The 110015-nt window shown below is 63.0% G+C and carries 112 protein-coding genes, 1 tRNA gene and 1 pseudogene (2 of these 114 cut by a window edge); 62 read left to right on the forward strand and 52 right to left on the reverse strand.

The features are described from left to right. The 4 genes from NKJ76_RS01940 to NKJ76_RS01955 form a co-directional block, all read right to left on the reverse strand. On the reverse strand, positions 1 to 189 hold the start of the coding sequence (locus NKJ76_RS01940; RefSeq protein WP_352536654.1) for an ABC-F family ATP-binding cassette domain-containing protein. Its footprint begins 1338 nt before the window's first position; only the first 189 of its 1527 coding nucleotides appear in the window; the start codon lies at positions 187 to 189; its stop codon lies off the left edge, out of view. A 305-nt stretch (positions 190 to 494) separates the two neighbouring features. Further along, positions 495 to 830: a hypothetical protein gene (locus tag NKJ76_RS01945; RefSeq protein WP_023728225.1), complete on the reverse strand. Its 336-nt coding sequence runs from the start codon at positions 828 to 830 to the stop codon at positions 495 to 497. A gap of 215 nt (positions 831 to 1045) precedes the next feature. Next, positions 1046 to 4216, reverse strand: coding sequence for an excinuclease ABC subunit UvrB (uvrB, locus tag NKJ76_RS01950; RefSeq protein WP_352536655.1), 3171 nt, complete (start codon positions 4214 to 4216; stop codon positions 1046 to 1048). Between the two features lie 122 nt (positions 4217 to 4338). Continuing rightward, entirely contained in the window at positions 4339 to 5604 is a 1266-nt protein-coding gene (locus NKJ76_RS01955) for a hypothetical protein (RefSeq protein WP_352536656.1), read from the reverse strand. A gap of 147 nt (positions 5605 to 5751) precedes the next feature. Between NKJ76_RS01955 and NKJ76_RS01960 the strand changes: the two genes are divergently transcribed. Further along, positions 5752 to 6798 carry a CapA family protein gene (locus NKJ76_RS01960; RefSeq protein ID WP_352536657.1) on the forward strand — a complete coding sequence of 349 codons (1047 nt, stop codon included), beginning with the start codon at positions 5752 to 5754 and terminating at the stop codon, positions 6796 to 6798. Positions 6799 to 6843: 45 nt separating this feature from the next. Then, positions 6844 to 7812 carry a DUF3137 domain-containing protein gene (locus NKJ76_RS01965; RefSeq protein WP_023728221.1) on the forward strand — a complete coding sequence of 323 codons (969 nt, stop codon included), beginning with the start codon at positions 6844 to 6846 and terminating at the stop codon, positions 7810 to 7812. A gap of 116 nt (positions 7813 to 7928) precedes the next feature. Here the strand turns inward: NKJ76_RS01965 and NKJ76_RS01970 are convergent, their stop codons facing one another. Together NKJ76_RS01970 and NKJ76_RS01975 are read right to left on the reverse strand one after the other, a co-directional pair. Then, on the reverse strand, positions 7929 to 8423 hold the full coding sequence (locus NKJ76_RS01970) for a YegJ family protein (protein WP_023705888.1): 495 nt from the start codon (positions 8421 to 8423) through the stop codon (positions 7929 to 7931). 100 nt (positions 8424 to 8523) lie between these two features. Beyond that, positions 8524 to 9039 carry a hypothetical protein gene (locus NKJ76_RS01975; protein WP_023733335.1) on the reverse strand — a complete coding sequence of 172 codons (516 nt, stop codon included), beginning with the start codon at positions 9037 to 9039 and terminating at the stop codon, positions 8524 to 8526. 284 nt (positions 9040 to 9323) lie between these two features. Here NKJ76_RS01975 and NKJ76_RS01980 point away from each other — a divergent pair, with 284 nt between their 5' ends. Continuing rightward, a complete protein-coding gene (locus NKJ76_RS01980) occupies positions 9324 to 9956 on the forward strand; it encodes a hypothetical protein (RefSeq protein WP_023733334.1) in 633 nt (210 codons plus the stop codon). A 118-nt stretch (positions 9957 to 10074) separates the two neighbouring features. Here the strand turns inward: NKJ76_RS01980 and NKJ76_RS01985 are convergent, their stop codons facing one another. Continuing rightward, the gene (locus NKJ76_RS01985) at positions 10075 to 10311 is read right to left on the reverse strand and encodes a hypothetical protein (protein WP_023733333.1); all 237 of its coding nucleotides are present in this window, start codon (positions 10309 to 10311) and stop codon (positions 10075 to 10077) included. Positions 10312 to 10968: 657 nt separating this feature from the next. On the opposite strand from NKJ76_RS01985, the gene NKJ76_RS01990 reads away from it, so the two are divergent. Then, positions 10969 to 11907 carry a diacylglycerol/lipid kinase family protein gene (locus NKJ76_RS01990; protein ID WP_023733332.1) on the forward strand — a complete coding sequence of 313 codons (939 nt, stop codon included), beginning with the start codon at positions 10969 to 10971 and terminating at the stop codon, positions 11905 to 11907. Positions 11908 to 11999: 92 nt separating this feature from the next. Here the strand turns inward: NKJ76_RS01990 and NKJ76_RS01995 are convergent, their stop codons facing one another. From NKJ76_RS01995 to NKJ76_RS02005, 3 genes are read right to left on the reverse strand one after another with little or no spacing between them, the layout of a single operon-like run. Next, positions 12000 to 12917: an NAD(P)-dependent oxidoreductase gene (locus tag NKJ76_RS01995; protein WP_023728216.1), complete on the reverse strand. Its 918-nt coding sequence runs from the start codon at positions 12915 to 12917 to the stop codon at positions 12000 to 12002. Beyond that, complete coding sequence (locus tag NKJ76_RS02000) at positions 12914 to 14128, reverse strand: mandelate racemase/muconate lactonizing enzyme family protein (protein WP_023711165.1); 1215 nt, start codon at positions 14126 to 14128, stop codon at positions 12914 to 12916. Before NKJ76_RS02000 ends, NKJ76_RS01995 begins: the two co-directional genes overlap by 4 nt. Then, positions 14125 to 15741 (reverse strand): GMC family oxidoreductase, encoded by a 1617-nt coding sequence (locus tag NKJ76_RS02005; RefSeq protein WP_023751225.1) that lies wholly within the window; start codon positions 15739 to 15741, stop codon positions 14125 to 14127. The genes NKJ76_RS02000 and NKJ76_RS02005 overlap by 4 nt, the downstream gene beginning before the upstream one ends. 224 nt (positions 15742 to 15965) lie before the next feature. Between NKJ76_RS02005 and NKJ76_RS02010 the strand changes: the two genes are divergently transcribed. Beyond that, positions 15966 to 16394, forward strand: coding sequence for an acyl-CoA thioesterase (locus NKJ76_RS02010; RefSeq protein ID WP_352536658.1), 429 nt, complete (start codon positions 15966 to 15968; stop codon positions 16392 to 16394). 466 nt (positions 16395 to 16860) lie between these two features. Here NKJ76_RS02010 and NKJ76_RS02015 read toward each other — a convergent pair whose 3' ends face one another. Then, a complete protein-coding gene (locus NKJ76_RS02015; RefSeq protein ID WP_023683744.1) occupies positions 16861 to 17229 on the reverse strand; it encodes a winged helix-turn-helix transcriptional regulator in 369 nt (122 codons plus the stop codon). Between the two features lie 89 nt (positions 17230 to 17318). On the opposite strand from NKJ76_RS02015, the gene NKJ76_RS02020 reads away from it, so the two are divergent. Beyond that, positions 17319 to 17924 carry an NADPH-dependent FMN reductase gene (locus NKJ76_RS02020; protein ID WP_023671992.1) on the forward strand — a complete coding sequence of 202 codons (606 nt, stop codon included), beginning with the start codon at positions 17319 to 17321 and terminating at the stop codon, positions 17922 to 17924. 165 nt (positions 17925 to 18089) lie between these two features. On the opposite strand, the gene NKJ76_RS02025 is transcribed toward NKJ76_RS02020, so the two are convergent. Beyond that, positions 18090 to 19385 (reverse strand): glucoamylase family protein, encoded by a 1296-nt coding sequence (locus NKJ76_RS02025; RefSeq protein WP_352536659.1) that lies wholly within the window; start codon positions 19383 to 19385, stop codon positions 18090 to 18092. A 258-nt stretch (positions 19386 to 19643) separates the two neighbouring features. Here NKJ76_RS02025 and NKJ76_RS02030 point away from each other — a divergent pair, with 258 nt between their 5' ends. Next, positions 19644 to 20522, forward strand: a complete 879-nt coding sequence (locus tag NKJ76_RS02030) for a DMT family transporter (protein WP_023701605.1) — start codon at positions 19644 to 19646, stop codon at positions 20520 to 20522. Between the two features lie 28 nt (positions 20523 to 20550). Here the strand turns inward: NKJ76_RS02030 and NKJ76_RS02035 are convergent, their stop codons facing one another. Then, positions 20551 to 21861 (reverse strand): hemolysin family protein, encoded by a 1311-nt coding sequence (locus NKJ76_RS02035; protein WP_023724931.1) that lies wholly within the window; start codon positions 21859 to 21861, stop codon positions 20551 to 20553. Between the two features lie 70 nt (positions 21862 to 21931). Next, on the reverse strand, positions 21932 to 22639 hold the full coding sequence (locus NKJ76_RS02040) for an LssY C-terminal domain-containing protein (protein ID WP_023709077.1): 708 nt from the start codon (positions 22637 to 22639) through the stop codon (positions 21932 to 21934). A gap of 113 nt (positions 22640 to 22752) precedes the next feature. On the opposite strand from NKJ76_RS02040, the gene NKJ76_RS02045 reads away from it, so the two are divergent. After that, positions 22753 to 23472 (forward strand): gamma-glutamylcyclotransferase, encoded by a 720-nt coding sequence (locus NKJ76_RS02045; RefSeq protein WP_502902264.1) that lies wholly within the window; start codon positions 22753 to 22755, stop codon positions 23470 to 23472. Positions 23473 to 23492: 20 nt separating this feature from the next. Here NKJ76_RS02045 and NKJ76_RS02050 read toward each other — a convergent pair whose 3' ends face one another. The 3 genes from NKJ76_RS02050 to NKJ76_RS02060 form a co-directional block, all read right to left on the reverse strand. Then, a complete protein-coding gene (locus NKJ76_RS02050) occupies positions 23493 to 24278 on the reverse strand; it encodes an extensin-like domain-containing protein (protein WP_352536661.1) in 786 nt (261 codons plus the stop codon). A 132-nt stretch (positions 24279 to 24410) separates the two neighbouring features. Beyond that, complete coding sequence (locus NKJ76_RS02055; protein WP_352536762.1) at positions 24411 to 25487, reverse strand: extensin-like domain-containing protein; 1077 nt, start codon at positions 25485 to 25487, stop codon at positions 24411 to 24413. Positions 25488 to 25685: 198 nt separating this feature from the next. Further along, positions 25686 to 26111: a DUF3775 domain-containing protein gene (locus NKJ76_RS02060; RefSeq protein ID WP_023683751.1), complete on the reverse strand. Its 426-nt coding sequence runs from the start codon at positions 26109 to 26111 to the stop codon at positions 25686 to 25688. 229 nt (positions 26112 to 26340) lie between these two features. Here NKJ76_RS02060 and NKJ76_RS02065 point away from each other — a divergent pair, with 229 nt between their 5' ends. Beyond that, complete coding sequence (locus NKJ76_RS02065) at positions 26341 to 26877, forward strand: tetratricopeptide repeat protein (protein WP_352536662.1); 537 nt, start codon at positions 26341 to 26343, stop codon at positions 26875 to 26877. 288 nt (positions 26878 to 27165) lie between these two features. Beyond that, positions 27166 to 27639 (forward strand): transcription elongation factor GreA, encoded by a 474-nt coding sequence (greA, locus tag NKJ76_RS02070; protein WP_023671981.1) that lies wholly within the window; start codon positions 27166 to 27168, stop codon positions 27637 to 27639. Positions 27640 to 27663: 24 nt separating this feature from the next. Here the strand turns inward: greA (NKJ76_RS02070) and waaC are convergent, their stop codons facing one another. Genes waaC through rfaD form a run of 3 tightly spaced genes read right to left on the reverse strand, consistent with a single transcriptional unit; the run spans position 27664 to position 30565 of the window. Continuing rightward, entirely contained in the window at positions 27664 to 28638 is a 975-nt protein-coding gene (gene waaC, locus NKJ76_RS02075; RefSeq protein ID WP_352536663.1) for a lipopolysaccharide heptosyltransferase I, read from the reverse strand. Continuing rightward, positions 28635 to 29642 carry a lipopolysaccharide heptosyltransferase II gene (waaF, locus tag NKJ76_RS02080; RefSeq protein ID WP_023695762.1) on the reverse strand — a complete coding sequence of 336 codons (1008 nt, stop codon included), beginning with the start codon at positions 29640 to 29642 and terminating at the stop codon, positions 28635 to 28637. The genes waaC and waaF overlap by 4 nt, the downstream gene beginning before the upstream one ends. Next, positions 29615 to 30565 (reverse strand): ADP-glyceromanno-heptose 6-epimerase, encoded by a 951-nt coding sequence (gene rfaD / locus NKJ76_RS02085; protein ID WP_023683756.1) that lies wholly within the window; start codon positions 30563 to 30565, stop codon positions 29615 to 29617. The genes waaF and rfaD overlap by 28 nt, the downstream gene beginning before the upstream one ends. 134 nt (positions 30566 to 30699) lie before the next feature. Here rfaD and NKJ76_RS02090 point away from each other — a divergent pair, with 134 nt between their 5' ends. The 4 genes from NKJ76_RS02090 (at position 30700) to NKJ76_RS02105 (ending at position 34171) form a co-directional block, all read left to right on the forward strand. Further along, on the forward strand, positions 30700 to 31332 hold the full coding sequence (locus NKJ76_RS02090) for a LysE family translocator (RefSeq protein ID WP_023671977.1): 633 nt from the start codon (positions 30700 to 30702) through the stop codon (positions 31330 to 31332). 124 nt (positions 31333 to 31456) lie between these two features. Next, complete coding sequence (gene rfaE1, locus NKJ76_RS02095) at positions 31457 to 32950, forward strand: D-glycero-beta-D-manno-heptose-7-phosphate kinase (protein ID WP_352536664.1); 1494 nt, start codon at positions 31457 to 31459, stop codon at positions 32948 to 32950. Between the two features lie 8 nt (positions 32951 to 32958). Beyond that, complete coding sequence (locus NKJ76_RS02100; RefSeq protein WP_023671975.1) at positions 32959 to 33531, forward strand: D-sedoheptulose-7-phosphate isomerase; 573 nt, start codon at positions 32959 to 32961, stop codon at positions 33529 to 33531. After that, positions 33524 to 34171, forward strand: coding sequence for a D-glycero-alpha-D-manno-heptose-1,7-bisphosphate 7-phosphatase (locus NKJ76_RS02105; RefSeq protein ID WP_352536665.1), 648 nt, complete (start codon positions 33524 to 33526; stop codon positions 34169 to 34171). The genes NKJ76_RS02100 and NKJ76_RS02105 overlap by 8 nt, the downstream gene beginning before the upstream one ends. A gap of 5 nt (positions 34172 to 34176) precedes the next feature. Here NKJ76_RS02105 and NKJ76_RS02110 read toward each other — a convergent pair whose 3' ends face one another. Beyond that, on the reverse strand, positions 34177 to 34656 hold the full coding sequence (locus tag NKJ76_RS02110) for an Lrp/AsnC family transcriptional regulator (protein ID WP_023713930.1): 480 nt from the start codon (positions 34654 to 34656) through the stop codon (positions 34177 to 34179). A 256-nt stretch (positions 34657 to 34912) separates the two neighbouring features. Between NKJ76_RS02110 and trxB the strand changes: the two genes are divergently transcribed. Together trxB and NKJ76_RS02120 are read left to right on the forward strand one after the other, a co-directional pair. Further along, positions 34913 to 35887, forward strand: a complete 975-nt coding sequence (trxB, locus tag NKJ76_RS02115) for a thioredoxin-disulfide reductase (RefSeq protein ID WP_023711176.1) — start codon at positions 34913 to 34915, stop codon at positions 35885 to 35887. Positions 35888 to 35967: 80 nt separating this feature from the next. Next, positions 35968 to 36864, forward strand: coding sequence for a LysR family transcriptional regulator (locus NKJ76_RS02120; protein ID WP_023671970.1), 897 nt, complete (start codon positions 35968 to 35970; stop codon positions 36862 to 36864). A gap of 22 nt (positions 36865 to 36886) precedes the next feature. Here NKJ76_RS02120 and NKJ76_RS02125 read toward each other — a convergent pair whose 3' ends face one another. The 3 genes from NKJ76_RS02125 to NKJ76_RS02135 form a co-directional block, all read right to left on the reverse strand. After that, positions 36887 to 37384, reverse strand: a complete 498-nt coding sequence (locus NKJ76_RS02125; protein WP_352536666.1) for a methyltransferase family protein — start codon at positions 37382 to 37384, stop codon at positions 36887 to 36889. Between the two features lie 725 nt (positions 37385 to 38109). Next, positions 38110 to 40161 carry an elongation factor G gene (locus NKJ76_RS02130; protein WP_352536667.1) on the reverse strand — a complete coding sequence of 684 codons (2052 nt, stop codon included), beginning with the start codon at positions 40159 to 40161 and terminating at the stop codon, positions 38110 to 38112. 245 nt (positions 40162 to 40406) lie between these two features. Next, positions 40407 to 41264: an alpha/beta fold hydrolase gene (locus NKJ76_RS02135; RefSeq protein ID WP_352536668.1), complete on the reverse strand. Its 858-nt coding sequence runs from the start codon at positions 41262 to 41264 to the stop codon at positions 40407 to 40409. A gap of 148 nt (positions 41265 to 41412) precedes the next feature. Between NKJ76_RS02135 and NKJ76_RS02140 the strand changes: the two genes are divergently transcribed. Together NKJ76_RS02140 and NKJ76_RS02145 are read left to right on the forward strand one after the other, a co-directional pair. Continuing rightward, positions 41413 to 41964 carry a methyltransferase family protein gene (locus NKJ76_RS02140; protein WP_023695759.1) on the forward strand — a complete coding sequence of 184 codons (552 nt, stop codon included), beginning with the start codon at positions 41413 to 41415 and terminating at the stop codon, positions 41962 to 41964. 48 nt (positions 41965 to 42012) lie between these two features. Further along, positions 42013 to 42408 (forward strand): (R)-mandelonitrile lyase, encoded by a 396-nt coding sequence (locus tag NKJ76_RS02145; protein WP_023695758.1) that lies wholly within the window; start codon positions 42013 to 42015, stop codon positions 42406 to 42408. A 58-nt stretch (positions 42409 to 42466) separates the two neighbouring features. Here NKJ76_RS02145 and NKJ76_RS02150 read toward each other — a convergent pair whose 3' ends face one another. Continuing rightward, on the reverse strand, positions 42467 to 43669 hold the full coding sequence (locus NKJ76_RS02150) for a pyridoxal phosphate-dependent aminotransferase (protein WP_352536669.1): 1203 nt from the start codon (positions 43667 to 43669) through the stop codon (positions 42467 to 42469). 274 nt (positions 43670 to 43943) lie between these two features. Between NKJ76_RS02150 and NKJ76_RS02155 the strand changes: the two genes are divergently transcribed. Together NKJ76_RS02155 and NKJ76_RS02160 are read left to right on the forward strand one after the other, a co-directional pair. Continuing rightward, positions 43944 to 44843, forward strand: coding sequence for an EAL domain-containing protein (locus tag NKJ76_RS02155; protein WP_352536670.1), 900 nt, complete (start codon positions 43944 to 43946; stop codon positions 44841 to 44843). Continuing rightward, positions 44840 to 45700, forward strand: coding sequence for an EAL domain-containing protein (locus NKJ76_RS02160; protein ID WP_023689726.1), 861 nt, complete (start codon positions 44840 to 44842; stop codon positions 45698 to 45700). Before NKJ76_RS02155 ends, NKJ76_RS02160 begins: the two co-directional genes overlap by 4 nt. A 100-nt stretch (positions 45701 to 45800) precedes the next feature. Here the strand turns inward: NKJ76_RS02160 and NKJ76_RS02165 are convergent, their stop codons facing one another. Continuing rightward, positions 45801 to 46001, reverse strand: a complete 201-nt coding sequence (locus NKJ76_RS02165) for a hypothetical protein (protein ID WP_023671961.1) — start codon at positions 45999 to 46001, stop codon at positions 45801 to 45803. Positions 46002 to 46231: 230 nt separating this feature from the next. After that, positions 46232 to 46444: a cold-shock protein gene (locus tag NKJ76_RS02170; protein ID WP_015316174.1), complete on the reverse strand. Its 213-nt coding sequence runs from the start codon at positions 46442 to 46444 to the stop codon at positions 46232 to 46234. Positions 46445 to 46742: 298 nt separating this feature from the next. Here NKJ76_RS02170 and NKJ76_RS02175 point away from each other — a divergent pair, with 298 nt between their 5' ends. Beyond that, complete coding sequence (locus NKJ76_RS02175) at positions 46743 to 47069, forward strand: hypothetical protein (RefSeq protein WP_023689728.1); 327 nt, start codon at positions 46743 to 46745, stop codon at positions 47067 to 47069. A gap of 161 nt (positions 47070 to 47230) precedes the next feature. On the opposite strand, the gene NKJ76_RS02180 is transcribed toward NKJ76_RS02175, so the two are convergent. After that, positions 47231 to 47812 carry a methylated-DNA--[protein]-cysteine S-methyltransferase gene (locus NKJ76_RS02180; RefSeq protein ID WP_352460591.1) on the reverse strand — a complete coding sequence of 194 codons (582 nt, stop codon included), beginning with the start codon at positions 47810 to 47812 and terminating at the stop codon, positions 47231 to 47233. 177 nt (positions 47813 to 47989) lie between these two features. On the opposite strand from NKJ76_RS02180, the gene NKJ76_RS02185 reads away from it, so the two are divergent. Continuing rightward, complete coding sequence (locus NKJ76_RS02185; RefSeq protein WP_023749108.1) at positions 47990 to 48919, forward strand: lytic transglycosylase domain-containing protein; 930 nt, start codon at positions 47990 to 47992, stop codon at positions 48917 to 48919. A gap of 5 nt (positions 48920 to 48924) precedes the next feature. After that, entirely contained in the window at positions 48925 to 49413 is a 489-nt protein-coding gene (locus NKJ76_RS02190) for a GNAT family N-acetyltransferase (RefSeq protein ID WP_352536671.1), read from the forward strand. Positions 49414 to 49700: 287 nt separating this feature from the next. On the opposite strand, the gene NKJ76_RS02195 is transcribed toward NKJ76_RS02190, so the two are convergent. Continuing rightward, a complete protein-coding gene (locus tag NKJ76_RS02195) occupies positions 49701 to 50039 on the reverse strand; it encodes a hypothetical protein (protein ID WP_352460590.1) in 339 nt (112 codons plus the stop codon). Between the two features lie 325 nt (positions 50040 to 50364). On the opposite strand from NKJ76_RS02195, the gene NKJ76_RS02200 reads away from it, so the two are divergent. The 5 genes from NKJ76_RS02200 to NKJ76_RS02220 all read left to right on the forward strand — a co-directional run bounded on the left by NKJ76_RS02200 (position 50365) and on the right by NKJ76_RS02220 (position 54910). Continuing rightward, complete coding sequence (locus NKJ76_RS02200) at positions 50365 to 50916, forward strand: DUF4142 domain-containing protein (protein ID WP_023733307.1); 552 nt, start codon at positions 50365 to 50367, stop codon at positions 50914 to 50916. 301 nt (positions 50917 to 51217) lie between these two features. Continuing rightward, positions 51218 to 51682 carry a cupin domain-containing protein gene (locus NKJ76_RS02205; protein WP_023740206.1) on the forward strand — a complete coding sequence of 155 codons (465 nt, stop codon included), beginning with the start codon at positions 51218 to 51220 and terminating at the stop codon, positions 51680 to 51682. Between the two features lie 238 nt (positions 51683 to 51920). After that, a complete protein-coding gene (locus tag NKJ76_RS02210) occupies positions 51921 to 52313 on the forward strand; it encodes a RidA family protein (RefSeq protein ID WP_023740205.1) in 393 nt (130 codons plus the stop codon). A gap of 202 nt (positions 52314 to 52515) precedes the next feature. Then, on the forward strand, positions 52516 to 53190 hold the full coding sequence (locus tag NKJ76_RS02215; protein WP_352536672.1) for a hypothetical protein: 675 nt from the start codon (positions 52516 to 52518) through the stop codon (positions 53188 to 53190). Between the two features lie 19 nt (positions 53191 to 53209). Further along, positions 53210 to 54910, forward strand: a complete 1701-nt coding sequence (locus NKJ76_RS02220) for an AAA family ATPase (protein ID WP_352536673.1) — start codon at positions 53210 to 53212, stop codon at positions 54908 to 54910. Positions 54911 to 55008: 98 nt separating this feature from the next. Here the strand turns inward: NKJ76_RS02220 and carB are convergent, their stop codons facing one another. From carB to NKJ76_RS02235, 3 genes are all read right to left on the reverse strand, one after another. Next, entirely contained in the window at positions 55009 to 58512 is a 3504-nt protein-coding gene (carB, locus tag NKJ76_RS02225; protein WP_352460586.1) for a carbamoyl-phosphate synthase large subunit, read from the reverse strand. A 220-nt stretch (positions 58513 to 58732) separates the two neighbouring features. After that, a complete protein-coding gene (locus tag NKJ76_RS02230; protein ID WP_352460585.1) occupies positions 58733 to 59815 on the reverse strand; it encodes an SH3 domain-containing protein in 1083 nt (360 codons plus the stop codon). 214 nt (positions 59816 to 60029) lie between these two features. After that, positions 60030 to 60806: a metallophosphoesterase family protein gene (locus NKJ76_RS02235; RefSeq protein ID WP_352536674.1), complete on the reverse strand. Its 777-nt coding sequence runs from the start codon at positions 60804 to 60806 to the stop codon at positions 60030 to 60032. A gap of 179 nt (positions 60807 to 60985) precedes the next feature. Between NKJ76_RS02235 and NKJ76_RS02240 the strand changes: the two genes are divergently transcribed. After that, positions 60986 to 61456 carry a nucleoside deaminase gene (locus NKJ76_RS02240; protein ID WP_023805963.1) on the forward strand — a complete coding sequence of 157 codons (471 nt, stop codon included), beginning with the start codon at positions 60986 to 60988 and terminating at the stop codon, positions 61454 to 61456. A 20-nt stretch (positions 61457 to 61476) separates the two neighbouring features. On the opposite strand, the gene NKJ76_RS02245 is transcribed toward NKJ76_RS02240, so the two are convergent. Next, positions 61477 to 61833: an ArsR/SmtB family transcription factor gene (locus NKJ76_RS02245; RefSeq protein WP_023689740.1), complete on the reverse strand. Its 357-nt coding sequence runs from the start codon at positions 61831 to 61833 to the stop codon at positions 61477 to 61479. 200 nt (positions 61834 to 62033) lie between these two features. Between NKJ76_RS02245 and NKJ76_RS02250 the strand changes: the two genes are divergently transcribed. Further along, a complete protein-coding gene (locus NKJ76_RS02250; protein WP_023683782.1) occupies positions 62034 to 63212 on the forward strand; it encodes an MFS transporter in 1179 nt (392 codons plus the stop codon). A 29-nt stretch (positions 63213 to 63241) separates the two neighbouring features. On the opposite strand, the gene NKJ76_RS02255 is transcribed toward NKJ76_RS02250, so the two are convergent. Then, complete coding sequence (locus tag NKJ76_RS02255; RefSeq protein ID WP_352536675.1) at positions 63242 to 63706, reverse strand: MarR family winged helix-turn-helix transcriptional regulator; 465 nt, start codon at positions 63704 to 63706, stop codon at positions 63242 to 63244. 181 nt (positions 63707 to 63887) lie between these two features. Here NKJ76_RS02255 and NKJ76_RS02260 point away from each other — a divergent pair, with 181 nt between their 5' ends. Next, the gene (locus NKJ76_RS02260; RefSeq protein WP_352536676.1) at positions 63888 to 64682 is read left to right on the forward strand and encodes an SDR family NAD(P)-dependent oxidoreductase; all 795 of its coding nucleotides are present in this window, start codon (positions 63888 to 63890) and stop codon (positions 64680 to 64682) included. Positions 64683 to 64854: 172 nt separating this feature from the next. Here NKJ76_RS02260 and NKJ76_RS02265 read toward each other — a convergent pair whose 3' ends face one another. Continuing rightward, positions 64855 to 65454, reverse strand: a complete 600-nt coding sequence (locus NKJ76_RS02265; protein WP_352536677.1) for a LysE family translocator — start codon at positions 65452 to 65454, stop codon at positions 64855 to 64857. 87 nt (positions 65455 to 65541) lie between these two features. Here NKJ76_RS02265 and NKJ76_RS02270 point away from each other — a divergent pair, with 87 nt between their 5' ends. After that, positions 65542 to 66420 (forward strand): LysR family transcriptional regulator, encoded by an 879-nt coding sequence (locus NKJ76_RS02270; protein WP_502902265.1) that lies wholly within the window; start codon positions 65542 to 65544, stop codon positions 66418 to 66420. 60 nt (positions 66421 to 66480) lie between these two features. Here NKJ76_RS02270 and NKJ76_RS02275 read toward each other — a convergent pair whose 3' ends face one another. The 3 genes from NKJ76_RS02275 to NKJ76_RS02285 all read right to left on the reverse strand — a co-directional run bounded on the left by NKJ76_RS02275 (position 66481) and on the right by NKJ76_RS02285 (position 69517). Beyond that, positions 66481 to 67131 (reverse strand): dihydrofolate reductase family protein, encoded by a 651-nt coding sequence (locus NKJ76_RS02275; protein ID WP_352536678.1) that lies wholly within the window; start codon positions 67129 to 67131, stop codon positions 66481 to 66483. Positions 67132 to 67247: 116 nt separating this feature from the next. Beyond that, the gene (locus NKJ76_RS02280; RefSeq protein ID WP_352536679.1) at positions 67248 to 68105 is read right to left on the reverse strand and encodes a protein-L-isoaspartate O-methyltransferase family protein; all 858 of its coding nucleotides are present in this window, start codon (positions 68103 to 68105) and stop codon (positions 67248 to 67250) included. Between the two features lie 53 nt (positions 68106 to 68158). Beyond that, positions 68159 to 69517 carry an Nramp family divalent metal transporter gene (locus tag NKJ76_RS02285; protein ID WP_352536680.1) on the reverse strand — a complete coding sequence of 453 codons (1359 nt, stop codon included), beginning with the start codon at positions 69515 to 69517 and terminating at the stop codon, positions 68159 to 68161. Between the two features lie 257 nt (positions 69518 to 69774). Here NKJ76_RS02285 and mntR point away from each other — a divergent pair, with 257 nt between their 5' ends. Both mntR and NKJ76_RS02295 read left to right on the forward strand, forming a co-directional pair. Further along, positions 69775 to 70230, forward strand: a complete 456-nt coding sequence (gene mntR / locus NKJ76_RS02290; protein ID WP_023672433.1) for a manganese-binding transcriptional regulator MntR — start codon at positions 69775 to 69777, stop codon at positions 70228 to 70230. Positions 70231 to 70321: 91 nt separating this feature from the next. Then, positions 70322 to 70510 carry a hypothetical protein gene (locus NKJ76_RS02295; protein ID WP_352536681.1) on the forward strand — a complete coding sequence of 63 codons (189 nt, stop codon included), beginning with the start codon at positions 70322 to 70324 and terminating at the stop codon, positions 70508 to 70510. A gap of 27 nt (positions 70511 to 70537) precedes the next feature. Here the strand turns inward: NKJ76_RS02295 and NKJ76_RS02300 are convergent, their stop codons facing one another. After that, complete coding sequence (locus tag NKJ76_RS02300; protein WP_352536682.1) at positions 70538 to 72610, reverse strand: hypothetical protein; 2073 nt, start codon at positions 72608 to 72610, stop codon at positions 70538 to 70540. A 117-nt stretch (positions 72611 to 72727) separates the two neighbouring features. Here NKJ76_RS02300 and NKJ76_RS02305 point away from each other — a divergent pair, with 117 nt between their 5' ends. The 4 genes from NKJ76_RS02305 (at position 72728) to NKJ76_RS02320 (ending at position 76603) form a co-directional block, all read left to right on the forward strand. Then, positions 72728 to 73174, forward strand: a complete 447-nt coding sequence (locus NKJ76_RS02305) for a GNAT family N-acetyltransferase (protein WP_352536683.1) — start codon at positions 72728 to 72730, stop codon at positions 73172 to 73174. 140 nt (positions 73175 to 73314) lie between these two features. Further along, entirely contained in the window at positions 73315 to 74247 is a 933-nt protein-coding gene (gene ypfJ, locus NKJ76_RS02310) for a KPN_02809 family neutral zinc metallopeptidase (RefSeq protein WP_352536684.1), read from the forward strand. A 173-nt stretch (positions 74248 to 74420) separates the two neighbouring features. After that, positions 74421 to 75686, forward strand: coding sequence for a TCR/Tet family MFS transporter (locus NKJ76_RS02315; protein ID WP_352536685.1), 1266 nt, complete (start codon positions 74421 to 74423; stop codon positions 75684 to 75686). Then, on the forward strand, positions 75683 to 76603 hold the full coding sequence (locus NKJ76_RS02320; RefSeq protein WP_023711202.1) for an aldo/keto reductase: 921 nt from the start codon (positions 75683 to 75685) through the stop codon (positions 76601 to 76603). The genes NKJ76_RS02315 and NKJ76_RS02320 overlap by 4 nt, the downstream gene beginning before the upstream one ends. Before the next feature lie 10 nt (positions 76604 to 76613). On the opposite strand, the gene NKJ76_RS02325 is transcribed toward NKJ76_RS02320, so the two are convergent. After that, a complete protein-coding gene (locus NKJ76_RS02325; protein ID WP_352536686.1) occupies positions 76614 to 76997 on the reverse strand; it encodes a helix-turn-helix domain-containing protein in 384 nt (127 codons plus the stop codon). A 325-nt stretch (positions 76998 to 77322) separates the two neighbouring features. Then, a complete protein-coding gene (gene carA, locus NKJ76_RS02330) occupies positions 77323 to 78540 on the reverse strand; it encodes a glutamine-hydrolyzing carbamoyl-phosphate synthase small subunit (protein WP_352536687.1) in 1218 nt (405 codons plus the stop codon). 258 nt (positions 78541 to 78798) lie between these two features. On the opposite strand from carA, the gene NKJ76_RS02335 reads away from it, so the two are divergent. Both NKJ76_RS02335 and NKJ76_RS02340 read left to right on the forward strand, forming a co-directional pair. Beyond that, the gene (locus tag NKJ76_RS02335) at positions 78799 to 79248 is read left to right on the forward strand and encodes a GatB/YqeY domain-containing protein (RefSeq protein WP_031253245.1); all 450 of its coding nucleotides are present in this window, start codon (positions 78799 to 78801) and stop codon (positions 79246 to 79248) included. Positions 79249 to 79364: 116 nt separating this feature from the next. Further along, positions 79365 to 79921, forward strand: a pseudogene (locus NKJ76_RS02340) (GNAT family N-acetyltransferase). Positions 79922 to 79928: 7 nt separating this feature from the next. Here NKJ76_RS02340 and NKJ76_RS02345 read toward each other — a convergent pair. Together NKJ76_RS02345 and NKJ76_RS02350 are read right to left on the reverse strand one after the other, a co-directional pair. Beyond that, the gene (locus tag NKJ76_RS02345) at positions 79929 to 81110 is read right to left on the reverse strand and encodes an MFS transporter (RefSeq protein WP_352536688.1); all 1182 of its coding nucleotides are present in this window, start codon (positions 81108 to 81110) and stop codon (positions 79929 to 79931) included. 95 nt (positions 81111 to 81205) lie between these two features. Next, complete coding sequence (locus NKJ76_RS02350) at positions 81206 to 82870, reverse strand: Na/Pi cotransporter family protein (RefSeq protein ID WP_352536689.1); 1665 nt, start codon at positions 82868 to 82870, stop codon at positions 81206 to 81208. Between the two features lie 388 nt (positions 82871 to 83258). On the opposite strand from NKJ76_RS02350, the gene NKJ76_RS02355 reads away from it, so the two are divergent. The 5 genes from NKJ76_RS02355 (at position 83259) to NKJ76_RS02375 (ending at position 89104) form a co-directional block, all read left to right on the forward strand. Next, positions 83259 to 83627 carry an RcnB family protein gene (locus NKJ76_RS02355; RefSeq protein ID WP_023754527.1) on the forward strand — a complete coding sequence of 123 codons (369 nt, stop codon included), beginning with the start codon at positions 83259 to 83261 and terminating at the stop codon, positions 83625 to 83627. A 171-nt stretch (positions 83628 to 83798) separates the two neighbouring features. Beyond that, positions 83799 to 85739, forward strand: coding sequence for a DNA primase (gene dnaG / locus NKJ76_RS02360; protein WP_352536690.1), 1941 nt, complete (start codon positions 83799 to 83801; stop codon positions 85737 to 85739). Positions 85740 to 86139: 400 nt separating this feature from the next. Continuing rightward, complete coding sequence (gene rpoD, locus NKJ76_RS02365; protein WP_023672446.1) at positions 86140 to 88164, forward strand: RNA polymerase sigma factor RpoD; 2025 nt, start codon at positions 86140 to 86142, stop codon at positions 88162 to 88164. Between the two features lie 196 nt (positions 88165 to 88360). Further along, entirely contained in the window at positions 88361 to 88654 is a 294-nt protein-coding gene (locus tag NKJ76_RS02370; RefSeq protein ID WP_023733294.1) for a GYD domain-containing protein, read from the forward strand. A 69-nt stretch (positions 88655 to 88723) separates the two neighbouring features. After that, positions 88724 to 89104 carry a thiol-disulfide oxidoreductase DCC family protein gene (locus tag NKJ76_RS02375; RefSeq protein ID WP_352536691.1) on the forward strand — a complete coding sequence of 127 codons (381 nt, stop codon included), beginning with the start codon at positions 88724 to 88726 and terminating at the stop codon, positions 89102 to 89104. Positions 89105 to 89149: 45 nt separating this feature from the next. Here NKJ76_RS02375 and NKJ76_RS02380 read toward each other — a convergent pair whose 3' ends face one another. Next, positions 89150 to 89407 (reverse strand): DUF2798 domain-containing protein, encoded by a 258-nt coding sequence (locus NKJ76_RS02380; RefSeq protein ID WP_023672449.1) that lies wholly within the window; start codon positions 89405 to 89407, stop codon positions 89150 to 89152. 271 nt (positions 89408 to 89678) lie between these two features. On the opposite strand from NKJ76_RS02380, the gene NKJ76_RS02385 reads away from it, so the two are divergent. The 3 genes from NKJ76_RS02385 to greA (NKJ76_RS02395) all read left to right on the forward strand — a co-directional run bounded on the left by NKJ76_RS02385 (position 89679) and on the right by greA (NKJ76_RS02395) (position 91329). Then, the gene (locus NKJ76_RS02385) at positions 89679 to 90350 is read left to right on the forward strand and encodes a PadR family transcriptional regulator (protein ID WP_352536692.1); all 672 of its coding nucleotides are present in this window, start codon (positions 89679 to 89681) and stop codon (positions 90348 to 90350) included. A 101-nt stretch (positions 90351 to 90451) separates the two neighbouring features. Continuing rightward, positions 90452 to 90745, forward strand: a complete 294-nt coding sequence (locus NKJ76_RS02390) for an HlyU family transcriptional regulator (RefSeq protein ID WP_023672451.1) — start codon at positions 90452 to 90454, stop codon at positions 90743 to 90745. A 101-nt stretch (positions 90746 to 90846) separates the two neighbouring features. Continuing rightward, entirely contained in the window at positions 90847 to 91329 is a 483-nt protein-coding gene (greA, locus tag NKJ76_RS02395; RefSeq protein ID WP_023749972.1) for a transcription elongation factor GreA, read from the forward strand. Between the two features lie 47 nt (positions 91330 to 91376). Here greA (NKJ76_RS02395) and NKJ76_RS02400 read toward each other — a convergent pair whose 3' ends face one another. Further along, complete coding sequence (locus tag NKJ76_RS02400; RefSeq protein WP_352536693.1) at positions 91377 to 91658, reverse strand: hypothetical protein; 282 nt, start codon at positions 91656 to 91658, stop codon at positions 91377 to 91379. A 514-nt stretch (positions 91659 to 92172) separates the two neighbouring features. Further along, a complete protein-coding gene (locus tag NKJ76_RS02405; protein ID WP_023689756.1) occupies positions 92173 to 92808 on the reverse strand; it encodes an FMN-dependent NADH-azoreductase in 636 nt (211 codons plus the stop codon). Positions 92809 to 92917: 109 nt separating this feature from the next. Between NKJ76_RS02405 and NKJ76_RS02410 the strand changes: the two genes are divergently transcribed. Next, positions 92918 to 93874, forward strand: coding sequence for a LysR family transcriptional regulator (locus NKJ76_RS02410; RefSeq protein ID WP_352536694.1), 957 nt, complete (start codon positions 92918 to 92920; stop codon positions 93872 to 93874). On the opposite strand, the gene NKJ76_RS02415 is transcribed toward NKJ76_RS02410, so the two are convergent. Further along, positions 93807 to 94433: a TetR/AcrR family transcriptional regulator gene (locus tag NKJ76_RS02415; protein WP_023751192.1), complete on the reverse strand. Its 627-nt coding sequence runs from the start codon at positions 94431 to 94433 to the stop codon at positions 93807 to 93809. The two genes, NKJ76_RS02410 and NKJ76_RS02415, sit on opposite strands and share 68 nt — an antisense overlap. 66 nt (positions 94434 to 94499) lie before the next feature. Here NKJ76_RS02415 and NKJ76_RS02420 point away from each other — a divergent pair, with 66 nt between their 5' ends. Together NKJ76_RS02420 and NKJ76_RS02425 are read left to right on the forward strand one after the other, a co-directional pair. After that, the gene (locus NKJ76_RS02420; protein WP_352536695.1) at positions 94500 to 94925 is read left to right on the forward strand and encodes a VOC family protein; all 426 of its coding nucleotides are present in this window, start codon (positions 94500 to 94502) and stop codon (positions 94923 to 94925) included. A 54-nt stretch (positions 94926 to 94979) separates the two neighbouring features. Then, a complete protein-coding gene (locus NKJ76_RS02425) occupies positions 94980 to 95915 on the forward strand; it encodes an arginase family protein (RefSeq protein ID WP_352536696.1) in 936 nt (311 codons plus the stop codon). A gap of 13 nt (positions 95916 to 95928) precedes the next feature. Here NKJ76_RS02425 and NKJ76_RS02430 read toward each other — a convergent pair whose 3' ends face one another. Then, positions 95929 to 96879, reverse strand: coding sequence for a S1C family serine protease (locus NKJ76_RS02430; RefSeq protein WP_352536697.1), 951 nt, complete (start codon positions 96877 to 96879; stop codon positions 95929 to 95931). A 169-nt stretch (positions 96880 to 97048) separates the two neighbouring features. On the opposite strand from NKJ76_RS02430, the gene NKJ76_RS02435 reads away from it, so the two are divergent. From NKJ76_RS02435 to NKJ76_RS02445, 3 genes are all read left to right on the forward strand, one after another. Next, on the forward strand, positions 97049 to 97921 hold the full coding sequence (locus NKJ76_RS02435) for a S1C family serine protease (RefSeq protein WP_352536698.1): 873 nt from the start codon (positions 97049 to 97051) through the stop codon (positions 97919 to 97921). Between the two features lie 8 nt (positions 97922 to 97929). After that, entirely contained in the window at positions 97930 to 98637 is a 708-nt protein-coding gene (locus NKJ76_RS02440) for a helix-turn-helix transcriptional regulator (RefSeq protein WP_352536699.1), read from the forward strand. A 119-nt stretch (positions 98638 to 98756) separates the two neighbouring features. Next, on the forward strand, positions 98757 to 99623 hold the full coding sequence (locus NKJ76_RS02445; protein WP_352536700.1) for an SDR family oxidoreductase: 867 nt from the start codon (positions 98757 to 98759) through the stop codon (positions 99621 to 99623). A 132-nt stretch (positions 99624 to 99755) separates the two neighbouring features. Here NKJ76_RS02445 and NKJ76_RS02450 read toward each other — a convergent pair whose 3' ends face one another. Next, on the reverse strand, positions 99756 to 100271 hold the full coding sequence (locus tag NKJ76_RS02450) for a TIGR00645 family protein (protein WP_023741128.1): 516 nt from the start codon (positions 100269 to 100271) through the stop codon (positions 99756 to 99758). 326 nt (positions 100272 to 100597) lie between these two features. Then, entirely contained in the window at positions 100598 to 102793 is a 2196-nt protein-coding gene (locus NKJ76_RS02455; RefSeq protein ID WP_352536701.1) for an OmpA family protein, read from the reverse strand. Between the two features lie 202 nt (positions 102794 to 102995). On the opposite strand from NKJ76_RS02455, the gene NKJ76_RS02460 reads away from it, so the two are divergent. Both NKJ76_RS02460 and NKJ76_RS02465 read left to right on the forward strand, forming a co-directional pair. Next, complete coding sequence (locus tag NKJ76_RS02460) at positions 102996 to 103442, forward strand: YcgN family cysteine cluster protein (RefSeq protein WP_023672465.1); 447 nt, start codon at positions 102996 to 102998, stop codon at positions 103440 to 103442. 220 nt (positions 103443 to 103662) lie between these two features. Continuing rightward, positions 103663 to 104007, forward strand: coding sequence for a hypothetical protein (locus NKJ76_RS02465; RefSeq protein ID WP_023672466.1), 345 nt, complete (start codon positions 103663 to 103665; stop codon positions 104005 to 104007). Positions 104008 to 104266: 259 nt separating this feature from the next. Here NKJ76_RS02465 and NKJ76_RS02470 read toward each other — a convergent pair whose 3' ends face one another. Continuing rightward, positions 104267 to 104977 carry an SIMPL domain-containing protein gene (locus NKJ76_RS02470; protein ID WP_352536702.1) on the reverse strand — a complete coding sequence of 237 codons (711 nt, stop codon included), beginning with the start codon at positions 104975 to 104977 and terminating at the stop codon, positions 104267 to 104269. 135 nt (positions 104978 to 105112) lie between these two features. Here NKJ76_RS02470 and NKJ76_RS02475 point away from each other — a divergent pair. Continuing rightward, positions 105113 to 105188, forward strand: a tRNA-Ile gene (locus tag NKJ76_RS02475). 22 nt (positions 105189 to 105210) lie between these two features. Here the strand turns inward: NKJ76_RS02475 and NKJ76_RS02480 are convergent. Beyond that, the gene (locus NKJ76_RS02480) at positions 105211 to 105759 is read right to left on the reverse strand and encodes a tyrosine-type recombinase/integrase (protein ID WP_502897528.1); all 549 of its coding nucleotides are present in this window, start codon (positions 105757 to 105759) and stop codon (positions 105211 to 105213) included. Positions 105760 to 105896: 137 nt separating this feature from the next. On the opposite strand from NKJ76_RS02480, the gene NKJ76_RS02485 reads away from it, so the two are divergent. The 5 genes from NKJ76_RS02485 to NKJ76_RS02505 form a co-directional block, all read left to right on the forward strand. After that, a complete protein-coding gene (locus tag NKJ76_RS02485) occupies positions 105897 to 106127 on the forward strand; it encodes a hypothetical protein (protein WP_352536703.1) in 231 nt (76 codons plus the stop codon). 939 nt (positions 106128 to 107066) lie between these two features. Beyond that, the gene (locus tag NKJ76_RS02490; RefSeq protein WP_352536704.1) at positions 107067 to 107684 is read left to right on the forward strand and encodes a cupin domain-containing protein; all 618 of its coding nucleotides are present in this window, start codon (positions 107067 to 107069) and stop codon (positions 107682 to 107684) included. Positions 107685 to 107825: 141 nt separating this feature from the next. Beyond that, entirely contained in the window at positions 107826 to 108767 is a 942-nt protein-coding gene (locus NKJ76_RS02495) for an ABC transporter substrate-binding protein (protein ID WP_352536705.1), read from the forward strand. A 95-nt stretch (positions 108768 to 108862) separates the two neighbouring features. Continuing rightward, entirely contained in the window at positions 108863 to 109663 is an 801-nt protein-coding gene (locus NKJ76_RS02500) for an ATP-binding cassette domain-containing protein (RefSeq protein ID WP_502897520.1), read from the forward strand. Beyond that, positions 109660 to 110015, forward strand: partial view of an ABC transporter permease gene (locus tag NKJ76_RS02505; protein ID WP_352536707.1) — the 5' portion only. 655 nt of this gene lie beyond the right edge of the window; the window shows 356 of its 1011 coding nt (coding positions 1-356); its start codon is at positions 109660 to 109662; its stop codon lies beyond the right edge, outside the window. The genes NKJ76_RS02500 and NKJ76_RS02505 overlap by 4 nt, the downstream gene beginning before the upstream one ends.

Here is a 110015-nt window from a genome sequence, read left to right on the forward strand (position 1 = left end):
GCGCGTGCGGGAAATGTCGCCGGAGGTCGGCTCCATTGCGCCGGTCAGGCACTTCAGCAAGGTCGACTTGCCACGGCCATTGGCGGCAACGATGCCGAGCCGGTCGCCGGTGCCGATGGTGAGGTCGAGGTTGGAAAACAGCGGCGCACTCATGGTGACGCCGAGGGATTTGAGGCTGATCAGGGCCATTGTGATTTCTCTGGTCTTGCCGGTGTCCGGCTCAATGCACTTTGACGGTGCGCGTGCCGGCCATCAGGCTCAGCTTTGCGCACCACGAAGGGCAGACCAAAAAAATCGAAGCGGGAAAAAACCCGTGATGTCCCTGGTCAGCCCTGCAAGCGAACTCGCAGGGCAGAAATCGGGCCACGCTGACGATGGTGATCGATAGACACGCAGCCCTCCTTTCAAGACAAAACTTTGAGCGTGTGGAGCGATTACACCAAAGGCGGGGGTGGTGGCAAGTGGGCGGGTCGGTTGGCAATCGGCCGCTACTGTCACACGGGCCTCAGATGGCCTCCGCTCACTCCGTATTCCCTGTTTGGATCCAGCAGGAAATGTCCGAACACTGCGCTCCTGTGAAGATCAACAACGATCACAAGCAGGGCGTTGAACCTGCCGGTGCCAATCAGAACTTGATCGAACCGGTTTTGGGCATCCCGGTAGACATAGTGGACGTCGTTCAAATAGGGCAGGCCGATCTCATCGAGATCCAGCGCCTCGACATACGGCCATATGTCCACGGCAGCCTCTGCCTTGGCGGTGACGTTCGTCATGGGCTCGGCGAAGCAAGCCTTGAACTCGTCTTCCTGAAGTCTGCGCGTGACGATCATCACGCATTCTAGTGGCCGGCGTCGAAAATTCGCAACGGTGCAGCGGGTCGGTTCTTACCTTCTCCCCTTGTGGGAGAAGGTGGCCGAGCGAAGCTCGGTCGGACGAGGGGTGTTCCAGAAAACACCAACGTCTCACTCCGCTGGAACACCCCTCAACCGTCTCGGCGCTGCGCGCCGATCCACCTTCTCCCACAAGGGGAGAAGGGAAAGGGCGCTTACTTTCCTGGCCGTCCCGTCTTCCCCGGCCGCCGCTTATCACGACGCGCATCGCCTGGGTCCTCGTAGGAGCCGATGCCAGCACGCTGGCGAATGATTGGCTTGGGGGAATCGTCGCGATCCTTCGCGCCCCCCTCTGTCCTGCCGGACATCTCCCCCACTTGGGGGGAGATTGGGTTTGGCTTGGCCGGCACTTTTCCTTCGACCGGCTTTTCGGTCCGCCGTACGGTCATCTCGTCCAGCGAGTTTTTCTTGAACAGCGGCTTGGTGGCATCACCCGGAATGCCGAAGTCGGAGCCGTGCGCTTCCTGCGCCGACTGTTTCTTGAACAACGAGCGCGATACCGCTCCGGCCGGTGTCGGCATGTCGGTACCAGGCCCCATATCGTCGATCGACGGCTTGGCAAACAGCGGTTTCTTCACCGGCACGGCGCCGTCGGCACCCATTTCGTCGAGCGCCGGCTTGCGGAAGAGGTTGGACCGGGCAGCCCTGGCCGCCTCTTCAGCCGCGCGTGCGTCGTCGAACTTGCGAAAACGCTCCTGTTCCTCAGCCGTACGGTGCTTGGCCACGCCCTTGTTGTGCTTGCCCTTCTCGCGGCCGGAGACCGGGCTTTCCATGTCGGCGTATTTGGCCAGAGGGTCTTCCGAGATGGACAGTTCCATCTCGCGCAGCCGCTTGATCTCGTCGCGGATGCGGGCGGCCTTCTCGAAGTCGAGATTGGCGGCGGCGTCGCGCATCTGCTTTTCCATGGCGTCGAGATGAGCCTTGAGATTGTTGCCCATCATCGCACCGGCGCCGTCGGTGAACTGCGAGATATCGGCGCGGACATGGTCCTTCTCGTAGACCGAGTCCAGAATGTCGGAGATGCGCGACTTCACCGATTCCGGGGTGATGCCGTTGGCCGCGTTCCATTCCATCTGCTTTTCGCGGCGGCGGTTGGTCTCGGCCATCGCCCGCTCCATCGAGCCGGTGACCTGGTCGGCATAGAGGATGACCTTGCCGTCGACGTTGCGGGCGGCGCGACCGATGGTCTGGATCAGCGACGTCTCGGAGCGCAGGAAGCCCTCCTTGTCGGCGTCGAGGATGGCGACGAAACCGCATTCGGGAATGTCGAGGCCTTCGCGCAGCAGGTTAATGCCGACCAGCACGTCGAAAGCGCCGAGGCGGAGATCGCGCAGAATCTCGATGCGCTCCAGCGTGTCGATGTCGGAGTGCATGTAGCGAACGCGCACGCCTTGCTCATGCAAATATTCGGTCAAGTCTTCGGCCATGCGCTTGGTCAAAACGGTGACCAGCGTGCGGTAGCCGGCGGCCGTGGTGTCGCGGATTTCGCCGACGACATCGTCGACCTGGCTTTTCGCCGGGCGGACTTCGACCGGCGGATCGATCAGGCCGGTCGGGCGGATGACCTGCTCGGCGAACACGCCGCCGGCCTGTTCCATCTCCCAGGCGCCGGGTGTCGCAGAAACCGCGACCGAGAGCGGACGCATGGCGTCCCATTCCTCGAAGCGCAACGGGCGATTGTCCATGCAGGAGGGCAGGCGAAAACCATACTCCGCCAGTGTCGCCTTGCGCCGAAAGTCGCCACGATACATGCCGCCGATCTGCGGCACGGTGACGTGGCTTTCGTCGATGAAGACCAGCGCATTGTCAGGGATATATTCGAACAGGGTCGGCGGCGGATCGCCCGGCTGGCGTCCCGTGAGATAGCGCGAATAGTTCTCGATGCCGGCGCAGGAGCCGGTGGCTTCCAGCATCTCCAGATCGAAGCGGCAGCGCTGTTCGAGCCGCTGTGCCTCCAGCAGGCGGCCGGCGCGCTCGAGCTCGACCAGCCGGTGCTTGAGCTCCTCCTTGATCGACTTGATCGCCTGGTTCAGGGTCGGACGCGGCGTCACATAGTGCGAATTGGCGTAGATCTTGACGCTCTTCAGCTCGCCGGTCTTCTGGCCGGTGAGCGGATCGAATTCGGTGATCGCCTCGATCTCGTCGCCGAACATCGAGATGCGCCAGGCGCGGTCCTCAAGGTGGGCCGGGAAGATTTCGATCGTGTCGCCGCGCACGCGGAACGAGCCGCGCACGAAATTGATGTCCTGGCGCTTGTACTGCTGGGCGACGAGGTCGGCGAGCAGCGCCCGCTGGTCGAGCCGATCGCCGATCTGCATCTGGAAGGTCATCGCCGTGTAGGTCTCGACCGAGCCGATACCGTAGATGCAGGACACCGAGGCGACGATGATGACGTCGTCGCGCTCGAGCAGCGAACGCGTCGCCGAATGGCGCATGCGGTCGATCTGCTCGTTGATCGAGGATTCCTTCTCGATGAAAGTGTCGGTGCGCGGAACGTAGGCTTCCGGTTGGTAGTAGTCGTAATAGGAGACGAAATACTCCACCGCATTGTCTGGGAAGAATTTCTTGAACTCGGAATAGAGCTGCGCGGCCAGCGTTTTGTTGGGCGCCAGGATCAAGGCAGGGCGCTGCGTCTGCTCGATCACCTTGGCCATGGTGAAGGTTTTGCCGGAGCCGGTGACGCCGAGCAGTACCTGGGTGCGGTCATTGTTATCGACGCCCTCGACAAGATCCTTGATGGCGGTCGGCTGGTCGCCGGCCGGCTCGAAATCCGACACCATCTTGATAGCGATGCCGCCTTCGGATTTTTCCGGGCGGGCAGGGCGGTGCGGCGTCCACAGCACGCCGTCCTTGTGCAGCGGGTTGCCGGATTCGATCAGCGCCGACAGCGCCGCGACCGTCGCGGTGACGCTGCCCGAGGCCATCGTCTCGGCGTCTTCCAGCGAGATGTCGAGACCGGCGACCGGGTTGAGGCCGGCGGCGGTGCGCTCGCGCGCCGTTGCCGCGCCGCCCATCGAGGTCCCGCGCGAACTGCGGCCGGGGGAGGTTGAGCGTTCCGGAATCTTCTTCGCCACCTTCGGCGGCTTGGCGCCGCCGGAACTACGCCCTTCCTTCTCGGCCTCCTGCTCTATCTGCTCTGCCCAGTCGGCAATCGAGCCGCTCAGCGGCGTGCCGGTGAAGTCAGCCTGCGGCGCCTCGGCGAAGCCACCCTTGTGCAAGGGCTCCGAAGCATCGAGGAAATCGGTCAACGGGCTGCGCCGCTTGGGCGGCGAAGCGCTGTTGTCACCCGCCGGAGACGGTGTCTTTTTCTCGGGAAGTTTGGCCATGCCCCAAATATGGGCAGAGTCCGCCAAAATGGAAAGAGTGCAGTGGCAAGGGACACTAAGCGGGTCGAAGCTCCTGACACAAGGGTGTCAGGAGCTGTGTCACGCAAAGCCGGGCCACCTGCTCAATTGAACCACAGCGCGAAGGTCAAAAACCCACCGCCACCGAACTGACGCTGGATCTGGTCGAACTCGCCGCTGGTCACGATCTCACCGCTCTCGAGGTAGGGCGCGATGGCCGGGCCGGTAATCGACAGCACGAGGTCGAAAGGCTTCGGTTCTTCGAAGAAACGCTTCATGTTGATGCCCTGGCCGGTGCTGGCCGTGATGCGGAAATGCGGCAGCAGCTTGCGGCCTTCCAAAAGGTCTTCGGCCATGGTCAGAGTGGCGAGCCAGGCCTTGACCTGCTCCTCGCCGACTTCGAGCCCGGTGAGCGGGTTCTCGCCCTTCTGCTGCGGTCCCGGCAGCCATTCGCGGTCATTGTCGGTCTCGGCGCGGATCGCCTTCCAGTCCTCGCGCGACAGCCGGATCATTTCGAGCAGATGGCGGCGCGCCGCTTGACGTCGCTCGGGCTCGACCACCGGCCAGTTGACGAGGTGAACCATGGAGATGAAATCCGCGATGCGCCATTCCGATGAGAAGATGCTGCTGCCCATGTCCCCGGCGGGAGGCACCAGAACGTCCTGCAGCGGCAGTTTGGCGCGCGGGAACAGCATGTGGAACGAGCCGTCGAACATGGTCCTGAAATCATGCGCCAGCCAGAAATCGGCCTGCGCCATCAGGAACTCGGCATAGCCCTGCAGCCAGTAACCATCGGCGCGGTCGAAGCGGAAGGCGAGCGAGGGAGCGGCGGCGTCCGACGAGATGCCGCCGCGCGACAGCGCGGCCATGACCGCCGCGATGCTTTCATCCGGCGCGATGGCACCGTCTTCGTTGAGATCGATGCCGGCATGGGTGAGGTCGACGACCATGCCGATATCGGCTCCCGCGGGCACCGAACCCAGTGTCGCCGCCGACTGTTCCAACCGGTCGCGAAAGGCGACCAGGATGGCGCGGAACTGCTCATAGGTCAGCGGTTCGGGATTGGGATTGTCCGGAATCGGCAGCCGCATCAGCGGCAGCATGAAGGATTGTGGGCTTTCGAAGCCGTGGCGGTGCAGGCCGCCGGCCAGGATTTCCAGCGCGGTGAAGAATTCGCCGGCGCCGGCGGCGTAGGCTGACGCCGGATTGCCTTTCGCTGCAGACTCAAACGTTGTGAGCGCACGGTTGCGCTCAGCCACCGTTTTGGCCTCGAACAGCGCGGTCGCTGCTTCGGGAGCGGCGGCGCGGGCCGAAGATAAAGGCAGCAACAGGAGGAAGGCGGACGCCAGCAGGCCTGCAAAACGTGTCATCTCATTCCTCCACTATGCCATTGCGCAGACATTACACGCATTTGGCGCCGTGTCTGCCGGCGGCAGTGTTTCAAGGACTGACGGTCGACACTCCCCGGGCAGACCGTCTACACAAGCTAACCGATTGGGCAAACCATTGGGCGTCGCGTGTCGAACTATCCGCTTTCCTACAAACTGTCATGGCTGCCGCGCTTCCTGAAGCCGTCGCTTGGCGGCGATGTCAGGGATTTTGCGCCGATCGCGGCGACGACACTCATCGATCCACCGCCAGGGCGGAAGGTGCGGCTGGCCTTTGTCGGCGATATTTCGGCGGTGGCCAACCATAGTGCGCCGGAGTGCGATCCGGCGATCGCAAAGCTCTTGGGCTCAGCCGATCTGGTGATCGGCAATTGCGAAAGTCCGGTCGTCGAGCGGCCGAGCGTGGCGTTTGGCACGCGGCTTGGCACTCACCATGCGATGAGCGAGCGGTTTCTTGCCGCGGCGCTTGCCGCCGTAGGCATCGCGCGCGAAAGGCTCGTGCTGTCGCTGGCCAACAACCATGTGCTCGACCAGGGCGTCGCCGGTTTCGACGAGACGGCTGCGGCGCTGAAGCGGCTTGGCATCCGCACCATCGGCACCGCGAAAAAAGGACCGGTCGAGCAGGTCAAGGCCGGGCCGCTGACGATCGGCTTTGCCGCCTTCACACTGTGGCGCAATGGCGACGCCGGGCCATTCACCGAGCTCGTCTCGATGCAGAGCGATCCGGCGGCATGGCCGAGAGGCGCGGCCGACAAGAACATCGATCTCACCTGTGCGGTGCCGCACTGGGACTGGGAGTTCCGGCATTTTCCGCAGCCGCAAACGCAAACGCTGGCGAGGTTGCTGGCCGGTCACGGCGTGGGGCTGATTGCCGGGCACCACGCCCATGTCGTGCAGCCGGTGCAATGGGTCGGCAAGACGCTCGTGGCTTACGGGCTTGGCGACTTCCTCGGCACGGCGCTGGCGCGGCAGCCCTGGCCCGGCCGCATCGCCGGCATTTTCGTCGTCGATGTCAGCGCCGATCTCGGCAAGCGCGGTGCGATCGCCGGCTACCGGATGCATCCCTTCATGCGGCTGCGCGCAGGCGGGCATGAGCGGCTGGTTCCGGTCGAGGCGCTGACTGGCCGGATGAAGGGCAAGGTCGAGGCCAGGCTGAAGGCGATCTTTGGCGACTGACGACTTTCCCGTTATCATAGGTATAATAGGACTTTGCGAGGGGCGATGGAAGCAGCTGAGTTCATGCCTGATGAAGCGGTGGTCGCCGGCATCAGGAAGAATATCGAGATCTATGAGGCTGGACGGGCTTCGGCCTGCCGCCAGGTGCGCTGGCGGGTGCCGGTGTTTCTGGGGCTGCTGCTGGTTTTTGTCGTGCTGGTGGCCTGGCTGTTCAACAAGGTCGCCGACTTGAACGAGCAATGGTTCTCGACGCCGCATGTGTTCCTCTATGTCGGCGGTTTCTTCGCGGCGCTGCTGCTGTACTTCCTGGCGATCAGGCCGGCGACGCGGCTGCAGCAATCGTTCCGTGACACGCTGCTGCCGATCATCTTCGGCTTCATCAGGGATGTGCGCTATCAGCACAGCGTGACGCCGAATTCCTTCGACCGGCTGCCGCGCGCCGTGGTCGGCGCCTTCAACCGGCAGAGCTTCGACGACATCGTGTCAGGCCGCTACGAGGATTTTCCCTTCGAGCTTTACGAGGCGGAGTTGCGCCAAGGTTCGGGCAAAGGCTCGTCGACGGTCTTCAAGGGCGTCATCGTTGCGTTCGAGACGATCGCGCCGTTCCCCGGCATATTGGTCGCGACGCGCCGCAGCAACGCGGTGGTCGGTTTCTTCCGCGGCATCTTCGCCGGCAAGATGCAGGAACTGTCCAGCGGCGATCCGCTGCTCGACGGCGACTACGAATTTCGCACCGACAATGTCGCCGCCGCGCAGCCGCTGGTGAGCGGCCGGCTGGCGCAGGCGCTGAAATGGCTGCACGAGACATGGCGCGATGATCCGGCGCGGGTGGCGCTTAATGGCAGCGATGGTTTCCTGCTCTTGCCGCAGCCGAAGAATTTCTTCGAACTGCCCGCCATTTCCGTGCCGCTCGATTACACCAAGCACATCGCGCCGATGATCGCCGATATGGGCGCGATCCTGGCGACCGCGGCGCTGGTGCGCAAGATCGGCGCGACGGATGGCGAGGCCTAAAGCGCCGCGCGTCGAAACGAATTCATGCGACGCGCTTCAGGTCTTGTTTTCATGCATATCGTTGCGCCAAAACGGCGGTCCTGTTTGGGCGCATGCATTAGCCAGGCTGCCGCTCGTCAGCAGTCGAAGCCGTAGTTCTGGCGATAATATTCGACGTCTTCTTGCGCCATCGTCTTGAACATCACGCAGACGGTGAAGCTGCCGACCTGGCGACCGTTTCTGGTGTAGCCCCAGTCGGAAATATCGTCCCGGTTAAATTCGAGTTCCTGGCCGGCCACGACATTGTGCACCGCTTGCGGCTCATTGGCCAATGTTCCTGCAAAGCCGGTCGCGGTCTTGTGGAAGGGGATGATCCAGAAATGCTCCGAGGCGTCTCCGTCCCTGACCTCGACCTTCAATTTGTAGCTGGTTGTCCCGGCTGGCGGCGCATCCGACAAGGACAGGAATTCATCGAGGCTGGCGCGCGCCTGCGCAATGGCCGCCGCCATGTCCGGATCGTCCTTGGCGACGCCTACAACCTTGTCGCCGCCCTGGCCGGAATCCTGCGCACCGGCCGGAATCGGCGCCAACGCCAGCACCAGGGACAGCATGGTTCGAACTGCATGCTTCATGAAATGGCGCTCCTGCGTGTCGATGCTGACACCATCATGCATCTATCTGGAGTTTTCCACGGCAGTGCGACAGCGTGGTACGGTCCGACCGGCAGGCCGCTCACAACCCGCTCGGCACCAGGCCCGCCAGCCAGTTCGCGGACCGCTTGGCCATGCCGACCGTTGCCGACGCGACGCGGCCGAGATCTGTCTTCACCACGGCGTAGCCGTTCCTGGTGCGGTAGAGCACGCCTGTTCCGCCATCGACCACTTGCTCGTAGGCGACCGGCCGTGCCGCTGCTGCCTCCATGGCCGTCGTCGGGGAGCCGACGGAAACGCTCGGCCGATGGCTCAGTTCCGGCGGCAACGGGGTTTGGACATTCCGGCTGGCCGGCTTCAGTTCCGGGCGGGATGCGGCCGCCGCCAGTTGCGAAGAAGACGCCGACCCCTTGCTGCGGCATATGCCGGAGACCAGCGGATAGTCGAAGTTCTTCTGGTGCAGCATCTGGCTTTTCATCGCCGCTTCGCAGTCGGCGATGGTCGCCCACTTCGCCGGCGTCTCGCCGATATATTCGCAAAGCTTGGCGTCGCAGTCGCAGCCGACAATGGTCATGGCGACAAGGGCGGTCTTGAGCACGGTCTTGTCCTTCGGATTGCCCCCCGGCAGCCAGTCCTTCCATCGCGCGCGAACAAGGCGGGATTTTGGCCGCGATCACGCGATGAGCCGGGGGATGCGTTTTTGGGTACCGCTCACTACAGGTGGATTTCGAGACACCCGGTAGCAATAGGGCGGGGGCGTGATGCATTTGCAGTAAGAGGCCTGAATAAATCTTGTCGGCTATGGCCGCGACAACTGTTTCTTGGCCCGGTTTTCTACTACGATACTCACGGGGCGATACAACAATATAGGAGGGGTTTGTCATGGGAAGAATTGTCCGGTCCGCCGAGCCTGTGCCGAAAAGGGAATCAACGCTCGAGGGTATTCCAGGCGATGCTCCGCTCGGCGTCGACGATGACAAGCAAGAAGATCAAGGATCGAAAGGCGGCGATGGCTATCTCGACCGGGTTGCGAAGTACGTGCCTGCCGAAGTCGTGGCATTTTTCATCTTCGTCAACTCCATCCTGGTCAATGCCACTGAGCAGCCGGTTGCCAAGGCGTTGACCGATGCGGTGGCGGAAGAGACCAAAGGCAATCCGGGGGACATTCCGGGTAAGGTGCAGGCAGCCATCTATAAGATTGAAATGGCCGGTATCAGCGTCTGGACCATTTCATGGATCATGTTGATCGTCGCGCTGGCGATGACGCCGGTGTATCTGAAATCGGTCAGCGATTCAGCCGACAATGCGGAGGCTCCGGGAGCCAACATCGTCATGTCGATGCTCGCCTTCCCATTCTGGGCCTATGCCGTCAACGCGCTGGCCCTCAGGCCATGGCATGACGGTGCGCTGGCCAGCATCATGCTCGCCACCTTCACGCTCATCAGCGGCGCCATACGGCCGGAATATATAAACGCTGGCCTCAATTTGATCCCGGGCATCGGCCCGAAGAAGTAGCTTGGCCCGCCGGGCAGGCCGCGGTGCAGGGCGCGGCTTCAGTTGTAGACGCGCTCCAGCCTCGCGCCTGCTTCGAACAGCGCCGGCAGCACGATGTGCAGCTTGCGCACGGCGACGATCAGCCCGGTGCGACGGGTGGCCGGATCGATCGGAACGGTTGGCTGAACAGCGCCCGGGCGCCTTCGGGCGGAGCGAAGTCTGCCGCCGAAAGCACGGTGAGCATGATCGCGTCATTGCCACCGATCTCGACGAAGGACACGCCTCTGTCGATCAGGCGCGGGATCATGTCGGTGAATTGCTGATCGCGCCTGGTGATGAAGATGGTTCCGTCAGCGCCGAAATCTCGTTCCAGCAAAGTATCGGCTTCTTACGCGTCGCTTCGCCGACCGGACCTTGGCCCAAAAGACAGTCGGCGCCGGGATTTCTCCCAGCGCCTCCCTGTCAGATCAGGACACGGTCGCGGCAGCAACTTCCGCAAAGTCGTCGCGCCATGCCGGCCTTGATTTTGACGGTCCTGCCAGTCACCGCCCGAAGGCAGTGCCCGTTCCAGACCACGCCGTTCTCCACCCTTGCGAGCTTCGTTCGGCGCGCCATCGAAGGTTTTCGCCGTCCTTCATGGCAGCATCGGTCCGCCGTTGGCGTTCGCACGCTTTCCGCGGCCCCGTAGGTCTCGGCATCCGTCCCTCAAACAAGCAAGCCTGCTCTCGCTTCGGGCCGTACGGGCCTCAGGAAATCCGCCTTTTCGCTTTGCCTTTCGGCGTGGCGATCGGTAGCCGCCTGAGATGGTTAAACTTACGCCGGGTAAGGGTTTTGGGGAATGGGCGTGAGCCTGTGGATAACGGGATTATCGGGGATCGTTTGCCACAAAGCTCGGAATTTCGACTCCAGCTGCATTAGACAGCCCGCCGGCTTTTGGCGCCTGATCGGCTGTGCCCCTTGCTCCGCCGGCTGGCGCGGGCTTCAATGCAGGCAAAGCATCGAGCCTATCGGCTCGGTGCGGGGAGGGTGCGCATTGAAAGTCGGGGTGGTGCTCAATCCGATTGCCGGCGGCGGCCGGCTGAAACGGCATTGGCCGGAGGTCGCCGCATCGCTGAAAAAGCATTTCGGCGAATTCGAGCTGCGCGAGACGCAGGCCGAGGGCGACGCCGAAAGGCTGGCGCTCGACCTCGCGGCAAGCGGCTTCGGGCTGGTGATCGCGGCCGGCGGCGACGGCACCGCCAGCGAGGTGGCCGACGGATTGCTGCAGGCATTCGATGAGAGCGGCCGGACAACCGAACTTGCCTTGCTGCCTTGCGGCACCGGCATCGATTTCGCGCGCGGACTTGGCCTGCCGAAAGAGGTGGATGCGGCGTTGAAGCGGATCGCCGAAGCCAAGGCGCGCAAGGTCGATGCCGGGCGCATCTGCTACATCGACGACCATGGCGCGCTGGCCAGCCGGCACTTCATCAATATCGCCAGCCTCGGCCTGTCCGGCGCCACGGACCGTGCGGTCAATGCCGACAAGCGCAAGGGCAGGATGTCGGCCAAGGCGCTGTTTTTCTGGCGCACCGTGGTCGAGTTCATCCGCTACCGCTTCCAGGACGTCAGGATCACCGTCGACGATGGCACCCCGGTCGAGGCGCGCATGGCGCTGGTGGCGGTTGCCAACGGAAAGTTCTTCGGCGGCGGCATGATGATCGCCCCGGACGCCGAACTCGCCGACGGCCAGTTCGACATCGTCATCCTGCGCGCGGCCGGCAAGCTGAAGCTGATCTGGGATATTCGGCTGCTCTATGGCGGCCGGCACCGCAACCATCCGGCCATCACCATATTGCGTGGCCGGAAAGTGGTGGTCGAACCTATCGGCGATGTCGAGAAGAACGGCGCGCTGGTCGACATAGATGGCGAGTCGCCGGGGCGTATACCCGCGACGTTTGAGATCCTGCCCGGAGCGCTGACGCTGAGATATTGAATCAAGGCGTTGAGGGATTGATTCAGGTGGTTTGAGCGGCGATTCCGGCGAACCGGCCAAGGGCCTGAAATCGCAGGACATATTTACCCGGCTTAGCTTTCCAGCTTGGCTGGGAAACCGGGCGCGCGCAGATCCATGTCGACGGCATCCTCGAGCAGTTTGACGATCTGGGTCGACCAGGCGCCGCCGCCATATTCCTGTTTGCCCATCAGGAAAATCTCACTCACAAGCGGCGCCAGTTGGAGTGGCAGTCTGAACTCCCTGCCCATCGCAAGCGCAAAGCCGAGGTCCTTCAGTGCCAGGTCCATGGTGAAGCCAATGTCGTAGGAGCCGTTGAGGATGAGCTGGCTTTCGGTCTCATGGACGAAGCTGTTGCCGGAGGAGGCGACGATGGCGTGGTAGGATTGCGCGAGGTCGAGGCCGCCTTGCTTGGCCAACATCAGCGCCTCGCCGGCGGCGACGAGATGGATGAAGGCCAGCATGTTGGTGATGACCTTGATCACCGCCGCCGAGCCGACCGGACCCATCAGGAACGACTTTGCGCACATCGCTTCGATGGCCGGACGATGGCGCTCGTAAAGCGCAGCATCGCCGCCGACAAGCGCGGTGATCTTTCCGACCGCGGCCAGATGCACGCCGCCGGTGACCGGGCACTCAAGCGTTTCGACGCCCTTGGCCGAGGCGAGGGCGGCGAGGCGCAGAATCTCGTCGCGGCCATTCGTCGACATCTCGATCCATGTGCCGCCCTTGGGCAATCCTTCCAGCAGTCCACCGGGACCAGCCAGCACCGCTTCACTGACCTTGGGCGAGGGCAGGCATGTGATGGCGTTGCCGGCTAGCGCTGCCGCTTCAGCCGGGCTGTTCGCTGCGATGGCGCCGAGCGCAACCAGGCGCTCGACGGCGGCGGGGTCGCGGTCGAAGACGATGACGACAAAACCGTTGCGCAACAGGCTGGCGGCGAGGTTGCCGCCGAGATGGCCAAGGCCGATGAAGGCGTAACGTTCGCTCACGGCATCAGCGGCATTTGCATCATCTGCAAATGCAGGTCCTTGCCGGTGTAGGGATGCGCCTCGCAGACCGCCTCGTTGAGCTCGACGCCGAGGCCGGGCTCCTTCGACGGAATGACATTGCCGTCCTGCCACTCGATCTTCTTCTTCAAGAGCGTGGCGTGGAAACCGTCCCACTGCTTCAGCGATTCCAGGATGAGGAAATTGGGCAGCGTCACCGCCAGCTGGATGTTGGCGGCGCCGACGATCGGCCCGCAATAGCAGTGCGGCGCGATCTGGATGTGGTATGCCTCGGCCATGGCGGCGATCTTCTTGGTTTCGAGAATGCCGCCGGAACGGCCAAGGTCCGGTTGCAGGATGGTGGCGGCGCGGTTCTCGATGATTCGGGCGAATTCGAACTTGGTCGTTAGCCGCTCGCCGGTGGCGATCGGGATCGACGTGCCTCGCGCCACCTGAGCCATCACTTCGGGCATGTCGGGCGGCACTGGCTCTTCGAACCACAAGGGATCGTAGGGCTCGATCGCGCGTGCCATCCGCAGCGCACCCGACGCGGTGAACTGGCCATGCGTGCCGAACAGAATATCGGCGCGGGTGCCGACCGCTTCGCGGATCGCCTTGACCATGCGGGTGGAGACATCGATGTCGATCAGGCGCGGCTGGTGGCCGTCGAAGGCGGTGTAGGGGCCTGCCGGGTCGAGCTTGACGGCGTTGAACCCCTGCTCGACATATTCGAGCGCGCAGGCGGCCGCCAATTCGGGGTCATTGTAGACGTTCCGGCCGTCCGGCGCGTCCTCCGAATGGACGCTGCCGGTGTGCGGATAGAGATAGGTGTAGGAGCGCAGCGTCTCGTGCACCTGGCCGCCGAGCAGTTTGTAGACCGGCTTGTCGGCTTCCTTGCCGACAATGTCCCAGCAGGCCATTTCCAGCGCCGAGAAACAGCCCATGCCGGTAACGTCGGGGCGCTGGGTAAATCCTGAGGAATAGGCGCGGCGGAAGAAGGTCTCGATGTCATGCGGATCGTGGCCGATCAGGTAACGCTCGGCCATGTCCTCGACCAGCTTCGCTGTTATGTGAGCCGAGAAGGTGGCGTTGTAGGCCTCGCCGTAACCGACGACGCCGCCATCGGTGGTCAGCTTGACGAAGATGAAATACTTGCCGCCGATGCCGGGCGGCGGGTTGCCGACTACCCAGGTCTTGACGTCGGTGATCTTCATTTTTGGTCCTCCAGAACCAGTTCGGCGCCCTTCCATCCGGTCATGACCGAGGCGGCGTTGGTGTTGCCGGTGATGTTGGCGGGAAAGATCGAGGCGTCGATTACGCGCAGACCTTCGAGCCCGTGCACTTTCAGGCGCGGGTCGACGACGGCGGCCCCGGCGTCCGGCCCCATGCGGCAGGTCGAGACCGGGTGATAGACGGTGCCTGAGCGCTTCCTGAAATCCTGGATCAGGTCGGCATCCGATTGGATCGATGGGCCTGGCAAAACCTCCTCAGTGATGATCTCGGCCATGGCGGGCATCGAGGCTATCTTGCGCACGAATTTCACCGCCGCCAGCATCTCGTCGACATCGGCGTTGGTGGAATAGGCGTTGGCGACGATCCTGGGATAGTCCAGCGGATTGCTGGAGCGGATCATGATCTCGCCGCGGCTGGACGGGCGGCAGTTGGAGAGGCCGATGGAAAAGCCCGGCCACGGATCTGGCGTCAGGATCGGCCGCTCGCCGCTCTTCGGAATGACGGTCGAGAAAGCCTGGAAATAAAGCTGCATGTTGGGGCGCGAAAACGCCGGGTCGGTTCGGAAGAAGCCGCCGCCATGGTTCATCGACAGCGACAGCGGGCCGGAGCGGGTGAGGATGTACTGCATGCCGACCAGCAGCTTGCCCCACCAGGGCCGCAGGATTTGGTTGAGCGTCGGCACGTTTCCCTTGAAGGTATAGTTGATGCCGACATGGTCCTGCAGATGCGCGCCGACATTTTCGTTGGCGTGGACGACCGGGATGCCAAGCCCCATGAGCAGTGACGAGGGGCCGACGCCGGAAAGTTGCAAGAGCTGCGGCGAGTTGATCGAGCCGGCGGACAGGATGACTTCGCGGCCGGCCCGCGCCGTCTTGGTCTCGCCGTTCTGCAGATATTCGATGCCGACGGCTCGCTTGCCCTCGAACAGGATCCTGCTCGCCAGCGCATTCGTCTCGACGCGGACGTTTTTGCGCTTCATCGCGGGGCGCAGGAAGGCGCGCACGGCCGACATGCGGCGGCCGTTTTTGGTGGAGATCTGGTAGGTGCCGACGCCTTCCTGGGCGGCGCCGTTGAAGTCAGGGTTGAGCGGCAGCCCAGCCTGCTGGCCGGCTGCGAGGTAGCGCCTGGTCAGCGGATGGACGGCGTTCGTCGTGTCGGTGATATGCAGCGGCCCGCCGGTGCCGCGCCATCTGTCGGCGCCGGCCTCATTGTCCTCAAGCGCCTTGAAGCCCGGCAACAGATCGTCATAACCCCAACCGGGATTGCCGGCATCGCGCCAGTCATCAAAATCCTCGCGCGCGCCTCGGATCCAGACCATGGCGTTGATCGAGCTTGAGCCGCCAAGCAGCTTGCCGCGCGGCCAATGGTCGACATTGCCGGCAAGGCCGGGGTCCGGCTCGGGCTTGTAGTTCCAGTTGACCGCGGGGTCGAAGAAAGTCTTGCCGTAGCCAAGCGGCATCTGGACATAGAAGCGGCGGTCGCTGCCGCCGGCTTCCAGCACCAGCACGGAGTAACGGCCGGAAGCCGACAGCCTGTCGGCGAGAACCGAGCCGGCTGAGCCGGAGCCGACGATGATGAAGTCATAGGTCTGCATGATTGGTGTCGGCGGCTCCGCAAAACTGGCTGCAGCCTATCCGCGGCAGGCTTCCGAAGTCGCGGTGCCTTCCGGCATGCGTTGTGAAAAATGCGACCGTGAGACGCCTGGCCGGAAAAGCTGCCATGGAACCGACATTGCGCCGGGAGCCTCGCCCGTCGCGTTGACCTCTTGGGTCCATGACGCTAGGGGATCGAGGGCAATCGTTTCAGGGGATCCGGCAGATGGTGCATTACGCGGACGGACGGCCGATCGGCGATCTGACCTTGCGTACGCTCGCCATGCCGGCCGATGCAAATGCGGCCGGCGACATCTTTGGCGGTTGGGTGATGGCGCAGATGGATCTTGCCTGCGGCATCCGTGCGGCCGAGCGGGCCAAGGGTCGCGTGGTGACGGCGGCTGTCAAGGAAATGTCCTTCGCCAAGGCGATGAAGATCGGCGACACGCTGTGCATCTACACCCATGTCGAGCGCGTCGGCCGCACCTCCATGACGCTCAAGGTCGAGGCCTGGGCGCAACGCTACCTCTCCGACCTGATGGAGAAGGTCACCCACGCCGATTTCGTCATGGTGGCGCTGGATAGCGACGGCAAGCCGAAGCCGATTCCAACCGAAGTTGACATCGTCGATTCTGCCAAGCTTGCGCTTATGTAACATCCCCCGCGCGGGCGATGCGCTACGCGACATCCAATGGTTGCCTTCACATCCGATTCTGCGGGCGGCGGAGGGAAGACAATGCGTCAACACATGCTGAACGGCTGGCTCGTGGCGGCCCTCGTCGCGGTGATCTGCCTGCTTGGCACGACCGCTTATACCGAGATCAGGAAAGAGCTTCCAAGCGTTGCCTGCACGCACGACCGGACCGTTGGCAACGAGCGGACTGCCCAGCGGTCTGCAAGGGTAGAGACGTGCGGCGCAGTGTGTTGCAGCAACCCTGCGTCAAAGGCCTGAGGGCCCGTCAGCGGAAGACCTCGTCAGCCTCAAAATGATGATGCGCCGGCGAACGAAACGCTGCAGCTATGTCGCCATGGCGTGACCAACGATGCAAGGGCGGATCCAGTTAAACCCGGGTACGCGTCGTGGACGGCAAAATCCGTAAACTATTGCTGAGCAACGGTTTTCAGGCGTGAACGCCATCGAATCTTTCACGCGCCGCCTGGACCCGCGAGGTGTTCTTCCGCGCCCATTCGCCGAGCGCGCCGACCGGCACCAGCAGCTCATGGCCGAGCTCCGTCAGCTCATAGTCGACGCGTGGCGGGATGGTCGGGAACACGGTTCGGGTGACGAAGCCGTCGCGCTCAAGACCGCGCAAGGTGGTGGTCAGCATCTTCTGCGAAATGCCGCCGACAGCGGCGCGCAACTCATTGAAACGCAGCGGTCCGCCGCCCAGCTTGCCGACGACCAGAACGGTCCATTTGTCGCCGACGCGCTGCAGGATTTCCGAGACGGCGCGGCAGTCTTCGGTGTTGTGCGGGTGCCTCAGTAACATAACGGTGCCTCCTTGCGCTGCCATTTGTCAGTATCTCATATAGCGCCGGTATCCAAACGATACCAGCTTTTGCATATATGGAGAGCCCCATGTCCAAGCCCAAAATCGCCATCGTCGTCGGTTCGACACGCGCCGCGCGTTTCGCCGATGTGCCCGCCCAGTGGATCGCCAAGATCGCGAAATCCCATGCCGACATCGACGTCGAGACCGTCGACCTGCGCGACTGGCCGCTGCCCTTCTTCGACGAGGTCGCCTCGTCCGCCTGGGCGCCGTCGCAGAACGAAGTTGCCCAGCGCTGGCAAAAGAAGGTCGCCGAATTCGACGGCTTCATCTTCACCGCCGCCGAATACAACCATGGCCCGACGGCCGTGCTGAAGAACGCCATCGATTACGCCGCCAATGAATGGAACAAGAAGCCGGCCGGTTTCGTCGGCTATGGCAGCGTCGGCGGCTCGCGCGCTGTCGAACATTTGCGTCTTGCCGCGGTCGAATTGCAGATGGCGCCGGTCAAATCCGCCGTTCACATTGCCTGGAGCGATTTCCTGGCGGTGCGCCAGGGCGAGAAGAAGCTCGAGGAGATCGAGCATCTGAACCAGGCTGCCACGGCGCTGGTCAACGACGTTGCCTGGTGGGCCCGCGTGCTCAAGGCAGCGCGTCAGGCCGACGCGATTGCCGGCGAAGCCCAGGCGGCCTGAGCCTTATCCTCCCAAGGACCGATGATTTTTCCAAAGGGCGGCGTTTGCGCCGCCCTTTTTCATTCACGTGAAGAGGCGCTCTCGGCTCCCTTGGCCGGATGGTGGAGTCGGACCGGCAAGGTCGCGCTGATGCCTTGACGATCCCGCGCGAAGGATCGCCGCCTGTCACAGCCAACCGCCGGAAAACCCGGCCCGGCGCAGTCCTGTGGTGATGGCCGGCACGCGGCGCATCAATCGCCACAGGAAGTCGGACCGGTAGTTCTCGATCATCAGGGCGATCGGCCCCTGGTTGATGCCGACATGGTCCGGCGATACCCAACCGCAGGCGCGGCCGTCGTCGGCAGCGATCGTCGGGTTGAAGCTCGCGGTGAAGCCGTAAGGGTTGCCGTCGCGCAGGTCCATCTCGTGGAAATGGCGCAGCGCCGGCAGCACGATTTCCGGCGCAAAAGGCAAGGAGGCGATTGCCGCCCATGGCGACAGCGTGCCGTCATCGGGGCCAAACGGTGCGCCGCGGGCGAGATAACCGAAGAAGCGGCGTCCATCGGCTCGCCGCGCGATCGGACCTGGGCCGTCGGTGGCGGTGACGCCCCAGCAATTCTCGCCATAGCCCGCGAACCCCCTCGGATTGCGGATTGCGTAATCGCGCTGCAGATACGTCGCCTGGCGGCTGTTTTCGAAATAGTCCCGGTCGTGATCGCGCATGAAGGCATCGCGGATGTCGCGAAAATCGATCCAGATATGCGAGAACTGGTGGATGAAAAGCGGGCCGGCATAGACCATCTCGCGGCCGTAGATGGTCTTCCATTTGTAAGTGGACAGCCAGGCCGCGTAGCTCTCGGGAGTTAGCGAGTGGGTCGGCGAACCGAGACCCAGGACGTACAGGATCAGCGCCTCGTCAAATCCTTCCCAGCGGTAGCGGAGAAAGCCTTTTCCAGGCCGCCAGCCATGGGTGACGGTGGCGCCGCCGTTCTGCGCCCAGCGCCAGTCGGCACGGCGGTAGAGCGCATCGGCAAGCTGGCGGATTTCCAGTTCGAGCTCATCGTCCTCGTCGAAATAAGCGCCGGCGGCCAGAACACCGGCAAGCAAAAGGGCGGTATCGATCGTGGACAGTTCGCAATTCCAGACGCGGCGGCCGGTCTTCATGTCGAGGAAATGATAGTAGAAACCTTTGTAGCCGGTGGCATCGGGCTCCGGCCCGTGCGGGGCGTTCCAGAAGAAGCGAAGCGTGGCGAGCGTCCGCTCGATTGCGGCATCGCGCGTCATGAAACCGCGCTCGACACCGACGGGATAGGACGACAAAGCGAGCCCGACGGCGGCTATGCTGGCAGGCGACGCCTGTGTGTTGCGGTCGGCGACCAGGCCGTTGGCAGGGTTGGCCTCGTTGAGAAAATACTCGAAGGACAGGCGCTGGATATCTTGGAGAAGCTCGTCGTTTAGCGCGTGTTCGTTCGATGCATCCATGACAATCGATATAGAGGCTTTGGCTGCTTTTGCCATTCGCCCAGCGGATCAATCATGGGTGAGGGCAGGCTGGGGCCGATAGCGAAAGGCGCTGCCGACGCACCGAATTCAAATCGAGGGGCTGCGAAGATCGGTTGGACCGCCATATGCACGGCCCTGCCATCTGGCCTGGCCGTCCTCCCCTGATATATCCGGCTGCGATCCATCACATGAGCATGCCCCGTGAAGTCACCCAGCCTGTCAGGCGTCGTTTCCCCCATGACCCCGGTGCTGGTCTGTGCACTTGCGATCTTCCTTCTGTCCGCCATGGATGCGGCGATGAAAATCCTGGTGATCGCCGTCGGTGTCTACAACACGGTGCTGTGGCGAAGCATGCTTGCGAGCGTGGTCGCGGGCACGGCCTGGGCGGCGGGGCCGCGTTCCCTTCCCACGCCTTCCGTGCTGCGGCTACACGCGCTGCGCGCCGTGATCGTGGGCATCGTTCTGCTGTCGTTCTTCTGGGGCCTTGCCAGATTGCCGCTAGCGGATGGGATCGGGCTTAGTTTCGTCGCGCCGCTGTTCGCTCTCCTGCTGGCGGCGCTGCTTTTGGGCGAACGCATACAGCGCCAGGCGATCTGGGCGTCGCTGGCGGGCATCGCCGGCGTCGTCATCATCATGGCCGGACAGTTCGGGCAAGGGAACTATACCGGGGATGCCCTGCTTGGCACGGTGGCGGTGCTCGCATCGACGGTGTTCTACGCCTACAATCTGATCCTCTCGCGGCGGCAGGCGCTGGTGGCCAAACCAGTCGAGATCATGCTGTTCCAGAACCTTTGCGTTGCCGCCGTCCTTCTCCCCGCCGCTCCATGGCTCGCGGTTGCCCTGCCGGGCAATCTCTGGCTTCCATTGGCCGGGGTGACGGCGCTGTCGCTCTCCGGCCAGTTCCTGATGAGCTGGTCCTACGCGCGGGCCGAAGCGCAATATTTGATCCCGACGGAGTATTCTGCCTTCATCTGGGCGATCGTGTTTGGCTGGCTGTTCTTCGACGAGGCGGCGACCTGGACCACGCTGGCTGGAGCGGCCCTGATCGTGGCCAGTTGCCTGATCGCCTCGCGCTCCAATCCGAAGCTTGCCGAACCGATCGAAGCCGCGGTCTGAGCGCGCTATTCGCTTTGACGGCAGAGCGTCAACGCACCACTTCGCGATGGCCGCTGGGCAGCCGGGTGGCGATCAGCTTGTCGATGCGGCGGCCGTCGAGGTCGACGACCTCGAAACGCCAGCCTTGCGCGTCGACGCATTCGCCGGTCGCCGGCAGATGGTGCATGTGCGACAGCACATAACCGGCGACGGTCTCGTAATCGCGATTTTCCGGCAGGTCGATACCGAGAACGTCAGCCATCTCGTCGGCTTGCATGTATCCCGCGAGCAGCCATGAGCCGTCCTCGCGCTTGACGGCGTTTTCCTCGTCGCCGGCGTCGGTATCGGCCCGGAAGACGCCGGTGATGGCCTCGAGGATGTCGGCAGGTGTGACGATCCCTTCGAAATGGCCGTATTCGTCATGCACCAGCGCCATCGGCACGTCGGATTCCTTCAGCTTCTGCAGCACATCCAGCGCGTCGGCCTGGTCGTAGACGATGGGGGCGGCGCGCACATGCTTGCGCGGATCGAGTGCGCGGCCGGCGAGCAGGGCGGCCAGCACGTCGCGCGTCTGAACAACGCCAACCATGACGTCGACGCCGCCATCGCCGGCCGGGAGGCGCGAATGCTGGGTCTCCATCAAGAGCTTGCGGATGGCGCCCTCATCGGACTGCAAATTGATCCAGTCGACCTCGGTGCGCGGCGTCATCACGGCGCGCACGGCGCGATCGCCGAGCCGCATGACGCCGGCGATCATGCGCCGCTCGTCGGATTCGATGGTGCCGTGGTGCTCGGCCTCGGCGACCAGCATCTTGATCTCTTCGTCGGTGACCTTCTCCTCGCTCTCGCCGCGCTGGCCAAGCAGCCACAATATGGCGCGGCCGGAAATGTCGAGCAGGAACACCAGCGGCGCGGAGACGGTGGCTAGGATGGTCATCGCAGGCGCCGCGCGGGCGGCAACACGCTCGGGATCGCGCAGCGCGATCTGCTTGGGCACCAGCTCGCCGACGATCAGCGAGAAATAGGTGATGATGGCGACGACGATCCCGACGCCGAGCGGGTCGGCGATGTTTTCGCGCATGCCGGTCGTGGCCAGGTACACCGAAAGCCTGTCGCCCAGCGTGGCGCCGGAGAAGGCGCCCGACAGCACGCCGACCAGAGTGATGCCGATCTGCACCGACGACAGGAATTTGCCGGGATTGGAGCCGAGCGTCAGCGCACGCCCGGCGCCATTGACGCCGCGGTCGATCATCGCCTTGAGCCGCGCCGGGCGCGACGACACGATGGCGAGCTCGGACATCGACAGAAGGCCGTTCACACAGATGAGGACGACCACGGTGGCGATTTCGACGTATAGCATCAGGGCTCAATAGCATTGCGGCGGGCCGCAGGAAAATAGTCCGCGATGATTTTTGGAAAATGACAGTGGTTCAGGGGAATTGCCTGAGCACCCCGACAACAGCCTTGCCGTCGGTGAAATAGGGATCGCCGCCGCCGTTGCGTCCGGTCCTGGTGGCGCCGATGCCCGGGATGTCGCTCGCCGAGGTCACCATGCCGGCCGCCGACAGGTCGTGGATCACGAGATCGCGCTCGGCGTCGATGTCAGGGGCGATATGGTGGGTGATGGCGCCGGTATCGTGGCTGAGACCAACGCCGCGGTCGAAGCTGGCCGAGCCCATCCAGAGCGTTCGGCCGTCGTCGCCGGTCGCATCGCTGCGCCAGAAGCGGACATGATGGCGCCGGTCGGCGCTCCCGCCGACCGGCTTTTCGAAGGCGAGATCCTGGGCGCGGCCTTCGAACAGCAGCCGGCTGACCGGGGCGTCAGGATAGGGATGGTCGAACAGCACGCTCTCACCGATTTCGATCGCGGTCTTTAGCGTCACGCCATCGGCCGTATCCCATCCGGTCATGGCGAAGGCATGGACCATCTCTTTTTCGGTACCGACAAGGCCGATATTGATCGGGTCGCCCGGAATGCCTTGCGGCGTGTGTGTCACCATCTCGAAAGTCTGCGTGCGAAAGCCGCGGTCGCGAACCGTCCAGAATTCCGGCGCAGCGACATAGGCGAGGGCCAGCCAGACCGCCAGAAGAGCGGCGAGCCAGGTCAATGCGCGTCGTTGCAGGCTTCGTCGGCTCATGAAAGCGGCTCGATCCGTGCGGTATCTGTGCCTGACGGACCCTGGAAATCAATGGCCGGCGGCGAGCAGCCGTTCTATCGTCGGCCATCGTTTTTGCGGGGGGGTGAGCAGGAATGGATAAGAAGCCGGTGGGTCGCAGCTCGATGGCATTGACCGCGGACCTTGTCGCAAGGGTCGAGCGTGTCGAACCGGATCCGGGTCCCGAGCCCGGAACAACCGAGCATACAGACGCGGAGTTCGATAGTCTTGTCGAGCAACTTCTGTCGGAGCATCGGCCTGAAGCGCTATGGGTCTTTGCCTACGGGTCGCTGATCTGGAACCCCGAATTTGCCCATGTCGAGCAGCGCCCGGCCACGGCGCCAGGATGGCACCGCTCGTTTTGCCTGACGCTGACCCGTTGGCGCGGAACCCGTGATTTGCCGGCGCTGATGCTGGCGCTCGATCGAGGCGGCAGCTGCAACGGCATCGTCTATCGGCTGCCCGCGGAAGACCATGTCGGGCAACTTGGCCAGTTGATGCGCCGCGAGATCGATGCCAATCCGCCGACTAACGTGCCATGCTGGATCAAGGTCAAGACCCAGGATGGGCCGTTGCGGGCCTTGGCTTTCGTCGCCGCGCCAGACGGCAGGGCCTATGCCGGCCGGCTGCCATTGGAGCAGGTTGCCGACACGCTGGCGCGGGCTGCCGGGCATTGGGGCTCGTCGGCTCAATACCTGTTCCGAACCGTCAGCAAGTTGGAAGAGAGCGGTATCCGCGACAGGAACCTTTGGCGCATCCAGGATCTGGTGGCCCAGCAAATCATCGCTTCCACCGGGAACGCCAATCCCGACTGATTTCTGAACGGTGAAACGCCTTAGCGGCAGGCGCGGTAGCCGCTTTTGCGGTTCTTGATGTCGAAATGGAAATGGTTGCGGTGATCGTAATTGTAGCCGGGACCGAGCACGGTGGTGAAATACTGGCAGCCGTCGGCACGCACATTGTTGAGGAAGCCGCGGGTGCGGAAGGCAAACAGGCCGGGCTTGCGCACGTCGATGTCGTCGCCGTTGTTGAGCTCGATGCTCATGACGTCGAGGGCGTTGCCCTTGCCGTGCTCGGACAGGACACCTTCGCCGGCGATGTTGCGGCAGGAATAGCTTGAGCCCTGGTGGATGGTCTTGACGCCCGAGAAATAGCGCCAGCGGGCGGAAGGAACCAGTTCGTTGCTGGTCCAGGCGGCGAAACTTGCGGCCATGTCGCAGGTCAATGTCGCGGCGGGCTTCATCTGGATGCCGCCGATGGCGGAGACCTTGACCGGCCAGTCTATGCCGCACTGTCCCTCATGGATCGGCTGGACATCGGTGTAGACGACGCGAAGGCGCTTCAGCTCGCCACGGCAATCGGTTTCGCTGGCCGGCATCTGCTGCGGCTCCGACATCGGCTCGTCCATGCGCGGATAGGCGGCAGTCATATAGGGATTGGACGGGACGAGCTTCTGCATGCCTTCATATTGCGGCACGGCCGCGGTCTGCGAGCCGACATCGACGGCCGGCTGCAGCGACAGCACGCTGCCAGTGTTGCAAGCCGAAGCGGCGGCCAGCGCAAGACCGGTGGCCAGTATCGCTGCGCTTTTTGCCTTCGCGGCGCGAAATATTGCGGCCATGGGCGGAATCCTGTCCTTGATCGGTGGGATTTTAACGATCAAGGGTAAAGGAAAACTCAGCGTTCCCGTTCATGCCTGCGGCCGAAATGCGGCAGCCAGACCATCACCGGCATGACGATCACTGGAGGGCCATTATTGGCAGAAAGTGCCACCATTCCGGCGCAGTTCGAGATCGAGATGGAAATGCAGGGAATGGTCCGGGTCCGCGCCCGGTCCAAGCACGGTCTTGAACGGTCCGCAGGCGGCCTTGCGCACCGCATTGAGGAATTTGCCGTCCTTCTCGGGCGGCGTTGGACCGACTTCGATCTTTCTGCCATCCGACAACGTGAAGCTGGCAATATCGAGCGCGTTGCCGAAGGCATGTTCCGACAGATGGCGCGTGCCGTTGCGCGGCCGGCAAACAAAGGCCGATGCCTGGTTGATCGATTTCAGGTCGGCTCCGAACTCGGCTTTCGCCGCCGGCTGTATGATTTCGGCGGCAAAGCGGGCTGCCGCCTCGGCCATCGGGCAGTTGAGTTCGGTCGCGGGGCCGATGGCGATGGATTTTCCGAGCGACTTCAGCAGCAGGGGATAGGGGATCGAGCAGCCGATGTCGGGATTGCTTTCCGCCTTATGCTCCTCGAATTCGACACCAAGGGCCATCAGCCGCTCGCGACAGGCGACTTCCGCCGCCGGCATTTTTGCATCGGGCACTTCGGCCGAGCGCGCATCGGGCAGCATCTTCTTGTCGCCGGCATCGGGTTTTTCAGGTGGTTGCGGAGCAACGGCCGGCGGCTGAGCTTCAGGTTCCGAAGTGTCTGGCTTTTGTGTCGGAATCGGCGCCGCGGCCGGCGGCTCGGGCTCGCTTTGCCTATCGGTCGACGGCTTCGGGGCTGACGGTCCGGGCCGCGCCTGCTTTTTAAAACGGGACTTTTCTTCGTTGAATCGATCGTCATTGGACCGGTTGGGCGCGCCAAGGGGGTTCGGACCTTCGGCCTTTTGCTTTTCGATCGGTGCCGCGCCGGTCTTCGGCGCCTCTGAAGGACGCGCCTCGGGCAGCGGGACAACGCGCGAGGGCTGCACCGGAACATCGGCGGGCGAGGGCTCTTTATCCGGGGTCTTTTGTTCCACCTGCTTTGGCGTGATGTGCCGCTGTGGCCTGGGCTTCTGGCGGTGTTTGCTGCGCGGCTTAGGATGCGAGTCGACCCGCGGTGAAAACAGCTGCTCCAACCGCTGTGACAGCGGCGTGTAATGCTTCTTGCGCTGTTTGGCGTCGGCTTGCGTCAGCAGGGGCGTCAGCAGCAGAGCCGTGACGACCATGACCAGTGCAACCCTGCATGTTCGGGAAAGTACAACAGACCCCATCGTCCTCAACGGCGCGAACGCCCGGAGGTTGCCTGCGGCCCATCACGAACGGTAACGACGTCGTTACGCGCCAATCGCTTCCAGCCCTTCTTCCAGCCAGTCGGCCAAAAGCGGCATGCCGAGCAGGTATTTCGCCGTGCGCTTGTTGGCACGGTCGCGCGCGGCGGCAACCGCATCGGACCATTCCGCTGCGTCATAGTCGCCGCGGCCGACCCAGGCCAGCGCGATCAACTCGGCCGCCTCGTCGACGTTGAGGTCGTTGATCAGCTCGCGCAGCTCTTCCTCGGTGAGGTCTTCCGCGCTTTCCTCCGCCAGACCGTCATGGTGGTGATTGGCATGTGATTCACCATCGAGCTCGACCTCATGCTCGGCACCGTCGGCATAGTCTTCGTTGACGGCAGCACTCAGTCCCTTTGCCTTGAGAATGAACAGGCGCACGGTGTCCGGGCCGATCGATAGCTCCCATTCCCGCTCACGGCGCTGTTGCACTCTCGGGCACCCCCGCTGATCATTTCCCGAATGATAGCGGATTTGCAGCGCGCGTCACGTCATGTTCTGATCCCTGGCTCCCGCCTTTGACCGAATTCAGGTTAGGCACGGCCGCACAAATAGTTTCGGCGGCTGCGGGTTTCCGGGATGAAAAGTCTGCACCCCGGCGTTAGCTTTTCATTATCGTCATTTTCCCTCAAGATCGTCATTATCCCTGAAGGAGGCTTCGATGCATAAAAGAGTGTTGATCCAGGCGGCTGCGGCGCTTGTCGCGCTGCAGTTCTTTGCGGTTCCGGTGTTTGCGGCCGGCGGCGGTGGCGGTGGTACCGAGACCACCACCCAGTGCAAGAAGGGGCAGGTCTGGGACAAGAAAAAGCAGAAATGCGTCGCGCCGAAGTACGGCATGCTGGACGACGACAACATCTACGATGCTGGTCACGACCTGGCCGTGGCCGGGCGTTATGATGAGGCGATCGCCGTGCTCAGCCTTGCCGCCAACAAGCAGGATCCACGCATCCTCAACTATCTCGGCTATTCGCATCGCCATTCCGGCCGTGTCACCGTCGGCCTCGGCTATTACGAGGAAGCGCTCCGCATCAACCCGGATTACACGCTGGTGCGCGAATATCTCGGCGAGGCCCATCTGCAGATCGGCGACCTGGCCGGCGCCCAGGCGCAGCTGGCCGAGATCGAGAAGCGGACGGGCAAAGATTCGCGCGAATACGGCATGCTGGCCGAACAGATCTACCATTTCATGAGAAGCTGACCCCACCCCAACGGCTTCTCTGGGCCGGCTGCGAGCAATCGCAGCCGGTTTTTGTTGTCGCAACTGCAACACGCTGCACTTGCCGTGACGGCAATTGCGCAAGTCGGCTCATGATTTTTCAAAAAGCCTGCTTTTTCAGCGTGAAAAACGCGCGAGGATCGCTATATTGGGGAAAATTGCGGTGAAACGGTTCCGTTAGCCCGAGGCTGCCGGACCCGTTTTCTTTTTATACCCATCGACAAGGCTTTCCCCGAAATGCGGGAGTGGCGGCAGGAAAGGTCAGGCATCATGAACAAGGTCCCGATGACAGGCGAGGGGTTCGCGTCATTGAAGGAAGAGCTGCGTTGGCGCCAGCAGGAGGAGCGGCCGCGCATCATCGAGGCGATCTCCGAAGCGCGCTCGCATGGCGACCTGTCCGAAAATGCCGAATATCATGCCGCCAAAGAGGCGCAGAGCCTCAATGAGGGCCGTGTCAACGAACTGGAAGACTATATTGCTCGGGCCGAGGTGATCGACGTCACCAAGCTTAGCGGCGACAAGGTCAAGTTCGGCGCCACGGTGGTGCTGGTCGACGAGGACACCGAGGAAAAGAAGACCTACCAGATTGTCGGCGACCAGGAAGCGGATGTGAAATCGGGCCGTATTTCGATCTCCTCGCCGATCGCGCGCGCGCTGATCGGCAAGGAAGTCGGCGACGCCATCGAGGTCAACGCCCCTGGCGGCGCCAGGGGTTACGAGATCGTCCAGGTGCAGTTCATCTAGCACCCTCAGAATTGCTGGAAGGTCCTATGCCGAAGCTTGGAGCTTAAGGGCTAATAGCTTTTCTGCTTCCGGCACCACCTGTGCCGGCATGAGGCGCTCCCCCGCTGCGGCCAGCAACGTTGAGGCATATTGCCCGCGCGGGCCGGTCAAACCCGGCTCGGTCGCCAGGAACACCGCGACCGTCGGCAGGCCGAAGGCGCTGGCGAGGTGGGTCAGACCGGTGTCGGCGCCGATAACCAGCGTCGAGCGGCCAAGGATCGCGGCAATGTCTGCCAGCGGCGATCTCGGCACCACGATCGTTGACGGCACGGCTTTCGAGATCGCCTTGGCCACCGCCTTCTCACGCTCGTTCGACCAGGTGGTGACCGGCGTCATTCCGCTACCAACCAGCAGGCGAGCCGTTTCGATCCAGTCTTCGGCGGGCCATTTCTTGTCCTCGCGGCTGGTGCCGTGCAGCAGGAAGGCCGTCTTGCCGTCAATGCCGGCCAGGCCGCCGGGAGGCGGCACAATCCCGGATGCGAGCGCCGAAAGATCGGGCTCGTAGCCGAGCGCCAGCCCGAACAGCCGGCGCGTGCGTTCGATGGCGTGCAGGTTGCGCGGCACGGCGTATTTGCGCTGGTAAAACAACGTTGCCGAGGGCTCCCGCGCGCTTGCGCGGTCGAAACCTGCGATTCGTGCCGCTGCCTGTTTCGCCACCAGGGCCGATTTCAGCAGCCCTTGCGCATCGATGACGAGGTCGTACTCGCCTGCTTGCAGAGCGCGGCGCAAGCTTGTCGCCTCCCGCCATGTGCCGGCGTTGAACAGATGCTTGCGCCAGCGCCGGATGGCGACGGTATGGATCTTTGCTATCGCCGGATGCAGCGCGACGATGCCGGCAAAGGCCTCTTCGACGCACCAGTCGAAGGCGATATCGGGGCGCTTGCGGCGTGCATCTTCGACGGCGGGGAAGGTGTGGATGACGTCGCCCATCGAGGAGGTCTTGACGATCAACACCTTCATGCGGCGGCCGGGAGTTCCAGCAACCTGTCCGCCGCCGCTGCCACTCGGGCAACGTCCAGCGTCTTCAGGCAGTTGAGGTGGCCGAGCGGACAGACCTTCCGGTGGCAGGGCGAACAGGACAGATGCAACCAGATCAGTTCGCGCTGTTCAGCCAACGGCGGCGTGTTTTCCGGCGAGGTCGAACCGTAGACGGCAACGACCGGCGTGCCGACGGCGGCCGCGACATGCATCAGCCCGCTGTCGTTGGACACCGCCAGCCTGGCCGCGGCGATCAGGTCGATGGCGTCCTCCAGCCGTGTCTTTCCTGCCAGATCGACGACACCGGGCGCGAGTGCTGCGATCTCGGCGGTGACGTCGCGATCGTTCTTCGAGCCGAACAACGCGACCTTGAATCCTTTCGCCATCATCTCTCCGGCGAGGCCGGCATAGCTTTCGCTAGGCCAGCGTTTGGCCGGACCGAATTCGGCGCCGGGCATCATGGCGACGAATTTTCCCGGCTGCACTGCGAAGCGAGCGAGCAGATCTTTCTGATTGCCGGCGTCGACGGTGAGCCGCGGCGGCCGGAAATGTCCGCCTTGGGCGAGGCCAAAATAGGCCTGCGCGGTGCGCCGTTTGACGGCATCGGGCAGCGGCACGATGTCGGTCAGCAGGCCGTAGCGCATTTCCCGGAGATTGCCGAAGCGGCGGGGGATGCGGGCAAAGAACGGGATCAGCGCCGATTTCCAGCTGCCCGGCAGGACGTAGGCCATGTCGTAGCGGCCGCGCAGCAGGCGGCCGAAGCGGCGGCGAATGGTGAATTCGAGCGCGCCCGGTTGCAGCGGGAAATCGATCTGCTGGCGAATCTCGGGCATGCGCTTGACCAGCGGGGCCGCCCAGGCCGGGGCCAGCACGTCGATGGCGGCGTTGGGATGGACGTCCTTCAGCGCTGAAAACAGGCACTGCGCCATGACCATATCGCCCACCCAGCGTGGGCCGATCACGAGGATCGTTGGGCTTTCAGCCATTCGACATAGTCTCTGACGCCGGTTTCCACGCTGCGGAATTGCCCATTATAGCCGGCTGCGCGCAAGCGGGACATATCAGCCTGGGTAAAACTCTGGTAGCTGCCCTTGAGGTGATCGGGGAATTCGATGAACTCGATCTCGCCCTGGCCCAGCGTATCGATCACGGTCTCGGCAATGGCGCGGAACGGCTGGGCGCGGCCGGTGCCGCAGTTGAAGATGCCGCTCGAGCCGCGCTTCCACAGCCACAGATTGACGTCGGCGACATCGCCGACGTGAATGAAGTCGCGGCTTTGTTCGCCGGGGCCGAAGCCGTCATGGGCGCCGAACAGCTTTGGGTTTTCGCCGCGCCCGACCTGATTGAACAGATGGAAGGCGACCGAGGCCATGGCGCCCTTGTGCGCCTCGCGCGGGCCATAGACGTTGAAGTAGCGCAGGCCCGCGACCTGCGAATGATCGGTGTCGAACACGGTGCGCCTGACATAGTCGTCGAATAGTTTCTTCGAATAGGCGTAGACGTTGAGCGGCCGCTCAAGTGCGGGATCCTCGCGAAACTCCGAACCGCCGCCGTAGACGGAAGCCGAGGAGGCATAGAGGAACGGTATGCGCAGCGAAAGACAGCCATGCAGCAAGCGCTTTGAGAAGGCGTAGTTCACGTCCATCATGAACTTGCCGTTCCATTCCGTGGTGGTCGAGCAGGCGCCCTGGTGGAAGACGGCCTCGACGCGGCCTAGGTCGCCGGCTTCCAAGGTGGCCAAGAATTCGTCCTTGTCGAGATAGTCGGCTATCTGCAAATCGGCCAGGTTGGCGATCTTGTGGCCGTCGGTGAGGTCGTCGACGACGAGGATGTCATCATGGCCTTCGGCATTGAGTGCGGCGACGATGTTGGAGCCGATCATGCCGGCCCCGCCCGTGACGATGATCATGAAGGCCTCTGGTTGCTTGCGATTCCGGTCCTTATAAGGGAGGCCAAGCGTACTGTCGATGAAGCACCACGACGCCACAGTGAGACCGCGAAGCGGCCCGCTTTATTCGAGGCCCGCAAGCTAGGGGACAAAAAATGCCGTCGACCGAACTGCTCATTGCGTTTTTCGCCACCACGGCGATCTTTGCCTATATTCCAGGACCGGCGATGCTCTATGCCGCCGCGCAGACCATGGCGCGCGGGCGCTGGTCGGGGCTGACGGCGGCACTTGGCATCCATCTTGGCGGTTATTTCCATGTCTTTGCGGCTGCCGCCGGGCTGTCGGTGCTCTTCCATGCGGTGCCGCCGCTCTACATGGCGGTCAAGCTCATCGGCGCGCTCTATCTGATCTGGCTTGGCGTGTCCTTGTTCCGCAAGCGCGGGGACGGTGACACGGCGCTGCCGGCGATCGAGCGCAAATCGGCGCGCCGGGCATTTTTCGAGAGCATCACCGTCGAAGTGCTCAATCCGAAGACGGCGATCTTCTTCATGGCGTTCCTGCCACAGTTCATCGATGCCTCGGCGGGTTTCCCGGTGTGGCTGCAATTCGTCGTGCTGGGCACCATCGTCAATTTAATGTTCTCTTCGGCAGATATTGTCTGCGTGTTGCTGGCAGGCATGGTGATCGCCCGGCTGAAGCGCTCCAGCCGTGCGCAGCGCATCATGCAGAGGGCGGGCGGGGCGGTGCTGGTCGGACTGGGCGTCCACGTCGCGTTGCAGAAGAGCTGACGGCCGCCCTGACGTTGCGCTGCGCGGATTTGCGGTATATCGGCTTCGCCATGAACGATCCGGCCCGTAAATTGACAATTTTCAGCGTGATTGAGGTCGGCCTTTCCCTCGCATTGCCAGTGACATGATCAAGCACAATCCGCCTTCGCCCGAACCTTTGCACCGCGCCATTGCCCGCTTTGGCGACGTTGCCGTGCTGGTGGTCGGCGACTTCATCCTCGACCGTTTCGTCAACGGCGTCATCGAGCGCATCTCGCCGGAAGCGCCGATCCCGGTGCTGCACGGGCGCGGCGAGACCTCGACGATGGGCGGCGCAGGCAACGTTGTCGCCAACATCGTCTCGCTGGGTGCCAGCGCTATTCCCATATCGGTGATCGGCACCGATGTGGCCGGCGACAATCTGGTGCGCATGCTGCGCGAACTCGGCGCCGATACGGCTGATATGGCGCAGGAGCGCGGTCGCATGACGTCGTCGAAGAGCCGCTTCAGCGCGCTCAATCAGCAGGTGCTGCGCTTCGATGAGGAAGAGATCAAGCCGCTCGACGACAAGGAACGGGCGGACCTGGTCCGGCATTTTCGCGCCGCACTCACGCGCGCCGACATCGTCATTCTGTCCGACTATGGCAAGGGCATCTTGCTCGACGGCGTCGCCGCCGACCTGATCGCCATCTGCCGCGAGGCGGGAAAACCGGTGCTGGTCGATCCCAAGGGCCGCGACTATGCGCGCTATGCCGGCGCGACCGCCATCACGCCCAACCGCAAGGAGCTTGGCGAAGCTGTCGGTCGCCCGGTTTTCGCCGACGACGAGATCGTCGCGGCGGCACGCCAGCTGATTTCGGCACATGGCTTCGACTTCGTCGTCGCCACCCGCAGCGAAAAGGGCATGAGCGTCGTCGGCGCGGATGAGGCGCGCCACATCGCCACCCAGGCGCGCGAAGTGTTCGACGTTTCGGGCGCCGGCGATACGGTAATCGCGAGCTTCGCGCTGGCTCTGGCCGCGGGCGCCGATCGCGTCATGGCCGCCTCCATCGCCAATGCCGCCGGCGGTGTGGTGGTGGCCAAACGCGGCACCGCGCGGCTGACCGTGGAGGAACTCACCGGCGCGCTGTTCCGCTCGCACGGCCCCACCGCCCATAAGGACGCCATCCTCGATGCCGCATCGGCCGCGCGCATGGTGGCGGCGTGGAAGGACGAGGGCCTGAGCGTCGGCTTCACCAATGGCTGCTTCGATATATTGCATGCCGGCCATGTCAGTCTTCTCCACGCGGCGCGCAGCCAGTGCGACCGGCTGGTGCTCGGCCTCAACAGCGATGCCTCGGTGCGTCGGCTGAAAGGCGCAGGGCGCCCGGTCAACGATCAGCATGATCGTGCCTGCGTGCTCGCCGCCCTGGCCTCGGTCGATGCGGTCGTGGTGTTCGAAGAGGATACGCCGCTGGCGCTGATCGAGGCGCTTCTGCCCGACATTCTGGTCAAGGGCGCCGACTACACGGTCGAAACCGTTGTCGGCGCCGATGTGGTGCAGAAGGCGGGCGGGCGCGTCGTCCTGGTCGACCTTGTCGCCGGCAAGAGCACCACCGGCACGATCGGCAAATTGCGCGCCGGCGGCGGTACTAACTGAGGGATTTCATGTCCGGACTGAATGACTATCTGGTCCGCTCGGCGGCCGCGATCACCGCGACAGTCGAGCGTGACCTGACCGCCGAGATGGAACGTGCTGTGAGTGCGGTCGTCGCCGCGCTTTCCTCGGGCAAGGCGCTGCTGGTCTGCGGCAATGGCGGCTCGGCCAGCGACGCCATCCACATTGCCACCGAACTGGTCGGCCGCTTCCTTAAGGAGCGCAAGGCCTACAATGTGATTGCGCTGCCGGCCAACGCGGGCATGCTGACCGCCTGGGGCAATGACTATGGCTTCGACACCGTGTTTTCACGCCAGGTCGAGGCGCATGGCGCGCCCGGCGGCGTGCTGCTTGCCATCTCGACCAGCGGCAATTCGCCGAGCATTCTGGCTGCCGCCGAACAGGCTCGGATGATGGGCATGACGGTGGTCAGCCTCACCGGCGACAGCGGTGGCAAACTCAAGCCGCTCACCGACATACTGCTCAACGTGCCCTCGACCTCGACGCCGATCATCCAGCAGGGACATCTCTGCCTCTACCACTATCTCTGCGAGGTGGTGGAAGACCGTCTGTCGAATGGCTGACACCGGGGCCTACGGTCCATACCCGCTGGCTGAGCCCGGCCTGTGGGTTGAGCGGGTGGGTTCGCGGGTGTTTCCAGCCAACGCGCCGGCGCTGTTCCTCGACCGCGACGGCACCATCAATGTCGACACCGGCTATCCCGACGATCCAGCCAAAATGGCGCTGCGCGACGGCATCGTGCCGGTCATCGCGGCGGCCAACCGGGGCAACATCCCGGTGGTCATCGTCACCAACCAGTCCGGCATCGCGCGCGGCTATTTCGGCTGGAAGGAATTTGCCGCGGTCAACGGCCGGGTTCTCAAGCTGCTTGCCGCCGGCGATGCCTTCGTCGACATGGTTCTGGCCTGCGCCTACCACGAGGCGGGCAGCGGGCCACTGGCGGTCGCCGACCATCCAATGCGCAAGCCCAATCCGGGCATGCTGCTACAGGCCCGGCAGCGTCTCGGCCTCGATCTCAAGCGCTCGCTGATAGTCGGCGACAAGGCCGCGGATATGCAGGCCGGACAACGTGCCGGCCTGCCGCGCGGCTGGCTGGTGGATGGCGAGGGAAGTAATGAGCCGGGCTTCGAGGTTCTGCCGCTGCGCAACCCCGATGATCTGGAAGGGCTTTTGAGGGCTATCGAGTCGCTCGCCCGAATCTAGGACGATCATGGGGCGCTGAACGCCACCAGCCCTTCGTCCTTGACGCGGCGGATGGTCAGCGCGGTGCGCACCGTGTCGACATTGGGGGCCGAGGCCAGTTCTTCAATGACGAAGGTCTGGAACGTGCCGAGATCGCTCGCCACGCAATGCAGCAGGAAGTCGGATTCGCCCGAGACCATCCAGGCGTCGCGCACGATCGGCCAGCCGCGAGTGCGCTCGGCGAAAGCTTTGAGCTCCGCGTCGGCTTGGTGATGCAGGCCGATCAGGCAGAAGGCGACGACATCCATGCCGAGCGCCGGCGCGTTGAGCAAGGCGCGATAGCCTCTGATGATGCCGGTTTCCTCCAGCCGCCGGACACGGCGCAGGCAGGGCGGGGCGGAAATGCCGACACGGCTCGACAGTTCGACATTGGTCATGCGCCCGTCGGCCTGAAGCTCGCGCAGAATCTTCCAGTCGATGGCGTCGAGGTCGGCTTTCAGGGGCATGGCGGTCTCGGCTTAGCGCAAGAGTCTTTCGCACTCTCGTCCTTAAACGACTTTTGTGTCGATGCCAGCCCTTTGGTCGGGCGATTTCGCAACCGTAACGAAAGCGGCCATTGCGCGAATAAGCCTGTAGGCCGAAGCTTTCCGGGGACGACGGCCTGATCGTCTTGCTGGTGTGGTTGGCAACCCTTACATTACCAGCAACATTTCACGTCGTTTTCCAAGGCACACTCGATTGTCTGCCCCGCAGAGGCTTTAGATGACCACCAAGCACGCGCCTGTCCTTATCATCGGTTCCGGCCCGGCCGGCTATACCGCCGCAGTCTACGCCGCGCGCGCCATGCTCAAGCCGATGCTCGTAGCAGGCTTGCAGCAGGGCGGGCAGCTGATGATCACCACCGATGTCGAAAACTATCCGGGCTTCGCCGATCCCATCCAGGGCCCGTGGCTGATGGAGCAGATGCTGAAGCAGGCCGAGCATGTCGGCACCGATATCATCAACGACATCATCACCGAGGTTGACCTCAATGTGCGGCCGTTCCGCGCCACGGGCGATTCCGGCACCACCTACACGGCCGACGCGCTGATCATTGCCACCGGCGCGCAGGCGAAATGGCTGGGCATCCCCACCGAACAGACCTTCATGGGCTTCGGCGTGTCGGCCTGCGCCACCTGCGATGGTTTTTTCTATCGCGGCAAGGATGTCGCTGTCATCGGCGGCGGCAATTCGGCGGTGGAGGAGGCGCTCTATCTCTCCAATCTGGCGAAGAGCGTGACCGTCATCCACCGGCGCAACGATTTCCGCGCCGAGCGCATCCTGCGTGAGCGGCTGTTGAAAAAGGACAATGTCCGAGTCATCTGGGACACGATCGTCGACGAGATCACCGGCCGGCCCGGCAAGACGCCGCTGCCGCCTTCGGTCGAAGGGCTGAAGCTCAGAAATGCGGTGACCGGCGAGGTCAGCCATCTCCAGGTGGACGGCGTGTTCGTGGCGATCGGCCATGCGCCGGCGGTGGAATTGTTTGTCGGCAAGCTGAAGCAGAAGCCGAACGGCTATCTGTGGACGGCGCCGAATTCGACCCGCACGGACGTTCCCGGCGTGTTCGCCGCCGGTGACGTGACCGACGATATCTACCGTCAGGCGGTGACCGCCGCCGGGCTCGGCTGCATGGCCGCGCTCGAGGCGGAAAAATACCTGGCCGGCATCGAGGTGCATCGCGAAGCGGCGGAATAAAATCTATCAAGACGGCGTCGCAAGCCGTTCAAAAGCCTGATTTTTCATTCAGACGCCAAAAACAGAACGAGGGGAACTCAATGGCGTTGGACTGGGACAAGCTTCGCGTGTTTCACGCAGCGGCGGAGGCTGGGTCGTTTACCCATGCCGCCGAGACTTTGCACCTGTCGCAATCGGCGATTTCACGCCAGGTCAGCGCGCTCGAACATGATGTCGGGGTGCCGCTGTTCAATCGCCATGCCCGCGGCCTGGTGCTGACCGAGCAGGGCGAAATGCTGTTCCGCACGGCGCATGACGTGCTGATGAAGCTGGAGACCATCAAGTCGAAGCTGACCGAGGCCAAGGACCGTCCCTCAGGCGTGCTGAGGGTAACGACCACGGTCGGGCTCGGCGCCGGCTGGCTGACCGAGCGGGTGCAGGAATTCATCGAGCTCTATCCGGAAATCAGCCTGCAGCTGATCCTGGCCAATGAGGAACTCGACCTCACCATGCGCCAGGCCGACTGCGCGATACGGCTGCGCCAGCCGCAGCAGCCCGACCTTATCCAGCGCCGCCTGTTCACCGTGCATTTCCACCTCTATGCCTCGCCGTCCTATGTCGGCAAGCACGGCAAGCCGACCTCGGTCGCCGATCTGAAGAACCATCGCATCGTCACTTTCGGTGTGCCGGTGCCGTCGCATCTGTCGGAGCTGAACTGGCTGGAAACGATCGGCGATTTCGACGGTGGGCAAAGGGTGCCGACGCTGCAGATCAACGACATCTTGTCGATCAAGCGCGCCGTGCAGGGTGGCGCCGGCATCGCCATGCTGCCCGACTACGTGATCTCCAAGGAATCGGATCTGGTGCAGCTTTTGCCGGAGACCGAGGTGCCGTCCTTCGACACCTATTTCGCCTATCCCGATGCGATGAAGAACCAGGCCAAGCTGCACGTCTTCCGCGACTTCATCATCGCCAAAGCGCGCAGCTGGTCATTTTAAACATGGCCTTGGGAGGTGCTGGTCACCCCCGCCACGGCGTCAGCCGTGGCAGCCAGCCGGGAACATTGCGGCGGTAGGTCTCGTATTCGCCGCCGTAGCGGCGGGCGAGAGTCGGCTCCTCATAGAACCTGACGAAAGAGCCCATGACGATCGCGCCGATGGCGGCATAGGCAGCGACGCTCCAGCTTGAAAACAGCAACGCCTGGCCGAGGATGATCGACAGTACTGCGACATACATCGGGTTGCGGACATGGCGGTACACGCCGCCGATCACCAGTCTCTCGGTGGGCGCGACAGGCGCCGGCGTGCCGAGGCCTTCGAGCGCGAAGCGGGCAAAGGAATGGACGAGCAGGGCGATGGCCGCGACGATCAGGATGGAGCCGGCCGGCACGAAGCCGGGCACCGTCGACAGCGTCAGACGGTAGCGGTCCGTCAGCAGCCAGGGCACCAGCCCGGCGACGACACAAGGTGCGGCGATGAAGAAGACCGCGCTGCCGGCGATCGCCTGGGGTATCCGCATGTCAGGTCTCCCTTCTTCCGGCCGACCCTTCCCATCCCGCTGCCGCAAAAATAAACGACTGCTGCCCGATTCAAAGTCATTCGGCTTTTTGCCCGCGAGCGCGAGAATCAGCCCGACTTGCGGTTCTGCGAAGGCAACAGCACGGTCGCGCCATTCATTTGGCAACTTTTCGTGGTCCTATGGCCCCTAGACATGGGTTAGACCACAGCCTGTACCTTTTTGCATGCGTGTGTTGCAAAATAGATGCTTGTTTCTTGGGCATGAACAGCACATATATAGATCATCTCCTGGGCGCGTTCTCCTCCCATTAGCGCCCTCGAGTGTTCCCCTCTGGAGGTTAGCCTTAACAGGCACTTCCAATCAAACTCAGCCGGATCTTCATTGATCCGGCTTTTTTGTTTCCGGACCTGCCGTAGCCAGCGAAAAATCGAGCAAAATCGCCGCGTAACAGTGACATGTAACCTCAGGTAACATGCCGCAGGCGCGATTCATCGTTTAAGCAGATCATAGGACGCGGTGTGGTTCGACCGGGAGATGGGGGCATCACTCGGAAGATCCGGGCTCAGGCGGCTACCGCGTCCGAACCTATTCGTCTGCCAGTGCCGTATGGCGCGGCGGATACGTGCGGCGGACCTGCCGTTTTCCTCCCAAGAAGACGGTCCGCAATAAGAGCGGCGTCCGGGGCATCCGGGCGCCGTTTTTTGTGCGGATCATCCTTCGGCCTGTCAGGCAGCCTTGCCGTTGGCGTTCATCGCCTCGTCGGCCAACCGTCCGGTCAGCTCGGCCATGTGATCGAAGGCGCAACGATAGCTGGCGACGCCGGAGGTCGCCGAGCGCAGTTCGATGATCAGGTCGCCGATCTCGGCCTGCGGCATGGTCGCCTCCACGACATCCCATCCCGGCCAGTCAGGCCGCGCGTCGTAGCCAAGGATCTGCCCGCGCCGTTGCGGGATCAGCGCGATGATCTTCGAAGTGGCTTCGGACGGCGTGACGATCTCGACTTTCATGACCGGCTCGAGCAGCACCGGCGAGCAGGCCGCCATGCCTTCCTTCATGGCCAGCTTGGCCGCCATCTGGAAAGCCATGTCGGAGGAATCGACGGCGTGGTAGGAGCCGTCGGAGAGGTTGACGGCGACATCGACGACAGGGAAGCCGAGCGGGCCGGATTTCAGATAATCGCGCACGCCGGTTTCGACCGACTGGATGTAGGTCTTGGGCACGACGCCACCGGTGATGGTGTCCGAGAACTGAAAGCCGGAGCCGCGCGGCAGCGGCTTGATCTCGATCACCACATCGCCGAACTGGCCATGGCCGCCGGACTGCTTCTTGTGGCGGCCGCGCTGCTGCACCGTCTTTCGGATCGTCTCGCGATAGGGGACGGCAGGCGCATGGCCTTCGACCGGAATCTGATTCTTGCCTTCCAGCCGCTCGCGCACGACCCGCAGATGCATCTCGCCATGGCCGGACAGCACGGTCTCGGCCGAGTCCTGGTTGTGGCGCAAGGTGAGCGAGGGATCTTCCTCGGCCAGGCGCTGGATGGCCGCCGACATCTTGACCTCGTCCTTGCGCTCCTTCGGCCGCAGGGCAAAGGCAAAGACCGGCTGCGGCGGCGTCAGCGTGACCAGCGGCCTGATACCGCCCTTCGTGGAGCTCAACGTCTGGCCGGTCTTGACCTCGTCCAGCTTGCCCAACGCCACCGTGTCGCCGGCCTTGGCAGCGGTGACCTTGGACTGGTCCTTGCCGAGCATCTTGTAGATGCCGGAGACCTTCGCCGTCTCGCCATTCGACAAATAGAGTTCGGCTGCATCGGCGATCTGGCCGGAGAGTACGCGCGACACGGACAGCTTGCCGCCATGCGCGGTGTGGATGGTCTTCATCACCTGGACCACGGTGTGATTGCCGTCGGGGACGCCGAGCCGTTTGCGCGTCGCCTCGACATCCGGTGCGTCATGGCGGATCGCCTTCAAAAGGCGCAGCACGCCGTTGCCTTTTTCGGCGGTGCCGATAAGCACCGGCGTTATGGCGCCGGCGCGCAGGTCGGCGGACAGATCGTCGAAGACCGCGTCTTTCGGCGGCTCGATCTCCTCCAGCAACTGCTCCATCAACTGGTCGTCATGGTCGGCAAGCGTCTCCAGCATGGAGAATCGAGCCTCCAGTTCGCGCGCCTTGTCATCAGTTGGAATTTCGGCAACCTGGCTTTCGGCATATTCGCGGTAGATGTAGGCGCGCTCTAGCGCCAGGTCGATGGAACCGATCACCACATTGTCCTTGCGCAGCGGAATCTGGCGCAGCAACAGCGGCGCCGCGCTCGTCGGCTGCAGCATCTTCAGCGTATCGCGTACGCCGGCGATTGCCTTGTCGACCTTGTTGAGGAACAGGATGCGCGGCACGCCGAGATCGTCGAGCTTGCGCATGATGAGCTGCAAGGCTGGGATCTTCTTCTCGTCGGCCTCGGCGACGACCACCGCGAGATCGCAGGCTGCCAGCACCGGCTCGGCCTCGAAGGAGAATTCGATCGATCCGGGACAGTCGACGAAGGTGATCTGCTCGCCCATGAATTCGGTGGTGGCAAAGGTCGCCTCGACGCTCATGGCGTGCGCCCGCGCCTCGGGCGAATGATCGGAAACGGTGCTTCCCGATGAAACGGGATTTTGGCGGGGGATGGCGCCCGTACGGGCGAGGATGGCTTCGAGAAGTGTCGTCTTACCGCTTGCAAAGGGACCGACTATGGCAATGCATTTCGGTCCCGTGCGTCGTCCTCCGGCGCGAGTACCCATGGCTGACCTCCACTCAGGCTTGGCCCTTGGAGTGCGATCAGCAAAAGTGGAAACGGTTTTGCGCCGATCGCACCCTGTCGTGAGCGGCGGCCGGCCTGTTCGACCGTCGCGGGGCGGGGTTGTTTCTCTTAGCCACCTGCCCAAGCCCATCGTCCCACGGGTTAGCCGGCAGGGCAAGGAAAATAGAAATCGCGCCGCCGCCAGACGGACGGAGCGAGAGCCGGGGTCAGAACCGCCGGTAGATTTCAGCAGGCCTGGGTGCGGCGCGCCGGCCTGGCTGCGCTTTGCTTCACCACCGTCTCGGCGTAGCGCGACAACAGCGGGTTAAACAGGTCTGGGCGTTCCCAGAACGGTGCGTGGCCGGCGCCTGATATGACATGGCATTGTTCCCACAGCGAGCCATAGGCCACCGTCTCGAAGTAACTCAGCCGCACCAGCGGATCATGCTCTCCATTGATCACCGCAACCGGGAACGGGGCGTGCTCGACCACCTGTTTCTGGTCGGCGCCCTTGCCGGCAAACATGCTGCGCGCCACACCGGCGCGAAGCCTGCCGTCGGTGCGCCTTATGGCTTCGCGGAAAGACGGACTGGCGGTATCGCCGAAGCAAAGCGCCTCGAAGCGCTCGATGTCGCGTTCGGAGTAGACCTTCTTGGAGGCCAGCAGCATGTCCCAGTTTGCGTGAAAGCCGCGCAGCATACCGAACGGCCCCCTCGACACCGGCGGCGCTCCGGTCAGCACCAGGCCGTTCACCGCATGGTGGAAGCTGGCAAGTTCGACCGCCACATGGCCGCCGAGCGACCAGCCGAAGACGATCGCGTGGCCGATGCCCAAAGCGTCGAGAAGCCGGGCTGTGGTCTGGGCAAGGCCGATAATCGTATAGGCGGTCGCCGGGTCGCGGGCATCGGAGGACTCGCCATGGCCGGGAAGGTCGAAGGCGATCAGCCGATGGGCATCGGCAAGCGGGCTGTCGAACTGACGGGCAAACACGGCGCGCGAACTGCCCGAGCCATGGATCATGACGATGGGCATGCCGGACCCAGACGACTGGCTGAGGCGCAAGTCGGCCTGCGGCGTGCGGATGCTGCGGTGAGTGATGCTCATGCTGGATTAGACCTTGAGATTTGCCTGACCGCCAACATCGCATCGCTGGCTCTATATGTTCTTTAAACATGTGGTTAAGAAACGATTTCTAAAGAGATAGCCGGCACGAACCTCCGGCTCCATGGCAACCACCCGCGGAATCCCGACAATGGAACCAGTCCTCGATCTTCTTGTCTCGATCTGCAGCATCGCGACGCTTGGCCAGTATGTCTGGTCGATGCGGGCGCATTTCCAATCGCAGGCGATGTCTCCAGGCGCCATGGTGATTTCGGCGGCGGTCATCGCCACGGCGCTGTTCTTTCTCGCCATCCTTTGGATCCAATCGCAGCCGGGTTCGGCAAAGCTCACCGGACTTGCCGTCGAACTGGCGAGCTCTGCCCTGTTCTGGTGGGCGATTGTCACGTCGCGCAAGGCGCGATTGCGCTTCGCCTTCGCACCCGACGATCCGCACAGCCTGCTGACCGACGGCCCCTATGGCCATGTCCGCCACCCCTTCTATACGTCCTACATCGTCTTCTGGATCGGGTGGGGGATCGCGATCTGGTCGGTCTGGGCGGTGGTGCCGGTCGCCGGGATCGCTATCCTCTATGTGTTTGCGGCGCTGGACGAAGAGAAGAAATTTTCGCGCACGCCGCTGGCCGGAGCCTACGCGGACTATCGCGTACGTGCCGGCCTGTTCTGGCCCCGGCTGGGGTGGTAGCCGGCACCGGGGCAGGGTAGGTTCTGCCAAACTTAGGGGTCACCAGAGATGAAGATCATTGCCTGCGGCAGCGTGCCGACCCTCATCGCACCGGAGAAGTATTTCACTGGCCGCGTGCTGCAGACGCCCATCATCGAGAAGGAAGCGCCGGCGCGGCTGCGGGCCACGCTGGTCAGCTTCGAGCCTGGCGCGCGTACCCACTGGCACACGCATCCGCTCGGCCAAACGCTCTATGTCACGTCGGGCGCCGGCCTTGCGCAGACATGGGGCGGGCCGATCCAGCAGATCAAGGCGGGCGACGTGATCTCGTTCGAGCCGGGCGAGAAGCACTGGCACGGCGCGGGTCCAAAGACGACAATGACCCACGTCGCCATGCAGGAAGCGCTGGACGGCGTCCACGCAGATTGGATGGAAGCGGTCACCAGCGAGCAGTATGGCGGCTGAGGTCTGCTCCTGACAAAACCCGGCTCGAAGCCGGGTTTCATGTCTCGGTGCCGCCAGTTCAGGTCAGCGATGCCGTGAACCGCTGGATGCGCGTGCAGGCTTCCTCCAGCAGCGTCTCCGACGTGGCGTAGGAGATGCGGAAGTTGGGGCCGAGGCCGAAGGCAGAGCCGAACACCACCGCGACACCCTCGGCCTCGAGCAGTTCCGAGCAGAAGGTCTCGTCTGTGTCGATGACCTTGCCGGCCTTGGTCCTCTTGCCGATCAGCGGGGCACAGGACGGATAGACGTAGAAAGCGCCTTCCGGCGACGGGCAGGTTATACCGCGCGCCTGGTTGAGCATCGACACGACGAGGTCGCGACGGCCCTGAAAGATCGCCTTGTTCCTGGCGACGAAATCCTGCGGGCCGTTGAGCGCCTCGACCGAGGCCCATTGCGCGATGGTGCAGGCGCCCGAGGTCTGCTGGCCCTGGATCATGTCCATCGCCTTGATCAGCTGGACGGGACCCGCGGCATAGCCGATGCGCCAGCCGGTCATGGCGTAGGCTTTCGAGACGCCGTTCATGGTCAGCGTGCGCTCGTAGAGTTTCGGCTCGACCTCGGCGATCGTCCTGAAGACGAAGTCGCCATAGGTCAGGTGTTCGTACATGTCGTCGGTCAGTGTCCAGACATGCGGATGCTTCAAGAGCACGTCGGCCAGCGCGCGCAGCTCGGCTTCCGTGTATGCGGCGCCGGACGGGTTCGACGGCGAGTTCATCAACAGCCATTTGGTCTTCGGCGTGATCGCCTTTTCCAGCACGGCGGGAGTGAGCTTGAAACCATTGTCGATCGAAGTATCGGCGAACACCGAGGTGCCGCCGCAGATCGCCACCATTTCGGGATAGCTGACCCAATAGGGGCGGGGGATGATGACCTCGTCGCCTGGGTTCAGCGTCGCCATGAAGGCGTTGAACAGGATCTGCTTGCCGCCGGTGCCGACAATGGTCTGCTCGGGCTTGTAGTCGAGATTGTTCTCGCGCTTGAATTTTTTCGCGATCGCCTCGCGCAGCGGCGCGATGCCCGAAACCGGCGGGTACTTGGTCTCGCCGCGGCGGATCGCCTCGATCGCCGCATTCTTGATGTTGTCGGGCGTGTCGAAATCCGGTTCGCCGGCGCCGAGGCCGATAATGTCGCGGCCGGCATTTTTCAGCTCGCGGGCTTTCTGCGTCACCGCGATGGTGGCGGAAGGCTTTACGCGGGCAAGGGCGTCGGCAAGAAAGGCCATGGCCAGATATCTCCAGAGGGGTCGGCGCAACCGCAAACAGCTGCGGCGCCTCTCATGTCGCATCGACCCGGCAAGTGCAAGCATTGTCGGATGAGCCAGGGTCAAGGACCCGTGGAGATCGGCTTTTTGGAGCGCGTGCATGACGGTTTCACTCTGCGTTGCGGGCTCTGCAATCGACGCCCATCCCCGGCAAGACTAAATTCATCAACGGCCGCTAAAACCTTTGACGGCAGGATCGCCAGCCATTTCGCCTGTCTCGCGGAGCGAGGGACCCTTGTCGCGCAGCACCGGGCTTGCCCACATCATCCGTCAGGATGACGGCACCGCTTCAGGTGTCTGGGGTCCCTACACGCTGCAGAGCGCCTTTCAGCCGATCTTCGCCTTCAAGGACGGCAAGCTCTCGATCGCAGCGTTCGAGGGGCTGATCCGGCCGTTTCGTGACGGCGAGCCGCAATCGCCGATGAACTTCTTCCGCACCTGTCCGGCCGGCGACCGCCTGCATATCGAGGCGCTGACGCGCACGCTGCATTTGCTCAATGCCGGCGCCTGCCTGCCGCAAGAGGCTTCGATCTTCGTCAATTTCGATCCGTCGGTGTTTACCGAGCGCTCCATCGCCGACAACGCGTTGCGCGACATGCGGCTGGTGCTGCACGAAGCCGGGATCGATCCGCGCCGCATCGTGTGCGAGGTGACCGAGCAGAAGTCGGCGTCGCAGGAAACGCTCTACAGCTTTGTCGAGGCGCTGCGGGCCAATGGCTTTCGCATCGCCGTCGACGATTACGGCGCCGATGAATCCGACATCAACCGCATCAAGGAGCTCAAGCCCGACATCGTCAAATTCGATGCGCACTGGATCACGCAGCTCATGGAATCGGGCGCCGGCTTTGCCCTGCTGACTGCCATGGTGACGAACTTCGAACTACAGGGCATCCGGACGGTGTTCGAAGGCATCGAGGAAGGCTGGCAGCTTGAATTGGCCGAGAAATCCGGCGCATCGATGGTGCAGGGCTTCGTGCTGGCAAAGCCGGAACTGGCGCCGACCAGCTTTCGCGCTTTCGGCAAGGATGGGCAGCCATCTGTCGCGGCGGCCGAGCCTGGCAAGACGCCTGCCGGCCCGACTGCAGCGCCTCCGGCGCGGCCGGGCAGGGTGTTCGGGCGCAGGACCGGGCCATGACCGGGCAGCGGGAGAGGCGTCGCGATATCGGCGAAGCGATCTTTGCCGACGAGGTCGGCATCGAATACGGCGTCTACGGCGCGTTCCGGCTGAAGAGCGCCTACCAGCCGATCTTTGCGCCACGCGGCGGCGCGTTGGCCGCGGTTGCCGTCGAGGCGCTGATCGAACCGCAGCGCGCTTCCATGCCGGTTGCACCGGCCATGTTCTTCGACAGTGTTGCGCCGGGCGACCGCCTGTTTGTCGAGACGATGTGCCGGATGCTGCATCTGAAAAACTTCCGCAACATCGGCGTCGACGGGCTCGACCTGTTCTTCAATTACAACCCGATGATCAACGATCATCTCGGGCGGGCGCTGGCCGAGATCCGGCTGATGACGCGGCATCTCGGCGATCTCGACCTGCATGCCGCCATGCTGGTCTGCGAGATCACCGAACAGGCGGCCGACGATAATGTGCTGGCCCCGCTGGTGCGCGAGATGCGGCGCCACGGCATCCGCATCGCCATCGACGATTTCGGCACCGGCCACTCGACCGCGGAGCGGATGAGCCTGCTTCAACCGGATATTGTGAAGATCGACGGCGGCTGGTTCGCCGAATTCTGCCGCCACGCTGCCGCCGAGCGCTTCTTCCGGCCGCTCGTCTCGTCGCTGCACGATCGCGGCGCCAAGGTGCTGGTGGAAGGCATCGAGCAATCCGTGCATCTGCGCGTCGCGCTGGATGGCGGCGTCGACCTGCTACAGGGGTTCCATCTCGGCCGCCCGGCGCTGGCCGGCACGATCTTCAACCGGGAGCCGCTGTCGATCGAGGCGCTGCTTGGCGCCGACAACAAGGTGGTGCCGCTGCATCTGCGGCGCTGATTTGTGCTCGCGCTTGCCGCCGCTTCGCGGCTCGTTCCGGACGGGACGCCAACGGGCGCGATGCCCGGTTGGGCTTGCGGCCTTCGGCCGTAGCGCGCATTCAAAGAGGGCGAACTCGGCCCGCGTGAAGTTCAGCCAAAGCCTGCTCGGCAAACTTATCCAGTCGGCCAGCCTTGGCGTCCGCCTCGATCTGCATATCCCACACCTCTGCCTGATACGCTGCGAACCATTTGGTAAAGGCCTTTAGTTCTTTGGTGTTCAGGGCTGCGATGGATCTTTCAATCTGTTCGAGCTTGGTCATGGGGCGAAACTAGCATGGCCATCGTCCAATTCCAGACAAACAAAAAGGCGGGATAAATCCCGCCTTCCCATTTTCGGTAGCCTGATCGGAGCTTTGAGTCCGGGCCGGCAGCTATCTGCTGATCCAGCTTGTCGGGTCTTTCCGCTCCAGCGCGCTTCTCGCGCGACCGTCAGTACATCCGTGACTTGCCGCGCGCCCCGAACTCTCGTCCGGCGCGCGCTATCGCAAAATCAGGCTGCCTTGCTCAGAGAACCAGCGGACGACTTGCCTGTGCGGCGGTCCTGCTCGATCTCGAAGTTGATTTTCTGGCCTTCGACCAGGGTCGACAGTCCAGCGCGCTCGACAGCGGAGATGTGAACGAAAACGTCCGCACCGCCCGAATCAGGCTGAATGAAGCCGAAGCCCTTGGTGGCATTGAACCACTTGACCGTACCAGTTGCCATATGAATAGTCCTCGCATTTGCTTTGGTTTGACCGAACCGAGGTTCAGCCGGTTTGTATCGAGATTTTGGAGATAGACGTCAGCAAACGCGAAGATCGCGAGGCCCGGATCGATCGGCCGAAATATCAATGGAGCTGATATAGGCGGGTTTCGCACCAAAAACAAGATGGCTCGAAAAATGGCGTTGCGGTGGCGCCGCCCAAAGGCCGCCCCAATCGCGTGAAAGCGTCAAGCAATCGGGAAGATCGGGACGCCCGACGGCGTTAGTCCGGTTTTGGGAGACTGTCATGAAAACGGTTGTGAAAACCATTCTGCTTGCCGCCTGCCTGACGCTGGCGGCCGCCGAAGCGCAGGCGATTTCGCGCTACGACCCCACTCGTATGAGCTGCGACAGGGTGCAAGGCACGATCGCCCGCCAGGGCGCGGTCATCCTGCGCTATCAGTCCAGGCGCGTGCCGGGGCTGCCGCTCTTCGACCGCTATGTGCAGAGCCAGCAATTCTGCAATGTCGGCGAGGTCAGAAAGCGCGCCTATGTGCCGAGCGCCGATACCGAATCCTGCCCGGTCTATCTCTGCAAGCGGATCGAGAACGACCATTTTCACCGCCGCTTCCTGCGCCGTCATTAGGCATTTGATATTCAAGTGAGGCCGGCCTGCGAACGATGGTCTTCTGCGCTTCCGGCGCCCACGTACATTAAGTACGCTCCGCTCCGGTTCTCGAAGACCATAGTTCTCGGTGCGGCCTGACCTGAATCTCAACACACCCAGCCGGCATACCATTCAAGCTCTTAGAACCCGAACGAGACCTGCGCCGCCGGCGGCGGGCCGACGCGCACGCCTTCCATGGCCAGCATCTTTTCCTTGGTGGCCGAGCCGCCGGGCGCCGAGAAGCCGCCGATCTTGCCGCCCGCGGCTAGTATCCGATGGCAGGGGATGACCAGCGGCACCGGGTTGGAGCCCAGCGCTGCCCCGGTTTCGCGCGGCAGGCCGGCTTGGCCGGCGCGCTTGGCCAGTTCGCCATAGGTGGTGGTTTCGCCGTAATGCAGTTTTCGCGCCGCGTCGTAGATGGCGAGACGGAAGTCGTCGACGCCGTCGAGATCGACCGGCACACCGGAGAAATCGACGTCCTCGCCTGAGGCATAGGCCTTGATCGAGGCGATGAGCTCGACCACCCATTGCGGCTGCCCAATGTTCGCAGTGGTATTGGCGGCAACACCGGCATGCCGCATCAGCCGGCGTTCCACCGCTTCGCGGCTCCTTTCGGGCAGGCAGAGCCGGATCAGGCCCTTATCGCTCCAGGCGATGCCGATGAAGCCGATCACTGTTTCTAACACTGCGTGGCCGGCTGTGATCGAAGATGCCGTTTCCATGATGCGCTCCTTTCCGCAAAGCGGCGAAAACCGGGATGCCAACCGGTACATATGCAGAACAATATGGCATCTGATCCCGGCTCTCGCCACCCGAAAACCACCAGATGGTCCCGATTGCCCACCAGGAATCGCTGGTGTAAGGACTTCTTTACAACCGACAAATCGGACCCGCGCGGCTTGCCAGCAAAATTCAACCTTTTCGCGATCTCTGTGATCGTCGGCGCAGCTGCCCTCAGCGGCTGCCAATCGACCTCGCAGATGAAGGCCACGCCTGCGCTGACCGAAACCGCGACCACCGCCGGCAGCGATGCCGGCTTCACCGTGCCGCTGCCCGATACGGTTTCGGTGCTGCCGCAATCCTCGGGCATAACACCCGTTCAGTCGGCCGAAGCGACGCCGGCGACGCCAGCGCTCGATGCCGCCCCGCAGCCGGCTGCCGCGACCGCGGCCTTTGCCGGCGCGACGCCCACGGCCCCGGCCCTGCCTGCGGTGATGGCCGCCAACGCCTGGCAGGCGCCTGCGCCCGCCAAGGCCGGACAGCCGGTCGCGGCGCAATATACGACCGCCAGCCTTGTCATGCCGGCGACCGCCAAGGGCGGCCAGAACGCCATGCCCGGCGTGCAGCAGGTAGCCTATGTCGTGCCGCAGAACCCTGCTTCCCTGGGCCAGTTCCCCGCCGCGCCCCTCGGTCTCCCGGAAGAAGAGCATGCGACCGGCATGCGCGGCGACGTCGACCGGCTGATCCAGAAATACGCTGCTCTCTACGAGGTGCCGGTCGATCTGGTGCGCCACGTCGTCAACCGCGAAAGCACCTACAATCCCAAGGCTTACAATAACGGCCATTGGGGGCTGATGCAGATCAAGCACGCGACGGCGCGCGGCATGGGCTATGACGGGCCGGCCAAGGGCTTGTTCGACGCCGAAACCAATCTGAAATACGCGGTCAAATATCTGCGTGGCGCCTGGCTGGTGGCGGGTGGCAACGCCAAGAAGGCCGATTGGCTCTACCAGACCGGCTATTATTTCGACGCCAAGCGCAAAGGCCTGCTCGAGGCCACCGGCCTCGGTGTCGACCGCAAGCGCCGCCGGCTGCAGCCCGACGCCTGAGCGCGATGCCTGAACCGCGCCCGCCGGCTCCAAACGACATCCGGCTGCGCAAAATCCTCGACGAGACGCTCGTTGCACCGCACTGGCCGGCCGGCTTTACCATGCGCTGCTTCGAACATGGTGACGCGCAGCCCTTGCATGCGCTTTTGACCGAGGTGTTCGACGACGGCACCGACGGCCCGCTCGACGAATGGTGGCCGCGCATATCCAGCGATGCCGAATTCGACCCGGCGCTGTGTTTCCTGGTCATCGACGCCAAGGGACGGCTGGCGGCGGCAGCGCTGTGCTGGACCAGGGCCTTCGTCAAGGACCTCGCGGTCCATCCCGAAGCGCGCGGCAAAGGCATTGGCGAAGCGCTGATGTGGCAGGCTTTCAACGCCTTTCGCGATCGAGGCGCGGCCCATGTCGACCTCAAGACCAACACGGTCGAGAACGCCGCCGCGCTCAGGCTCTACGAGCGGCTGGGAATGGTGCCTGTCGCCTGGGAAGGGTAAGGGCTTTTTTCTTGCCGCAATTCCCTGGGGAAAACGCTACGCGCTTTTCCCAGGAAAACCGGTTCCCACTTTTCCTGGAATTGCTCGAGCGCTGTTGAAATCCTTCGGATTGTGAACTGCTTCACATAGGCCGCCGCAACCGGATGCTACCTCACCATCCATGCCTTTCGACCGATGGCGGATCGACGACTGGCAGATGTGGAGGGGCTGCACCGGCATGTGTTCAGCCACTCCTTGGCGGGTCCCAGGCGGGGGTTTGGGGCCCGCCAGTCGTTTTACGGCAGCCCTCAGATATCGGGCGCATTGCCGATCTTCTTTTTGAGCTCAAGCGCCCAGGCGCGGCCCTCGTCGCCGCCCCACAGCAGCCAGGCGATATGGCCGGCCGATGGATTGTCTTCATTGCCGTAATTCTTGCCGCGCTTGTCGACCTCGTGGCGGGCGAAGTAGCTGACCATGCGGCGGATAGTGGATGGCGCCAGCTTTTCGCGGTTCTTGAGTTCCGTCGCCCGCGCCACGCCGATCTCGGTGCCGCCCCGGCCGAATTCTCTTCGCAGCCTCAACCCCTTGGCGGCATTGTCGGCCACCACTTGCGGGCAGCGCAGATTGATCTCTTCATCCTCTTGCATGTGTCTCCCCAGCTCCGGAAATCTAACCTGCAGACGCAATACAGGGAAGTGCAACCGGCTCCCAATGCAGCGCCGTCCATTAGGATCAGCGCGCCATCGGCATCTGCGAGATCCTGTGGAACCTTATGGATTTCACGCCTGAGGGTCGGCCGAACTGGAACGAACAGCTGCAATATGGCGAGGCGTGCTGTCCTGAGGTTTGTCCGCCAGGGGCTCGGGACGGCTCTTCGGCAGATGGTCGCTGACGAATAGTTCTCCGGACGCAACCCTGCCGCCAATGCCGCGTTTGATTAGCCGAGGGAAATTTTCAAATCGGAGACCTCAGATGAAAACGCTTCTCACCATTGCCGCCGTCGCCTTGTTCGCCGGTGCCCCTGCCGCCTTTGCGGCCAACTCGACTGCGGTCGCGCCTGCCATGGCCGCCAGCAAGGTCGATACCCCAACCTTCGTCAAGACCGTGCCTAGCTCCAACGAATTCGAAATCCAGTCGAGCAAGCTCGCCGAGGAGAAATCCAAGGCGGCTGACGTCAGGAAATTCGCCAAGCAGATGGTCAAGGACCACACCAAAGCCGGCAAGGAGTTCAAGGCGGCGCTGAGCCAGGGCCAGACCACCGGTTCGACCAAAGCCGCGGGACCGGCCCTGCAGCCGAAGGAGCAGGCAATGCTCGACGAGTTGAAGAGCACAAGCGGCAAGGATTTTGACGCCAAGTACATCCAGATGCAGACGGACGCGCACAAGGAGGCCGTTGCCCTGTTCAGCACCTATGCCAACTCGGGCGACGACCCGGCGATGAAGGAATTCGCCAAGAAGACGCTGCCGACGCTGCAGATGCACGAGAAGCACGTGAAGGAACTCGCGGCCGCGCATCAGGGTTGAGGGTTGGTGACTGGCCAGCAATAGCATTCTACGGCGCCCCCTCTGTCCTGCCGGACATCTCCCCCACGAGTGGGGAGATCAGCAGCGTCGGCGCCGTGCTTTTCTACCGACGGTGAAAATTGGCGAAGGCTGAGGCGACAGCCAATCTCCCTGCTTGTGGGGGAAATGTCCGGCAGGACAGAGGGGGGCGCCGTAGAGTGCGACGGCCGATGCCTGCCGTTGGCAAGGCATTGCGGCAAAGTGGCTCTGTGGCTGCGGCGGCAGTGACATACACTGCCGCCACCAATTCAATGGAGCTCCCATGCCCAAGATCGACCTGTCCACCGTGCCTGTCCGCAAGGGCTCCGGCTACCCCGCACCCTTCGACGCCCCTTGCGCCGAGCGCACACGCCAGCGCCTCGGCGATGCCGGCGGCCTCACCGATTTCGGCGTCAACCTGATGACATTGCCATCAGGCGGCTGGTCCAGCCAGCGCCACTGGCACAGCCATGAGGACGAGCTCGTCTATGTGCTGGAAGGCGAACTGGTGCTGGTCGAGGATGGCGGCGAGACGCTGCTCAAGGCCGGCGACTGCGCGACCTTTGCCAAGAACAGCGGCAACGGCCACCACATGATCAACCGCTCGTCCACAACGGCGCGCTATCTCGAGGTCGGATCGCGCAATCCGGATGATCTCATCACCTGCTCCGACATCGACATGATGAGCCCGAGTTCGGATGGCAGGTTCCTGCACAAGGACGGCATGCCCTATCCGGGGCAGGGGTGACGGCTGGACTATGGTCCGGCGCTGGCGTTCGCTGGGCGGGGGGATAAGCTCCTCACAATCAAAGGTGGCGCAGGCCCCCTCATCCGACCGCTTCGCGGCCACCTTCTCCCCACTGGGGAGAAGAGGGAAGCGCTGGCGCTGACCGGCTCCTCTCCCCTCGGGGAGAGGTCAGCCGAGCGAAGCGGAGGCTGGGTGAGGGGGCCTTGGCGCCAGCTTGGCAAACAAGGGGAAGATCACCATGAAAAAAGAAGTCATCGAAGTGCCCGTCATGTCGGCCAAGGTGCGGGCGCTCGGGCTGCCTTGCTCGACGGCAGTAAGGGCCAATGGCTTCGTGTTCATCTCGGCGACGCCGCCGGTGGACATGGTGAGCGGCGAGATGGTGCGTGGCGATATCGAAACGCAGACCGAGGCGTCGCTGAAGGCGCTGAAACACTGCCTGGAAGCCGCCGGCACCTCGCTGGACAATGTGGTGATGGTGCGCATCTACGCCGTCAATTCCGGCTTCTACAACGCCATCAACCGGGTCTATGCCCGGTACTTCAGCGTCAACCCGCCTGCGCGGAGCTTCGTGCCGGTGGCGTCGTGGCCGATGGAGTTCGATATCGAGATCGAGTGTGTGGCGGTGGCGTGAGGGGCCACCTCTCCCCTCATGAAATAATTTCCGCTTGTCTTTGAAGTAAAGTCGTCCTCAAATCTCGCCGGGGATAGGGAGGGCGAGTCATGAACAAATTACCGAAGAAATTCGGCGAACGCGTTGCGTCGAATCTCAAGAAGTATCAGCGGATTACGCTGGCTCAGCAAAAATCTGAGTCGCGGAAGCCGACACGGTTACCTTGGTCAAGGACATCCTGGCCGATGTTTTTGGCTATGATAAATATGACGAGCTAACCTCGGAACACCAGATCAAGGCTACATATTGCGATCTCGCGATCAAGATTGCAGGAAAACTGCGATTGCTTGTTGAGGTGAAATCAGCGGGCAGCAGCTTGGCTGATAATCACTTGAGGCAGGTTATCGACTACGGAGCCCACCAAGGCATTCACTGGGTGATCCTCACCAATGCGGTCGAATGGCGGTTGGTCCGTATCTATGTGGCAAACCAGATCAGCCATGAAGAAGTTTGCCGGATTGTCCTTGCCGACATGAATCCCAAGAATGAGGACCATCTACAGTGCCTCTTCCTGTTCGCCAAGGAAGGGCTGACGACCGATGCAATGGATGCATTCCATCAGCAGGCACAGCTGTTCAACAAGTTTACGGTTTCGGCGATCATCCGGTCTGAAGCCGTGATTTCGGTGGTGCGCCGGGAAATCCGGAAGCTCTTTCCAGACATCAAGGTTGGTAACGAGAACCTCTCGCAGTTGGTCGAAAATGAAGTAATCAAGCGGGATACGATCGAAGGCGACAAGGCTAAGGAAGCGGTCGCTAGGATGCGAAAGGCTACGAACAAACTGGAGAGGGCTAAGGCTAAGGCAGTGAAGCTCATTGAGGTAGAAACGCCAAAATGAGATTCTTTGGAGCCGAGCAATGAAAATTCAAAATTTCAGGATACGCCGGTTCAAGGTTATCGAAGATACCAGTGTAGGCCTATCTGATTTGAACATAATTGTTGGATCAAACAATTCTGGAAAAAGCAGCATAATTCAAGCTCTCCATTTTTGCATATCGATCTTGCAGTCCATCGCACTGGCAAAGAAATGGACGCGAAAAAGCCCTTTGATAGCGACGCTAGGGCCGGATGAGATCATATACTCTCCTGCGTCTAATCCATACGCCCTAGGTCAAGGTGGAAAATTGGTGGAGGGTGAAAATAGATCGATTTTGTTTGATTTGACCTTGGAGAATGGGCGTACTTTTTCCTTGGAAGTTGCGAAAGGTAAGAACAACAATGTCCAAGCCCGAATTGTGAATCCGGAAGTCGCTGTGGGATTAGCGAGTTTAGATGATCCGTTCAGCATATTCTCGCCGGGATTAGCGGGTGTCGCTAAGAGCGAGGTGTTTGTTTCTGATGGAGTTTTGTTGCGGGCTCTTGCTCGGGGTGACGCGAACGTAATTCTTCGCAATATGCTCCTTAGGCTTTGGCCAAATGAAGATAATAGAAATAGATTTCTCGTTGACCTCGCTGAGGTATTCCCTGGTGTCGAGATCGATGTTATTTTTGAGCAAAAGATTGATGAATATATATATGTATTCGTTAAGAAGGACGGCACGAGTATCCCTATTGAACTTTGCGGAACCGGATTCCTACAGGCAGTTCAGATACTGTGTTATCTTCATAGATTCCGCCCGAGCCTAATTGTTCTTGATGAGCCAGACTCCCATCTTCATCCGAACAATCAAAGGATAATCTCGAATCTTCTATTTAGAATAACTGAGGATTTAGGAACTCAGATTGTTATCACGACCCATTCTCGACACATAGTTGATGCGCTTTCCGGCGTTGCTCGATATATTTGGGTTCAGTCTGGTGCTGCGGCTCCGGCTTCCCGCGACGACCAGATTGACATACTAATGGATTTGGGCGCTCTCGATTTGAAGGAGAGAATTGGAACAAAGAACTACGATGCTATATTATTAACCGAGGATGAAATAACTAGAAGTATCGTTACATTATTGGCGTCTAGTGGATTTGATATGGAAAGAACGTTGATTCTTCCCTATCGCGGTGTAACGGAGTTACATAATCTTAGGACTATAGCGGATCATACTCGACGTATATCGGGCGCCCGCCTTGTGATTCATAGGGATCGCGACTTCCTTGACCCCATGGAAGTCGAAGCGTGGAAAACGTCAATTCGGGAGATGCAGTGTGATTCATTTGTGACAACTGGTGTCGATATCGAATCCCACTTGCTGAATCCGCGCTACCTTTCGGCTCTAAACAACTTACAGAACGAGGCTCAGTTTACGGAAATTCTCAATCAGGCGATCGAGGAGATTCGCGAGGACGCATACGAGCATGCTCTCAATTCCCGGTTAGATTGGGAACGCAAACAGGGAAATGGACGAGTAAACGTAGGAGCTTTAGCGCGAGACATGAGGCAAAGGGTGAATGATGACCCTCGTGCCAATATGTCGGGAAAGAAACTGCTTAAGAAAATTCGAGATATTTATCGCCAGCGCGTCGGTGCAAACCTGACCGTAGGAACGGGTTCTGAGTTGATACGTGATGACAGCTTATTGACGATAGCAAATAGGATATTTCCGCGCCGCAGAGAAAATCAGTGATGGACACCCTCAGGGAGCTCATCTGGGTGGTGGCGCTGCCCTTCATCCGCCTGCCGGCACCTTCTCCCCGTTGAACGGGGAGAAGAGAGCTAATTGCCTCAAGCAAAATACTCCTGCAGCGGCCTGACCTCCAGGCTCCCTGCCTTCAGCGCCGTAATCGCCTCGGCCACCGCCGCGGCGCCCGACAGCGTCGTATAATACGGCACCTTCTGCATCAGCGTGGCGCGGCGCAGGGACTTCGAGTCCGATACCGCCTTCTGGCCATCCGTCGTGTTGAAGACGATCTGGACCTGGCGGTTGCGGATGGCGTCTTCGATGTGGGGCCGGCCCTCCAGCACCTTGTTGATCTTCTGGGCGTCGACGCCATTTTCGGCGAGGAAGCGGGCCGTGCCGGATGTCGCCAGCACCTTGAAGCCCTGGCCGGCGAGGCGCTTGACCGCCGGCAGGATGCCGGCCTTGTCCTCGTCGCGCACCGAGACGAACAGCGTGCCGGAGCGGGGGAGATCGACGCCGGCGCCGAGCTGGCTCTTGGCGAAGGCGAGCGCAAAGTCGCGGTCGAGGCCCATGACCTCGCCGGTCGAGCGCATTTCGGGGCCGAGCAGGATGTCGACGCCGGGGAAACGGGCGAAGGGGAAGACGGCTTCCTTGACCGCGATGTGGCCGGGGTTTCTCGGGTCGGGCATCGCGCCGTAATGGGCGAAGGCGTCTTCCAGCTTTTCGCCGGCCATGACGCGTGCGGCAATCTTGGCGATGGGCCGGCCGATGGTCTTGGCTACGAAGGGCACGGTGCGCGATGCCCGCGGATTGACCTCCAGCACATAGACCGTGCCATCCTTGATCGCATACTGCACGTTCATCAGGCCGCCGACATTGAGCGCGCGGGCAAGGGCCGCCGTCTGTCGCTCCAGCTCGTCGACCAGCTCGGAAGGCAGCGAGTGCACCGGCAGCGAGCAGGCGCTATCGCCCGAGTGAATGCCGGCCTCTTCGATGTGTTCGAGAATACCCGACACGAAGGTCGACGTGCCGTCGCAGAGGCAGTCGACATCGACCTCTATGGCGCCGGAGAGATAGGTGTCGAACAGCAGCGGGTTCTTGCCCAGCAGCGTGTTGATCTGGCCGGTCTTGTCGTTGGGGTATTTCTGCTTGATGTCCTCCGGCACCAGGCCAGGCACGGTGTCGAGCAGATAGGACTGCAGCATGCCCTCGTCATGGATGATCTGCATGGCGCGGCCGCCGAGCACATAGGAGGGGCGCACCACCAAGGGGAAACCGAGCTCGCCGGCGACGAGGCGGGCCTGCTCGACCGAATATGCGATGCCGTTCTTCGGCTGGGTCAGGTTCAGCTTGTGCAGCAGCTTCTGAAAACGGTCGCGGTCTTCGGCGAGATCGATCATGTCGGGTGACGTACCGAGGATCGGGATGCCGGCCTTCTCCAGCGCATCGGCCAGCTTCAGCGGCGTCTGGCCGCCGAACTGGACGATAACGCCGACCAGTTCGCCCGAGGCCTGTTCGGCGCGCAGGATCTCCAGCACGTCCTCCGCCGTCAGCGGTTCGAAGTAGAGCCGGTCGGAGGTGTCGTAGTCGGTCGAGACGGTCTCGGGGTTGCAGTTGATCATGATCGCTTCATAGCCGGCGTCGCGCAGCGCGAAGGCGGCATGGCAGCAGCAATAGTCGAACTCGATGCCCTGGCCGATGCGGTTGGGACCGCCGCCGAGGATGACGACTTTTTTTCGCGACGACACTTGCGCTTCATTGGCCAGCGCGCCGGCGAAGGGCACTTCATAGGTCGAGTACATGTAGGCGGTGGGCGAGGCGAACTCGGCGGCGCACGTGTCGATGCGCTTATAAACCGGATGAACGTCGAGCTTTTCACGAATCTTCGCAATCACTTCGGCGTCGGTCTTCGTCAGCGAGGCGAGGCGGGCATCGGAGAAGCCCATCGCCTTCAGCATGCGCAGATTGACGGCGTCCTGTGGGATGCCGTGCTCGCGGATGCGGGCTTCCATGGAAACGATGCCGGCGATCTGTTCGAGGAACCACGGGTCGATCTTGCACATTGCGTGCACGTCTTCCAGCGAGGTGCCCATGCGGATCGCCTGCGCCACCATGCGCAGCCGGTCGGGCGTCGGCGTGCCGAGCGCGGCGCGAATGGCGTTGCGGTCGTCGGCGTGGTTGGCAGCTACGGCACCGTGGCCGAGGCCTGGGATTTCGATTTCGTCGAGACCAGTCAGGCCGGTTTCCAGTCCACGCAAAGCCTTCTGCAGCGATTCCTGGAACGTGCGGCCGATGGCCATGACTTCACCGACCGACTTCATGGCGGTGGTCAGCACCGGCTCCGCGCCGGGGAATTTCTCGAAGGCAAAGCGCGGGATTTTTGTGACGACGTAATCGATGCTTGGCTCGAAGGAGGCGGGCGTGGCGCCGCCGGTGATGTCGTTCTCCAGCTCGTCCAGCGTGTAGCCGACGGCGAGCTTGGCCGCGATCTTGGCGATCGGGAAGCCGGTCGCCTTCGAAGCCAAAGCGGAACTGCGCGAGACGCGCGGGTTCATCTCGATGACGACCAGCCGACCATCGGCCGGGTTGACGGCGAACTGCACATTGGAGCCGCCGGTCTCGACGCCGATCTCGCGCAGCACCGCGATCGAGGCGTTGCGCATCATCTGGTATTCCTTGTCGGTCAAGGTCAGCGCGGGGGCGACGGTGATCGAGTCACCGGTGTGTACGCCCATCGGGTCGATGTTCTCGATCGAGCAGACGATGATGCAATTGTCCGCCTTGTCGCGGACGACCTCCATCTCATACTCCTTCCAGCCGAGCACGCTTTCCTCGATCAGCACTTCGGTGGTCGGCGAGGCGTCGAGCCCGGACTGGACGATGTCGTAGAATTCGGCGCGGTTGTAGGCGATGCCGCCGCCTGTGCCGCCCATGGTGAAGGACGGGCGGATGATGGCGGGCAGGCCGACATGGTCGAGCGCCTGGGCGGCAATCGCCATGCCATGGCTGATGTAGCGCTGCTTGCGGTCGCCTTCGCCGAGGTTCCAGCGGGTTTCCAGCGCGTCGAGCGCGGCATCGAGGTCGGCAGGCGCCTCGGCCTTGACGGCGGCGCGCTCGGCCTCGTGCGTCTTGCGGTCGGCGTTCTTGACATCGGTGGCATTGGCAAGCATCGACTTCGGCGTTTCCAGGCCGATCTTCTTCATCGCCTCGCGAAACAGCGCCCGGTCCTCAGCCTTGTCGATCGCCGTGGCGTCGGCGCCGATCATCTCGACATTGTAGCGTTCGAGCACGCCCATGCGGCGCAGCGACAGAGCAGTATTGAGCGCGGTCTGGCCGCCCATGGTCGGCAGCAGCGCGTCGGGCCGCTCCTTGGCGATGATCTTGGCGACGACTTCAGGCGTGATCGGCTCGATATAGGTGGCGTCGGCCAGTTCCGGGTCGGTCATGATGGTGGCCGGGTTGGAATTGACCAGGATGACGCGAAAGCCCTCCTCCTTCAGCGCCTTGCAGGCCTGTGTGCCGGAATAATCGAACTCGCAGGCCTGGCCGATGACGATGGGGCCGGCCCCGATGATCAGGATCGACTTGATGTCGGTGCGTCTTGGCATCGTTGTGAGTTCCGTTCGGCGAGCGGCTTGCACGAAAAACCGGGACGGGAAGACCCGGCCGGTTGTGCTTGCGATTCTGGTATCAGGCTAGGAGGGCCTTATAGGGAAGAGTTTTGGGAGATGTAACCCCGAAAATGAGGCTATGCAGTAGGGATCAGGCAGCAGGGATCAGGCAGGAGCGAGGTTAAGCCGTCTATTGCCTATCCCTACTGCTTAACACCTAATCCCCCAGCGCGAGCTGATCCGTAATCTCAAACCGCTCGGCAGCGCCGATCCGGATCATGTTGAGGCTGCCTTCCCTTGTGAAGCGGAACTCGCTGGGCGAATCCGAGTTGGCCGGCATGCCGGCAGAGAAGGAGATGGCGCGCGTGCCGCCATCGGGCCAGGTCACGGTGATGTCTGCCTTGTCGGCGCCATTGTGGACGATGTTGACGGCGCAGCGGGTCATCGGCTGACCGACATAGCGCGCGCAGGGGATCTCGGCGGCGGCGCCGAGGGCGGGCGGGGGTTCCAGCCGTGCAACGGTTTGCGTAGCGGTCGCAGCTTTGGCCTGGTCCGGCCGTGGCGTCGGGGATGGTACCCTCGGCGCGGACGTCGCATCTGGTGCGACTTCCGCATTCGCGGCGGAATCCTGTACCGGCTTCCCTGTGGTCTCCGTCGCCGGAGCCTCCGTGGCAGCGATCTCGCCCGTCGTCGGGCTTTCATTGGCTGCGAAGGCGAGGCCATAAGCATCCTGCATGGCGGTCCTGCCGATCTCGGCGGCGGATTTCGGTGCGCCTGGATCCGTGCCGCCAAGGCGCTCCGTCAGGTCGAGTGGGGCCGGCGCGGGTGCAGCCGGGGTGGGTGGAGCCTGAGTGGGTGCAGCCGGAGCGGCAGAGGCGGCGGGTGCAGTTGTCGGGGGCGCTGCGGCCACGTCGGCCGGCTGCGTCGGCATGTCGGGCGCGAGCGCCGGGCCGCCGGCTTCAGCGCTGGCGGTCACTTGGGGCGGCGCGGCGTCAACTTCGACCACGGTCGGGTTGTCGGGGATAAGATAGCGCGCGGGCGCCCAGCCTTTGACCAGTGGATTGTCGATCTCCTCGACCTTGCACCAGCGGTGGCCGTCCACTTCGTTGCAGCCGAAATTCCTGACGCTCGAGCCGATCGGCAGGCGCGCCTGGGTTCTGCCCACAGGCGACGGCGTGGCGCGGATGTTGAGGAGATCGCCTGGGCCGAGCTCGGTCACGATGGAAACGATGTCGGCAGGCGCGTCCTCGGCATAAGCCGGCATGCTCACCAGCAGCAGGCCTATGAGCAACATTCCCATGAGCAACGGGGCCCGCAGGAGCGGAGCGCCAGTCAGTCGATGCAAAATGGTTCGGATTGTGCGCCTCATCATTGGCAGTGCGCCGATTACCCTTGCGGCAGCAGTCCTGCCGTATGCCAAGGCGGTTTTATAAGGGACGATACGCGGCCATGTAAGTCTGAAAATGCGTCCGATGTTTGGTGCCGCGAGGCCGAGGCAGGGCGCAGCCATGCGGTCAAGCGGAGCCTTGCCAAGAGGGTTTGGGCATGAAGCCGGTTCTCAGCGCATGCGCCCATTCCGGTCGGCCCGCCTGTGCGGCCTGTCTCGCCGCCGCTTCGTGGTCGTAGTCGACGGCGATGGTCTCAAAACGGTCGGGTTCTTCGCCATCCAAGGTGAGGATGCCGTAGCGCGCATGCGGGCTGCCTTGCTCCGAAACATGCGCCGGGGGCGTGTCATCTTCATAGGCGGGGGCGCCGACGCTGCCGGGATTGAAGAGGAAGGGACCGCCGGGGATACGGACCAGTTCCGCGCGGTGGCTGTGGCCGCACAGCACGACGCGGCAGGCCGGGTCCAGCCCCTGCAACCGCCGCTGAATAGCGGCAAGCGGGGCGCGCACCAGTTGGCCATCGACGATCGCGTCGAGCAGGTATTTCTCGTCATGGTCGGGCCGCGCATGGAAAGCGACCACGCCGGGAACAATCTCCAGCGTGAAGGGCAGGGCGAGCAGGGCTTCGCGCTGCGCCTCCGTCAGCCGCTCCTGCGCATAGCGGTCTGAAGCCCACATTGTGTCGTCTGCGGGATCGACGGCGACGCGGCGGTCATGGTTGCCGCGCACCGTCGGTAGGTCGAGCGCTTCGAGCCGCTCAAACGTCTCGCGCGGCCAGAGCGGGCCGGAGACGCAATCGCCAAGGTTGACGGTGAGATCGGCGCCGCCGCGCCGCGCCAGATCGGCGAGCACGGCATCCAGCGCCAGCACATTGCCATGGATATCGGCGAGAACGGCAATGCGCATGCGAGGGCTCCCTTGGTGCAGCCCGTTAAGGCTTGCGGCCCGTCTTCGTTATCAAGCCCCTGCCTTCATTATCAAGCCCTTCTGCCCGTTGGAGACAGACGGGAGCCCCGCCTATCGCGGAAGCACTCCATCTGCTAGCGTCCACGCCGTTCCGAAGTTCATCCGGGGGAGTACAGGCGATGACTCCCGACCAGATGGTTGCCCACCTCCGCGCCGCCAATGATGTCGCGCGCGAGACTGCCGCGCATGGGCACCATCCTTTCGGCTGCGTGCTCGTCGGCCCCGACGATCGCATCCTGATGCGGCAAGGAAACATCAACACCGTGCGCCACGCCGAAACGGAGCTCTCCCGGCGTGCCGCGGACGCCTATCCGCCGGAATTCCTCTGGTCCTGCACGCTGGTCACAACCGGCGAGCCCTGTGCGATGTGCACGGGAACGCTGTACTGGGCCAATATCGGCCGGCTGGTCTACGGCTTCGAGGAGACCAAGCTTCTCGCGCTGACCGGCAACCACGCCGAGAACCCGACGATGAACCTCTCGTCGCGCACAGTCCTCGGCTCCGGGCAGAAACCGGTCGAGGTCCACGGACCCTTCCCCGAGATGGACGAGGAGCTCCTCGCCCCGCATATCGGTTTTTGGCAGCGCTAGGACCTTGACCTCTGAACCGGTTAGCCCGGCATTTCGATGTCGTGGCCACCGACGATGGGCAGTGCCGGATCATCTCCGGCCGCCGCAATCACGCTATCGAGCAGGCCGGGGAAGCGGGCGTCGAGGTCGGCGCGGCGCAGCGTGATCATCCGGTTGGTGCCGGCCACCTCGGCGCGGGTGACGCCGGCCTCGCGCAGTTTGGCCAGGTGATAGCTGAGATTGGTCTTGGAGCCGAGGTCGAGGAACCGGCTGCAGTTCAGCGGCACGCCTTCCTTGCTGGCGAGATAGCGCACGATGGCGAGCCGGGTCGGGTCGCCAAGCACGCCGAGCACAACCGGCAGGCTGATCTGGTCTGTATTGGGGTGCGGCAAAGTCATGGCCCGAAACTAAGCACAGTCGGTGGCGATTTCAACGCGTCGATCTTTCGCGGGCATGCACAGTCCGTTTTCGCGATTGGCCCAATGGCTGTCCTGACACAGGGCTGTCAGCAGGCTTCAGCTATTTTCACCTGGCTTCATTGACATCATGTCCTGTTATGTCCAATTGTTCAATAAGTTTTGAACTAAGGACACGCCCTATGGACAAGCGCCTCTTCTGGCTTGCGCTCGGATCGTTCACGATCTCGACCGAAGGCTTCGTCATCTCCAGCCTGCTGCCTGATATCGCCACCGACGCCCGCATTTCCATTCCGCTCGCCGGCACGCTGATCACCGCCTTCGCGCTGGCTTACGCCATCGGCACGCCGATCCTGGCAACGCTGACCGGCGAATGGGACCGGCGCCGCGTCATCTTGTGGACGCTGGCGTTCTTCGTCATCGGCAATGTGGTGGCGGCGCTGAGCTCGTCCTTCGAACTGCTGCTCATTGCCCGCATCATCATGGCGCTGTCGTCAGGCTTGTTTGCCGCGACCGCTCAAGGCACGGCGGTGGCGCTGGTCGATGACCACCACCGGGCGCGGGCCATTGCCGTCGTCGTCGGCGGAACCACGGTGGCGGTTGCGCTCGGTGCACCGCTCGGCGCGCTGGTTGCCACGATAGCCGGCTGGCGCGGGACCTTCTTTGCCATTGCCGGGCTCGGCGCGCTGGTCGGCGCCATCCTGTGGTACCGGCTGCCGCGCGGCATTGTCGGTACCAAGCTGCCGCTCAGGCGGCGGCTGGCTGCGGCGCTGCGCCCCGGCGTCATGCCGATCCTGCTGACCACCGCTCTTGCCCTGATCGGCGCCTTCTCGGTGTTTTCCTATATCGCGCCGCTGGCCATCCAGAGCGGCGGCCTCAGCCCGATTGCGCTGCCCGGCATGCTGCTCGCCTTCGGTGTCGGCGCCGTCATCGGCAACATAGCCGGCGGCCAGGCGGCCGACCGTTTTGGTGCGACGCGCACCGTCGGCTGGTCTCTGGCGCTGAGCGCCGTCATGCTGGTGATGCTCTCGGTCATCCCGACCTTCCTGCCGCAGCATCTCGCCGGGCCGGCATTGATGGCCATGATGGTGCCGTGGGGCATGGTCGGCTGGGCATTTCCGCCGGCGCAGGCCAGCCGCATCATCAAGCTGGCGCCCGACGCCGCCCCGATCGTGCTGTCGCTCAACGCTTCGGCCCTCTATCTCGGCGTGGCGCTGGGTGCTGTGGTCGGCGGCGCCGTGCTGCGCTACGGCGTGCCGGCCGATCTCGGCCTGGTCGCCGCCATCTTCCCGCTGATCGGGCTTGGCGTGGTGCTGGCCGGCCGCTGGGCGGCCCGGCCGGTCGCCATGCCGGCCGAATAGATCTTTGCAAAGGACCGGCGGCCGCTCTTTCAGCTTGAAGGGGCGGCCGCCGGCACGTCGTACTCCAGCGCCGCGACTTCATCCAGCATAGCGCGCAGATCTGCCGCTCGCTGCTGGCCGACCAGCGCCTCGAAGCGCTGCTGGGCAATGGTCCACAATTTCGTCGTCTCCTCGAGCTTGGCCAGGCCTTGGTCGGTCAGCCGCACCCGCTTGACGCGGCGGTCGTCCTTGTCGGCGAAGGTGTCGACATAGCCGTCGCGGATCAGCGGCTTCAGCGTATGGCCGAGCGCCGACAGGTCCATGACCATCGCTTCGGCTATCGTGCCCATCGCCGGCTCGTTGCTGACATGGATCTGGTAGAGCAGGCCGTACTGTGTGCCCTTCAGACCCGAAAGCGAGATTACATCGTCATAAAAGCGGCCGAGCTTGCGCGCGGCGCGCCGCAGCGTGGCGTTGTTGCAAAGGCTGAATCCCGGCAGCGCGGTCTTGCTCATCACGACTCCTTGCCGGCAAAACCGCTGCCGGCCTGTCGCAGAAATAGTTTCTGCCGCCTCCGTTGACAAGATGGTGGTATATGCCTACTTCCCGAAAAGTGGTATATGCCACTAATTGGAGATCAGGGCGGGACAAGGGTTCATCGACCTGTCTCGCCGGGCAGAAAAAAGGAACAGGACAATGAGTGGACAGGACAACAAGGGTACCGCAGTCGTCACCGGCGCATCGGCCGGCATCGGCGCGGTCTATGCCGACCGGCTGGCCGGGCAAGGCTACGATCTGGTGCTGGTAGCGCGGCGCGCCGACCGGCTGGAGGAACTGGCTGAAAAGCTGCGATATGCTTACAAGCGCAAGGTCAGCGTGATATCAGCCGATCTTGCCGACGACAATGATGTGCGCCGCGTCGAGCAGGCGATCGCAGCCGACGACAGCGTCACGCTGCTGGTCAACAATGCCGGCATTGGTGGCCAGGCCGTGGTGGCAACGGCCGACGCCGACGAGGCCGAGCGCATGATCAAGGTCAACGTCATCGCCTTGACCCGCCTGACCCGCGCCGTTCTGCCGGGGCTTCTTGCGCGCAACCGCGGCGCCATCGTCAACATCGCCTCTGTGCTCGCCTATGATACCTCGTTCGGCGGCATCTACAGCGGCACCAAGGCCTATGTCGTCAACTTCACCGAGGCCCTGCACCGCGAAGTCGCCGGCACCAATGTGAAGGTGCAGGCGGTGCTGCCGGGCGCGACCCGCACCGATTTCTGGGAGCTTGCCGGCGGTGATATCGACAATCTGCCGAAGGAGATCATCATGACCGCCGACGATATGGTCGATGCCGCGCTTGTGGGCCTATCCAGGGGCGAAGCCGTCACCGTGCCGGCACTTGCTGATGCGGCCAAGCTCGACACCTTCCTCGGCGCAAGGCAAGTCTTCTACGGCAGCCTGCACGCCGACAAGCCGGCGGCGCGTTACGCGGCCTGAGGAGAGAGCTGGTTCGCTTCGCGAACCAGGACCCCCACCCCGCTCACTTCGTTCGCGACCCTCCCCACAAGGGACCCACAAGGAGGAGGGTAAAGTGCGCGTTCCCCTACCTCCCCCTTGTGGGAGGTCGGACCGCAGGTCCGGGTGGGGGTACTGGCGCCGACCTTTGCGTTTACGCTCCCCGCCACATCGGAATGATCGACGCAGCCAGCACCAGCGCCAGCACGATGTTCAGCGCGCGCCATTGCCATTCGGTCTTGAGCAGCCGTGCCAGCACCATGCCCGCCACGCACCAGATCGACAGCGAGATGGCTGCAGTGAGGCCGAAGGTGGAGCCGAGCAGCAGCGCGAGCTGTCCCGGCCCGTCGGCAAGGGCTGCGAACGAGGCCGCCGCACCCAGTCCCATCGCCCAGCCCTTCGGGTTCATCCATTGAATGCCGGCGCCGCCGAAGAAGCTGTTGGGTTTTGCCATCGCCACATCGAGATCAGGCGGCCCGGCGCGGCCGATCTTGATTGCCAGCCAGATGAGATAGAGCGAGCCGATGATTTTCATCGCCAGTTGCAGCGAAGGCATAGCCAGCAGCAGACCGGCGAGCCCGGCGGCGGCAGCAGCGGTCACGGTGGCGAGGCCGGCAGCGCTGCCGACCAATAGGGGAACGGAACGGCGAAAGCCGAACTGCGCACCTGAAGCAGTCGACAGGGTGGTGGCGATGCCCGGCGTGACGGTGGCCACGAAGGCAAACAGGATGAGCGGAAAGATGGGCTGCAACATGAGGCGTCCTCCATCGAAGGCCCTACGGTAGACTTCTGCATACTTCAGTAAATGCAATGTTTGCGATGGTTGGCATTAGCAGATATAATGCCAACTATGATCCGTAACCTCGACACAGCGCTGATCCGCACCTTCGTCACTGTCGCCGACAAGGCCAGCATGACGGCGGCGGCGAACGCGCTGCATCTGACGCAAGGCGCCGTCAGCCAGCAGATCAAAAGGCTGGAGGAGGCGCTGGGCTGCAGCCTGTTCGAGCGCGACCGGCGTGGCTTGCGGCTGACGCGGCCCGGCGAGCGGCTGTTCGGCAAGGGCAAACGGTTGCTTGGCCTCAATGACGAGATCTGGGCCGAGATGGCGGGCACCGAGGTCGCCGGCCAGGTGCGGCTCGGTGTTCCCTATGACCTTGTCGGCACCTTGCTGGCGCCGGTGCTGAAAGCCTATGCCGAGACCTATCCGATGATCGAGATATCCCTACTCTGCGCCGCCTCGCCGGATCTTGCCGCGGCCCTTGCGGCCGGCACCATCGATCTTGCCGTCATCGAGGAACGGGTTGGCCCGTCGGCCGGCGAATGCCTGGCCATTGACCGGCTGGTCTGGGTCGGGGCCAAGGGCGGCGTCGCCCGTGCCAAGCGGCCGCTGCCGGTGTCGATCGTCGCCGACACCTGCGCCTTCCGACCGGTGGTGCTGTCGGCGCTGAACGAGCACGGGCTGGAATGGCGCACCGTGTTCGAGAACGGCAACATCGACGCGACGACCGCGACAGTGCGCTCCGACCTTGCCGTCACCGCCTGGTTGGCCTCCACCGTGCCTGCCGATCTTGACATCCTGGCTTTTGATGCCGGGCTGCCGCCGCTGCCGAATTTTTCCATCAATCTGCATTTGCCGAAGTACGGCACGGCGCCGGCAGCGCAGGAGTTCGCGCGGTATATCCGGGGTGGGTTGGCACGGCGGGCTGTGGCGGCTTGACAGAACTTGCATTTCCTCTCCCCCTCCGGAGGGAGAGGAAAGGTGCCAAGCCTGTCCCTGTCACTTCCAGTTCTTACGCCGCTCGAGCTCGGCCTCTGACGGCTCTTGCGTGGCGAACGACCCGACCTTGACCTCACCCCCGCGTTCGTAGGTCGCCATGATGACGCCGGTGGTGGTAGCCTGCGACTTGACGAGCTTGAAAGCGGCCGGCATCGCACCACCATCGAACAGCCGCTTGCCCTTGCCCAGCAGCAGCGGGAAGATCATCAGCCGGATTTCGTCGATCAGACCGTTGGCCAGCAAGGTCTGGATCAGCTCGCTCGAACCCTGGATGAGCAGGTCAGGCCCATCTTCCTTCTTGAGGCGGCGCAACGCCGCGACGATATCTTCCCCAAGCCATTGCGTATTTTCCCAGGTGAGCGATTCCGGCCGATGCGTCGCCACATATTTGATCGCAGGGTTGAAGACGTCTCCGATCGGATCTTTCTGGTAAGGCCAGTACGCGGCGAAGATGTCGTAGGTTCTGCGGCCGAGCAGCAGGGCGAAGGATTTGGAGAACAATTCCTCCATGGCCACCCCCGCCACCTCGTCGAAGTAGTGGAACGTCCAGCCGCCGAATTCGAAGCCGCCAACCGGGTCTTCTTCCGGGCCGCCTGGCGCCTGCATGACGCCGTCGAGGCTGACGAAGGTGGCTGCGATGATCTTTCGCATTGGATTTTCCTTTTCCAGGATCCGCGCCGTCAGGGCCGGATTTCGATCTAAGGACGGACAGGCCGGCGGCCGCCCGACAGGCGTTGGCAAAAAAAGCTGCCGGCCGACAAGGGTACCTACCGCCGTCGCCCGCCGCCAAGCACCTGCGACGAAAACCAGACATCGCCGGTGATGGCGGTGGCGGTCCGGTTCGGCGCCCTGTCTGATGTTAGCCAGATCGAACGGCTGCGCGTGGCCTTCTGGAGGTCGGGGATTTTGGCCGCCGAACCGGCGACCGAGGCGCCGACGCAGGGGATGAACCACGAGCGCATGAAGGGGTCGCAGGCAAAACCTTGTTTGGTGCGGGTCACCATCACGGCCAGGCCGACGCCCTGGGACGGGCGCCAGGGAAAGATCATGCGGCCACCGGGTTTCAGCGCCCTCAGCCAGGCAGCCGGCGGTGCGACGACACCGGCATTGACATAGATGATGTCGGACGGCGGCAGATCGCCGGTGACGGCATCGTCGTGGACGACGCTTACATTGTCATAGGTTTCGAGATTCTTTGTCGCTCTGGCAGCAAGATCGGCCTCTATTTCGAAGGCGGTCACCGGGCCGGGCGCAACCAGCCGGGCCAGCAAGGCGGTGTAGTAGCCGGTGCCGGCGCCGATATGGGTGACGGCCTCGTCCGGTCTGGGGGCGATCCTGCCTATCCACATGGCGTGCAGGGAGGGTTCGCCATTGTTGATGCCCTTGTCGGCATCGAGCGCCACCAGCACGTCCTGATAGATGTGAACAGGATCGGCGCTCGGCGTCATGATCTTGCCGTTGCCGGTGGTGAGCGCCCTGCCGGCGACGACCGCCCAGGGTCCGGGACCGAGAAAGGCCTCGCGCGGCACGGTGGCAAACGCCTCTTCGAGGCGCGGGTCGGCCGAGCCGGCATTGGCCGCCATCAGTTGCGCGTAAAATTTCCTGGCGTCTTCGACACTTGTCATGATGGCGATCAAGATAGCGCAAGCGGCCGGTTTGTCGCGGTCGGGAATGAAACTCAGCCGACGCCGAAGACGGTGTCGTAGAGCAGCTTGAAGTTGAGCACCAGGATGACCGCCGCGACCACCCAGGCGAGGGCCGCCACGCCGCGGGGAATGGCAAGGTTGCCCATCTTCTTCTTGTCGGAGACGAACTGCACCAGCGGGATGACTGCGAAGGGCAGCTGCATCGACAGCACCACCTGGCTGAAGACCAGCAACTGGCCGGTGCCCTTTTCACCATAGAGCGCGGTGACGACCACCACCGGGACGATGGCGATGCCCCGCGTCAGCAGCCGGCGCGCCCATTGCGGAATGCGCAGGCGCAAAAAGCCTTCCATGACGATCTGGCCGGCAAGCGTTGCCGTAACCGTCGAGTTGAGGCCGGAGGCCAGCAGCGCCACCGCAAACAGGATGGAGGCGATGCCGAGGCCGAGCAGTGGCGACAAGAGCTCGAAGGCTTGGCCGATCTCGGCGACATCCTGATGGCCGGTGCCATGGAAGGCCACCGCCGAGACGATCAGGATCGAGGCGTTGACGAACAGCGCCAGGACGAGCGCGATGGTCGAGTCCGTCGTCGCCCATTTGATGGCGTCGCGCTTGCCTTTTTCGGTCCGTTCATAGGCGCGTGTCTGTACGATCGAGGAGTGCAGGTACAGATTGTGCGGCATCACCGTGGCGCCGATGATGCCGATGGCGATGTATAGCATCGCCGGATTGGTGACGATCTCCGTCGACGGCACGAACATCGAATGCAGGATCGAGCCGACCGGAGGGGCAGCGGCACAGATCTGGATGGCGAAACAGCCGAAGATGATGATCAGAAGCGCGATGACGAAGGCTTCGAGATAGCGGAAACCCTTGTTCATCAAGAGCAGCACGATGAAGGCGTCGAGCGCCGTCAGCAACGCGCCGCCGATCAGCGGAATGCCGAACAGAAGCTGCAGCGCGATCGCCGTGCCGATCACCTCGGCGAGGTCGCAGGCGATGATGGCGAGTTCGCAGGCGATCCACAGCACGAAACTGACGGGACGCGGATAATAGGCGCGGCAGGCCTGGGCGAGGTCGCGGCCGGTGGCGATGCCAAGCCGGGCGGCAAGCGCCTGCAGCAGGATCGCCATCAGGTTGGACAGCATGATGATGAACAATAGCGTGTAGCCGAACTGGGCGCCGCCGGCGAGGTCGGTGGCCCAGTTGCCCGGATCCATATAGCCGACCGAGACCATGTAGCCCGGTCCCATGAAGGCGAACAGGCGACGGAACCAGACGCCGGACTGTGGCACCGCGATCGTGGAGTTCACCTCGCGCAGGCTGGGAGGATTGTCCTCCGGCCTGTCAAATCGCCAGGATGATCCCAAGGTAGCGTCAGCTTCGGACATGGAGGGCTTTCCACTGGGTGGATCGGTTGACGTCATCCTATCTATGCCAGGGCTCAACATTATGCAATAGGCTATATTTCATTGTATGTGCTTCCTGTTGCGCCGACCGGCAGGCCGGCAGGGGATCGCAAACGCCGGTTGCGCCTGCCATGGAATGGAAATAAACGGCTGGAACAGTTAAGCCCGTGCTATGAATGGCAAAGGGCGATTGCTTTGCCCAAAGCCGATTCTTGTCAAAAGATAGGAAGGAGCGCGTGTTGGCGCTGAAGCACAGACCGGTTGGACGCGAGGAGCCGCTGCCGGACGCCGAGATTCATTCGAAAGGGTTCCGGCAGCAGCGCGAAGCGCGCCGCGGCGCGCTGGTCGAGGATTATGTCGAGCTGATCGCCGACCTGATCGAGGACGGCAATGAGGCGCGTCAGGTCGATATTGCTGCGCGGCTGGGTGTCGCCCAGCCTACGGTGGCCAAGATGCTGACCAGGCTGTGCGCCGACGGGCTCGTTTCCAGAAAACCCTATCGCGGTGTGTTCCTGACCGACGCCGGGCGCAAGGTGGCGGAAGAGAGCCGCATCCGCCACCAGACGGTAGAAGCGTTTTTGCGTTCGCTCGGTGTCAGCGCCGAGACGGCGCGCATCGATGCCGAGGGCATCGAGCATCATGTCAGCGCCGAGACGCTGGAAGCCTTTCGCAAGGCGATGATCGCGCCGCGCTGAGGGGTGCCGGGGCCGCACCACTGGAACCTCCGCACGTCAGGCTCGTTGCTCCTGACGTTGCGCGTGATTGTTGCGCGCCAAGGAGGAAAACATGGGCGTCGAACAGGCACCGACCGCGAAGGGCAAGCAGGCGGCCGAGGGTTTGAGGCAGGCAGCGGCAAAGGACGAACGCAAGACCGAGGTCGAAACCGGCCATGCGCTGAAAAAGGGCGCCGCGCGTTTCGAGGAACGCTCCAAAAGCTCCGACGGCAAGAGCGCCGGCGCCAAGCAGAAGAGCTGAGTTCTTTTCGCAGTGGCAAAGTGCAGCTTATTCTTCGCTCACATCCTGTACCCAGCTGCGCGGATGGCCGTCGACGCGGAACTGGAAGATGAAATAGGGCGGAATGCAGGAGCCCTTGCCAGGCTTGGCTGCGGCCAGATCGTCGTAGCCGGCGGTGCAGATATAGTCCTCGCGGCAGGGATGCGCCTTGTCGCAGGCGCGCAGGCCGGCGGTCTTGGTGAATTCCTTGGTGCAGAATTTGTGGTCCTTGCCCGACGCGATGCAGTCGTTGAAACCGGTCTTGGCCAGGCGGCCGCAAGTCGCCTCGTCGGGAAGCTTGTCGCAGCTTGCCTTGCGCAGCATGCCCCCGGGAAAGCCACCGGTCTTCTGCTGGGGGTTGTCATAGCGTTGGCGCGCCGCGCCATAGCCGGCGAGCTTGATTACCGGTTTCTTGTCGCGCGCCGGATCGATGGCGCAGGCTTTTGCGGTGGCCGGCGACAGGCGGCAATATTTGTCGCTGCCCCAGCTCGACATCTTGATCTCGCCGAACTCGACGGGGTCGCCGACTGCGGTGGCCGCCTCGCTGACGCAGGTGCCGAAGCCCGGATGGATGTCGCTTTCATGGACGCCGGCGCAGCGCAGGCCTTCGCCGCATCTCCAGTCCTTGAAGCTTGCATCCCCGCCGCTGTAGCAGATCGAGCCCCAGCCATTGTAGAGATCGGTGCCTTTCAGCGCCTCGGCGAGTTTGGCGTCCGGACGGGCGGCGAAGCCGCGTGAGAAATCCGGATGGCCGCCGGCGGCGAAGTCCTCGACGATGGCGCGGCGACGCGGCAAATCGGCGAAGAACACCGCCGAGCCGGGGACGAACACGGCGTTGCGACGCGGCTCGCTGGCCGGATCGGCGCCTGTATAGTGGAAGCCGGCAATGCCGTGCGTCTGGTGGCAACCGGTACAGGTCATCTCGTTGAGGCGCAGATTGAAGCCGGCCACCGATTTCACGTTGCGCAGCTCGTTGCCCTTGGCGACATAGTCCTGCAGTGCCTTGTCGATGTCGGCATCGTCGAGCAGCCCATAGGCGATGTTGTTTTGCGATCTGGCCATGCCGCCGGGCGCGACCGAGACGGCGCTGGTCGCCAGGAATTTGTCGTCGATCACCAGCCGGCCGCGATCGAGGTCGTAGAGGTTTCGGTCGGTCAGCAGCCATTTGGCGAAGGCGGGCCGGTCGGCCAGCACCACCTTCCGATCGATCTGGTTCTCCATCTTCGATTCCTGAAACGTCGAAGTCGCCGGGTCCCATTTGAAAATCTTCAGGAGATATTCGGCGTGGCCGCCGAAATCGCGCCGGCTCGAGGCCGATAGCCGGAGGACCTGCATGTTCAGCTCAAGCCGCATGATCTGCGACGAATTCAGCATGGCGTCGGAGAGCGGCCCTTCATCGGAACGCAGCCAAGCTGCCAGTTGCTCAGGCGCAAGGTCCTTCTGGCCGGCGGCCAGCCAGCGTTTGGCGATTTCGGCACAGGAAACGGCGGTGGCGCTCGGACGGTCCCTCGAAGCGCGGGCGTGAGCCTCACCGGGCCTGGCGTTGAAGACCAGGCTCATGGTCAGCGGCAGCCGCGACGAGATTCGTTGCGCTGTCTTTCCCTTCGTGGGCTTCTCGGCCACCGAATAATGGAAGCGGTAGATCAGCCTGATCTCGCCGCATTCGGTGTGGCCGAGATAGCCCCGGTCCATGCGGTTGACGACGCCGGTCAGGTCGAGCGTCGAGCCGTCATCGTCGATGTATTTCGGGTTGAATTTCTGGCTTGGATCCTTCGTCTTCGCCAGCGCGGCGACATAGGGATCGGGGCTATTGGCAGGCTCTTCGGCGATCTCCTGCTTGACGGCGTTGCGCACCGGGGTCAGCGCGCGCACCGAAAACAGGCTGCGATTGTCGACTTCGCGGGTGAGACCTAGCGCCGGGCCGAGCAGGCGGCTGATCGACAGGCCGCCACGTTCGAGCGCTTGCAATGTCTCGGGGTCGGTCACGGCGACGCTGGAATCGAGCGTCACGGCAGCGGCAGACCCGACACCCAGGCAGGTCAATGCCGCCAGCAACAGCAGGAATTGGCCGATCGATCGCAAGCGCCCCTCGCTCCCCAGAGAAGCGACACTAACGGTCTTCCATTGTCTCGGCCATGGGGTCGATTGCAATGCCCGCCGAACTTGGCCGCTCAAGATCTGTGTGCTTCAATCGCAGCCATGAACGAAACCATCGTCACCCTTCGCGACGTCACGGCGGACACGGTCGTTGCCGTCTGCGACCTAGAGACAAACGAAGACCAGAAGCACTTCGTCGCTCCCAATGCGTTCTCGATCGCGCAGGCGCATTTTTCGCCGATAGCGCGATTTCAGGCGGTCTTTTCCGGCGAAACGCCTGTCGGCTTCCTTATGTGGCGGCCGCAGGACGACGGCAGCGTCTGTTATCTCTGGAGGTTTATGATCGACAGGCATCATCAGGGCCGGGGCTATGGGCGGGCGGCGTTGACGCTGCTGTTTGCCAGCGCCCGCAGCGATGGCTTCAAACGGATGCTGACGAGCTATGTGGTTGGCGACGCCGGGCCTCACAAGTTCTATGTCAAGCTCGGCTTCAGGGACACGGGCGAAAGCCGTCCCAACGGCGAGCGGCTCATGGATCTGGCGTTGTAGCCGCTCGCCGGTTTGCATCACCCTGAGGCCGTCGAAAAATACTGTGACTTGGCGCAACCATTGCGATAATTGTCTGTTGGGTCGGACTGGGCCACGACAATCGGCCAGGCCAGCCGAAAATTTGCATACGGGGAGTTGCCATGCTCTGGAAGGGCCGCCGTCAGAGTGACAATGTCGAGGACGAGCGCAGCGACAGCGGCGGTGGTGGTTTCGGTGGCGGCAGCCCTGGCCAGTTCCGCGTCCCGATCGGCGGCCGCACCGGTGGCGGCGGCAGCATCCTGCTCGTCATCCTCGTGGTGCTGGCCGGATGGTATTTCGGCTTCGATCCGTCGCAGATCCTGGGCAGCGGCGACAGCGGCGGCGTGTTGCCGGGTGGTGGCGGCCAGATCACCGACAACAGTGGCGGCCAGGACGAGGGCGCGGGCACGCCTGCTTCCGACGAGATGAAGCAATTCGTGTCGACGGTGCTGGCCGAGACCGAAGAGACCTGGACCGGCATCTTCCAGTCACAGGGCCTGAAATATGAGGACCCGAAGCTGGTGCTGTTCAGCGGGCAGATCCGCTCGGCCTGCGGCTCCGCCTCGACGGCAGCCGGACCGTTCTATTGTCCCGGCGACCACAAGGTCTATCTCGACACCACCTTCTTCCAGCAGCTCGACCAGCAGTTCGGCGCCTCGGGCGATTTCGCCCAGGCCTATGTGATCGCGCATGAGGTCGGTCACCATGTGCAGAACCTCACCGGCATCCTGCCCAAGTTCAACCAGATGCGGCAGTCCATGGGTGAGGCGGAAGCCAACCAGATGTCGGTGCGCATCGAGCTGCAGGCCGACTGCTTCGCCGGCGTGTGGGCGCACTTCACCGCGCAGAAGGGCATTCTCGAACAGGGCGACATCGAAGAGGCGCTGAACGCCGCCAAGCAGATCGGCGACGACACGCTGCAGAAGAAGATGCAGGGCTATGTCGTGCCGGAAAGCTTTAACCACGGGACGTCGCAGCAGCGGCAGACCTGGCTGGCGCGCGGCTACAAGAGCGGCAAGCTGTCGGATTGCAATACGCTGACCGGTCCGATCTGAGGCGCTCAAGTTTCAGCCGACAGCGGTTGAAAGCGCATCCGTCGACGGACCGATTCATCACCGGCAACAGATGTCAGGAGGAGAACGCCTGAGGCGTTCTCCTATTGTTCCAGAATGATGCCTCGCTTATAACGAGCGCCCGCCCAAGGGCGGTCCAGGGAGCAGAGGCCATCATGATCGACCCCAAAACCGCTAGGCGGGGCCTTGCGCTCGTCTTCACCACGCTGCTGCTCGACATTATCGGCTTCGGCATGATCATGCCGGTGCTGCCCGCCTTCCTCAGGGAGTTGAGCGGCGTTGGCATCAGCGAAGCGGCGATCGAAGGCGGTTGGCTGTTCTTCGTCTATGCGGCGATGCAGTTCTTCTTCGCGCCAATTATGGGCGGGTTGAGCGACCGCTTCGGACGGCGGCCGATCCTGCTTGCCTCCGTGCTCACCTTCTCGATCGACAATCTGATCTGCGCCATCGCCTGGTCATACCCGATGCTGTTCATCGGCCGTGTGCTTGCCGGCATTTCGGGCGCCAGCTATTCGACGACGTCGGCCTTCATCGCCGACATTTCGAACGACGAGAACCGGGCGAAGAATTTCGGTCTGCTCGGCACCGCCTTTGGCGTCGGCTTCGTCATCGGGCCGGTGCTGGGCGGGCTGCTCGGCACGTTCGGGCCGCGGGTGCCGTTCTATTTCGCCGCCGGACTTGCCTTCGTGAACTTCCTCATCGCGATGTTCTTCCTGCCTGAAACGCTCGATGACAAGCACCGCCGCCGCTTCGAGTGGAAACGCGCCAATCCGGTCGGCACGCTGCTGCAGATGCGCCAATACCAGGGCATCGGCTGGATCGGGCTCGCCTTCTTCCTGATGACGCTCGGCCACATGATGTACCCGGCGGTGTGGTCGTTCGTTTCCAACTATCGCTATGGCTGGAGCGAGCAGCAGATCGGCTTCTCGCTCGGTGCCTTCGGTCTGTGCGGGGCGATCGTCATGGCGACGGTGCTGCCGCGCGTGATCCCCAAACTTGGCGAATGGCGGACGGCGGTGATCGGCCTGACATTTACCGCGGCCAGCGCCTTCGGCTATGCCTTCGCCTCGCAAGGCTGGATGATCTATGCGGTGATCGTCGTCGGCTGCCTCGAAGCATTGGCCGATCCGCCGCTGAGGAGCCTCGCCGCCGCCAAGGTGCCGCCATCGGCGCAAGGCGAATTGCAGGGCGCGATGACGTCGATCTTCTCGATCACATCGATCATCTCGCCGCTGCTCTACACCGCGATCTTTTCCTGGTTCACCGGGCCGAACGCGCCCGTGACATTCGGCGGCGCGCCCTATCTGGTTGGGGCATGCTTCCTGACACTTGCAGTCATCGTCTTCGTGACGAAAGTGGCGCGGCCGGCGGCGGTGAGAAGCGCCGCCACCGGCGTCGCTGAAGATGGAGCACAGCTATGAGCCATGACAGCCGCATAAAGCTGACCAAGGACGGCTTGTCGCTTTCGCGGCTGGTGTTCGGCGCCTGGCGCCTGCTCGACAGCGCCGCGCGCCCGGATGCCGATCAGGTCGCGCGGTTGATCGGCAGCGCGGTCGACCTTGGCCTGACCAGTTTCGACCATGCCGATATCTATGGCAATTACGAGGTCGAAGCGGCGTTCGGCGCTGGCTTGTCGCGCTGGAAGGGCAAGCGCGAGAGCATCGAATTGATCTCGAAATGCGACATCATGCTGGCATCGGCAACCCGGCCGCTGAACCGGCTGAAGCACTACGACACCAGTGCCGCCCATATCGTCGCCTCGGTCGACCGTTCGCTCGCCAATCTCGGCACCGACTATCTCGACCTGTTGTTGCTGCACCGGCCGGATCCGCTGATGGATGCCGACGAGACGGCGGCCGCCCTTGCCGGCCTGGTCAAATCAGGAAAGGTGCGGGCAGTCGGCGTTTCGAATTTCACGCCCTCGCAGTTCGACCTTCTGGCTTCGCGGCTGCCATTTGCCTTGGCCACCAATCAGATCGAGATGTCGGTGCTGAAAACCAATGCGCTGACCGATGGCAGCCTCGATCATGCGCAGCGCCTCGGCTATGCGCCGATGATCTGGTCGCCGCTTGGCGGCGGCTTGCTGTTCACCGGCAAGGAAGGGCGTGAGGCGCGGGTCAGGGCGGCAATCGCGGCGGTGGCTGCCGAGATCGGCGCCGGCGATCTCGCCGCTGTCGCCATCGCCTGGTTGCTGCGCCATCCGGCCCGGCTGGTGCCGGTGCTGGGCACGATGAAGCCCGAGCGGCTGGCCGCCATGGTCAAGGCACTCGATATCGCGCTCGACCGCCAGCAATGGTTCGCCATTTTGGAAGCCAGCGAAGGCCGGCCGGTGCCGTAAGGTTCAGGGACTAGGATTCAATCCATTCGCCAGGCACATCCAATGCCTTCGCCAGCATGGCGCTGGTCTGCGCCGATGGTTTGCGGCGATTAGATTCAAGGTCCGACAGGAAGCCCTGGCTGACACCGATGGCATCAGCCAATTCGGCTTGCGTCAGCTTGCGCCAGTTGCGCAGCGCCTTGAGCCGGCTGGAACCTCGCAAAATATCCATGGTCACCTCGGCGGGCAGGAGCTTTTCCGTTTTGAGCTCGGCCTTCCGCTCATCGTAGATCGCCACATCCGCAGCGTCTTCTCTGGCTTCTTCGGCGGCATGCAGCAATGCCTCGTAGTCAGCCTTCGGGATGACGACCAGTTCTTCCCCGGTTGAAGTCCTTATGATTTGCGGAGCGTTCATGATGTGCTGTCCTATGGCCGGCTGTAGGTCGTCGTTTGGCGCTTGCCGATGTAGATCGCGAGGATTGTCGTGCGATCTTCATCAATATAACGCGGTAGCGACCGATCCGAAGTCTGTAACCGTCTCGGTCGGCAAGACGTTTTACCTCCCCGCGCCCGCTGATGGCATAAGTGTTCAAACCCTCAGAGACCTGCTCGCGGACATCGGCCGGCAGGTTGTCGAGATCGCGAGCTGCCGACACCGAGAGGATGATCGTCTTCACTCGCGCAATATCGCAGATTTATCGCTCGAGGCTAAGCGATATTATCGCTGCTACATAGAGGGCTCAGGCCCGTTCGGCCAGCAGTTCCTCGCCGCGCTTTTCGCGGATCAGGTTGACGAAGCGGCGGAACAGATAGTGCGAGTCCTGCGGGCCGGGCGAGGCCTCGGGGTGGTGCTGGACCGAGAACACCGGACGTCCGGTCAGCGCGATGCCGCAGTTCGAGCCGTCGAACAGCGAGACATGGGTTTCCTCGACGCCCTCGGGCAAGGAGTCGGCATCGACGGCAAAGCCGTGGTTCATCGAGACGATCTCGACCTTGCCGGTGGTATGGTCCTTGACCGGGTGGTTGGCGCCGTGATGACCCTGATGCATCTTGGCGGTCTTGCCGCCGAGCGCCAGGGCCAGCATCTGGTGGCCGAGGCAGATGCCGAATACCGGGATGTCGGTCTTGAGCAGGTCCTGGATGACCGGCACGGCGTAGTCGCCGGTGGCTTCCGGGTCGCCGGGGCCGTTGGAGAGGAAGATGCCGTCGGGCTGCATGGCCAGGATCTCTTCCGAGCCGGTGCCGGCCGGAACCACGGTGACCTTGGCGCCGAGGCCGGAAAGCAGGCGAAGGATGTTACGCTTGACGCCGTAGTCGATGGCGACGACGTGCATCGACGGCTCGGCCTGGTCGCCAAAGCCTTCGTTCCACACCCAGGGCGTTTCACGCCAGACCGAGGACTGGCCCGAGGTGACTTCCTTGGCGAGGTCAAGCCCGATCAGGCCCGACCAGGCGGCGGCGCGCCGCTTCAAATCGTCGATGTCGAAGATGCTGTCGGGCGCGTGCGCAATGACGGCATTGGGCATGCCCTTTTCGCGGATCAGCGCGGTCAGCGCCCTTGTGTCGATGCCCGACAGCGCGACGATGCCGCGCTTCTTCAGCCACTGGTCGAGGCCGGTTCCGGCGCGGTAGTTGGACGGGTTGGTGACATCGGCCTTGAACACCGCACCGACGGCGCCGGCACGGGCGACCGGGTTCAAGTCCTCGATGTCCTCGTCATTGGTGCCGATATTGCCGATATGCGGGAAGGTGAAGGTGACGATCTGGCCGGCATAGGACGGGTCGGTGAGGATTTCCTGGTAGCCGGTGAGCGCGGTGTTGAAGCAGACTTCGGCAACGGCGGAACCGGTGGCGCCGAGGCCGCGACCCTCGATGACGGTGCCGTCGGCCAGCACCAGGACGGCGGTCGGCTTTTCGGTTGCCCAAGGCGGGGTCAGTTCGGGGGTCATCTCGGCCATGGCGACGCTCCTGTCACGCTGCGCGCTTCGATGGCGGGCCATCTGCGCAGCAAACGGCGCGGCCGATCTCTCGAGCCTGCGCGCATCAATTCTTTGTCTTATGCAAGGCCGAGTACATAGGGGAAGGCGCCAGAGCGGTCAATGATGCCGTGCCAAAACGGCGAGCATTTGTTTCGTCAAACGATATCAGGGCTTTGGCGCGTTTGCTTTGCGGATGGGCCGCGGTTATTGTCCGCGCCGTTCGAAGGAGAAAGCATCATGCGCGCAAAAATCGCCGAATCCCTGAAAAGCGCGATGAAGGCGCAGGACAAGCACCGGCTGCCGACGCTCAGGCTGATCCAGGCCGCCATCCACGACCGCGACATCGCCAATCGCGGCTCGACCAAGGACCCCGCCAGCGACGAGGAGATCCTGCAGATCCTGGCCAAGATGGTGAAGCAGCGCGAGGAATCGGCCAAGGCGTTCGAGGACGGCAAGCGCCCGGATCTGGCCGCGCAGGAGCGTGGCGAGATGGAGATCATCCGCGGCTTCCTGCCGACGCAGCTGGATGACGCCGCCGTAACAGCTGTGGCGCGCGAGGCGATCGCTGCGACCGGTGCCGCCAGCCAAAAGGACATGGGCAAGGTGATCGCCGCGCTGAAGCAGAAATATGCCGGCCAGATGGATTTCGGCAAGGCCAGCGGCATCGTCAAAGGCCTGCTGCAGTAAGAGCCGACACCGCTTCAGTGGCGAAGGAGAGCAGGGGGCGGGACATCACCTCTGGGCAAGAAACGGTCCGCACCGGCTTAAGCGAGCCAAGCCTTGACCTGCCGGAGAGCCCCACCATAATCGAAATCGTCAAACCCACGCTCGAACATCTGCCCTCCTACAAGGCGGCGCTCGAGCGTGGCTGGTCGCCGGACAATGTCCGGCTGATGGAAGCGACGCGCGAGCAACTTGCGGCGATCGACGAGGATCCCGCGGCGTTCCTTGCCAGCCTCGACGATCCCGAGGCCAAAGGAGGCCCGATTACCTTGCCGGACGGCACGACCGTGCCGCGGCTGCCGGGCTTCCGGCGCTGGATCTGGGACGGCGAGGCCGCCGGCTCGATCGGCTTTCGCTGGCAGCCGGGTACGGCCGCGCTGCCGTCGCATGTGCTCGGCCATATCGGCTATGCCGTGGTGCCGTGGAAGCGCGGACGAGGCTATGCGACCGAGGCGCTGCGGCTGATGCTGGACGAGGCGAGGGCTGTTGGTTTGCCATATGTCGAGATCACCACCGACCTCGACAATCCGGCCTCGCAGAAGGTGGTGCTGGCCAATGGCGGCCGTGTGGTCGTCCGTTCATCAAGGACGCCGCGTATGGCGGCGCCGAGAGTTTGTTGTTCCGGATCGATTTGTAGTCCGACGCTATTCGGCCGCTGCTTGCAGCGGCGGCGCTGCCCGGCTGCGCCCCTCCCACATGTAGGAGGCAAGTGCCACCACCACCGCCACCAGCATGGCGGCAGCGCCCACAACCGGCAGGCTGCGATAGCCGTAGCCGGCATTGAGCATGGCAGCGCCCAGCGACGCGGCGAGCGCGATGCCGACATTGAAGCCGGAGGGGATGAGCGAGGAGGCGAGGTTGGAGGCGTCCGCCGTCCAGGCCAGGATGCGGGTCTGGATCGGCGTGCCGATGGCGAAGTTGAGGCCGCCCCAGACGACGATGGCGATGACCATCGGCACGGGGTAGGGGCTGACGGCATAGATCACGCCCAACATCACCGCCTGCAGCGCAAGCATGGTGATCAACGACGGCATCAGCTTCCAGTCTGAAAGCTTGCCGCCGAGAAAGACGCCGACGGTGGCGCCGACACCGTTGAGCAGCAGCACCCAGGGGATCAGGCTCTCGTCGAGATGGGTCACCTCAAGCAGTGTCGGGGTGATGTAAGTGAACAGGCCGAACTGGCCGATCATCAACATCAGCATCAGGATCAGCGAGGTCCAGACTTGCTGGCGCGCCAGCACGCGAACCTCGCTGCCAAGGCTGGTGGATGGGCTCGATGCACCCGTTTTGCGCGGCAACAGAGCGGCCATGGCGGCAAACGCCACCACGCCCAGCGCGCACATCACCCAGAAGGTGGCGCGCCAGCCCCAGAGATTGCCGATTGCGGTGCCGGCCGGCACGCCGAGGACATTGGATACGGTGAGGCCGGAGAGGATCACAGCCACGGCCATGCCGCGCTTGTCCTCGGGCACGAGGCCGACAGCCACCACCATGGCGACGCCGAAATAGGCGCCGTGTGCGACGGCGACCGCAATGCGCAAGAGCAGCATCGAGGTAAAATCGGGCGCCAGCGCGCAAGCGGCCTGGCCGATGGTGAAGGCGACGGTCAGGCAAAGCAGCAGCGTCTTGCGGGAAATGCCCTTGGTGGCGAGCGCCAGCAATGGCCCGCCAACCGCGATGCCGCCGGCATAGCCTGAGACGAGATAGCCGGAGGTCGGGATCGAAACGCCAAGGCCGTCGGCCACTTGCGGCAGCACGCCGGCAATGACGAATTCGGTGGTGCCGAAAGCGAAGGCGGCGATGAACAGGGCAATGAGCGGAAGCATGGCGCGGAAGCGATCCTTGAACGAGTTGGCCTCAAATCATGGATGGCGCTTGCCGGCAATGCAGAAATTTTTGCGGCCGGTTTAGGTTTTCTTGATCAGCTCGCCTTCAACCTGGAGCCGCCGAGCAGGCCGCGCTCTTCCAGCACCGGGTAGGCCATCGACGCCAGCAGCGAGTTGATCTGCTTCAGGTCGCGGATGGTGTCGAGGTGGATGGAACTTGTCTCGACGCTCTTGGCGGTGCCGTCGCGCAGCCGCACGAAATGGCTGGCGCTGGTTTCCTTTTCGCGGTCGCGCAGCCGGTCCTTTTCCAGCACCAGCTGGCGGGCGGTCTCAGGATCGCGCGACACCAGCACGTTGAAGGCAAGCCTGGCATTGGCCAGCACCGAGCTGTGAAAGGCGAGCAGCTCGCTCCAGCCCTCGGGCGTGAACTCCAGCCCGCGCTCGAACTTCTTCTTCACATGCACCAGCATGTTGCGCACGATGATGTCGCCGACCTGCTCAAGTTTGACGCAGGCGCCTATCAGCTCCTGGCAGCGCAGCGCCTCGCCCTCTGTGAGCGAGTTCCTGGTCAATTTGGCCAGATAGAGCTTGATCGCCGCGTGCTTCCTGTCGACGCGGTCGTCAAGGGCGGCCAGCGCCTGGATCTTGTCGCTGTCGGCGCTTTCATACAGCTCGATGATACGCTTGAGCATGATCTCGACCGTCTCGCAGACGCGCACCACCTCGCGGGTGGCGTTGGCCAGCGCCTGGCTCGGAACGTCGAGCGCGCCGTCGTTGAGGGCGGAGAGTTCGACCACATCGAGCTCTGTAGCCGGCGCCGGCTTGGTGCCCATTGCGACGATCTTCTCAGAAGCCCGATAGATCAGGCTGGCAAGCGGCAGGCCGGCGAGCAGGATCAGCACATTGAACAGTATGTGGGCATTGACGATCTGGTCGGGCACGGTGGCGCCGAGGAAGGCGACCGGTGGCTTCAGCGTCATGAACAGGATCAGCATCACCAGCGAGCCCATGCCGCGCATCAACAGATTGCCGATCGGCACGACGCGCACGCCAGGTTCGGCACTTCGGGTGAGCAGCGGCGCGATGATCGACGAGCCGAGATTGACGCCGAGCACCAGCACGATGCCGAGTTCGGGCGGGATGAAGCCGCGGCCGGCCAGCGTGACCATCAAAAGCACGGCGGCGATCGAGGAGTGGAACAGCCAGGTGACGAGCGCGGCGAGCAGATAGGCGGTGACGTAGTCGCTGGAGAAATATTCGATGATGAGCGGCATCAGCGTGCTCTGGCGCAGCGGCTCCGAGGCTTGGCCGATCATCTCCAGCGACAGTACCAGAAGGCCGATGCCGACCAGGATGCGGCCGAACTGGCGCCAGTCGCGCCGCTCGGTGGCCATGAACATGACCGTGCCGGCGACGAGGCAGATCGGCACCAGCAGCGTCAGATCGAAGGTCAGGAGCTTGACCACCAGCGCCGAGCCGATCTCGGCGCCGCGCACCGCCAATTGGCCCGACATGCCCGAGACGATGCCGGCGCCGGCGAAGGAGCCGACGAGAAGCGTGACGGCGGTCGAGCTCTGCAGTGCGATCGACAGGCCGCAGCCAGCCAGCACCGCCATGATCGGATTGCGCATGGTGGAGCGCAGCCGGTGACGCAGCACGTCGCCATAGGCGCGCTCGACGCCTGTCTTGACCATGCGGGTGGCAAACAGCATCAGCGCCACCGAGCCCGCCAGATGCAGCAGGACGACGGAGCCGCTCACTTCGAAACCCGCACGCAGACAGCTACCGCGACGCGGAGGGCGCGCAGTGCAGGGAGGAAAACGGGGCTGCGAATCATGGTCATGACAGTCTTGAACAATATCCGGAATATTTTAGCCGGGTAATAAAATCTTGTCGATTTCAAGAGCCGTCGCGGCGCGACAGGGCGTGTCGGAAAATGGACGGATGCGCAAATGGTTGCATGGCGGATCCCTGGTGATGGCAGCGGATCGTCCCGGTTTGCCGGACTCCCGGCAATCGCCTTTGCGATGATGTTCAAATATCCAGGATAAGCACCGGATTTCATTACGTAAATGTAATGCTAGTGTTCAGTTTCGGTTCATCCTTCGGGCGCTATTCCCTAGGCATCGACAACCAAGGAGCCCCGCTATGAAACGTATTGTTCTTTCCGCCCTCGCTTTCTCGATGCTGGCCGCCACTTCGCTTACCGGCCAGGCCGCACCGGTGAACGCACCGGTCGCACCGCAGTCGAATTACACGCAGGTCGACTGGCAGAGGCCCGGCAAGCATGTCGATATCAGGAAGCGCGTCGTGAAGAAGACGGTAGTCGTCAAGCGCAGCCATTGGCGCAATGGCCAGAAATATTCCAGCTGGAAGCGGCACCAGCCGATCCGCGATTATGGCCGCTATGGCCTGCATCGCCCCGGCCGCGGCCAGGAATGGATCCGCGTCGGCAACGACTATGTGCTGGTCAGCGTCCTGTCCGGCATCATCTTCGGCGCCATTGCCGCGCATTAAGCCCGGCCTCGCCGGCGCAATGCCGAGACTTGAAAGGAGGCGGCCCGAAACGGCCGCCTTTCTTTTGGCTGTAGAAACCGGGCTTTTTGGCTGTGGAAACCGGGTATGGTCCGCAATAAGGGTCGTCGGATTCCGCGCGCATGATTATATGAGGGACAAACGAGTTCCCCAATGCGCTTTCCGCCCGCCTTTGTCGATGAGATACGCGACCGTGTGCCGATTTCATCGGTCATCGGCCAGCGCGTCGCATGGGACAGGAAGAAGACCAACGCCTCGCGCGGCGACTATTGGGCCTGTTGTCCGTTCCATGGCGAAAAGAGCCCCTCCTTCCACTGCGAGGACAAGAAGGGCCGCTATCACTGTTTCGGCTGTTCGGTGTCGGGCGATCATTTCAAGTTCCTGACCGAGCTCGACGGATTAAGCTTTCCCGAAGCGGTCGAGAAGATCGCCGACATGGCCGGCGTGCCGATGCCGGTGCGCGACGAGCGGGAAGAACAGCGTGAGAAGGAACGCGCCAGCCTGACCGATGTCATGGAAATGGCGACTGCCTTCTTCCAGGAGCGGCTGCAAGGACCGGAGGGTGCAAAAGCCCGCGCCTATCTCAGGGATCGCGGGCTAACGCCGGCGACGCAGCAATCGTTCCGGCTGGGCTTTGCGCCCGACAGCCGCAATGCGCTGAAGGAACATCTTGCCGCCAAGGGTGTGCCCAAGGCCGACATCGAGGCCTGCGGGCTGGTGCGTCATGGCGACGACATCCCGGTCTCCTATGACTGGTTCCGCGATCGCATCATGTTCCCGATCCCGGATTCGCGCGGCAAGATCATCGCCTTTGGCGGCCGCGCACTGGCGCCCGATGCGCTGGCCAAATACATGAATTCGCCCGATACGGAGCTCTTCCACAAGGGCAACGTGCTCTACAATTTCGCCCGCGCCCGCAAAGCGCTGGCGAAAGGCGGCACGGTGATTGCCGTCGAAGGCTATATGGACGTGATTGCGCTGGCGCAGGCCGGCTTCGAGAATGCCGTGGCGCCGCTCGGCACCGCGCTCACCGAAAACCAACTCGAACTTCTGTGGCGCATGGCGCCTGAGCCGATGCTGTGCTTCGACGGCGACCAGGCCGGGCTGAAGGCGGCGTGGCGCGCCGCGGATCTCGCGCTGCCGTCGGTGCAGGCCGGGCGGTCGGTGCGCTTTGCGCTGTTGCCGGAGGGCAAGGATCCCGACGATCTGGTCAAGGCAGAAGGGCCGGACGCGTTTCGTGCCGTGCTGGCGGAAGCGCGGCCTCTCGCTGATTTGTTGTGGATGCGTGAGACATCCGGTGGCGTCTTCGACACGCCGGAGCGGCGGGCGGGGCTGACAAAGACGCTGCGCGAACTGACCAGCCGCATCCGCGATGAGAGCCAGCGCTACCACTACCAGCAGTGGATGCGCGAGCGGGAGCTGACCTTCTTCAGCGCCCAGCGCGAAGTGCGGCAAGGTCGCCAGGACTGGAAACCGGGGCAGGGCAAAACGCCCGCACCCGGCGGACAGTTCGCCAAAGGCAGCGGGGCAGGCGCGCGCGCCGCGATCACTGAAAGCCTCGGCCGCTCCGCCATGGTCAAGCGCGGTGGCGAGATGATGTCGGTGCGCGAGGCGACGATCATCGTAGCTCTCGTCAACCATCCGGCGCTGATCGACGAGAACTTCGCCCATGTCGAGTTCCTCGATCTCGCCAACACCGATCTGCAGCGGCTGCACGCCGCCATCCTCGATGCGATGGCGCATGACATGGCCAATGACCGTAGCGCAGTGATCGCCACCATCGAACGTGCCGGCTGCAGCGATATCTGGGCGCGCGCCGTGGCGCTGATCCAACGGACCAGGCAATGGCCCGCGTTGGAAACCACAGCGCTTGACGATGCCCGCGGCGCCTTCAACCAGGCGCTGCACTTGCAGCGCAGCGCGCGCACCTTACATAAGGAGCTGAAACAGGCGGAAGCAGCGCTCGCCAGCGATCCCACTGACGAAAACTACCGGCACCTCATCGAGATCCAGGCGCAATTCCGTGATGTACAAGCAACGGAAGCGCTGATCGAAGGGTTCGGTGTGTCCTCGGGCAGGGGTGGGCGCGTCTAGTTTCGAAATGAATGTTGTACGTGCTGCGCGTCGAATCGACGCCTCTAAGTCGGGTAATTGATTCGCTTTTTTGATGCGAATCATGCGAGAGGCGCTTGACCTTCTGGCAGAATGACGGAATCAGGACGATTCGAAACCTTAACCCGCGCCGGCGTCGATGGAAATGCACTGACGCGAGGTGCTGATCACTGGACAGGCTGTCAGCCTGCCACAGATATCAGGGTTAATCTGGACTTAATGCATATCGCCCAAAAGTGAAAACCGGTTTTGGGGCACGATATGAACAAACAAAAGAGTTGATTCGGTTACCGGCCCGGTTAAGCGCCACCAGCGCATGTAGTTTGACCGGTGCGGCAGCTACGCGGCTTCGATGCTCGGCCGCTAGGAGAAGATAAAGACTATGGCGACAAAGGAAAAGGAAGAGGTCGAGACCGAACGTGAAGGCGCAACCGATGGGCCTCTGCTCGACCTTTCCGATGATGCTGTCAAGAAGATGATCAAGGCCGCCAAGAAGCGCGGCTATGTGACTCTCGACGAACTGAACGCGGTTCTGCCGTCGGAAGAGACCGATCCGGATCGCATCGAAGACATCAATGCGATGCTGTCCGACATGGGCATCAACGTGGTCGAGGACGACGATCAGAGCGAGGAGCCCGAGGCCGCCGACAGCAATGCCGACGCCGAGGAAGACGCCAACGAACTGGCCGAGCAGACCGGCACCGCCGTCGCGGCCACGACCACCAAGAAAGAGCCGACCGACCGCACCGATGACCCGGTGCGCATGTATCTGCGCGAGATGGGCTCGGTCGAGCTCCTGTCGCGCGAGGGCGAAATCGCGATCGCCAAGCGCATCGAGGCCGGCCGCGAAACGATGATCGCGGGCCTCTGCGAAAGCCCGCTGACCTTCCAGGCCATCATCATCTGGCGTGACGAGCTCAACGAATCCAAGATCCTGCTGCGCGAGATCATCGACCTCGAAGCCACCTATGCCGGCCCCGAAGCCAAGCAGGCGCCGGTGGTCGAGCGCATCGAGGAGGCGCCCAAGGCCGAGGACAAGCCGAGGCGTGGACGCGACGAGGAAGACGACATCACCAATGTCGGCGCCGACACGCGCGGCCTGGTCGATGACGACGAGGAAGACGAGGACGAGGCGAGCCTGTCGCTGGCGGCGATGGAAGCGGAATTGCGCCCGCAGGTGATGGAGACGCTCGACGTCATCGCCGACACCTACAAGAAGCTGCGCAAGCTGCAGGACCAGCAGGTCGAAAACCGTCTGGCCGCGACGGGCACGCTGTCGCCCAGCCAGGACCGCCGCCTGAAGGAGCTGAAGGACCAGCTGATCAAGGCGGTGAAGTCGCTGTCGCTCAACACGGCGCGCATCGAGGCGCTGGTCGAGCAGCTTTACGACATCAACAAGCGCCTGGTGCAGAACGAAGGCAAGCTGCTGCGCCTGGCCGAAAGCTATGGCGTGCGCCGCGAGGAGTTCCTCAAGGAATATCAGGGATCCGAGCTCGACCCGAACTGGACGCGCTCGATCGGCAACCTGACCTCGCGCGGTTGGAAGGAATTCACCAAGAACGAGAAGGACGCGATCAAGGATCTGCGTTCGGAAATCCAGAACCTCGCCACCGAGACGGCGATCTCGATCCTGGAATTCCGCAAGATCGTCAACCAGGTGCAGAAGGGCGAGCGCGAAGCCGCGATCGCCAAGAAGGAAATGGTCGAGGCCAATCTGCGCCTTGTCATCTCCATCGCCAAGAAATACACCAATCGCGGCCTGCAGTTCCTTGACCTGATCCAGGAAGGCAATATCGGCCTGATGAAGGCGGTCGACAAATTCGAATACCGCCGCGGCTACAAGTTCTCGACCTACGCGACATGGTGGATCCGGCAGGCGATCACGCGTTCGATCGCGGACCAGGCGCGCACCATCCGCATTCCGGTGCACATGATCGAGACGATCAACAAGATCGTGCGCACGTCGCGCCAGATGCTGCACGAGATCGGCCGCGAGCCGACGCCGGAGGAACTGGCAGAAAAGCTCGCAATGCCGCTCGAAAAAGTGCGCAAGGTGTTGAAGATCGCCAAGGAGCCGATCTCGCTCGAAACGCCGGTCGGCGACGAGGAGGATTCGCATCTGGGCGATTTCATCGAGGACAAGATGGCCATCCTGCCGATCGATGCGGCGATCCAGGCCAATCTGCGCGAGACCACCACACGCGTTCTGGCCTCACTGACGCCGCGCGAGGAGCGGGTGCTGCGCATGCGCTTCGGCATCGGCATGAACACCGACCACACGCTGGAAGAAGTCGGCCAGCAGTTTTCGGTCACCCGCGAACGGATCCGCCAGATCGAGGCCAAGGCGCTGCGCAAGCTCAAGCACCCGAGCCGGAGCCGCAAGCTGAGGAGCTTCCTCGACAGCTGATAGCGGCAACAGACCAGCATTCGAAAAGGGCGCCGACGGCGCCCTTTTTGTTGCCCGGGGAGGGCTCTTGTCGCCCATCTCCGTCGGGAGGATACTTGCCTGGTCGGATGCATGTTCTGGGCGACAAACCGGATGCTCGCCCCGGCGAAGGTTGACAACCTGAGCCGTGCTCTGTGGCGCCGGAGGGAGGTGTGTGATGACAACCTATATCCTGCTGATGAACTGGACGGAACAGGGCGCCAGAAATATCCGAGAGTCGCCGAAGCGGCTCGATGCCGCCAAGAAGCAACTGGCCGACATGGGCGGCTCGTTCAAGGCGTTTTACCTGACTATGGGCGAATATGACATGGTGGCGATTATCGAGGCGCCCGACGATGCTGTGCTTGCTCGTTTCGCCTTGATGCTGGCAACGGGTGGCAGCGTCAAGACGCGAACGCTCAAGGCTTTCCCGGAATTTGCCTATCGCGAGATCGTCGCCTCGCTTGGATAGCGCTGGGCGTGGGTCCGTGCGGCTCGGCGTCATATTGCGGGGCCGTGCCGTCAGGGTGATAGTCGCGCCATGTCCAAGCCTGCGCTGACCGTCTGGTACAACACACGCTGCCCGGTTTGCGATGGCGGCATCACCCGGCAGAAACGGCGGCTGATCGAGGCGATCAAGGCCGGGCGGATCGAATTCCGCGACATCAACCTCGAACCGGCGGCGCTGGCCGGCTACGGCGCCTCGCTGGAGGACATACGCCGCCGGCTGCATGCCACCGATGCCGAAGGCAGGCTGCTGGTCGGCGCCGATGTCGCGGTTGCCGTCTGGCGGGCGACGCCGGGCGAGGGCTGGCTGGCGACGCTCTTCGGCAATCCGGTCGCGCTGCCGCTGACACGCTGGGCCTATGATCGTTTCGCCGATCTTCTCTATGCCTGGAACCGGCGCAAGGCTCGCTGGTAGGGAGGCAAGGCCCGAAGATATCTGCGGGCCTTGCCGTCATGGGCGTTACCGGGACGCTGGCTCGCAAAGCCAGCCGACGATGCGGCGCACCGCCGGCAGCACCATGAGCAACGTTGGGAACGCTACCAGCCAGGACAGGCCCCAGGCAGTGAGCCAGACAGCCGGCAAATCAGGTTGCAGTCCAAGGCTTTTCAGCGTCGATATGAACGAGACGATGAAGGTCATCAGCAGCGACAGCACCAGCGGGCTGACGATCGCGGCATAGCGCGCCGGCAGCTTGCCGCGCTTACGGGTCGTGGTCATTTTTGGATTTTCCTGAACATCCGGTCCGTCGCATTTGGCATCCATTGCGCCGGGTTTCCGGCGGAACTGCCCGGAAAGACCGGGGTGGATGCGTTGCTTGACGTCAGACGCTTACGGAGAGGTTTTGGCCCTCACGCGCTTTCTAGCTGCCGGCGGCGGCGAAATCAACCTTCTGGCGCCGCCTTTAGATACATCGTAAGATATATCTTGACTCGTCGGCGGGGCGAGCCTAATTGAGATGTATCGTAAGATATAATTCAAGGAGTAATTCATGCACAGACATCATCCCTTTGGCGAGCGCGCCGAGCGCGCATTCCTGCACATGGCAGGCAAATTTGGTGGAAGAGGGGGCAGCGGCTTTGGTCCGTTCGGCCACGGCGGACGTGGCGGTGGACGCGGTGGCCCGGGCGACATGTTTCGCGCCGGGCGCATGCTGGCCGACGGCGATCTCAAGCTGATCACGCTGTCGCTGCTGGCCGAGGCGCCTCGCCACGGCTACGACATCATCAAGGCGCTGGAAGAGCGCACCAGCGGCATCTACAGCCCGAGCCCGGGCGTCGTCTATCCGACGCTGACCTTCCTGGAAGAGGCCGGCTATGCGGCTTCAGCCGCCGACGGCAACAAGAAGGTGTTTTCGATCACCGAGGCGGGCCAGGCGCATCTCGCCGAGAACCGCGAGATGATCGACGGCGTGCTCGAGCATCTGGAGCGCTTCGGCCGCAAGATGGCGAAAGCGCGGGACTGGTTCGGCTGGAACGACGACGGCGAGGAAGGCGGACGGCGTGGTGGTCGCTCGGAAGCCCGCGACGAGTTCCGCGCCGTGCGCCACCGGCTGCGTGCCGCGCTCGGCGATCTCGTCGACGCGCCGGCTGAAAAGCAGGCCGAGGCGATTGCAGTCCTGGAAGCCGCCGCTGAAGCCCTGGAAGCGCTATCGCGCGGTTGACCCCTGGCGAGAACGCTTGCCCGTTCGACTGAGGAACGGTACTGAAAATCATCCTGCACCGCGAGACGTGGTGCAGGATGATTGCCGTTGGAGGAAGCCCCATGTCTTTTCTGAAGCGTCTTTTCGGTGGTGGCGGTGAGGGGGGCGAGCCCAAGAGCGCAGCACCGGCAAAGCAGGTTGAGCACAAGGGATTTTTGATCAGCGCCACGCCCTACAAGGCGGAGGGGGGCCAATACCAGACCTGCGGCGTGGTTTCGAAGGAAGTCGACGGCGTGATGAAGGAACACAAATTCATCCGCGCCGATCGCTTTGCCGGACTGGACGACGCCGTCGACATCTCGATCAAGAAGGGCATGCAACTGGTCGACGAGCAAGGCGAGAGGATGTTCGGGTAAGGGCCGAACTGGTCGAGGCGCCGAACATAGGTTTTGCGCCGGTCATCCGTCGCCAGAATCTCGAATAATGGCAGTGGGCCGCAAGCAGAAAGTATCGACAATTGAGCGTAGCGTTTGCCAAGGAGGAAAGCGCCGAGGCAGCATCGGAAACCATCCTGCCGGCTCGCCCTGTCTCCGATCGGGTCAACCTTGTCACGGAAGCGGGCCTCAAGACGCTGCAGGTTGAATTGGCTCGCGCCCAGCAAGCTCTTGAGGCCGCTAGCGTGCTGGAAGATGTCAATGAGCGGCGACGCCAGTCAGCGATTCCGGTTCGAGATATGCGTTACTATGCCGAGCGCGTGCGTACGGCTCAGCTTATGCCGGTGCCCACCTCTAATGAGGTGATCGCCTTCGGGCACACCGTTACCTTCAAGCGTGATGATGGTCGCACTCAGACCTTCCGCATCGTCGGAGAGGATGAGGCCAACCCGTCTGAAGCTTCCATATCGCATGGTTCGCCGGTTGCCATCGCGCTGACCGGAAAAACCGTTGGCGACTTTGTCCAACTAGGGCCGCGCGAACTTGAGATCCTGTCCATTTCCTAGGACGCAGGTATGATGCGCGACCGAGGCCGGTGCACCTTGAGACGTGATCAGATGCCCGCAATTGCCAAAAGCCAAGCCAGGATGTCGAGCAGCAGAAAAACCAGCGCAATCTGCAACGCCAGCCGGAGCCGCTGGATAATTCGCCAGTTGCCGGCCATGTCCGCCTTGATCCGAAGGGCAAGCGCGCGGCGCATGGCCGACATTGTCGTCGGCCTGTCGCCGTCGACATATTGATCAAGCAGATCTTCCGGATCGAAGCGGAATGTATATTGGTGATAGGGCCAAAGCATGAAGACGATCAGCCCGCCGATGCCGAACAACAGGGCCACTGCGGTCCAATCCCAAAGCCCAAGCCCGTTGGAAAGCGCCGCACCGCCGAGTAGCGAGTTGGCAAATGCGGTGGCAAAGACAAGGCTGCCGGCGGGTGCTCATGTTCTCCACAAGCGTCTGCTGTTGAGTGAGACCTCTCACCGCCTCCTGATAGATGAACGCGAGACGCGGATCGTCGTCGGCAACAGCGCTTGCGACAATTCCGTTGTTCTCTCCTCCACTCGGACATTCGGCCATAAGTTGCCTCTCTGTTTTGACAGGGATGCACGAGTCTAGCCCGATCCGTCGGTGCAAAAACAGATTGGCCGTGGACCAACGGCAAATCCGATGGCGATGCCGGGGGCTTCCAAACCTATGAGGGCCAGCTGATGAACGGGCAAGAATAGTTGGCAGCCATCGAAAACCCCGCCACGAACACCACGCCATCTGCCGGTGTACCCTGCTCTCGGCCCCGGACAGCAAGAAGGCAGGCACCGAAGCGCCTGCCTTTTCAATGCGAATGACGGGGTGTGCTTACGCGGCGATTTGCGCGCTCGCGGTCTTGGCCACGACGGCATCGACCTTGGCGGTCGCCTTGGCAAGTGCGGCGGTGACGGCATCAGGGCCCATGCCGACGCCTTCGATGCGGATGACGTCGACATCGGTCATGCCGAGAAAGCCGAGCACGCCGCGCAGATAGGGGATCGCGTGATCGAACTGCACGGCCGCACCTTCGGAATAGATGCCGCCCGAGGCGAGTACGATATAGACCTTCTTGCCGGTGACGAGGCCCTTGGGACCACCCTCGCCATAAGAGAAGCTCTTGCCGGAGCGGGAGATGTGATCGACCCAGGACTTCAGGGTCGAGGAGATGTTGAAGTTGATGAAGCCGGTGGCCAGGATCACGGTGTCGGCTGCGAACAGTTCGTCAAGCACGATGTCGGAGACGCCGACGACTTCCGCCTGGCGCGGCGTGCGGGCTTCAACGGGGGTGTAGATGCCGGTTGCATAATCGGTGTCGATATGCGGCAGCGGGTTGGCCACGAGGTCGCGTACGACGAGCGTATTCGACGGGTCGGCGGCGACGAGCTTTTCAGCGAATTCGGTAGCGATACGGGTCGAGTGCGAGGCAGCGCCGCGCGGGCTCGAGGTTACAAGCAGGATAGACATAGCGGTTCTCTCAAGTGGGAATTGATTTCTCCCGCTTGATATGGACCTACCGACCAATTCAAAAAACTGGTATATTATCTATATGATCCATCCATAAAGTAGGTATGCCGTGCAGCCCAATCCGACGCTCGACCAATTGCAGATCCTGGTTGCGGTCGCCGACACCGGCAGCTTCTCAGCCGCCGGCCGCAAGCTTAACCGCGCGCAGTCCGTCATCAGCTACGGCATCGCCAATCTAGAAGCGCAGCTTGGCCTGAAACTGTTCGAGCGCGAGGGCACGCGCGAGCCGCAGCTGACCGAAATCGGCCGGGCGATGCTGGAGGACGCCCGGCGCATGGTCGGCGTGCTGCAGCGCATGCGTTCGCGTGTCGACGGTCACCATCAGGGGCTGGAGGCTGAAGTTGCGCTATCGGTTGACGCGGCGCTGCCCTCGCCAGTGCTGGTGCGGGTGCTGAAGGCATTCGAGGCGCAGTTCCCGACCGTGATGATGCGACTGCATATCGGCACGCTCGGTCTGATCCCCGACCATGTCGTCAGCGGGCAGTCGGATCTTGGCATCGGTGGCCTGCTGGGCGAGGTCGACGTGCATCTCGTGCGCATCGGCTTCATGTCGATCGTGCTGGCTGCCGCCCCCACCCACCCTCTGGCACTGCTGCCGAAACCGGTGGCGCTCGAGGATGCGCGCGAGCACACCCAGCTGGTTGTCACCGACCAGTCGGAACGCACCAAGGGACGCGACTTCGGCGTCTTTGCCTATCGTACATGGCGGCTGACAGATGTGCGTATCAAGCATACGTTGATGCGCGAGGGGCTGGGCTGGGGCGGGTTGCCGCGCTGGCTGATCGCGGACGATTTGGCCAGCGGCAGGCTGGTCGAACTCGACCTTGAACCTTTTAGCGAGGTGCGCTCATCGCTCTATGCCATGCACCGCGCCGACCGCAGCCCGAAACCGGCGGCGGCCTGGCTGATCGACCAGTTCAAACGCCAGCTCGGCTGCTTCAACGAGTTCGACCCGGACGACCTGCCTGAGGATGAGCCGGAGACAGCCCATCGATCAGAGCAATGAGCACGGCGCGATAGTCTTCGGCCGAGGCGCCGGCCTCGACGGCAAGTGCTGCGCGGTCGAAGGCAGCGGCGAGCAAAGCGGTCAGCGCATCGGCCGGCAGTCTGGTCATCGACTGTTCGCGCATTGCCGCAACCAGGCCTTCGCGCAGCGACCGGTTGCCGTGGCGATTGTCGATCGCATCCATGGCGGCGCGGCCAAGCACGGCCGGCCCGTCGAGCAGCAAAAGCCGCGTCCGGCCGGGCGCGCGCATGGCGGCGAGATAGGCGTCCGAGCCGGCAATCAGCGCATTACGGGCAAACAAAGAAGGCGGCGAGGCGCGCTCGATCTCTTGCGCCACCGCCGCCGCCTCCTGCTCGACCACGGCGGCAAACAGCGCCTGCTTGTCGGCAAAGTGGTGATAGAGCGCGCCGCGGGTGACGCCGGCGGCCGCAACGATCTCCGGCGTGCCGGTCTCGGCATAGGACTTTTCGATGAACAGTTTGCGCGCCGCAGCGATCAGGTCGGCGCGCGTCGCTTCGGTGCGGTCGCGGTTGGAGCGGCGCGGGGTTTCTCGTTGCATACATGCAGCCTGTATGTTATTTCGAATTACATGCAAACTGTATGTTGGCTGACGGGAGAAAGAAAGATGAAGACGACGAGCTATTATCCGGTGCTGATGACGGGCGACGTAGCCGGCACAAAAGCCTTCTATATCAATCACTTCGGCTTCAAGCCGCTGTTTGCGAGCGACTGGTATGTGCATCTGCAGTCTGCCGAGGATCGCCGGGTCAATCTCGGTATCGTCCAGGGCGACCACGAGACGATCCCCGAGGGGGGGCGCGGCCGCACATCGGGGCTGCTGATCAATTTCGAGGTGAGGGATCCTGGTGCTGTCTATGAACGGATCGTTGCGGCCGGCCTGCCGATCCTGTGCCCGCTGCGCGACGAACTCTTCGGCCAGCGCCATTTCATCACCAGGGATCCCAATGGCGTGCTGATCGACGTCATCAAGCCGATCCCGCTCAGCCCGGAATTTCAGGCGCAATTCGCGGCGGGCGCGGCGGGCGCCTGAACAATGGCAGCAAATGTCGGCAGCGGCTCCGGCCGCTGTGGCCGGACCCGCACCATGCGGTCTATGTTGGTGATGTTGAAGCTGGCCTGCCGCATGCGTGACATCTGCCTTGTTCGTGCGCCATCCAATCTCGGCCTTCGGCCCTTGGAGCCGGGCCATGTGCCCGGCACCTGGCGTGCGCCGCAGGCGCTGAGCGAAGCTGGTTTGATCGAGTCGCTGGCGCCGGGGCGGGTGGTCGATCTCGACAGACCCGCCTACAGTACCGAACCGCAACCGGGCACTAGGCTGCGTAATGGTCCGGCGATCCGCTGCTTCAACCTCGATCTTGCCGAGATCGTCACCGGTGCGCTTGGGCAAGGCGAGTTCCCGCTGATCATCGGCGGCGACTGCTCGATCCTGCTTGGCGCACTGGTCGCCGCGCGGCGCTCGGGCGCGGTCGCCCTGGTCCATGTCGATGGCCACAGCGATTTCCGCCATCCCGGCAACTACGATGTCAATGCCTCACTCGGCTCGGCTGCCGGCATGGATCTGGCACTTGCCACCGGACGCGGCGAGGCTTTGCTGGCGCAATGGCCAGGTGTTGTCGGTCCGCTCGTCGCCGACGAGGCGGTGGTTCAGATCGGCGAACGCGAGAGCCGCGATTTTGCCTGGCCCGACATCAATGCGACCGCCGTGACGCGCATCGACGTCTTTGCCGCGCAGGAACTCGGCGCGGCTGGAGTGTTGCAAAAGACAAGAGCGACGCTGGCGCGCGCCGACTTTCCCTACTGGCTGCATCTCGATGTCGATGTGCTCGACCAGACGGTGATGCCGGCGGTGGATTCGCCCGGCAGCCCCGGCATCGACCCCGATGAACTCGTTGCCATTCTGTCGGCGCTGGCAGCGGACCAGCGCTGCACCGGCTTGGACATGACGATCTACGATCCCGACCTCGACCCGACTGGTGACCTTGCGCGACTGCTGGTGTCGCTGCTCGGGCGGGTGCTCTAGCTTCGATAAAGGCTCAGCTCGCCCTTGCTACCGGCGTCACCGTCACCTGGCTGACGCCGGTGCGGCGCACCACTGTGCACAGCGTCTCGCGGCCGATGCGTTCGGCGTCGAGCATGCGCACGAGGTCGTCGACGCCGGTGACCGGGCGACCGTCTATCGCCGCGATGATGTCGCCTTCCCTGAGGCCGGCCTTCGCCGCGGGTCCGTCTTTCTCGACGCTGCGCAGCCGCACCGCAGTACTGGTGGTCACCTGCGACAGGAGCGCTGCGCGGCGCGGCAAACTGGTGGTGTCGGCCGAGATGCCGATGAAGGCGCGCCGCACGCGGCCGAAGCGGATGATCTCCGAAATGACGAAGTTGGCGGTGTTGGAAGCGACCGCAAAGGCGATGCCTTGCGCGCCGTGGATCATGGCGGTGTTGACGCCGATGACTTCGCCTGCCGACGACACCAGCGGTCCGCCGGAATTGCCGGGATTGAGCGCGGCATCGGTCTGGATGACATCGTCGATCAGCCGCCCGGTCGAGGCGCGCATCGAACGGCCAAGTGCGGAGACCACGCCTGACGTTACGGTCCATTCGAAGCCGAGCGGATTGCCGACGGCAATGGCGATCTGGCCGCGCCGCAGCCGCTTGGAATCGCCGAGCGGCGCGACTTCGGTGAAGCTGCCATCGGCGCGCACCAGCGCGATGTCGGTGTCAGGGTCGCGGCCTAGCACGCGGCCTTCGCTGGAGGCGCCGTCGGGCATAGAGACGCGCACCGTTTTGGCATCGCCAACGACATGGAAATTGGTAACGACCAGCCCGTCCGGCGCGATGACGAAGCCGGAGCCATGGCCACCTTGGCCACCGACGCGCTCGATGCGGCAGACGGCTGGGCCGATCCGGTCGACGGCGTCCGCGACTGTCGTCGAATAGGCGTCGAGCAGTGTGTCGTCGGTTTCGAATTTGTGGGCGGCGAGGGCCATTGGCGGGGCTCCGTGTTTTCAGGCGCGATGATGACTATATGTGCGGAGCGGCTCGAACTGCCGCGACCTGACCAGATGGCCAGTCACACCAGTAACTAGCCGTCAGACGAGTACCTCCGGGCGCACTGCCGAGCGATATCTGGGGCATGAGAAAACTCAGGAGATCATCATGAGTGACTTCAACCTTAATGCATTTTCCGACGCCATCGCCGATCTCGCCGCCAAGGCTGCGCCGGCAACGGCAAGTTTCACCACCGATCACCATCGCACCGCCAGCGCCTTCCACTGGCGTGACGGCTATTTCGTCACCGCCGAGGAAGCTGTCGAGGCCGGTGAGGAGATCGAATTGACATTGGCTTCGGGCGAAGCGGTGAAGGCCGAACTGGTCGGTCGCGATCCGTCGACCGGCGTAGCGCTTCTGAAGCCGGCCGGCGCGGCCGCGGCGCCTGCGCTCGCCAAGGCGGATGGGGTGCGGCCGGGCAACGTCGCCATCGCTGTCGGCAGCAGTCAGGGCTCGGCGCTGGCTGTCTCGGGCTCGGTCGGCGAGGTCGGCCCCGCCTGGCGCTCGATGCGCGGCGGCACCATCGATCGGCGCATCAATCTCGCCGTCAATGCCGGCGGCCGTTTCGAGGGCGGGCCGGTGCTTGACGCCAAGGGCGCGCTGATCGGCATGCTGCTGTTTGGGCCACATGGTCGTGCGCTGGTCATGCCTTATGAGACGATCGAGCGGGCCGTGGCGACGCTGCGTGAAAAGGGCCATGTCGCGCGCGGCTATCTCGGCGCCGGCCTGCACCCGATCCGTGACGGCGCGGCGCGCGGCGCCATGGTCATGAGCCTCGACGACAATGGTCCGGCCAAGGCCGCCGGCCTTGCGCTGGGCGACATCATCGTGGCGTGGAATGGCGAGGCCGTGCACGGCCCGCGCGAACTGATCCGAAAGCTTGGGCCGGATAGCGCGGGCGCTGCGGTGACGCTCGGCGTGGTGCGCGGCGGCGAGCAGCGCGACGTCGCGCTGACCGTCGGTGAAAAACCGCTGAGCTGAGAGGGCCGATGGAAAGCGACACGCTGACAAGGCCGGAGGCGGGTGGGCCGGAGGTGGGTGGGCCGGAGGTGGCGGGCGGCGGACGCCAGCTCGTGGTGCTGATCGCGCTGCACGATGCCGCGCGTGCCGAGCGCCTGTCAGCTTCGCTTGCCATGGCGGACGATCTGCTTCCGGTCGTAGCCGGCAGCGGGATTGCCGACGTCGCTGTCTTCGATGACGCTGTTGCGAACAGTGCGGCCTGGCTCGATCGAGCCGATGGTGGCAACAGCGCAATCCCACGGGTGCTGCTATCCGCGAGCGCTGGCCGGCCGGAAAACCGGGTGCTTGCCGTGCTGCCTTTGGCGTCGGATGCGAATCTGATCGCGGCTGCCGTCAGACTGGCGGCGGCCGGCTACCGGGTGTCCAGGGATGGGCGTTCGACGCCCGCTCGCCACGACGATTTCGATGGCGCCGCCAACGGCGGAAGCCATAGCGGGCTGTTCGGCGAGGAGCCGTTGGACGATGGCGCTACCGCCCGTCCGGCGCTGTCGCCGCGCGAGGCCGAAGTGCTGGCGCTGCTGGCCGAAGGCGCGCCCAACAAGGTGATCGCGCGGCGGCTGAACATCTCCGTGCACACGGCAAAGTTCCACGTCGCCGCGATCCTGATCAAGCTGGGTGCTGCGAACCGCACGGATGCCATCGCGATCGCGATGCGGCAGGGCCTGGTGCTGGTCTAACCCCCTTTTCCGTTTGAGCCTACGTTGCGTAACCCGTTGCAGGCTGCCGAGGCCTTGCGCAGTGCATTGCCGCCGCGCAATGGTTCGCGTCAGTGATGTAGCAAGGGAGGTGCCAAGACATGTCGCTCAAGGGAAAGACGCTGTTCATCTCCGGCGGGTCGCGCGGCATCGGGCTGGCGATAGCGTTGCGGGCGGCGCGCGACGGCGCCAATGTGACGATCGCGGCCAAGACCGCCGAGCCGCATCCGAAGCTGCCGGGCACGATCTACTCGGCAGCTGAGGAGATCGAGCAGGCCGGCGGCAAGGCGCTGCCTGTTTTGTGCGACATCCGCGAGGAGGCGCAGGTGGCCGAGGCGGTTGCCAAGACCCTCGAAAAGTTCGGCGGCATCGATATCTGCGTCAACAATGCCAGCGCCATCCAGCTCACCGGCACGCTGGAGACCGACATGAAGCGCTACGATCTGATGCACCAGATCAACACGCGCGGCACTTTCCTGGTGTCGAAAATGTGCGTTCCCCACCTGAAGTTGGCTGAGAATCCTCACATTCTGAATCTGGCACCGCCGCTCGATATGAAGGCCAAATGGTTCAAGAACCACGTCGCCTACACCATGGCCAAGTTCGGCATGTCGATGTGCACGCTGGGAATGAGCGCCGAGTTTGCCAAGGACGGCATCGCGGTCAATTCGCTGTGGCCGATCTCGACCATCGACACGGCTGCGGTGCGCAATCTGCTCGGTGGCGCGACGGTCGCGGCGATGAGCCGCTTGCCCGACATCATGGCCGATGCCGCACACGCCATCTTCCTGCGGCCATCGCGCGAGACATCAGGCAATTTCTACATTGATGAAGAGGTGCTGCGGGCCGAGGGCGTGACCGATTTCGCGGCCTACGCGCCGGGCGCGACCGGGCCGCTGGCCGGAGACTTTTTCGTGCCGGACGCGGTATTTGCCAATTCGCCGACGAACGTCAAAAGCATCTACTGACGGAAATCACGGGCCGACGGCGTTGCTTCCTCATCCACCCGCCGGCGTTGTTCGAAAGACCAAGCAATTGGCTTTTCGCCCGCTGTGCGGACCAGCCTCACCTCCCCATGAATGGGGAGAAAAAGGGGTTCATCACTCCTCGCCCTTCTTGCCTTTGCTCAGTCCCATCAGCCGGTCGATATAGGCCAGCATCAGCGCCGAGACGACGAAAGCGAGGTGGATGATGGTCAGCCACATCAGCTGGTCGATCATATAGGAAGACGAATTCAGGAACACCTGCAGCAGGTGGATCGAGGAAATAGCGACGATGGTCGAGGCGACCTTGACCTTCAGCGAACCGACATCGATCGTACCCAGCCAGTGCACGCCGCCATCCTGGTCGTCGAAGCGGCTGACGAAATTCTCGTAGCCGGAGATGATCACCATCACCACCAGCGAGGCGACAAGTGCGGCGTCGATGAGGCCGAGCATCTTCAGGATGGTGTCGGTGTCGTCGAGTGTGAAGGCGACCATGACGAACTCGTAGAGTTTTTTGCCGAAGGACAGCGCATAGACGGCGAGCGCTAGGGCCAGCCCGATGTAGAAAACCACCAGCAGCCAGCGTGAGGCGAGGATGATCGATTCGATGGCGAGTTCGAGACGTTTCATGCAGCGGTTCCGGTCAGCTTTCTGAGGTCGACTGGGGTATTTCGATCAGCTTGCCGCAGTTTGCAAGGCAAATTGCGACGCAAAAAAACCCCGCCGGGAGGGCCGGCGGGGTTCAATGCATCCCGCTGGAGTCGGGACGGGGCAGGGAACGCCCAGGCTTGAATCTGGGGAGGGCGGCCGCTCTATTCAATGAGCCGGTTCTAATACCAGTACAATTCTTGCTGAACCGGGATTGCTGTCCGCAGCTCGACCCATCCCGATCTGCCGGGATGGGTCCTTGTTGTCGATCTGATTCCAGAAAGCTGCTCAAGCCATTGGAAAGCAGATCAATTGTTACTCGCCACCGGTGCCACCAGCGAGGTGATGCGACGGATGCCGACACGGCGGTTCTCGCGGTTGGGCGCCGTGGTGTTGACCTTCAGGTATTCCTCGCCATAGCCCTGAGTGGTCAGGTTTTCCGGCGGGATCCCGAAGGCATTGGTCAGCGCTTCGGCGACAGACTCAGCGCGCCGGTCGGACAGAGCAAGGTTTGCTTCCGGCGTGCCAACCGCATCGGTGTGGCCTTCGATCAGGAAGGTTTCGGCCGGGTTCTTCTTCAACAGTTTCTCCATGGCCGTGGCGACGCCTTCCAGTTTCTGCACTTCGGTGTCGGATATCGAGGCCGAGCCGAACTCGAAGTTCAATGTATCGAGGTCGACGCGACGGGCAATGTCGCGCACGCGCGCCGAACGCTTCACTTCGTCGATGGAATAGAGGCGCTGGACCTTCTCCACCGGCGGTTGTTCGAGGAACTCGTAATAATCGTCCGGGCTTTCGACATCTTCCGAATCGAGGATGTACTCGCGGCGCGGGATGGTGAGCCGCATCGGCGGCAGGTCGTCACCGGGATCGCGCCAGTCATTGTCGTCGTCATAGCTGCGCTCGTCGACATAGCTCAGCACATATTCGTGCCCATCCGGCGTGATGCGCGATCGCCTGATGACGTCGCCATTGCGGTTGCGGATGGTGACGATCTGGATGCCATTGTCGCGCTCGACGATTTCCCGAGAGCGATCGCCCGACAGTTCCTCATAGTAAACATTCCTGGCGCCGCGGTGCATGCGCGGAGCGTCATTGCTTTCCACGATCGTCTGGTTGTTGAACTGCAGGATGACGCGGTCGCCGAGTTCCTTGACGACGTCGACGCCTTTCGGACGCCGGCGGTCGCGGACGTTCTCATCGGGTGCACGCTCGACGCGTTTGCCTTTTTCCTCCGTCACCGGGGCGATCTTTTCTGGCTGAATTGCCTGCTGAGCCGACTTGTCGTCGGTGGGCGGCGGTCCCTGGTCGACCGGAGCCGGCTTCGGGGCTTGCGCCTCGGTGCCGCCCTGCGCGGGCTGCTCGCCCGTCTGCCCCCCAGCATTCTGGCCGTTCCCATTTTGGCCCTCGCCATTCTGGCTGTTGCCGCCCTGGTCCTTGCGGTGCTTGCGCCTGGCATCCTTCTGGCTGTCCAGAATGGGTGCTTCGTCGGGGTTGGCCGTGGCTTCGCCCTGCGCCGGCGTCTCACCTTGCGCGGGCTGCTCGGCATTGGCCGGTTGCTCCGCAGGCTGTTGTTCACCGGTCGCAGGCTGCTGTTCGCCCGTCACCGGCTGTTCGCTGACAGTTTTTTTGCCGTGCTTTTTCGCCTGATCCTTCGGCTGTTCACCTTCGGCGGGAGCCGCTTGCTGATCGGCCGGGGGCTGAATCGGCTCGGCCTGCGGCGCGGGCTCTCCGGCAGGCGCAACTTTGACGTCTGGCGCTTTGTCGGCAGGCGCGGCCTCAATCTGCTGATCCTGCTTGCGCTTTTTCTTGCCCGACTTGTTGTCGTTTGCCGGCGCCACCTGTTCGGTGGGCGCTGCCTGCTCGGCAGGCTGCTGGGCCGGCTGTTCAGCGGGCGCCGCTTCGATCTGCTGTTGGTCGCGCTTCTTCTTGCGTGGCTTTAGCGGCTGTTCTTCATTTGCCGGAGCTACCTGTTCGGCCGGTTGTTCAGCCGGTGCTGCCTCGATCTGCTGCTGGTCACGCTTCTTCTTGCGTGGCTTGAGCGGCTGCTCATCGGTCGCCGGCGCTGCCTGGGCGCCGCCCTCATCCGCAGGCGCCGCCTCGATCTGCTGCTGTTGATTGCGCTTCTTTTTGCGCGGCTGCTGTTCCTCGGCGGCAGGTGCGGCCTGTTCGGCCGGGGCCTGCTCGGTCTGCTGCTGATCCCGCTTCTTCCTGCGCGGCTGTTGTTCCTCGGCGGCAGGGGCGGGTTGCTCTGCAGCCGGTGCAGGCTGCTCGGCGGCCGGCGCTGCCTGTTCGGCCTGCTGGCGTTTCTTTTTGCGCGGCAGTTCCTGGTCGGTCTGCTGACCATCTGCAGCAGGGTCGTCCTGGACCAGGATCAGTGGCGCGGCCGTGTGCTGCAAGGGGCCGAAAACGGCGTTGCCGTGCAACGGGGATGCGCCCAACGGCGCGGATGCCATAAGCAGGCCAAGTGCCGTACCTGCCAGTACCCGTGGTTGGCGTTTCATCTTAAATTCTCCTTGTGGGGTCCCATCCCTGCCCAAACTGTCCTTGACCGGATTGGTTCCGGTTTGCAGGCATTACCCGCACCCAAGGACGATTGACCGGCGTTTTGAAGGCAACTTCATGTTTTTCCTATGGTGCGGCCGGAATTTGAAGTCACACAACAGCTTGACCTTGCCGCATGCGGAGGCCACATCTCAGCCCATAATGGAAACGCCGTTCTGGAAGACCAAGACGCTGGAAGCGATGACGCCCACCGAGTGGGAATCGCTGTGCGACGGCTGCGGCAAGTGCTGCCTGTCTAAACTCGAGGACGAGGATACCGGCGAGATCTACTGGACATCAGTCGGCTGCCGGCTGTTCGATGGGCAAAGCTGCCGCTGTTCGGACTATGCCAACCGGCTGGCGCGCGTGCCGGACTGTGTCGGGCTGACGCCGCAGAATGTGCGCACCATCACCTGGCTGCCGAAAACCTGCGCCTACCGGCTGGTTGCCGAGGGGCACGACCTCTACTGGTGGCACAGGCTGGTGTCGGGAAGTGCCGAGACCGTTCATGATGCCGGCATCTCCATGCGCGGCCGCGTCCGCGCCAGTGAGACCGATCTGGCCGAGCCGGACGACTATTTCGACTATATGCTCGACGACGAGCCCTGAGCATTCTGGAACGGACCTTGCCATAGGGCGTTCTGCGCCATTGGACGTTTTTGACGGTCAGGATCGTTTGCAGCGGTGGAAGGGGCGGTTGCTTTCAACCTGTCGGGCAGATTAACCGAAAATGAACGGCCGGTTCGCGAAGAGTTCAGATTGCAAGGAGCATTCTCCCCCCATCGGTTCGACCAAGACGGGCGCAAGCCCTCAACAAGGAGAGAAGACAATGTTCAACTCATTCAAGACGGCAGCCCTTTCGGGTCTCGTAGCTCTCGGCACCCTTGCCGCAGTGCCCGCTCAGGCGGACTCGATCTATCTCGGCTTCGGCAACAACCACGACCGCCGCGTCGGCGTCTACACCGGCGACGATGAGGACGGCTTTCGCCGTGACCGCAATTGGCGCCGCTGCTCGCCGGATCGCGCCCTCGACAAGGCCGAGCGTATGGGCCTGCACCGCGTCCGCATCGTCGATGTCAATCGCCGCGTGGTGAAGGTCGCCGGCCGCCAGTATGGCGATCGAGTAGTGGTCGTGTTCGCCAATGAGCGCGGCTGCCCGGTTATCTATCGCTAAGAGAACCAGACTGATCTTCTGCGAAGATCAGTCTGAGATACGACCTTCTGCGAAGGTCGATCCGGAGGCATGTTCCTCTGCGAGGATCAGCCTGGAGTAGCGGCATGACCCTTCTAGGGTTAGCCAGGAGCCCCTTTCCCTCCGCGGAAAGGTGCGGCTCGAAAAAACCCCGGAGGCCAGCCCTCCGGGGTTTTTCATGTCGGAAATCTGCGGTTCCGGCCGACGGGTTCAGCAGAACCGCGGCCGGCCCGGCGGCCTGCTACTTGAGCTCGAATATCACTGTTACCTGCACGGCGTAGGCATTCTCGCCGGCCTGCACGGGAACCGCGGCGCCTGCCGCATCGAAGGCCTTGGCATTGATCGGCATCGGCGCCGGCGCAACGTTCTGGTCGGTGATTTCCAGCACCCGGCCTATGCTGACGCCGGCGGCTTCGGCCAGCGTCTTGGCCTTGGCCATGGCATCGGCGACCGCCTTCTTGCGGGCTTCGGTGACGGCAGCTTTCGGATCCTCGTTGGAGAACGAAATGCCTCCGCCCTGGTTAACGCCGAGCGACACAGCCTTGTCGAGAATCTCACCTGTTTTGTCGATGTCACGGATGCGCACCGAGAGTGTGTTGGTCACCTGGTAGGCGACAAGCTCGGCTTCCTGGCTGCCGTCGGGCTTGTTGGTGTAGTTGTAACGCGGGTTAATCTGGATGCCGGCGGTCTGCAGGTCGCGGTCCTTGATCCCTGCCGATTTCATTGCCGCGATCACGGCGGCCATGGCGTCGTTGTTGGCGTCGAGTGCCGCGCGTGCGGTCTTGGCCTCGCGCATGACGCTGAGCGTCAGCAGCGCCAGGTCAGGCGCCACGGTCGACTGGCCTTCGCCCGACACGATGATGCGGGGCGGGGGCAGCGAATCGGCAGCGCTTGCCATCGCCGGAAAAGCGATCGCGGCGGCAAGTGCGAGCGGCAAAATATGTCTGGTCATGAAAAATCTCCTCGGTGTGCGGTCCAGTCGCGCCTGTCGACTAGGGCGCGAATATGGGCTGATTTGGGCGATCTCGGCCAGCCCGTCCGGAAAGCCTTGTGCCGCGCAAGGAAAAACACTAATCCAGCGCGCGTGGGGCCTGTAGCTCAATGGTTAGAGCCGGCGGCTCATAACCGCTTGGTTGGGGGTTCGAGTCCCTCCGGGCCCACCATTATCGTTATTTATCAATGTGGTTATAGGGTGATTCGCCACGAGGTTCGCCAACAGGTTCGCCAAGCATCGGCTTGCGCGTGACCAGCCGCACGACTCGATCCCCTGGACCGCCAGCCGTACCTGCTATGCTCGCGCGAATAGAGCTCCGCATGATCGATATCGTCGTGACCGAGGACGTCCATCATCTGCCTGGTGGAGGCCTCGGCCTCCGCCAGATAAACACCGAGCGATTTCCTCAAACCATGCAGGGTAAGGCCCTTCGGAAGACCGGCAAGCTTGCACCAATGCGCCATCATTCCAGTCAAGGACTTGGCGGAGAAGGGCTCCCCATAGGCGTTGACCAAGACGGTCTCGCCGCGCCTGTCAGCCGCATCCAGGATCTCGGACAGCATCGGCGTGATCGGCACGAAAAGCCGTTTGCCGCCTGTTCGTCCCTTGTTCTTCCCCTGAACGATATCAAACCCGTCAAAGTGACGCTCGACGCCATCGATGAAGACACGGCGGGTGACCCTCTGGTCCCAGCGCAGGCCCGCGACGTCGCCGCGGCGGTTGCCGAGCCAAAGCCCCAAACCATAGCAAGTGCGTGCTGCGGTGCCCAAGTGCCAACGGTTTTCAAATTGCGCCATCGCTTCGCGCGACCAGGCTTTCCAACCGACATAGGCCGGGCGCCACTCGACCGCTGCTGTGGGATCGATTTGATCCAATCTTGTCGCAGTGCTACATAGACCAGCTTGCGTATGCCCACCAGCAGGTGCTTGGGGGGTGTGGCGATGAAGCGGCCAAGAAGCTCTTCAATATGGATACGCCTAAGGTTCTTAACCGGTACGTCGCGCCAAATCAGTGCGTGATCTGGGACCACCCGCAGTTCCAGAAATTCTTCAATCAGCCGCGTGTTCTTGCGCTTGCTGGCTTCGTCAAGCGCCAACCACTTGACTGAGATCTTCAACCGTTGAAAGGCCGCTCCAAATGTGCCTGGCAGGGCGGCACCAGGCATTTGGACGACGGGTGGCTTGGGGACTTTCGGCCTTCGACCGCTGCCTGGTATGCGTCCTTAAATCCCGGTTGATTGGGAGCAGGCAGACTGACCAAACGCTCCTTCGTCCGATAGCGCCAGGGCGCAGCTGGATCTGGTTGCTGAGCGAGCCTTGCGTGAGCCCGGCGTTCTTGCGGGCGCGGCGCAGGATGGCCCCGAGTTGTTTTTCGTTGCGAGCGATCTGGTCTGTCATGATGGGCCTCCATGCTCGCAATATACGCGATCGCGTATTGATCGTAATATACGGAGTTGCGCATAAAATTGATGTATACGCGATCGCGTATGACGCCGATCGGTCAGCTGGCAAGCGGCGGTCTTATGCCGCCAGCCCGGCGGGCTGTCGCGGAGCGCGAAGGCGAGCGTCTGCGGCTTGGTCGCCTGCAGCGACGCATAGACGCCTTCCTCGGTCGAGAAAGCGACGCCGTTATCCAGGAACGCCTGCTCCTCGACAGAATCGGCGGCGATCCCGGACCGGTCCCTGGGCGGAAGCTGCCGGGAATGTAGTTCAGGTGAATCCCAAACAGGCTCCCCGGGTGGCCGCGCGCCAGCCACACGCTTGTGGGAGTTGCGCGAGGCGAGTTGCTCACGCTCAGCTAACGCGGCTCTCCCGAGGAGTTAGGCATCTTGCTGTGGTATCAGTGGTCGATGACGGTACCTCTGCGGCATGCATCGGGCAGTTACTCGCAAATGCGCCGAAGGCGTCGTAGCGTTTGGTCGGGGATGATGGTTTTGAAAAGCCCAGCCGAGTCGATTGGATGCATCGTCCGTTTTTTCACAGGATGGACAACGCCTGGGATCAGTTTTACGAGTCAGCCCAACTAGCGGAGATGTTCGCGTCCCCAAATGAACAAGATGGACACCCAAAACAGCAAGGGCGGCGACGAGCGCTCGACCGCCACCAGCCTTCTGCGGCTCGGCATACGGTTGAAACTCTCCCGGCAGACGCGTGGGCTGACCTTGAAGGCGCTAGCTGCCGCCGCGAACTGCTCTGAAAGCCTGCTTTCCAAGGTCGAGAACGGCAAGGTCTCGCCCTCGCTTCCCATGCTGCACCGGCTTGTCGAGGTGCTTGGCACCAACATTGGCTGGATGTTCGAGGAATCCGATGGTGAGGAAGGCATCGTCTTTCGGGCTGGATCGCGGCCGTTGATCGCGCTCGATCCGCTTCGGCGCGGCGAAGGCATTTCGCTCGAGCGCGTCATTCCGTATTCGCCCGGCCATCTCCTGCAGTGCAACATCCATCACATCGAGGCGGGAGGTGAGAGCGCCGGCCCGATCCAGCACGCTGGCGAGGAAGTCGGCTACCTCCTGGCAGGTGCGATCGAATTGATGGTCGGCGAAAAGACGTTTCGCCTGTCGGCCGGCGATTCCTTCGTCTTCAATTCCGAACTGCCGCACTGGTACCGCAATGTCGGCGACGAACGCGCCAGCATTTTCTGGGTGAACACGCCGGCAACATTCTGATCGGGCGAGCCCCTCATTTGTCTTCGTTGATGCCAATTCAAGTCACTTGACAAGAAATCAAGCATCTTGAAATATGCTCTGCGCTCAGGCGCCAGGTGAGCCCGATCAAGGGCCTTTTCGAGAAAACCAAGGGGAACCGGAATGCGTCTTACCAAGATCCTTTCAGGCTGCGCCGCAGCCCTCGCCATGACCCTCGCCCTCGGCTCTGCTTCCGCCATGGCCGAGACCTATGCGCTGGTGACCATCAACCAGCAGGCCCTGTTCTTCAACCAGATCAATGACGGCGCAACGGCTGCCGCAAAGGCTGCCGGCGTGGACCTCGTCATCTTCAACGCCAACAATGTACCAAGCGCGCAGAACGACGCCATCGAGAACTACATCACCCAGAAGGTCGACGGCATCATTCTCGTCGCCATCGATGTCAACGGTGTGAAGCCGGCGATCACCGCGGCCAAAGCCGCCGGCATTCCGGTCATCGCCATTGACGCGCAGATCCCAAATGGCGACAACGTCGCCTTCGTCGGCGTTGACAACACCAAGGCAGGCGAGGATATCGGCAAGTTCTACGCCGAATACGTCAAGACCAAGCTGAGCGGCACCGCCAAGATCGGCGTCGTTGGCGCGCTCAATTCGTTTATCCAGAACCAGCGCCTCGACGGCTTCAAGAAGGCTGTCACCGACAGCGGCCAGAAGGTCACCTTCCTCGACACGGTCGACGGCCAGAACGTCCAGGACGTCGCCCTGTCCGCCTCCGAAAACCTGATGACCGCCAATCCTGACATGACGACGCTTTACGCGACCGGCGAGCCGGCTCTGCTCGGCGCGGTTTCCGCCGTCTCCAGCCAGGCCCGTACGGGCGACGTCAAGGTGTTCGGCTGGGACCTGACCAAGTCGGCGGTGCAGGGTCTCGAAGAGGGCTGGGTGGTCGCTGTCGTCCAGCAGGATCCGGCCGGTGAAGGCAAGGCTGCCATCGAAGCTTTCGTCAAGCTCAAGAAGGGCGAGAAGATCGACCCGATCATCAACGTTCCGATCACCATCGTGACCAAGGAAAATGTCGGCCAGTTCAAGGACATGTTCAAGTAGTATCCTCCCCGGACCGCTGGGCTGCGCATTGACCCGAGGGTTGCCTGCGCAGCCCCGCGACCAATTGAACATGTCGCGCCCAGAGAATTGGAACCATGATGAGCGATGGCGAGACCTACCGCGTCAGGATGACCGGTATTTCCAAACGGTACGGCCCTATCCAGACGCTGGACGATGTCTCGCTGAACCTGAAGCCTGGCGAAGTGCTCGGTCTGGTCGGCGACAATGGCGCCGGCAAATCCACCTTGAGCAAGGTGCTGTCCGGTGCGGTCATTCCTGATGCCGGCACCATCGAGATCAATGGCAAGGCGGTGTCTTTCTCGTCGCCGGCCGATGCCCGCGCCGCGCGGGTGGAGATGGTCTACCAGGACCTTTCGCTCTGCGACACGGTGGATGTGGCGGGCAATCTCTTCCTCGGCCGCGAGCCGCGTCGCCGCGTTCTCGGCGTCCCCTTTCTCGACAACAAGCGCATGCATGGCGAGACGCGACAGATGCTCGACCGGCTCGGCATCGTCATTGCCGACACCAAGCTCAAGGTCGAAAACCTCTCCGGCGGCCAGCGCCAGTCGATCGCCATCGGCCGCGCGGCTTCTTTCGACCCCTCGGTGCTGATCATGGACGAGCCGACGGCCGCCCTTGCGGTGGCGGAAGTCGAGGCGGTTCTGGAACTCATCCGCGCCGTCAGCGCCCGGGGCGTCAGCGTCATCCTCATCACCCATCGCCTGCAGGACCTGTTCCTGGTCTGCGATCGTATCCAGGTCATGTACGAAGGCCGCAATGTCGCCGAGCGCAAGATCGGCGAGACCAGCATCGAGGAGGTCGTCAACCTGATCGTCGGCCGCAAATTCACCGCGCGCTCGGCCCGCGCAAGCCGCGATGAGGGGGTCCAACCATGAACGTTACCTCCGCCGGTGTTGGCGCCTCGCCCAAACGCGCTCACAACAGAACGTGGAAGGATGTGGCGTTAGCCAATGGCAGCGTCGTCTCGATTGCGCTGTTCTTCATCGTCGTCTGCGTGGTCTTCTCGCTGATCACCGGTTCATTCCTGACGACGCCCAATCTGCTCAACATCGCGCGCCAGTCGGCGCCGCTGCTGATCGTTGCGGCCGCGATGACCTTCGTCATCACCACCGGCGGCATCGACCTCTCGGTCGGCTCCGTGCTGGCGCTGACGGCAACGCTGTCGGCGGTTTTCCTGCAGGCCGACCTGCCATGGCCGCTGGTCGTGATCGCCATGCTGGCGCTTGG

The sequence above is a fragment of the Mesorhizobium sp. M0029 genome (assembly GCF_040323735.1).
In the GTDB taxonomy this organism is placed as follows: domain Bacteria; phylum Pseudomonadota; class Alphaproteobacteria; order Rhizobiales; family Rhizobiaceae; genus Mesorhizobium.

Excerpts from the sequence above, each read along its gene's own strand:
- NKJ76_RS01945 (WP_023728225.1), bottom strand. The coding sequence starts at position 830 with ATGATCGTCACGCGCAGACTTCAGGAAGACGAGTTCAAGGCTTGCTTC.
- uvrB (WP_352536655.1), bottom strand. The coding sequence starts at position 4,216 with ATGGCCAAACTTCCCGAGAAAAAGACACCGTCTCCGGCGGGTGACAAC.
- NKJ76_RS01955 (WP_352536656.1), bottom strand. The coding sequence starts at position 5,604 with ATGACACGTTTTGCAGGCCTGCTGGCGTCCGCCTTCCTCCTGTTGCTG.
- NKJ76_RS01965 (WP_023728221.1), top strand. The coding sequence starts at position 6,844 with ATGGAAGCAGCTGAGTTCATGCCTGATGAAGCGGTGGTCGCCGGCATC.
- NKJ76_RS01970 (WP_023705888.1), bottom strand. The coding sequence starts at position 8,423 with ATGAAGCATGCAGTTCGAACCATGCTGTCCCTGGTGCTGGCGTTGGCG.
- NKJ76_RS01980 (WP_023733334.1), top strand. The coding sequence starts at position 9,324 with ATGGGAAGAATTGTCCGGTCCGCCGAGCCTGTGCCGAAAAGGGAATCA.
- NKJ76_RS02000 (WP_023711165.1), bottom strand. The coding sequence starts at position 14,128 with ATGAAGATCACCGACGTCAAGACCTGGGTAGTCGGCAACCCGCCGCCC.
- NKJ76_RS02005 (WP_023751225.1), bottom strand. The coding sequence starts at position 15,741 with ATGCAGACCTATGACTTCATCATCGTCGGCTCCGGCTCAGCCGGCTCG.
- NKJ76_RS02010 (WP_352536658.1), top strand. The coding sequence starts at position 15,966 with ATGGTGCATTACGCGGACGGACGGCCGATCGGCGATCTGACCTTGCGT.
- NKJ76_RS02015 (WP_023683744.1), bottom strand. The coding sequence starts at position 17,229 with ATGTTACTGAGGCACCCGCACAACACCGAAGACTGCCGCGCCGTCTCG.
- NKJ76_RS02020 (WP_023671992.1), top strand. The coding sequence starts at position 17,319 with ATGTCCAAGCCCAAAATCGCCATCGTCGTCGGTTCGACACGCGCCGCG.
- NKJ76_RS02025 (WP_352536659.1), bottom strand. The coding sequence starts at position 19,385 with ATGGATGCATCGAACGAACACGCGCTAAACGACGAGCTTCTCCAAGAT.
- NKJ76_RS02030 (WP_023701605.1), top strand. The coding sequence starts at position 19,644 with ATGACCCCGGTGCTGGTCTGTGCACTTGCGATCTTCCTTCTGTCCGCC.
- NKJ76_RS02035 (WP_023724931.1), bottom strand. The coding sequence starts at position 21,861 with ATGCTATACGTCGAAATCGCCACCGTGGTCGTCCTCATCTGTGTGAAC.
- NKJ76_RS02040 (WP_023709077.1), bottom strand. The coding sequence starts at position 22,639 with ATGAGCCGACGAAGCCTGCAACGACGCGCATTGACCTGGCTCGCCGCT.
- NKJ76_RS02045 (WP_502902264.1), top strand. The coding sequence starts at position 22,753 with ATGGATAAGAAGCCGGTGGGTCGCAGCTCGATGGCATTGACCGCGGAC.
- NKJ76_RS02050 (WP_352536661.1), bottom strand. The coding sequence starts at position 24,278 with ATGGCCGCAATATTTCGCGCCGCGAAGGCAAAAAGCGCAGCGATACTG.
- NKJ76_RS02065 (WP_352536662.1), top strand. The coding sequence starts at position 26,341 with ATGCATAAAAGAGTGTTGATCCAGGCGGCTGCGGCGCTTGTCGCGCTG.
- greA (WP_023671981.1), top strand. The coding sequence starts at position 27,166 with ATGAACAAGGTCCCGATGACAGGCGAGGGGTTCGCGTCATTGAAGGAA.
- waaC (WP_352536663.1), bottom strand. The coding sequence starts at position 28,638 with ATGAAGGTGTTGATCGTCAAGACCTCCTCGATGGGCGACGTCATCCAC.
- waaF (WP_023695762.1), bottom strand. The coding sequence starts at position 29,642 with ATGGCTGAAAGCCCAACGATCCTCGTGATCGGCCCACGCTGGGTGGGC.
- rfaD (WP_023683756.1), bottom strand. The coding sequence starts at position 30,565 with ATGATCATCGTCACGGGCGGGGCCGGCATGATCGGCTCCAACATCGTC.
- NKJ76_RS02090 (WP_023671977.1), top strand. The coding sequence starts at position 30,700 with ATGCCGTCGACCGAACTGCTCATTGCGTTTTTCGCCACCACGGCGATC.
- rfaE1 (WP_352536664.1), top strand. The coding sequence starts at position 31,457 with ATGATCAAGCACAATCCGCCTTCGCCCGAACCTTTGCACCGCGCCATT.
- NKJ76_RS02100 (WP_023671975.1), top strand. The coding sequence starts at position 32,959 with ATGTCCGGACTGAATGACTATCTGGTCCGCTCGGCGGCCGCGATCACC.
- NKJ76_RS02105 (WP_352536665.1), top strand. The coding sequence starts at position 33,524 with ATGGCTGACACCGGGGCCTACGGTCCATACCCGCTGGCTGAGCCCGGC.
- NKJ76_RS02110 (WP_023713930.1), bottom strand. The coding sequence starts at position 34,656 with ATGCCCCTGAAAGCCGACCTCGACGCCATCGACTGGAAGATTCTGCGC.
- trxB (WP_023711176.1), top strand. The coding sequence starts at position 34,913 with ATGACCACCAAGCACGCGCCTGTCCTTATCATCGGTTCCGGCCCGGCC.
- NKJ76_RS02120 (WP_023671970.1), top strand. The coding sequence starts at position 35,968 with ATGGCGTTGGACTGGGACAAGCTTCGCGTGTTTCACGCAGCGGCGGAG.
- NKJ76_RS02125 (WP_352536666.1), bottom strand. The coding sequence starts at position 37,384 with ATGCGGATACCCCAGGCGATCGCCGGCAGCGCGGTCTTCTTCATCGCC.
- NKJ76_RS02130 (WP_352536667.1), bottom strand. The coding sequence starts at position 40,161 with ATGGGTACTCGCGCCGGAGGACGACGCACGGGACCGAAATGCATTGCC.
- NKJ76_RS02135 (WP_352536668.1), bottom strand. The coding sequence starts at position 41,264 with ATGAGCATCACTCACCGCAGCATCCGCACGCCGCAGGCCGACTTGCGC.
- NKJ76_RS02140 (WP_023695759.1), top strand. The coding sequence starts at position 41,413 with ATGGAACCAGTCCTCGATCTTCTTGTCTCGATCTGCAGCATCGCGACG.
- NKJ76_RS02145 (WP_023695758.1), top strand. The coding sequence starts at position 42,013 with ATGAAGATCATTGCCTGCGGCAGCGTGCCGACCCTCATCGCACCGGAG.
- NKJ76_RS02150 (WP_352536669.1), bottom strand. The coding sequence starts at position 43,669 with ATGGCCTTTCTTGCCGACGCCCTTGCCCGCGTAAAGCCTTCCGCCACC.
- NKJ76_RS02160 (WP_023689726.1), top strand. The coding sequence starts at position 44,840 with ATGACCGGGCAGCGGGAGAGGCGTCGCGATATCGGCGAAGCGATCTTT.
- NKJ76_RS02165 (WP_023671961.1), bottom strand. The coding sequence starts at position 46,001 with ATGACCAAGCTCGAACAGATTGAAAGATCCATCGCAGCCCTGAACACC.
- NKJ76_RS02170 (WP_015316174.1), bottom strand. The coding sequence starts at position 46,444 with ATGGCAACTGGTACGGTCAAGTGGTTCAATGCCACCAAGGGCTTCGGC.
- NKJ76_RS02180 (WP_352460591.1), bottom strand. The coding sequence starts at position 47,812 with ATGGAAACGGCATCTTCGATCACAGCCGGCCACGCAGTGTTAGAAACA.
- NKJ76_RS02190 (WP_352536671.1), top strand. The coding sequence starts at position 48,925 with ATGCCTGAACCGCGCCCGCCGGCTCCAAACGACATCCGGCTGCGCAAA.
- NKJ76_RS02195 (WP_352460590.1), bottom strand. The coding sequence starts at position 50,039 with ATGCAAGAGGATGAAGAGATCAATCTGCGCTGCCCGCAAGTGGTGGCC.
- NKJ76_RS02200 (WP_023733307.1), top strand. The coding sequence starts at position 50,365 with ATGAAAACGCTTCTCACCATTGCCGCCGTCGCCTTGTTCGCCGGTGCC.
- NKJ76_RS02205 (WP_023740206.1), top strand. The coding sequence starts at position 51,218 with ATGCCCAAGATCGACCTGTCCACCGTGCCTGTCCGCAAGGGCTCCGGC.
- NKJ76_RS02210 (WP_023740205.1), top strand. The coding sequence starts at position 51,921 with ATGAAAAAAGAAGTCATCGAAGTGCCCGTCATGTCGGCCAAGGTGCGG.
- NKJ76_RS02220 (WP_352536673.1), top strand. The coding sequence starts at position 53,210 with ATGAAAATTCAAAATTTCAGGATACGCCGGTTCAAGGTTATCGAAGAT.
- carB (WP_352460586.1), bottom strand. The coding sequence starts at position 58,512 with ATGCCAAGACGCACCGACATCAAGTCGATCCTGATCATCGGGGCCGGC.
- NKJ76_RS02230 (WP_352460585.1), bottom strand. The coding sequence starts at position 59,815 with ATGGGAATGTTGCTCATAGGCCTGCTGCTGGTGAGCATGCCGGCTTAT.
- NKJ76_RS02235 (WP_352536674.1), bottom strand. The coding sequence starts at position 60,806 with ATGCGCATTGCCGTTCTCGCCGATATCCATGGCAATGTGCTGGCGCTG.
- NKJ76_RS02240 (WP_023805963.1), top strand. The coding sequence starts at position 60,986 with ATGACTCCCGACCAGATGGTTGCCCACCTCCGCGCCGCCAATGATGTC.
- NKJ76_RS02245 (WP_023689740.1), bottom strand. The coding sequence starts at position 61,833 with ATGACTTTGCCGCACCCCAATACAGACCAGATCAGCCTGCCGGTTGTG.
- NKJ76_RS02250 (WP_023683782.1), top strand. The coding sequence starts at position 62,034 with ATGGACAAGCGCCTCTTCTGGCTTGCGCTCGGATCGTTCACGATCTCG.
- NKJ76_RS02255 (WP_352536675.1), bottom strand. The coding sequence starts at position 63,706 with ATGAGCAAGACCGCGCTGCCGGGATTCAGCCTTTGCAACAACGCCACG.
- NKJ76_RS02260 (WP_352536676.1), top strand. The coding sequence starts at position 63,888 with ATGAGTGGACAGGACAACAAGGGTACCGCAGTCGTCACCGGCGCATCG.
- NKJ76_RS02265 (WP_352536677.1), bottom strand. The coding sequence starts at position 65,454 with ATGTTGCAGCCCATCTTTCCGCTCATCCTGTTTGCCTTCGTGGCCACC.
- NKJ76_RS02270 (WP_502902265.1), top strand. The coding sequence starts at position 65,542 with ATGCCAACTATGATCCGTAACCTCGACACAGCGCTGATCCGCACCTTC.
- NKJ76_RS02275 (WP_352536678.1), bottom strand. The coding sequence starts at position 67,131 with ATGCGAAAGATCATCGCAGCCACCTTCGTCAGCCTCGACGGCGTCATG.
- NKJ76_RS02280 (WP_352536679.1), bottom strand. The coding sequence starts at position 68,105 with ATGACAAGTGTCGAAGACGCCAGGAAATTTTACGCGCAACTGATGGCG.
- NKJ76_RS02285 (WP_352536680.1), bottom strand. The coding sequence starts at position 69,517 with ATGTCCGAAGCTGACGCTACCTTGGGATCATCCTGGCGATTTGACAGG.
- NKJ76_RS02295 (WP_352536681.1), top strand. The coding sequence starts at position 70,322 with ATGGGCGTCGAACAGGCACCGACCGCGAAGGGCAAGCAGGCGGCCGAG.
- NKJ76_RS02305 (WP_352536683.1), top strand. The coding sequence starts at position 72,728 with ATGAACGAAACCATCGTCACCCTTCGCGACGTCACGGCGGACACGGTC.
- ypfJ (WP_352536684.1), top strand. The coding sequence starts at position 73,315 with ATGCTCTGGAAGGGCCGCCGTCAGAGTGACAATGTCGAGGACGAGCGC.
- NKJ76_RS02315 (WP_352536685.1), top strand. The coding sequence starts at position 74,421 with ATGATCGACCCCAAAACCGCTAGGCGGGGCCTTGCGCTCGTCTTCACC.
- NKJ76_RS02320 (WP_023711202.1), top strand. The coding sequence starts at position 75,683 with ATGAGCCATGACAGCCGCATAAAGCTGACCAAGGACGGCTTGTCGCTT.
- NKJ76_RS02325 (WP_352536686.1), bottom strand. The coding sequence starts at position 76,997 with ATGAACGCTCCGCAAATCATAAGGACTTCAACCGGGGAAGAACTGGTC.
- carA (WP_352536687.1), bottom strand. The coding sequence starts at position 78,540 with ATGGCCGAGATGACCCCCGAACTGACCCCGCCTTGGGCAACCGAAAAG.
- NKJ76_RS02335 (WP_031253245.1), top strand. The coding sequence starts at position 78,799 with ATGCGCGCAAAAATCGCCGAATCCCTGAAAAGCGCGATGAAGGCGCAG.
- NKJ76_RS02345 (WP_352536688.1), bottom strand. The coding sequence starts at position 81,110 with ATGCTTCCGCTCATTGCCCTGTTCATCGCCGCCTTCGCTTTCGGCACC.
- NKJ76_RS02355 (WP_023754527.1), top strand. The coding sequence starts at position 83,259 with ATGAAACGTATTGTTCTTTCCGCCCTCGCTTTCTCGATGCTGGCCGCC.
- dnaG (WP_352536690.1), top strand. The coding sequence starts at position 83,799 with ATGCGCTTTCCGCCCGCCTTTGTCGATGAGATACGCGACCGTGTGCCG.
- rpoD (WP_023672446.1), top strand. The coding sequence starts at position 86,140 with ATGGCGACAAAGGAAAAGGAAGAGGTCGAGACCGAACGTGAAGGCGCA.
- NKJ76_RS02370 (WP_023733294.1), top strand. The coding sequence starts at position 88,361 with ATGACAACCTATATCCTGCTGATGAACTGGACGGAACAGGGCGCCAGA.
- NKJ76_RS02375 (WP_352536691.1), top strand. The coding sequence starts at position 88,724 with ATGTCCAAGCCTGCGCTGACCGTCTGGTACAACACACGCTGCCCGGTT.
- NKJ76_RS02380 (WP_023672449.1), bottom strand. The coding sequence starts at position 89,407 with ATGACCACGACCCGTAAGCGCGGCAAGCTGCCGGCGCGCTATGCCGCG.
- NKJ76_RS02385 (WP_352536692.1), top strand. The coding sequence starts at position 89,679 with ATGCACAGACATCATCCCTTTGGCGAGCGCGCCGAGCGCGCATTCCTG.
- NKJ76_RS02390 (WP_023672451.1), top strand. The coding sequence starts at position 90,452 with ATGTCTTTTCTGAAGCGTCTTTTCGGTGGTGGCGGTGAGGGGGGCGAG.
- NKJ76_RS02405 (WP_023689756.1), bottom strand. The coding sequence starts at position 92,808 with ATGTCTATCCTGCTTGTAACCTCGAGCCCGCGCGGCGCTGCCTCGCAC.
- NKJ76_RS02415 (WP_023751192.1), bottom strand. The coding sequence starts at position 94,433 with ATGCAACGAGAAACCCCGCGCCGCTCCAACCGCGACCGCACCGAAGCG.
- NKJ76_RS02420 (WP_352536695.1), top strand. The coding sequence starts at position 94,500 with ATGAAGACGACGAGCTATTATCCGGTGCTGATGACGGGCGACGTAGCC.
- NKJ76_RS02425 (WP_352536696.1), top strand. The coding sequence starts at position 94,980 with ATGCGGTCTATGTTGGTGATGTTGAAGCTGGCCTGCCGCATGCGTGAC.
- NKJ76_RS02430 (WP_352536697.1), bottom strand. The coding sequence starts at position 96,879 with ATGGCCCTCGCCGCCCACAAATTCGAAACCGACGACACACTGCTCGAC.
- NKJ76_RS02435 (WP_352536698.1), top strand. The coding sequence starts at position 97,049 with ATGAGTGACTTCAACCTTAATGCATTTTCCGACGCCATCGCCGATCTC.
- NKJ76_RS02440 (WP_352536699.1), top strand. The coding sequence starts at position 97,930 with ATGGAAAGCGACACGCTGACAAGGCCGGAGGCGGGTGGGCCGGAGGTG.
- NKJ76_RS02445 (WP_352536700.1), top strand. The coding sequence starts at position 98,757 with ATGTCGCTCAAGGGAAAGACGCTGTTCATCTCCGGCGGGTCGCGCGGC.
- NKJ76_RS02450 (WP_023741128.1), bottom strand. The coding sequence starts at position 100,271 with ATGAAACGTCTCGAACTCGCCATCGAATCGATCATCCTCGCCTCACGC.
- NKJ76_RS02455 (WP_352536701.1), bottom strand. The coding sequence starts at position 102,793 with ATGAAACGCCAACCACGGGTACTGGCAGGTACGGCACTTGGCCTGCTT.
- NKJ76_RS02460 (WP_023672465.1), top strand. The coding sequence starts at position 102,996 with ATGGAAACGCCGTTCTGGAAGACCAAGACGCTGGAAGCGATGACGCCC.
- NKJ76_RS02465 (WP_023672466.1), top strand. The coding sequence starts at position 103,663 with ATGTTCAACTCATTCAAGACGGCAGCCCTTTCGGGTCTCGTAGCTCTC.
- NKJ76_RS02470 (WP_352536702.1), bottom strand. The coding sequence starts at position 104,977 with ATGACCAGACATATTTTGCCGCTCGCACTTGCCGCCGCGATCGCTTTT.
- NKJ76_RS02490 (WP_352536704.1), top strand. The coding sequence starts at position 107,067 with ATGAACAAGATGGACACCCAAAACAGCAAGGGCGGCGACGAGCGCTCG.
- NKJ76_RS02495 (WP_352536705.1), top strand. The coding sequence starts at position 107,826 with ATGCGTCTTACCAAGATCCTTTCAGGCTGCGCCGCAGCCCTCGCCATG.
- NKJ76_RS02500 (WP_502897520.1), top strand. The coding sequence starts at position 108,863 with ATGATGAGCGATGGCGAGACCTACCGCGTCAGGATGACCGGTATTTCC.